This window comes from Nocardioides sp. HDW12B (assembly GCF_011299595.1).
Lineage (GTDB): Bacteria > Actinomycetota > Actinomycetes > Propionibacteriales > Nocardioidaceae > Marmoricola_A.
In genome coordinates, this window is record NZ_CP049867.1 from 2,171,125 (window position 1) to 2,283,633 (window position 112,509).

A 112,509-nucleotide genomic window follows, 5' to 3' on the forward strand; every position below is an offset into this window, starting at 1 on the left:
TCCGTTCACCCACGCCTGCATGGCTCCAACCTAGGACACCGGCACGGCCCGCGGGGGCACCCCCGAGTTGGTGCTGACGGGACTGTCCGCTACAGTTTCGTCTCGCACGACAGGCCCCGCGAGGGGCCCGGAGTTGCAGGCGGACGTAGCTCAGTTGGTAGAGCGCAACCTTGCCAAGGTTGAGGTCGCGAGTTCGAGCCTCGTCGTCCGCTCGGAGAAGGGTCGCAGATCCGGCGTGATCGGCCCCTCCACTGGTGGAGTGGCCGAGAGGCGAGGCAACGGACTGCAAATCCGTCTACACGGGTTCAAATCCCGTCTCCACCTCGCAGTTCCCGGGCGATTGGCGCAGTGGTAGCGCGCTTCCTTGACACGGAAGAGGTCACTGGTTCAAACCCAGTATCGCCCACCGAAGTCGCAGGTCAGAGGCCCCTCCTGGGGGCCTCTTCCTGGTTTACCGCCGACTCCTCCCCCGGGGCACCGACCGGGCTCGCGCCGCACCGCTGAGTCCGGTCATTAGGTGCATGCCTCCCTGAGGAGGATGGTGGAGGGGCACGCAGTGCTCGGGAGACCGGCGTCGCCGACCGACCAGAGCACGCAGAGCCCTTCTGGAGGGCACCGTCATCACCGGCACCGCGCCTCACCGTCATCCGTCGACCAGCATCCCCGCGCCGGCCCCGCACGCCCCGTGACTCCGGGCGTCGGCTGGGCTGACGAGCTGGACGTGACCGCGTCGACGACGTCGCCGGCTCAGGCACGCGCCTTCGTCGCGTGGTGGAGCCGCCAGCACGAGCTGCCCGACCTCCTCGACGACCTCCTGCTCGTCGTGAGCGAGCTGGTCACCAACGCCGTCGTCCATGCCCGGTCGCACGTACGGATCCGGATCGAGGAGCTGCCGTCGCACGTGAGGCTGACGGTGTCCGACGACTCGCTCGAGCGTCCGCGCCTGAGCCTGGCCGGGCACGTCGTGGACGGCGACGAGCACGGCCGCGGGTTGTGGCTCGTCGACGCGTGCAGCACCGACTGGGGCACCGACCTGCTCCGCGAGGGCGGGAAGTCGACGTGGGCCTCGTTCGCGGTACGGCCCCGGCGATGCCCCGGTCCAGGCACTCAGTCGAAGTAGAGCAGGTACCGGTCGGGCCCGTCGCGCTCGACGACCACCATCTCTCCGTTCACGCCCCTGAACTCACCGGTGCCACCGGTGACGGCGAGAGAGAAGCTGTCGCCACTGGTCTCCGAGAAGGTGATCGCGCCCTGGATGGTGATCTGCCCGCGACCCCTGAGCGTCAGGGTGCCGACGCACTGCATCGTGAACGACTGCCGCGTCACACGCTTGATCGTGCACTCGACAGCATCACGCCCCACACGCTCCCCACGCTGGAACAGCTTCTCCGTGAAACCGAACGTGTCTCCGGGGCTCTCCCCTCGGGGCCCGTTGTCGACGAAGTACTCCGTCCAGGGCTTGGCCGTGACCTGCAGGTCCGGCGCCACCTCGCCTGCATCTGCTGGTGCCGGCATAGCCCAGCACGTGGCTGCGGCCAGCGTTCCTGCCATGGCGCGTCGTGCGATCTTCATGGTGCCCCCTCTGTGAATGCGCTCAAGGCCCCCACAGGCCACCCCACCCCGGGCGAGCGCTCCTCCAGGGATACTCCTCGTGCCTCCCGTTGAACAGGATCCGCTAGACCGCTCGACCCGCAGTCCTGACGTTCGTCCTGTCCGTCTCGCGCCCTTGGCCCGTGGTGCCTGCCCCTCCGAGGAGGATGCTTAATGCCTCGGGCACAAGAAACCGAGGGCCCCGATGAAGACAGCGTTCGTTGCCGTTTCGGCAGTCGTGATCATGTTCCTGACGCCGACAGCCGGTGTCGCTTCGAGCAACGCTGACTGGGCGAAGCGATGTCAGGTCGAGCACGCGTCGCTGGGTTACAGGAACGTCGGCCAGTGCGTGTCGACCTACGCCCGAGGTGGCGGAACAGTCACGGGACCGGCATCGCTGACGCTCACCTACGAGATGACGGCGTGCGCCGCGTTCCCGCAGGTGCAGTGCATCTGGTCGGTCCAGGGCTCCGGCCTCGACCCTGGCAGCAAGGTCGTCGTCGGCGGCGTCGACGTCCTCCACGGCGCCGAGGCAACGGTCGGCACGGACGGCACTGTCAACGTCCGCGGGCTCTTCATGCTGGGCGACTGCGTCAACCCGGGCTTCGAGATCCACCACTTCGTGGCCCGAGGTGTCGCCCCCGGTGGTGCTGCAGTCACGTCGGAGGTCGTGACCGGCGACGTCACGCAGTTCGTCCCACTCTGCGCATAGCCGCCTCCCTGGATCAGTCGCGTGCCGCATTGCGGGCGACGAAGTCGGCGCGGGTGTTCTCGTGCGGGAACGGCAGGTCCGGCACCGGTACGTCGAGCGCGCGGCAGAGCGGCTCCCAGCCGTCACCGGGCTGCCACTCGACCAGCCGTCGAGGGTCGATCTCCGAGCGCACCTCCGCGAGCCGGCGCTCGTAGCCGGCCCTGACGTCGACCGGGTCGTGCGGGTCGGCGAAGACGTCGGCGAACATCACGCCGAAGAGCGGCGTCATCGGGTCGTCGGGGTCGTTCCGGGCCAGGATCCTCCGGGTCGCGGCCAGCACGGTGGCGTCCATGCTGGCGAACCAGGTGTCCGCGCTGCCCCGGTGCGACAGCAGGACCGGCACGTCCGGGTGGGCGGAGGCGAGGTCACGCCAGCAGCTGGAGAACGGGGTGTCGACGCCCGCGGCGTACCCGGCCAGGAAGTCCTCCCAGACCGGGGACCGTCCCTCGAGGGCAGCGACCCAGGTGGGGAGGTGCTCGGGGTGCGCGAACGCCTCGCTCATGTGGTAGACCGGCGCGTCCAGCAGGTGGCGCAGGGCCTCGCGCAGCGACGACGTACCGGTGCGCGGCAGACCGGCACCGATCAGTCGCAACGTCACGCCCCCACGATAGGCCCCGGCCGGCTCCGGGGGACGTCGGCGCTGACTCACGAGTCAGCGCGTCTTGTCAGGGACCTAGGTCACCTCTCCACGACTTGCGCCCCATTCATCCCGCTCGCCCCACTAACGTCGGACAAGTGGCGGCTGTGTCTGTCACACGAGGGTCCCGGCTCCACTGGGAGGAGGGCCGGGACCTCCGGGGGCACTGGCTCCCCCGGGCGCGCAGCGAGTACTTTCCCCTCGTGCCCGAAGACATCCCGCGACCGGTCTGCGTCGCCCTCGTCAACGACTTCGAGGTCGTCGTCAAGGGGCTGCGCGACATGCTCGCGAGCTTCACCGAGCGGGTGCTGGTCGTCGAGCTCGACCTCGGGGCCGAGGTGGAGCAGAGCGTCGACGTGGCGCTCTACGACTGCTTCGCCGCCCACCCCCTCCACACCGACGACCTGGCGCGCCTCGTCGCCCAGAGCACCGTCGGCGCCGTCGCGGTCTACACCTGGACCACGCGCGACGACCTCGTCGACCAGGCGCTCGCGACGGGAGCACGCGGCTGGCTGTCGAAGTCACTGGACGCCACGTCGGTCGTCTCCGCGCTCGAGCGGCTCGCCGCCGGGGAGCAGGTCGTCGACCACGGCGACGTCGCCGCAGGTCCGGGCGCCGACCCCGAGCAGACCGTCGGCGACTGGCCCGGGCGTGCGGCCGGGCTCTCGCCGCGGCAGGCCGAGATCGTCAGCCTCATCGCCCAGGGGCTGAGCAACAACGAGATCTGCGAGCGGACCTACCTCACCCTCAACACCGTCAAGAGCTACATCCGTGAGGCCTATCGCACCATCGGTGTGACAACCCGGGTCCAGGCGGTGCTCTGGGGTGTGGAGCACGGCCTGGTGCCGACGCCGGAGCGGCGTACGGAACTCGGGCCCGAACCGGACTGACCCGGGGAGGCGAGGCGCAAGGGACCTCCGACCGTGGTCCGCCCCGCGCCGACGGGGTCACCGTCGAAGGGACCGAACCACACCTCACAGGGGGAAACCATGTCCCGTCGCCGCTCCACCGCCGCCGTCCTCGCCGGTCTCACCGGTCTCCTCGCCGCCTCGCTCGCGGCCGCACCGGCCTCGGCCGCGCCCACCTCGTCTCCCCAGGTCGTGCCGATCGCGGCCACGTGCCCCGGCCTCGGTGAGGTCAGCATCGTGCCGCCTCCGGGCGGCGGCGAGTGGACGCCCGGCTTCATCGCCGGGACCGGCAAGGTGCTGGTCCCCTACGTCTTCACCTTCACCTTCTCCGACGGTGAGACCACGGAGACCGAGACGATCGCGAAGAGGGGCGCGCTCCCGGCCGGCTCGATCACGTGCTCCTTCGGCGAGACCTTCGTCGAGGACGGGGTGACCTACACCTTCACCGGCACCGCCACCGGTCCCCTGCGTGGCAAGCCCTGATCCCGGGCGGCGCACCCCCGCTCGGGTGTGACGCCCCCGTCCCGCTCCCCGTACCGTCAGCCTCACGGCCCCTCGCACCTCCCAGGCGTGGGGCCGTGACCTTTGTCGACGACGTCAGGCGGCTGCCCCACCGTGTTCTTCTTCTTCAGCAACCGTCTCGGTTGCGCCGGGTCGCTGATGGTCTCCGCCGTGGTCACCGCGCTGCTCGTGCTGCTGCTCTGGCGCTGACGCTTGCCCGACACCGGCCGGCGCCGACCTGGTTCAGACAGACTTGGACGAGTGTCCTACTCTAGGGTCGAACCCCGGTCAGCCTCCCCCGTCTGACCGGGGTTCCTCGCGTCGCGGGCCTGCCCTCCCCGGGACCGGACGGGTACGGTGATCGGACCACGTCCGGGACAGCACACAGCGAGGGGGCCACGGTGTCCGAGGACCCCTCCGGCCCGCCGAGCACCGGTCCCTCCGGCCGGGGCACCATCGATGTCCGCCGGCACCTGAGCGCACGCCTGCGCCACGGTCGTGCCCTGCAGTACGTCGTCGTCGCCCTCGTCGTGGCCTACACGATCTGGACGGTCCCCGGGGTGCGACCCGCTCCCGGGTTCGAGCCGTGGTTCGACGGCCTCCTGCAGGGGTCGTCGTACACGCTCATCGCGGCACTCGCCGTGCTCTGGGTCCTTCGCCCCCCGAGCAGCATCCCGGCCGCGAGCAGCATCGCCGTCGCGCTCGTGCTGCGTGCGCTCGGGTTCGCCCTCACGCTGTCCTTCGTGAGCCTCGGCGACCCTCTCCCCTTCCCGTCGGTCGCCGACCTGGCCTGGGTGGGCTCGAGCCTGCTGCTCATCCTCGCCGTGGTCCTCCGGGTGCGGGACCTCGCCCCACGACTCCCCATGCTCGTCGTCCTCGACGCGCTGGGGGCCTCGCTGCTCCTCCTCGGTGCGGTGATCCTGCTCCTCCGCGGGCCCGTCCGCACGCTCACCGAGCAGCCGGGGGTCGCCGCCGACTCGGTGGCGTTCAACCTCGTCTACCCCGTGGTCGACCTGGCGTTGCTGATGGCCGTCGCGAGCCTCGTCGCGGCCGGTCGTCACCGGCTCACCGGCTCCGACTGGCTCGCCATCGCGGGCATCGTCGGCTACGTCGTCGTCGACGTCGCCTACTTCGTCCTGCTCGCCGCGGGGCAGTGGCGACCGGGCAACCTCCTGGTGGCCGTCTCGGTCGTGTCCACCCTCGTGCTCGCCCTCGCCGTGGCCGCCGCCCCCGGACGCCGTCGCGACCCCGGTCGGCTCATCGGTGAGCTGCCCCCTCCCACGCCCGCCCCGGGGGTCGCCGTCCCCGCCACGATGGTGGGGCTGGCCGTCGTGGGCCTGAGCCTCGTCAGCGTGACCCACTCGGCCGGCGAGACCCACTCGACCGCCGCGACCCTCGCCTTCGTCGCGGCGGCGGCCGTGGCCGTCACCCGAGGCATCCGGACCGTCGGCAACGACCGCGTGGCCGCGAGATCGGTCCTGGGGATCGCCACCACCGACCTGCGTCGCTTCCAGGCGCTGGTCGAGGCCTCCACCGACCTGATCGGCATGTCCGACTCCGAGGGCAACATCGTCTACCTGAACCCCAACGGACGCCGGTTGCTGGGCATGGAGGACGACCGGGACGTCCAGACGCTCACGGTGGCGACGGTGGCACCGGGCGTCGGGGAGGCCGGGTTCGCCAAGCGCTGGCCCGTGCTGCTGCAGACCGGGTTCTGGGAGGGCCAGTCCGAGCTCGTCCCGGTGGACGGCTCACCACCGATCCCGGTGGCGATCTCCACCTTCGTGATGCGCGACCCCGACACCGGCGAGCCCTTCGGACTGGCCACCATCCAGCGCGACATCCGCGAGATGCGGCGCCAGGAGGCCGCCCTGCGGGACATCGCCGACCAGCGCGCCCGGCTCCTCAACCGCCTGGTGCAGGCGCAGGAGGCCGAGCGGGCCCAGATCGCCGCCGACGTCCACGACGACTCGGTGCAGGCGCTGGCCGTCGTCGACCTGCGGATGGGCGTGCTCCGTCGCCGGGCCGCCCGGTCGGCTCCCGAGCTCGTCGAGACCGTCGACGACGTGCAGAAGGCCGTGTCCGCCGCGACCGACCGGCTCCGGCACCTGCTCTTCGACCTGGAGTCACCCGCCGAGGAGCTCGGCCTGCGCGCCGCGCTCGCCTCCGCCGCCGAGGTCGTCTTCACCGACACCGACGTCGACTGGCAGGTGCTCGGTGTCGACGACCTGCAGCTCGGTGACGCGGAGCGCATCACCGCCTACCGGGTGGCCCGCGAAGCGATGGTCAACGCCCGCAAGCACGCCGACCCCGAGCACGTGACCGTCGCCCTCGAGCGCGAGGTCGGTGCCCTCGTGGTCACCGTGAGCGACGACGGCCGGGGCTTCGTCGCAGGAAGCACGGACGACCGCCGTGGGCACCTCGGCCTCGCCGCGATGCACGACCGGGCCTCGGTGGCCGGCGGAGAGCTCAGCATCACGACGCCGGAGACCGGCGGGACGGTCGTGCGGCTCTCCCTCCCCGTCCCGGGGTGAGTCAGCCCTGCTGGCGGCTGTCACCGCCGTCGGAGTCGCCGTCCATCTCCTCGGCCTCGACCCGGCCCGCGTCCGGGCTGTTGCCGGGGTAGTCGTCCATCCCGTCGGGGCCGTCCGGAGAGGCGGCGGGCGAGGGGGACGAGGAGTCGGGCGGGTTGCTGGTCATGGGCAAGACCTACCCGCGCGGCCGAGGCCGCACACGCCGGGGGGCCTCAGCGACCGACGAGGGCGGCGAGGTCCGTCCACCACGACAACCGGTCGACCCGGCCGTCGTAGTCGCGGCGCCGGTTGGCCCCCGACGTCCCGGGCAGCACGAAGACCTGCGCCCCGCCGACGTACCAGTCGGCCGGGCCGAGCCCCACGCGCCGGAAACGGCGGGCCTCCTCCCCCAGCACGCCGGCCGCCTCCTGCGCGGTCGTCTTGCTGGTGAAGGCCAGCCACTCGGGCTGCCAGCGCTCCACCTTCGCGACCAGGTCGTCGATGTCCACGTCGAAGCGCTCCCGACCACCGACGAGGTCGGTGAGGCAGAAGCCGTGCTCGGCCGCGAGCCGGTCGTCCTCGGGCCGCAGGCGCCCCGGCGTCAGACCGCTCAGGTCGAGCATCTCCCAGAAGTTGTTGCCCGGGGACTCGTAGTAGTGCTCGCGCGGACGCGTGCCTGCCCCGGCCCGGCCGCAGAACACCACGACCGGGTCCGGCGCGACGACGTCGGGGAGTACCTCCACGCGCCCCAGCCTGTCAGGCTGGTGCCATGAACGCGTCCCAGGCCCTGCTCATCGACCTGTTCGGCCGCGTGCAGGAGCACGTCCACGACGTCCTCGACGGCGCCGACGAGGAGCTGCTGCTCGCCCGCCCGGCGCCGGGCACCAACCACGTCGCCTGGCTGGTGTGGCACCTCACCCGCGTCGAGGACGACCACCTCGCCGGGCTCCAGGACGACGTCGACCAGGTGTGGACCGAGGGCTGGGCCGACGGCTTCGCCCTGCCCTTCGACCTCGCCGACATCGGCTACGGCCACGACGAGGCCGACGTCGCGGCCGTGCGTCCCAGCGCCGAGCTGCTGCGCGGCTACCACGACGCCGTGCACGACCGCGCCGTCTGGATCGTGCGCGGCCTCGAGGACGAGGACTTCGACCGGGTGGTCGACGAGGGCTGGGACCCGCCGGTGACGCTCGCCGTGCGCCTGGTCAGCGTCATCGACGACTGCATCCAGCACTGCGGCCAGGCCGCCTACGTGCGCGGCCTGCTCCGCCGGCAGTCCGAGGCGCGTCAGGCGTAGAGGCCGGGGCGCTCCTCCTGCGGCACCGCGACCCGGCCCGCGCCGTGCAGCGAGTCGACGGCCGCGAAGGCGCCGAGGTTGGCCAGGTGGGCGTCCCACGCCGACGGCGCCGGCAGCTCGCCGGACCGCACGCCCTGCACCCACGAGGCCAGCTCGACCCGGTAGGCGTCGACGAAGCGGGTCACGAAGTCCGCTTTCACCTCGCGTCCGTCGAGGTTGGACGTCCGCCTCCCGATGCCGTACGGCGGCGTCAGCGAGACCGTGCCCTCGGTGCCGGTGACCTCGGTGTGGATGTCGTAGCCGTAGCGGGCGTTGACCGACACCTCGACGGTCACCACCCGGCCGCCGGCCGTCTCGAGCACCGCCACCTGCACGTCCTGGAGCGTGCCCTCCGGCACCGTCGGCGCGAAGACCGTGACTGCGGTCAGCGGGTCGTCGAGCAGCCACGGCACCGAGTCGAACTCGTGGATCATGGAGTTGACCAGCACGCCCTCCGACGTCGCCGACGGGTGGGCGGAGGCGTTGCGGTGCAGGCAGTGCATGGCCCGCACCTCGCCGATGGAGCCGTCGTGGACGGCGGCGCGCAGCTCGAGGTAGGCGGGATCGAAGCGACGCATGAAGCCGACCTGGAGCAGGCGCCGACCCAGCGCCACCTCCGCCTCGACGACGCGGCGCGATCCCTCGGCCGAGGTCGCCAGCGGCTTCTCGCACAGCGTAGGCTTCCCCGCCGCCAGGCAGGCGAGCGCCAGGTCCTCGTGCAGCGGGTCGGGGGCCGCGACGAGGACCGCGTCCACGTCGTCACCGCTGATCACCGACTCCGCGGAGTCGGCGGCCCGCGCCCCCACCCCCGCGGCGACCTCGGCGCACCGGTCGGCATCGGCGTCGTACACCGCCGTCACCGCCGCCCCAGGGACCCAGCGCGCCAGGGTCTCGACGTGCGCGGCGCCCATGGCACCGGCGCCGACGACGCCGATCCGCACCAGGCCGGTCCCCCCGCTCGGGCCGGTCGCAGTCGTGCTCACAGGCTCACCCACCGCTTCTCCTCGTAGGACGTCACCATGGCGTCGACGAGGCCGGCGGTGACGACCGCGTCCTCGATCGTGGCACCGAGCGGGACCCCGGTGCTGATGCTCTCGGCCAGCCGCCGGGCCTCGACGACCTTGAGGTCGTCGTAGCCCATCGCCACGCCCGACCCCGGCTGGAACGCCGCCATCTCGCCGTCCCCGGGTCGCACGAGCAGCGTCTGCCACGCGGCGTCCTGGAAGTCCTGGTCCAGGCACACGCGCAGCTCGCCCATGCGCCGGAAGTCCCACGACAGCGCGCCGTGGGTCCCGCGGACCTCGATGCCGTAGGCGCACTGCTCCCCCACCGCCACCCGGGAAGCCGTCAGGTAGCCCGTGGCGCCCTCGGCGAAGCGCAGCAGCGCGGAGGCCTGGTCCTCGTTGCCGACCGGCCCGCGCGGTCCCTCGCCGCCGCGGGCGAAGTGCGAGACCGCACCGGTGACGACCGGCCGCTCGCGGATGAACGTGGCCTGGTCGGCGACCAGCTCGCTGATGGCACCCACGCGCTCTCCCCCGACGTACGTCGCGAGGTCGAAGCCGTGGGAGGCGAGGTCGCCGAGGACGCCCGTGCCGGCGTAGGCCGGGTCGAAGCGCCACGAGAGCCCGCCGTCCGGGTGGGCGGAGTAGTCGGCCAGCAGCCGCACCTCCACGCTCTCCACCCTCCCGAGCCGGCCGTCGGCGACGAGCTGCCGCGCGCGCTCGACCGCCGGGGCGTTGCGGTAGTTGAACCCCACCGCGGAGCGCACGCCCGCCTTGCTCAGCGCGGCGGCGATCGCGCTCGTGTCGTCGGCCGAGCGACCAGCGGGCTTCTCGATCCACAGGTGGCGCCCCGACTCCGCGACCGCCACCCCGATCTCGCGGTGCACGAAGTTCGGGCCGCAGACGCTGACGACGTCGACGTCCTCGCGGGCCAGCAGGTCGCGCCACTCCGCGTGCGCGTCCGCGAAGCCGTACGCCGACAGCGCCTCGGTCCGGCGGCGCTCGTCGGGGTCGGCGACCGCCACGAGGTGCGGGCGCACGGGGCTGTCGGGGTAGTGCTGGAGCAGCCGGGCCCAGGCGCGCGCGTGCACCTGACCCATCCAGCCGAACCCCACCACCGCGACGCCGAGGTCGCGGGTCGTCATCGCGTGGTGTCCTCGCTCCCGGTGCTCGTGGCGGTGCCACCGGCCGCGGCCGCCTGCGCCGCTGCGCTGGGGCGGCCCGGGTCGGTGTTGAGGGTCTCCGCCACCTCCGCCTGCATCGTCTTCGCGACCTCGGAGTCCGGCATCTCGCGCGCCAGCTCGTGGCTCAGCGCCTCGAGCTCGGCGCCGCCGGCCATCATCTGCACCAGGTCGTCGAGGGTCATCTCGGCCTTGGGGAAGTTGCCCATGCTGCGACCACGGCGCAGCAGCATGAAGCGGTCGCCGACCGGATAGGCGTGGTGCGGGTTGTGGGTGATGAAGATGACGCCGAGCCCGCGGTCGCGTGCCTTGGCGACGTACTTCAGCACCACGCCGGACTGGCGCACGCCGAGCGCCGCCGTGGGCTCGTCGAGGATGAGCACCCGGGCGCCGAAGTAGACCGCGCGGGCGATCGCGACGCACTGGCGCTCGCCGCCGGACAGCGTGCCGATCGGCTGGTCGACGTCGCGCAGGTCGATGCCCATGGCCGACAGCTCGGCCTTGGTCACCTTCTTCATCCCGGCGATGTCGAGGCGCTTGAGCGGGCCGATGCCCTTGGTCATCTCCGAGCCCAGGAAGAAGTTGCGCCACACCGGCATGAGCGGCACGACGGCGAGGTCCTGGTAGACGGTGGCGATGCCGAGGTTCAGGGCCTCGCGCGGCGACGAGAAGTGCCGCTCCTCGCCGTCGACGACGAGCGCGCCGTCGGTGTGGGTGTGCGCACCCGCCAGGATCTTGATGAAGGTCGACTTGCCGGCGCCGTTGTCGCCGAGCACGCAGGTGACCTCACCGGCGTTGACCGTGGTGGTGACGTCTCGCAGCGCGATGACCGAGCCGTAGGACTTCCCGATGTCGCGGACCTCGATGAGCGTCGTGCCCTTCTCGGCCGCCGCCTTCGCGTCGCGCGGGCTCTCGGACGTGGTGCCGGTGTTGGTTTCCGGGGTGCTCATCGCATGGACTCCGCTCGTGTCTTGACCCAGTTGTTGACCAGCACCGCCCCGAGGAGCATCACGCCGAGGAAGGCGTAGAGCCAGTCGTTGTCCCAGCCGGCCTGGGGGATGCCCTGCTGGACCATGCCGTAGATGAGCCCGCCGAAGGCGGCCCCGATGGCCGAGCCGTAGCCGCCGGTCAGCAGGCAGCCGCCGACCACGGCGCAGATGATGAAGATGAACTCGTCGCCCACACCGGTGGTGCTCTGCACCGTGGTGGTCTTGAACAGCCCGAGCATGCCGACCAGCCACCCGGCGAAGGCGGTGGTCATGAAGAGGCCGACCTTGGCCTTGAAGACCGGGACACCGACCTGGCGGGCGCTGACCTGCGCGCCGCCGACGGCGAAGATCCAGTTGCCCGCGCGCGAGCGGAGCAGCACCCAGGTCGCCACCGCGGTCACCGCGACGAACCAGAAGGTGGCGGCGTAGAGCGTCAGCGTCGTCTTGACGTCGTTCTCCTCCAGCCACGGCACCCAGCCCATGTCGATGTTCACGAAGGAGCCGAAGATCTGCTTGCCGTCGAAGTAGCCGGCCGCGTCCTGCAGGCCGGTGACCGACACCTTGCCGATGAGGATCTTGGTGACCGCCAGGTTCACGCCCTGGAGCACGAAGAAGGTGCCGAGCGTGACGATGAAGCTGGGCAGCTTGGTCCACATGACCAGCGACCCATTCAGCGCGCCGATCGCGAGCGCGAGCACGAGCGAGATCAGGATCGACAACCAGACGTTGAGGTCGTACTCCGTCATCAGGATGCCGGTGGTCAGCCCGGTGGTGCCGATCATGGCTCCCGCGGACAGGTCGAACTCGCCGCCGATCATCAGCAGCGACACCGCCACGGCCATGATGCCGATGGTGGAGGCGTTGAAGATCCACGTGCTGGCGCCGGCGGGCTCGAAGAACGAGTCGGTGCGGAGCGCGAAGAAGAGGAAGATCACGAGCGCGCCGGCCATGGCGCCGATCTCGGGTCGTCGCAGGACCTTGGTGAACCGGCCGGACGAGGAGATCCGTTCGTCGGTCTCGGTTGCGGGCGGGTCGGACCGCTCCGGTGCTGTGGTGGTGCTCATGTGCGTCTCCTTCGCCGGTTGTCCCGGGCGGGACCGGTCTGCGGGCGGTGCTGGTGCTGGTGCGGTGTGCTGGGGGCTGCGGTGTACTGCGAGGTGCTGGTGTGCTGGGGGTGCTGCCGGCCGGGGCCGGGGCCGGGGCGCTCACGAGGGTGTCGCGGGCGGCCCGGCCCCGGCGCGGGTCAGCGGGTGCCGCCCTCGGCGAACTCGAGGACCTCGGCGGCGTTCTCCTGCGTGATGACGGCGGGACCCGAGTTGATGGGCTGGCCACCACCCACGTCGTTGCCGTTGATCAGCTTGAGGTAGACGCCGGTGACGCCGAGGTAGCCCTGGACGTAGGGCTGCTGGTCGATGGCGAACAGCAGGCTGCCGTCCTCGACCAGCCCGGCCACGTCGGCGTTGAGGTCGAAGGTGCCGACCTGCACGTCGCGACCCGAGGTCTCGACCGCGGCGACCGCACGGCCGGCCATGTCGCCACCGAGGGCGAGGATGCCGTCGACGGAGTCGTCGGCGCTCAGGGCCGACTCGATCGTGGCCTGGGAACCGGCGAGGTCGGTGTTGTCGGTCTGCAGGTTCGTCATGTCGCCACCGAAGGTCGAGGCCGCGGCGCGGCACCGCTCCTCGAGGGCGATGTTGCCGGGCTCCTGGATGACGCAGATGGCGTTGGTGACGCCGGCCTCCGTCAGCTGCTCCCCGGCGGTCTCACCGGCGATGGTCTCGGACTGGCCGACGTGGGTGATGGCCCCGAAGTCCTGCCAGTCGTCGATGCCGGAGTTGATCGTGATGACCGGGACGCCCGCCTCGACGGCGTCGCGGATGGCGGTCTCCAGGCCGTCGGGGTTGGCCATGGAGACCACGAGCCCGCCGGTGCCGTCGGCCACCGCGTTGTCGATCAGCGTGCTCTGCTCGCCCGGGTCGGGCGAGGAGTTGTAGCGGACGTCGATGCCGAGGTCCTCGCCGGCGCGGTCGCTGCCGGCCTTGACGACGTCCCAGAACGAGTCGCCGGGGGCGGCGTGGGTGACGACGTCGATGCGCACGTCCTCGGCGGACGTGCTGCCGCCACCACCGCTGCTGCTCTCGCTGTCGCCGCCGCTGCTCTCGCCGCCGCTGCTGCCCTCCTCGCCGGTGCTGCAGCCCGCGAGCACGAGCGCGCTCGCCGCGATGCCCACGGAGAGAATCCGTCGGATCTTCATGGTGTTCCTCCTTGTCGACCGCGTGTCGCGGACTGTGACCGATGCTTGGTCATCGGTCGATCGTGGTGCCCTCACTGGGCGGTGGGGAAGCTGAACTGCGCTCGCTGGTGCTCGGCGTGCTCCACGTGGGGCCACCGGGCGGTGACGACCTTGGCGCGCGTGTAGAACGACACGCCCTCGGGACCGTGGATGTGGTGCTCACCGAACAGGGAGTCCTTCCAGCCGCCGAACGAGTAGTAGGCCATCGGCACCGGGATCGGCACGTTGATGCCGATCATGCCGACCCGGACGCCACGCTGGAAGCGGCGCGCCGCCTCGCCGCTCGACGTGAAGATCGCGGTGCCGTTGCCGAACGGGTTGGCGTTGATCAGGTCGATCGCCGCGTCCACGTCGTCGAGGCGCAGCACCGAGAGCACGGGACCGAAGATCTCCTCGCGGTAGACGTCCATGTCGGGGGTGACCCGGTCGACCACCGTGGGTCCGACGAAGAAGCCGCCCTCGTGCCCGGCGACCGTCACGCCGCGACCGTCGACCGCGACCTCGGCGCCCTGGCTCTGCCCCGTGCCGACGAGCCGCTCGATGCGGTCGCGGGCCTCGGCGGTGACCACGGGTCCCATCTCGCTGCCGGAGTCCCGGCCCGAGCCGACCTGGATCTTCCGTGCCTTGGCGTTGACCTGCTCGAGCAGCGCGTCGCCGACGCCGCCCACCGTCACGGCGGCCGAGATGGCCATGCAGCGCTCGCCGGCCGACCCGAAGGCGGCCGCGACGAGCTGGTCGGCGGCGTACTCCAGGTCGGCGTCGGGGAGGATGATCGCGTGGTTCTTCGCCCCGCCGAGGGCCTGGACGCGCTTGCCGTGGCGACCGGCGGTCTCGTGGATGTAGCGCGCGATCGGGGTGGAGCCGACGAAGGAGACGGCGTCGACGTCGGGGTGCGCGAGCAGCCCGTCGACGGCCTCCTTGTCGCCGTGCAGGACGTTGAAGACGCCGGCCGGCAGACCGGCCTCGGCCCACAGCTCGGCCAGGATCAGCGCGGCCGACGGGTCGCGCTCGCTCGGCTTGAGCACGAAGGTGTTGCCGCAGGCGATGGCGACCGGGAACATCCACATCGGGACCATGGCCGGGAAGTTGAACGGGGTGATGCCCACGCAGACCCCGAGCGGCTCGCGGAAGGAGTAGAGGTCGACGCCGCGGGAGACCTGGGCGGAGAAGTCGCCCTTGAGCAGCTGCGGGATGCCGCAGGCGAACTCCACGACCTCGAGCCCGCGCTGCACCTCGCCGGCCGCGTCCGAGAGCACCTTGCCGTGCTCGTCGGTGATGGCGGCCGCGAGGCGGTCGACGTTGGCGTTGACGAGCTCGCGGAAGGCGAAGAGCACCTTGGTGCGCGTGCTCAGCGACGCCTGACCCCACTCGACGAACGCCTCCCGGGCGGCGGCCACCGCGGCGTCGACGTCGGCGGCGTCGGCCAGCGCGACCTCGGCCTGCTGCTCGCCGGTGGCGGGGTTCCAGACCGGGGACCGGCGCTCCCCCGCGCCGCTGGTGCTGGTGCCGGCGATCCAGTGCTCGATCGTCCTCATGACGGGGTCTCCTCGGTGTGCGGGTCGGACGGACGCAGGTGGCTCCGTTGCCGCTGCTTGTTCTGCTCGTACGTCGTGCGTGCCTCGCGGGTGCTCTCGAGCACGGAGGTCTCGGCCACCGGGACGTCCCACCAGGCGGGGCTGTCGGGGGCCGGCACGGTCGGGTCGGTCTCGACGTGGATCACGGTCGTGACGTCCGCGGCCTGGGCCTCGGCGAACGCCTTCTCCAGCTCGTCGACGCCGGAGACCCGGATGACGTGGGCGCCCAGGCTGGCCGCGTTGGCGGCGAGGTCGACCGGCAGCACGTCGCCGTCGAGGCCGCGCTCGGTGCGGTAGCGGTAGCGGGTGCCGAAGCGCTGCGACCCCAACGACTCCGAGAGGGCGCCGATCGAGGCGAAGCCGTGGTTCTGGACCAGGACCACGATCAGCTTCACGCCCTCCTGCACGGAGGTGACGATCTCCTGCGACATCATCAGGTAGGACCCGTCGCCGACCATGACGACGACGTCGCGGTCCTCGCCGGTGTCGAGGGCGGCCATCTTGACGCCCAGGCCGCCCGCGATCTCGTAGCCCATGCAGGAAAAGCCGTACTCCACGTGGTAGCCCTTGCGGTCGCGGGTGCGCCACATCTTGTGCAGGTCGCCCGGCATGGAGCCGGCGGCGCAGACCACCACGTCCTGCGGGCGGCTGACCCGGTTGACGACACCGAGCACCTCGGACTGGGCCGGCAGCGGGGCGTGGCCCAGGTCGTGCGAGCGCTGGACGGTCGCGTCCCACTCCTGCGCCAGCTCCGTGGCCCGAGCGGTGTGGGCGTCCGGCGCGCTCCAGCCGGCCAGCGACTCCGTGAGCTGCACGAGCCCGCGGCGGGCGTCGCCCTGCGCGACGACGGCCGAGAGCTTGTGCGCGTCGACCGAGGCCACGTTGAGGTTCACGAAGCGCACGTCCGGGTGGGCGAAGACGGTCTTGGAGGCCGACGTGAAGTCGCTCCACCGGGTGCCGACCCCGACGACGACGTCGGCCTCGGCCGCCAGCGCGTTGGCCGCGGTGGTGCCGGTGGCGCCGACGGCGCCCACGGACCGCGGGTGGTCGTAGGGCAGGGACCCCTTGCCGGCCTGCGACTCCGCGACCGGCACGCCGGTGGCCTCGGCGAAGGCGCGCAGCGCGTCGGTGGCCCCGGAGTAGATGGTGCCGCCGCCGGCGACCAGCAACGGGCGCTGCGCCGAGCGGATCGTCGCCACCGCCCGGGCGAGGGCGGCGTCCTCGACCGGCGGACGGGCGACGTGCCAGACCCGGCGGGCGAAGAGGTCGTCGTCGAAGTCCCACGCCTCGGCCTGGACGTCCTGCGGCAGCGACAGGGTCACCGCGCCGGTCTCGACCGGGTCCGTGAGCACCCGCATCGCGGCCAGCAGCGACAGCGGGAGCTGCTCGGGCCGGTTGACGCGGTCCCAGAACCGCGAGACCGGCTTGAAGCAGTCGTTGACGCTGACGTCCATCGACGTCGGGTCCTCGAGCTCCTGGAGCACCGGGTTGGAGACCCGGGTGGCGAAGACGTCACCGGGCAGCAGCAGCACCGGGATGCGGTTGATGGTGGCCAGCGCGGCGCCGGTGACCATGTTGGTCGCGCCCGGGCCGACGGACGCCGTACAGGCGAAGGCGGCGAGCCGGTCGCGGTGCCGGGCGTAGCCGACGGCCGCGTGCACCATCGCCTGCTCGTTGCGGGCCTGGTGGTAGCGCAGCACGTGGCCCTGCTCCTGGCCCTCCCGCGCCGCGACCTCGCGCTCGAGCAGCGCCTGACCGACGCCAGCGACGTTGCCGTGGCCGAAGATGCCCCAGCAGCCGGCGAAGAAGGGCGTCTCGACCCCGTCGCGCTCCACGTGCTGGGCCTCGAGGAAGCGCACGACCGCCTGGGCGACGGTGAGGCGGGTGGTGCTCATCGGACGTCCTCCTGGTGCTGGTCGTCGGGGCGGCGCCGGAAGGGCAGCCGGGGGTCGACCTCCTGGTCGTCCCAGGTGCCGCGCACCCAGGTGTGGGCGGGGTCGTCGCAGATCTTCCACGCCCGCTCGTCGCCCGGTCCGGCCATCACGTTGAGGTAGTAGAGGTCGTAGCCGGGAACCGCCATCGACGGACCGTGCCACCCGTGCGGGATGAGCACGACGTCGCCGGTGCGGACCTCCTGGAGCACGTCGATCTCCTTGCCCGGGTGGCCGTAGACGCGCTGGTAGGCGATCCCGGGGCGGGCGGAGCCGTCGGCGCCGGTCGGCCCGTCGGCGACCTCGAAGTAGTAGATCTCCTCGAGCTCGGACTCGGTGTCGCTCTGCTCGTCGTGCTTGTGCGGCGGGTACGACGACCAGTTGCCTCCGGGAGTCAGCACCTCGCAGGCGATCAGGGCGTCGGCGTCGAATGCGTCCGGCGTACAGAAATTGTTGACCTGACGCGAAGCCTGTCCGGCTCCGCGCAGCTCGACCGGTACGGCGTCCGCGGGCTGGTGCCGGAAGGGCAGCACGCGCTCGCAGCGGGCCGACGGGAGGGCGAAGCGTCCGCCCGTCTCGGAGGTGACGGTGACCTCGGCGTCGCGGGGGACGTAGACGAAGTCGCTGGGACCGTCGAAGACGTCGCGGCGGCCGGCGACGGCCAACGTCTCGTCGCCGAGCGCGACCGTGCAGGCCCCCTCCAGCGACAGCACCAGCGTCTCCGCCTCGCCGGTGGACCACGTCGCGCTCTCCCCCGGGCCGAGGGCGAGCACGGCCAGGCCGCTGTAGCCCCAGCCGGCCGACTCGGGCGTCACGTGGACGGGGGTGCTCACATCATCTCCAGGACGGTGTCGACGGCGGCGGCGACGTCGCCGTCGGGCGGGTAGAGCAGGGAGCGGCCGACGACCATGCCGCGCACCTGCGGGTGGGTCAGCGTGCGCTTCCAGCGGGCGAACTGCGCCTCCTGGTCGGCCGACACCTCCCCGCCGAGCAGCAGCACGGGCAGCGTGGTGGAGTCGAGCACCGGGTCCATGTCGTCGACCACCGGGAGCTTCAGCCAGGTGTGCGCGCTCGCGCGGCCGAGCCCGGCGCCCACGGCGGCGGAGCGGACCACGGCGTCGGTGCTCAGGTCGTTGCGCACCCGGCCGTCGACGCGGTGCGAGAGGAAGGGCTCCACCATGGCCATGAGGCCGCGGTCGGCGAGGTCGCCGACCGCCCGGGCGCAGGCCTCGAGGGTGGCGACGCTGGCGTGGTCGTCGGGGTCGATGCGCACGAGCATCTTGCCGCCCTGGAAGCCGGACCGCTCGATCTGCTCGGCGTCGTAGGCGGTGAAGCGGTCATCGAGCTCGAAGACGGTGCCGGCGAGGCCACCGCGGTTCATCGACCCGATGACCACCTTGCCCTCGAGCGCGCCCATGAGCAGGAGGTCGTCGAGGATGTCGGGGGTGCCCAGCACGCCGTCGACACCGGGGCGCTCCAGCGCGGCCGCGAGCCGGCCGAGCAGCTCACCGCGGTGCGCCATCGCCATCGGGTCGGACCCGGCGCCGAGAGCGCCGCGGGCCGGGTGGTCGGCGGCGACGAGCATCAGCCGGCCGGTGCTGCCGACCAGACCGGTCGGGCGGGTGCGGGCCTCGGCCAGCCGGGCCACCTGCCCGGGCTCGCGCACGCGGGTGGTGACGAGCGCGCCGACGTCCACACGGTCGGCGTACGACGTGGGGGCGCTCATGCTGCCCCCTCCAGCAGGGCGTCGAGCTCTGCCGTCGTCGGCATCGCGTCGGCGCACGCCAGCTGGCCCGCGACGAAGGACCCGGCGGCGTTGGCGAAGCGGAGCATCCGCTCCACGTCCCAGCCGGCCAGCAGCCCGTGGCACAGGGCGCCGCCGAAGGCGTCGCCGGCTCCGAGGCCGTTGACGACGTCGACCGGCACCGGGGGCACCACCACCGAGGTGTCGCCGCGCACGCCCAGCACGCCCGCCGGTCCCTGCTTGACGACGGCGAGGTCCACTCCGGCGTCCAGCAGCGCGGCAGCGGCGCGCTCGGGGTCGGACTCCCCCACCGCGACCTGGCACTCCTCCTTGTTGCCGACGGCCACGTCGACCAGCGCGAGCGCCCGGCTGACGTGGGTGTGGGCCTCGTCGGGCGAGGACCAGAACATCGGGCGGTAGTCGAGGTCGAGCACCGTCGTGCCGTGCTCCCCGCGGGCGGCGAGCGCGGCCATGGTGGCCTCGCGGGACGGCTCCTCGCACAGGCCGGTGCCGGTCACCCAGAAGATGTCGGCGGCCGCGATCGCCTCGAGGTCGAGGTCCTCGGCGCGGATCTGGAGGTCCGGCGCGGTGGGTCGGCGGTAGAAGTAGAGCGGGAAGTCGTCGGGCGGGAAGATCTCGCAGAACGTCACCGGGGTCGGCAGGTCCGCCACGGCGGACACGTAGCGGTCGTCGACCCCGAAGCCGCGCAGCGCCTGGTGGACGAAGCGTCCGAAGGGGTCCTCGCCGGTGCGGGTGATGACCGCGGACCGGCGGCCGTGGCGGGCGGCGGCGACGGCGACGTTGGTGGGGCTGCCACCGAGGAACTTGCCGAAGGAGCTGACGTCCTCGAGCGGTACGCCGATCTGCTCGGGGTAGATGTCGACCCCGACCCGGCCCATCGTGAGGACCTCGAAGCCGGCCGTCACCGGACCGCGTCCTCGAGGTAGTCGAGGCAGCGGCGGACGTCGGCGACCGGGCCCTCGCCCTCGGGGCGCCCGGCGAGCTTCACGTCCTGCTCCAGGACGTACCAGCCGCCGTAGCCGGCGCCCTCGAGCGTGCGGACCAGCGTCGCGACGTCGACCGAGCCCTCGCCCAGCGGCACGAAGAGCCCGTCGCGGACCGCGTCGCCGAAGCTCGTCTCGCCGGCGATGACGCGCTCGGCCAGCTCACCGTCGACGTCCTTGAGGTGGACGTGGACGACGCGCTCGGGGTGGGCGGCGGTCAGCGCGACCGGGTCGGCCCCGCCGACCAGGAGGTGGCCGGTGTCGACGCAGAGCCCGACGCGGGAGCCGGCGAGCACCCGCTCGGTCTCCTCGCCGGTCTCGACCATCGTGCCCACGTGGGGGTGCAGGGCCGCCACCACGCCGCGGTTTGCGGCCAGGTCGGTGGCCCGGTCGAGGTTGTCCAGCAGCGCCTGCCAGCCGGTGTCGTCGAGGACCGGGCGGTCGTCGTACCCCTCGACGCCGGTGAAGGCGGCCAGCACGACGACGCCGGCCCCGGTGGCCAGGCAGTCGTCGATGAACCGGTCGACCTCCAGCAGCGGGTCGTGGCCCGGGTCGTGCAGCAGCACCGGCAGGAAGCCGCCGACCGCGGTCATGCCGTGGGCGGACAGGCGGGCGGCGAGATCCTCGGACGTCGAGCCCAGGAAGCCCACCGGTCCGAACTCCGTCGCGGCCAGCCCGAGGTCACGCATCTGCTCGAGGACCGTGGGGGCGTCGAGCTGGTAGCCCCAGCCCGGGACCTCGCACACGCCCCAGGAGATGGGGGCGCCCGCGATGCGGTCGCGGACCGGTGACGGGACGGACGGGTGGGCCGTGTGGGACGGGGAGACCGGCATGGGTGAGATTGTCGTCACACGGATTCGCTGGCGTCAAGACTTTGTCCAGACATATGGACGAAAGGCCCGTCGGCGTGGCTATGCTCCCGTCTGTGTTCCAGCCGCAGGTCGTGCTCGACCGCTCCAGCCCGGTGCCGCTCTACTTCCAGGTGGCCGAGCAGCTCGAGCGCGCCATCCGTGACGGCGACCTCGTCGCAGGCGACCGGATCGCCAACGAGGTCGCCTGGGCCGACCAGCTCGGGGTGTCCCGCCCGACCATGCGCCAGGCCATCCAGCTGCTGGTCGACAAGGGCATGCTCGTGCGCAAGCGCGGCGTCGGCACCCAGGTCGTACAGGCCCCCATCCGACGGACGGTCGAGCTGACCAGCCTCTACGACGACCTGCGGCGCACCGGGCACCACACCACCACCGACGTCCTCGACCTCGCCCTGGTGCCCGCCGACGAGGGCCCGGCCACCCGGCTCGGCTGCCCGGTCGGCACCCCGGTCTGGCGCCTGGAGCGCGTCCGCCGCGTCGACGGCCAGCCACTGGCGCTGATGCGCAACCACGTCCCGGCGTCGGTGACCGACCTCGGCGACGTCGACTTCACCGCCACCGGTCTCTACGAGCTCTTCCGCACCCGCGCCATCCACCTCCGGGTCGCCCACCAGACCATCTGCGCCCGGCTCGCCGACCGGCGCGAGAGCAGGCTGCTCGGCGTCAAGGTCGCCGATGCGCTGCTGACGATGGAGCGCACGTCGTACGACGACAGCGGGCGGGCGGTGGAGCACGCCGACCACCTGTACCGACCGGACCTGTACTCCTACGAGACCACGCTCGTCGACCGCTGAGCCCGGTCACCGAGGGGCGTCGGGGTCAGCGCATCGGGTCGCGCAGCGCCCGCAGGACGCCCTCGACGGGTCCCTCGCTGCGGACGGTGCGACGACGCACGGGACGGTCCCGGCGGCGCCCGCGGGAGCGGCGGGACCGGCGGGCGGCCGAGCGCGCCATGTCGGCCGCGCCGATGAACCCGGCCTGCGGGCCGAGCTCGGCGGCCACGATGACCGGCTCGTCGCGGAAGCCGCGACCTGTCAGCGCCCGGGTGAAAGCCTGCTTGGTCGGGTCCAGCAGCAGGTCACCCGCCGCGGACAGCCCCCCGCCGACGATGATGCAGCCGGGATCGAAGGCGGCGGTCATGCCGGCCAGCCCGACGCCGAGCCAGTTGCCGACGTCGGCGATGAGCTCGATGGAGAGCGGGTCGCCGTCCCGGGCGGCCTGGGTGATCTGCGGGCCCTGCAGCAGCATCGGGTCGCCCGCCACCACCTCGCGGAGGTGGTGGGCCATCGGCGAGTGGGCGCGGATGAGCTCGCGGGCGTCGCGCACCAGCGCGTTGCCCGAGGCGTACTGCTCCCAGCACCCCCGGTTGCCGCACTCGCAGCGGTGACCGTTCGGCACGACCTGCATGTGGCCGAACTCCCCCGCCATGCCGTGGGTGCCGCGGTAGACCCGGTGGTCGAGCACCAGCGCGCCGCCGATGCCGGTGCCGAGGGTGATGCACAGCACGAAGCGGTGCCCCTTGCCGGCCCCGAAGTTGCTCTCGGCCAGCGCCATCGTGTTGGCGTCGTTGTCGACCACCACCGGCACCTTGACCCGCTCAGCGACCCGCGCGCGCAGGGGCTCGCGGCGCCAGTTCAGGTGCGGCGAGAACATCACGACCGAGCGGGTGGCGTCGACGAAGCCGGCCGCGCCCACCCCGACCGCCGCGACGTCGTACTCGCGGGAGAACTCGCGCACCAGGTCGACGATCGTGTCCTCCACCGCGGCGACGTCGTGACCGGTCGTGGGGCGCTGCTGGACGGCGAGGACCTGGCCGGTCGAGTCCACCACCCCGGCGAGGACCTTGGTGCCGCCGATGTCGACACCGACGGTCAGCGGGTCCCAGCGCGAGGGCCGGACGCGCCGGGCGGGGACGGTGTCGGACATGGGAGCAGACTACTGAGACCCGGCCTCAGGCCGGCAGCAGACCGCGGATCCGCTGCTCCAGCGCGTCGGGGTCGGCGACCGTGAGGGTCGCGCCCGGGTGCTTGATGCGACCCGTGGGGTCGATGCCGGGCACGGGGGTGTGGAACGAGACGCACAGCGCGCGCTTGTCGTCCGGCCCCGCAGGCCCCTGCCCGTCGTTGGTGGCGAAGCTGATGCCGCGGTCGGAGAACGACAGGTGCGGGGGCCCGGCGGTCTTGAGGAAGGCGAAGCCGCCGGTGCGCACGACGTCGGCGAGGTTCGTGACCGGGGTGGTCAGGGACCACGGCCCGTAGCGGACGTGCAGCGTGCGCTCGTCGAGCTCGACCCAGGCCGTGCGCGGCGTGATGCCGAAGAGCAGGGCGGGCGCGCGGTAGGCGGCGGCGAAGTCGAACGCGTAGCGGGTCATGTCCTCACCGTGCCCCGTGCGTGACGACTCACTCGGCTCACTCGTCGTCGGCGGTGTCCTCGTTGTGCGTGCCCGGCCGCGGGGCCCACGGCAGCTCCTTGGCCGGCCGGACCACGATCAGCTTGTCACCCCGGGCCAGCTGGGTGACCACCGGGTCGTAGTAGCGGTGCAGCGTCTGGTCGCGCACCACCGCGATGACCTGGTCGGGCAGCTGCTGGGGCTGCTTGCCGACCTCGGGCACCAGCAGCTCGCGCTCGGCCACCTCGAGCCCGTCGCCGTAGCTGAGCAGGTCGTCGATCACCGACCCCAGCGCGGGGCTCACCGCCGACAGCCCGAGCAGCCGCCCGACCGCGTCGGAGGAGGTGACGACCGCGTCGGCGCCGCTCTGGCGCACCAGGGCGACGTTGTCTCCCTCCCGCACCGCCGCGACGATGTAAGCCGAGGAGTTGAGCTGGCGGGCGTTGAGCACCGACAGCACCGTCGAGTCGTCACGGTCGGTCGTGATGATGATCTGCTGCGCCTTGGCCACCCCCGCCCGGCGGAGCACGTCGCGACGGGTGGCGTCGCCGACCACGACGGTGAGCCCGTCGTTGTTGGCCTCCTGGATCGCCGACGACGTGGGGTCGACCACCACGATGTCCTCACGGCTCAGGCCGTTGCCGATGAGGGTCGCGATGGCGCTGCGCCCCTTGGTGCCGTAGCCGACGACGACGACGTGCTGGTCCATGCGTTTCCTCCAACGTGCGGCGCGGAACATCTCGCGGCCCTGGCTGGCCAGCACCTCGATCGTGGTGCCGATCAGCAGCACCAGGAAGGCGATGCGCAACGGCGTGATGACGAAGGCGTTGACCAGGCGGGCCCCCTGCGAGGCCGGGGCGATGTCGCCGTACCCGGTCGTGGAGAGGGTGACGGTCGTGTAGTACATCGCGTCGACGAGGCTGATCTCGTTCGTCGGGTCGCTGTTGTCGACGTAGCCCTTGCGGTCGACGTAGACCAGGAAGACCGTGAACGCCAGGATGCCGACCGCCACCAGGATGCGGCGGGTGAGCACCCACCACGGCGAGTGACGGACCGCGGGGAACTTGATCCCGAGGCCGGTCGCGGACTCGGTCTCGTCGGGCACGGCGACGAATCTACGCGGTCCGGGTGCGGGCGGGGGGTCGCCTCACCGCACCACGTCGCCGTAGATCAGCGTCGTGACGTCGCCCGCGTCCCCCGGATCGCTCGAGAGCGTGGCGAAGCGGAACTGGTCGCCCTCCTCCGGGTCCGGGCCCCCGTCGATGCGTCGCCACTGACCGCACAGCTCGCCGTCCTCGCTCTGCGGGGCCTCGGCCGCCGCGTCGCCGGACAGGCACAGCTCCTGGCCGTCCTCGTCGTAGCTCACCACCGTGGCGGTGTCGGTGTCCTCGGTGTCGGGCCCGGCCACGACCCCCACGAGGTAGCCGCCGAGGAGGCAGAGCGCGCCTCCTGCGAGCGCGACCGGGGTCGGCATCGTCACGTTCGCCATGGGTTCAGGGTGCCACGGGGCGTGCGACCACGCGATCGACGGTCACGTGACCGTCGGCCCAGCAGGTCAGCCGGACCCGGTCGCCGACCCGCGGCTCCCGCTCCGGGTCGCGTGCCATGTCGGCCAGCAGCCCTCCGCCGTACGACGCCCGTGAGAGGTGCCCGTCGTGGACCACCTCGGCCACCCCGGGGTGGACCGCGGTGACGCGCCCGTTCGCGGACCCGGCGAAGCGGGTGGCGGCGCGGCGGGGGTGGCTCACGCAGTCAACGGTACGGGTCCGGCCGTGACCCGGGCACCGAGATTTCCGCGACCGGACCGGTCCGGCGGGCTCAGATCCGCGGCTCGCGCCGCATCAGCACGGTCTCCTCGTCGTCGATGTCCGCGAGCACCTCGGGGTCGCTCAGGACCTCCTCGTCACGCTCGCCGAGACGGTGCAGCCGCAGCATCCGCGCCCGGCGCAGCCGGCGCACCATCTCGATGCGGGCGCGGGCGGGACCGGACTCGGGCCACAGCTGGTCGAAGGAGGCGTTGAGCGCCGCACCGATGAGGACCGCGATCGCGATGATGTAGAGCCAGATCAGGACCGCGATGGGGGCGGCCAGCGGGCCGTAGATCGAGGTCGAGTCGCCGGCCGTCGCGGTCAGCACCCAGCGCAGCACGGCCGAGCCCGCCACCCAGATGACCATCGTCAGGATCGCGCCCGGGAGGTTGTAGCGCCACGAGGTCCGCACCGGCACGGACACGTGGTAGAGCGTGGCGGTGAAGCAGATGCACAGCACCAGCACGGCCGGCCAGTAGAGCGCGTTGAGGCTGTCGAGCCGGCTGGGCAGGACCTGGTCGACCAGTCCCGGGCCGGCCACGACCAGGGGGATCGTCACGATGCCGGTCAGCAGGCCGAGCACGTAGAGCACGAAGGACAGCACCCGGGTGCGGACGATGCCGCGGTGACCGCCGAGGCCGTACATGATCGTCACGGTGTCGACGAAGACGTTGAGGGCACGCGAGCCCGACCAGAGCGCGAGCACGAAACCGATCGAGATGACGTCGTAGCGCGGCGCGCCGAGCGTGTCGTTGAGCGTCGGCACGATGATCTTGTCGACCGTGTCCTCGGTGAACGCCTGGAGGGCCAGGTCGACCACGTCGGCCTTGAACTCGCTGATGCGGCTGTCGGTGAACCGCTGCACGACGTAGCCGATGGAGCCGGTGAGGCCGAAGATCAGCGGCGGCAGCGACAGCAGCGCGAAGAACGCGGCCTCGGCGGCGAGACCGGTGACGCGGTTGCGCAGGCAGGCGCTGACGGTCGAGACGACCAGGCGCCACAGCGTGTCGCGGAAGCGGACCCACAGCGGCTCGCCGGTGCGGGTCTGCGTCGCCGGGCGCGCGGGCCGGGGGTCGTCCCGGGCGGGTCGGGAGCCGCCCGCCGGACGCCGACCCTCGGTTGTCATGCGACTACGGTAAAGCCATGCGAGCTGACAACCGGGTAGCGACGAACCAGGCTCCGCCGCTGGTCGGCCACGACGTGGTGACCTCGGACACGGCCCTGGTCGAGGCGGTCACCCGGCACGCCTCCGACGCGGTCGTCGCGGACCTCTCCCCCCTCGGCCTGCTGGCCGGCAGCGAGGAGGGCCGCGAGCACGGGATGCTGGCCAACCGGCACCACCCCGAGCTGGTCTCGTTCGACCGGTTCGGCAACCGGGTCGACGAGGTGCGCTTCCACCCGTCCTGGCACTGGCTCATGGAGCGCGGCGTCGGCTTCGGCCTCGGGGCGACGCCCTGGACCTCCGACGACCAGCACGCCCACGTCCGCCGGGCCGCCGGCTTCATGGCGTGGTCGCACACCGAGCCCGGTCACGGCTGCCCGATCTCCATGACGTACGCCGCCGTCCCCGCGCTGCGGACCGACGACGCGATCGCGAAGGAGTGGACGCCCAAGCTGGCGTCGACGACGTACGACTTCGGGGTGCGGCCGGTGGCCGACAAGGCCGGCGTGTTGGCCGGCATGGGGATGACCGAGAAGCAGGGCGGCTCGGACGTGCGGGCCAACGTGACCGAGGCCGTCCCGACGGCGGTCGACGGGGAGTACGAGCTGTTCGGACACAAGTGGTTCACCTCCGCGCCGATGAACGACGTGTTCCTCGTGCTGGCGCAGGCGCCCGGCGGGCTGTCGTGCTTCCTGGTGCCGCGGGTCCTGCCGAGCGGCGAACGCAACCGGCTGGACGTCGTACGCCTCAAGGACAAGCTGGGCAACCGCTCCAACGCGTCGTCGGAGCTCGAGTTCCACGGCACCTGGGCCCAGCGGCTCGGCGACGAGGGGCGCGGCGTGCGGACCATCATCGAGATGGTGGCCGCCACCCGGCTCGACTGCGTGCTCGGCTCGGCGTCGCTGATGCGGCGCGCGGTGGCCGAGGCGTCGTGGCACGTCGCGCACCGCTCGGCCTTCGGGTCGGTGCTGGCCGACAAGCCGCTGATGCAGAACGTCGTGGCCGACCTGGCCGTCGAGTCGGAGGCCGCGACCGTGCTGGCGATGAGGCTGGCCGCGGCCGTGGACCGGCGCTCGGACCCGCACGAGGCGGCGCTGCGGCGCGTCGCCCTGCCGCTGGCGAAGTTCTGGGTCTGCAAGCGGACGCCGATGATGACCGCCGAGGCGCTCGAGTGCCTGGGCGGCAACGGCTACGTCGAGGAGTCGGTGATGCCGCTGATCTACCGCGAGTCTCCGCTGAACTCCGTGTGGGAGGGCTCGGGCAACGTCAACGCCCTCGACGTGCTGCGGGCGCTGTCGCGCGAGCCCGAGACCGTGACGGCGTGGATCGAGGAGGTCGGTCTCGCGCAGGGCGCCGACGCCCGCCTCGACCGGGCGATCCAGTCGACGCTGGAGACGCTGGCCGACACCGGGGCGGCCGAGGGCCAGGCCCGTCGGCTCGCCGGCCAGATGGCGGCCTGCCTGCAGGGCTCGCTGCTCGTCCGCTTCTCCCCGCCCGAGGTCGCCGACGCCTTCTGCGGCTCACGGCTCGGCGGCGAGTACGGCGGCACGCTCGGGACCCTCACCTCCTCCCCCGCCGACCTCCGCGCCATCGTCACCCGCACCACCCCGACCCTCCCCTGACCCGCCCCGCACCACCCGGTCCCATTTCGTGCACAAGTTCGTTCATGTGCCTTCTGAGACGCTCACCAGCCACTTGATCGTTCTTGTGAACGATTGTGGGGGGCGTGGAGTGAGGTCGGGGTTCTCCACAAGCTCGAGTCGCGAGCGACGTACGACGTCGGGCGCATGTCACGGTCGGGGCATGTTCGAGCCCGACCGACCGTTCCGCCGTTCCGAGGCCACTGCCGACGGTGTGCGCCCAGCCGACCTGAGCCGTCACTTCACCCGTGTCCTGGGTGGGATCTACGTGTCGAGGCGCGTCCCTCGTTCGAAGGTGCTTCGCGTCCAGGCTGCACTGCTCGCCCACCCCGCCGTGGCGGTGGCCAGCCACGCCAGCGCCGCACGGCTCATGGGCGCTCCGAACGACCTGGGTCCGGACGAGCACGTGACCGTGCCTGAGGCGGGCCAACGACGCCAACGCCACGGCGTCCGTTGCCACGTGGCCACGTTGCGCGAGCAGGACGTCCACGCGCTCGAGGGACTGCGCGTGACCGTGCCCGAGCGGACGTTCCTCGACCTGGCCGGGATTCTGCCCCTGGTCGAGCTGGTGGTCCTGGGCGACTGGTTGGTCGCCACGGGCAGAGCCACCGCCGCGTCCCTGAGGGGTTACTGCGAGTCGACTCCCGCTCGCTACGCGAAGCGCGCAGCGGAGGCCGCGGCCTACGTCCGGGCCGGCGTCGACTCACCGAACGAGTCACGCCTTCGCATGCTGCTCGTCCTGGCCGGCCTTCCGGAACCGACGGTGAACCTCGAGATCCGTGGGAAGGACGGACGGCTGCTGGTCAAGATCGACCTCGCGTACGAGCAGGTGCGTCTGGCAGTCGAGTACGACGGGCGCCAGCATCTCGAGTCGGCACCCCAGTGGGAGCGCGACGTCGTACGAGGTGACTTCTTCGCTGACCAGGCCTGGCGCCACCTCCGCGTCACCTCACGAGGTCTCTTCCGCGACCCCGAGTCGACCGTTCGTCGGGTCTGGACCGCGCTCCACGAGCTCGGGCACCCCGACCTCGCGGCGCCCTCCGAGGCGTGGCGCCGTCACTTCGCTGCCTGAGCCACGCCCCTCGGGTTCACTCGTGCCACGTGTCCACCGACCAGCACCCGTCGAACCGCGTCACATCCGCGCACAAGTTCGTTCACGGGGCGGGTGGGATGTTCTCACGTCACATGAACGTTCTTGTGAACGAAACTAGGGGCCTCAGGGGTGGACGAGGATCTTGACGTTCTCCTCCTTGTTGTCGATCAGCTCCCGGAAGCCGCCGTCGACGATGTCGTCGAGACCGATCCGGCCGGTGATGAACTGGAAGGGGTCGACCTTGCCGTCGGCGATCAGGGCGATCGTCGCGGGGTGGTCGTTGGCGTAGGCCAGGCTGCCGAGCAGGTTGATCTCGCGGAAGACCAGGTCGTTCATCGCCACCGACGCCTCGTGGCCCCAGATCGCGACGTTGACGCAGGTCCCGCCGGCCCGGGTGGCCTTGATCGCGGTCGCCAGCACCTGGTCGATCCCGGCGCACTCGAAGGACACGTCGGCCCCACGCCCGCGGGTGATCTCGTTGACGGCCTCCACGACGTCGACCTCGCGCGGGTCGAGCACGTGGTCGGCCCCGGCGGTGACCGCCTTCTCCTTGCGGACCCCGGCCGGCTCGACGACCACCACCTCCTCGACGCCGACGGCCTTCAGCGACGCCGTCGTCACCAGGCCGATCGGCCCGGCGCCGAAGACGAGCGCGCTGTGCGACGGCTGCGCCCCCGACAGGCGTACGGCGTGGTAGGCCACGGCCAGCGGTTCGACCAGGGCCCCGACGTCGGTCCCGAGCTCGCCGAGCGGGTGGATCCAGCGGCGCTCGGCGACGACGTACTTCGAGAAGCCGCCGCCCCCGCCGGACAGCCCGACGAAGCCCAGCGTCGCGCAGACGTTGTACTTCCCCTGCTCGCAGGCGTCGCACCGCCCGCAGACGATGTAGGGCTCGACGACCACCCGGTCCCCCGGGCGTACGTCGTCCACGCCGTCGCCGGTCTCCACCACCACGCCGGCGAACTCGTGGCCCAGCGTGATGGGGATCGACTCCCCGGTCAGCGGGTGCGGCGCCTCGGTGGTCGGCGCGAAGATCGGCCCCTCGAGGAACTCGTGAAGGTCGGTGCCGCAGATGCCGCACCACTCCACCTCGACCTTCACCGTCCCCGGGCGCGTGGCCGGCTCGGGGACCTCGTCGACCCGCACGTCACCGCGGCCGTGGAACCGTGCCGCCCGCATCAGGTCGCTCATGACGTGTGGTGGACGTCGGCGAGCGCGTAGACCGGGGTGTCGAGGCCCTCGTAGCGCGCCTTCAGCTGCAGCGCGAGGAACTGCGAGTAGTGCCGCGACTGGTGGAGGTTGCCGCCGTGCATCCACAGGTTCGGCACCTGCGTCGGCTTCCACATGTTGCGCTGCTCGCCCTCCCACGGACCGGGGTCCTTGGTGGTGTCGGAGCCGAGTCCCCAGCACTTCCCGAGCTTGTCGGCGGTCTCGGGGTCGATGAGGTCGGCCACCCAGCCGTTCATCGAGTTGTAGCCGGTGGCGAGGACCACGACGTCGGCCGGCAGCTCGGTGCCGTCGTCGAGCACGACGGAGTTCTCGGTCAGCCGCACCACCTGGCCGTGCACCAGCTTCACGTCGCCGTTGGCCACCAGCTCGGCGGCACCCACGTCGATGTAGTAGCCCGAGCCGCGGCGCAGGTACTTCATGAACAGCCCGGACTCGTCGGCGCCGAAGTCGAGCCAGAAGCCCGCCTTCTCGAGCCGGTCGTAGAAGTCTGCGTCGCGCTGCTTGATCTCGTCGTAGATCGGGATCTGGAAGGTGTGCAGGATCCGGTAGGGCAGGGACGCGAAGATCATGTCGGCCTTCTCGGTCGTCACCCCCGCCGCCAGCGCCTCCTCGGAGTAGAGCGCCCCGAGGCCGACCTCCATGAGGCTGTCGCTCTTGACGATGTGCGTCGACGAGCGCTGCACCATCGTCACGTCGGCGTCGTGCTCCCACAGCGCACCGCAGATGTCGAAGGCCGAGTTGTTGGACCCGATGACGACGGCCTTCTTGCCGGCGTACGCGTCCGGTCCGGGGTGACGCGAAGAGTGGTGCACGTCGCCCTGGAAGACGTCCATGCCCTCGATCTCGGGCATCCGCGCCTTGCCCGACATGCCGGTGGCGAACACGACCTGCGTCGGCTTGAGCGTGAGCGGCTTGCCCTCGCGCTCCACCTCGACCGTCCACTCCCCGGCCTCCTCGGACCATGTCGCCGACTTGGCCTCGGTGTTGGACCAGTAGGGCACCTCCATCACCTTGACGTAGGACTCCAGCCAGTCGCCGATCTTGTCCTTGGGCGCGAAGACCGGCCAGTTCTCCGGGAACTTGATGTAGGGCAGGTGGTCGTACCAGACCGGGTCGTGCAGGCACAGCGACTTGTAGCGGTTGCGCCACTGGTCACCGGGCCGCGGGTGCTTGTCGACGATCAGAGCCGGTACGCCGAGCTGCCGCAGCCGGCTGCCCAACGCGATGCCGCCCTGTCCCCCGCCGATGACCAGCACGTAGGGCTGCGTCGTCGACCCCAGGCTCTCCGCCTCGGCCTGCCGCTGCTCCTTCCAGGTGGCGCGCTGCTTGTTGGCGCCGTGCTCGGCGCCCATCGGGCGCCGGCCGCGCTTCGGCTCCTCGTGGCCCTTGAGCTCGTCGAGGGTGGTGAGGAACGTGAACGCCCGGTCCTCGCCGTCCTCGGTCACGAGCCGCACCAGGCCGGTGCCGCGGCCCACCGCGGTCTCGAAGGCGAACCACGCCGTGACGACGCCGTCGTCCTCGGTGGCCGGCTCGGTGGCGCGGAAGCCCGAGGGGTCGGTCTGCTCGAGGGTGGCGCCGAGCAGGTCGCTCACGCCGGCGCGGTGCTCGACGGTGGTGATGTTCCAGGTGAAGGACACGAGGTCGCGCCAGAAGCTCTCGGTGGCGAACATCCCGGCGGCCCGCTCGACGTCGCGGGCCTTCAGCGCCTCCTCGAACGAGGCCAGCCAGGCGTCGGCGCGCGCCGGGGCCGAGCCGGCGTCGGTCTCGGCGGGGCGCTCCATCGTGTCGGTCATCGGGACACTCCTTCGGGCTCGGGTGCGTGTGGCGCCGGTCACGCCGGCGGGCCCCCAGCACACCGCGCCGTACGCCGGGCGCGGAAGGGTTGCACGACGTTGCATTCCCACCACGCGGCCTGTGGTGCCGGTCACACCGGCCGCCTAGGGTGGGCCCGTGAGGACCACGGCGTACGGCGCGGTGCAGCCCGGCACCGACCTGGGGGTCCACGCCCGCGCCCTGCGGCGGATGCACGACGCCGTCCTGGGCGGCGCGAGCCCGCCGGTGGCACCGCGTCCGCTGGTGGCCCGGTCGTGGACGCGGGTGATGCGGCTCGGCCTCGACCCCACCCGCACCAACGCCCGCGACCCGCTCGGCCGGGCCGAGGTCGAGCGTCGGCGCCGCGGCTCGGCGCTCTCGCTGGTCATCGACGACATCCGGGCCGTGCTCGGCAGCGTCGCCGACGCCTCGCGCTTCATCACGGTCGTCACCGACCCCGACGGCGTCATCCTGTGGCGCGAGGGGTCCGCGCGCGTGCTGCAGCAGGCCGACTCGCTCGGCTTCAGCGAGGGCGCCACCTGGACCGAGGACCACGTCGGCACCAACGCCATCGGGACCGCGCTGGCCGAGGCCGCGCCGGTGCAGCTGTTCTCGGCCGAGCACTTCGAGGAGGGCCAGATCCCGTGGTACTGCACGGCCGCGCCCCTGCACGACCCCCGCACCGGTGAGCTGCTCGGGGTCGTCGACGTCAGCGGCCCGGCGCTGACGCTGCACCCCGCGATCATCGCGCTGGTCGAGACCGCCGCGAAGCTGGCCGAGGCCCAGCTCTGGCGTCACCACCAGGAGCGGCTCGAGCGGTTGCGCCGCTCCGCCGAGCACGTGCTCGCCACCACGTCGGGGCCCCTGCTGCTGGTCGACGACCACGGCTGGGTCGCGCACCACACCGGCGTGGCGGCCCGGGACCGGATCGCCGTACCGGACGCGCAGCGGGCGCTCGCCGTGCCCGGCCTCGGGCTCTGCCTGCCCGAGCGGCTCTCCGAGGGCTGGCTGGTGCGACCGTCGGCCGGCGACGCCACCGTGACGGCGACGCTCGACCTGACCGCGGACGAGGCGGTGCTCGCGGTGAGCTCCGCCGACGGGAGCTGGCGCACACCCCTCTCGCCGCGCCACGCCGCCGTGCTGCAGCAGCTGGCGGCGGCCGGCCGCACGGGCCTGACCGCCGCCGACCTGAGCCGGGCGCTGTTCGGCGACGACGCCCACCAGGTGACGGTCCGCGCCGAGGTGAGCCGGCTGCGGCGCACCGTCGGCGCCCTGGTGGCGACGCGGCCCTACCGGGTCGCCGCCGACGTCTCCTTCTCCGTGGTGGGCTGAGCCGCCTCGCTGCGTCGGGCCACTTCGCCAATTCGGGCGTCCTCGCCGCGTCGGGCCTCGGTGCCCCGCCGGGCGGAGACCACCGCGGCCGCGATGCCGAGCAGCAGCAGGATGTAGGAGCCGGGGAACGGGGTGAAGGCGTAGAGCGCGCCCAGGCACATCAGCAGCGTCACGCCGGGCGAGACCAGCTCGTGGCGTCCGAGGCTGAGCGCGACACCGGTCCAGCCGACGGCGAAGATCCCGTAGGACACCACGATGACGAGCAGCGAGTAGCCGGTCGGGTCGTCGAGCGCCTCGGGCGCCAGCCGCATCTGGAAGGCCTCGGTCGTGATGTTGCCGAGCACGAGCAGGGTGCCGACGTAGGCCAGCCCGACGCACGTCCGGCCGGGCCTGCCGAGCACGTGCCCGGCGCGCAGCGCGAGCCCCAGGAGGGCGACCGAGGCCAGCACCATCGCGGTGACCAGCCCGAGGCCATGGGCGGCGAAGAGGAACTCGTCGGACGCGGCGGCTCGGGTCTCGATCGTGAAGTGGTAGAGGTCGGAGGGGACCCCGACGGCGGCGGCGACCAGGCCGGCGGGCAGCGCCAGCCGGACCAGTCGGGCACCTGGTGGAGCGGCCGAGGGGGTCGTGGTGGTGTCGGGAGCGGGGAGCGTTGTGTTCGTCATGGCTCCCACCCTCGGTCCGCACGGCGTCCCCGGTCGTCAGTCCTCCGGTGGGACCTGGGTCGTCCCGGGAAGGACCTGCGCGTCATCCCCAGGTGGACGACGTCGGGGCAGTCGGCTGACTAGCCTTCCCGGGTGCGCCTCCGCCCGTTCGACCTCGCCCTCGCCGCCGTGCTCACCGCGACGGTCCAGGCCGAGCTCTGGTGGTACGACGACGGGCCGGGCGGGGTGCCCGCCGTCACGGCGGTCGCGTCGTTGCTCCTCACCTCGTCGCTCGCCCTGAGGTCCACCCGGACCGAGGTGATGGCCGGCGTCGCGGCGGCGACGATCTTCGCCCAGGCGATGCTCGGCGGCCGGATGACCAGCACGCTGTCCCTGGCGCTGGCCTCCATCACGATCGTGTTCTCCGTGGGGCTGCTGCTGCCGCGGCGCCGGGCCCTGGCGTGGGCGGCGGTGCTGCTGGCCGCGTCGTGGTTCGACCTCGTCGCCATCGACCACGACGACTTCGGGGTGCTCTCCGACCTGGTGTTCACCTCGGTCCTCGTCGTGGGCGCTCCCCTGCTCGCCGGGGTGACCGTGCGCGAGCTGCGCCACCGCGCGGGTGAGCTCGAGCGGGTCAACGAGGAGTTGCGGGCCGAGCGGGAGGAGACCGCTCGCCTCGCCGCCCTCGACGAGCGGGCGCGCATCGCCCGCGAGGTGCACGACGTCGTGGCCCACAGCGTCAGCCTCATGGTGGTGCAGGCCGGTGCCGCCCGCCACCTGCTGGAGCGCGACCCCGCCCAGTCCCGGGAGGCCCTCGGTGCGGTGGAGTCGGTCGGGCGCGACGCGCTGCGCGAGCTGCGCCGCACCCTCGGCGTGCTGCGCGAGGACCACGAGGACGCCGCCGCCCTCGCGCCGCAGCCCGGGCTGGCCCAGCTCGAGCAGCTGGTGGCCGGCGCGCGCAGCGGTCTCGACGTCACGCTGCACGTCGACCTCAGCGACCGGCACCTGCTCGGCGCGGCCGACGTGACGGCGTACCGGATCGTCCAGGAGGCCCTCACCAACGCCCTCAAGCACGCTCCCGGCGCCCACGTCACGGTGAGCGTCACCGCCGACGCCGACGGGGTCCGGCTCCTGGTCGAGGACGACGGCGCCACCCGGCCGGTCGCCGCGGCCACGTCGCGCGGGCACGGGCTCGAGGGCATGCGGGAGCGCGTGGCGATGCACGGCGGGCGGCTCGACGCCCGTCCCCGACCCTCCGGGGGCTTCCGCGTCGACGCCCACCTGCCGGTGGACGGGGGCACGCCGTGACGCGCGTCGTGGTCGCCGACGACCAGGCGCTGATCCGGGCCGGCTTCCGCATGATCCTCGACGCCGAGCCCGACCTCGAGGTGGTGGGCGAGGCCGCCACCGGGCTGGAGGCCGTCGGGGTGGTGGCGCGCACGCAGCCCGACGTCGTCCTCATGGACGTGCGGATGCCCGAGCTCGACGGCATCGAGGCGACGCGGAGGGTGGTCGCGTCCGGTGCCCCGACGAAGGTGCTGATCCTCACCACGTTCGACCTCGACGACTACGTCCACGAGGCCCTGCGCGCGGGGGCGAGCGGCTTCCTGCTGAAGGAGTCGCCGCCCGAGCAGCTGGTCACGGCCGTCCACACCGTCGTCTCAGGTGACGCGGTGCTGGCCCCCGGCGTCACCCGGCGGATGATCGAGCGCTTCGTGTCCTCCGCGCCGCCGCGTCCGCCGGACGAGGTGCTCGGGTCGCTGACGCCGCGCGAGCTGGAGGTCCTCGGCCTGGTAGCCCGGGCGCGCTCCAACAGCGAGATCGCCGCCGAGCTCTACGTCAGCGAGGCGACGGTCAAGACGCACCTGGCGCGCCTGCTGGTCAAGCTCGGGTTGCGCGACCGCCTGCACGCGGTCGTCTTCGCCTACGAGAACGGCGTGGTGCGGCCGGGCTCCTGACCGTCGCCGGCAGGTGGCACGATCCAGGGCATGCACTCCGAGACCGGCGGGACGAGCGGGCAGCGGTTCCGCGACGAGGACTGGTACGCCGAGGACCTGGCCGACCGCGTCTTCACCGACTGCACCTTCACCGACGTCGACCTGACCGAGGCGACGTCGAGCGGCGCGACCTTCACCAACTGCCGCTTCGAGCACTGCAAGCTCAACGCCTCGCACCACACGGCGACGGCCTTCGTGGGGTGCGAGTTCGTCCGGACCAGCCTCTTCGACGCCGAGCTGGAGGGCTGCAAGCTGACCGGCAGCACGTTCGTCGACTGCACGCTGCGCCCGCTGACCGTCCGCGGCGGGCTCTGGCGGGCGGTGGGCCTGCGGGGAGCCCGGTTGACGAAGGTCAGCCTCGCCGGGGTGAACCTCGCGGAGAGCGACCTGACCGAGTCCGACCTCACCGACGCCGACCTGAGCGGCTGCGACCTCACCGGCGCCCAGCTGCGCGGCGCCCGACTGACCCGCACCGACCTGCGCCGCGCCACCCTCGACCGTTGCGACCTCGGCGCCGCCGACATGCGCGAGACCCGGCTCGACCTCGCCGGTGCCGTGCTGCTGGCCGAGCACCTCGGCGCCAAGGTCGAGGCGTGACGCGCGTCCTGGTGGTCGACGGCGCCAACGTCGTCGGGGCCACCCCCGACGGCTGGTGGAAGGACCGCGCCGGCGCCGCCCGTCGCCTCCACGAGAAGCTGCTGGTCGCCGACACGGCGTACGACGAGGTGGTGCTCGTCCTCGAGGGCAAGGCCAAGGGCGGCGTGAAGGCCGGCCGCGACCTCCACGTCACGACCGTCCACGCCCGCCGCGACGGTGACAGCGCGATCGTCGGTGTCGTCAACGAGGCCGTCGCGCGCGGGGAGCAGGTCACGGTGATCACCGCCGACCGGGTGCTCCGAGGCGCGGTCGAGAACCTCGGCGCCCGTGCCATGAGCCCGTCGTGGCTGCTGGACATGCTGTGAGCCCGACACGGGTCCTCCCCGACCTGCTCGACCTGAGCGGCCGGGTCGCCCTCGTGACCGGGGCCGGCTCGCCCGACGGCATCGGTACGGCCACCGCCCGCCTCCTCGGCCGTCTCGGAGCGGTGGTCGCCGTCACGGCGACCACCGACCGCGTCCACGAGCGGGTCGCCGAGCTTCGCGCCGACGGCACGACCGCGCTCGGCCTCGTCGCGGACCTGACCGACGAGGACCAGGTCGCCGCGACCGTCGCCACGGTGACGCGCACCCTCAGCGCGCCGACGGTGCTGGTCAACAACGCCGGCATGACGAGCGTGGCCGTTCCCGCCCTGGACACGGCCGCCTCCGGCGGTGCCGAGTCCGGCACCGTCACCGGTCTGTCCTACGCACAGTGGCGGGCCGCCGTCGCCCGCAACCTCGACACCGCGTTCCTCACCACCCGCGCCGCGCTCCCCGGCATGCGGGCCGCCGGCTGGGGCCGGATCGTCATGGTGTCGTCGGTCACCGGCCCGGTCATGGCGATGCGCGGCGAGGCGGCGTACGCCGCGGCCAAGGCCGGCATGGTGGGCCTGGCCCGCTCCCTGGCCGTCGACCACGCCGCCGAGGGTGTGACCGCCAATGCCGTGGCGCCGGGCTGGATCGCCACCAGCAGCCAGACCGCCGACGAGGCGCACCAGGCGGCCCGCACCCCGCTGGGCCGCAGCGCCCACCCGGACGAGGTGGCCGCAGCCGTGGCGTTCCTCTGCTCCCCCGGCGCCTCCTCCGTCACCGGTCAGTGCCTGGTCGTCGACGGCGGCAACTCCGTGGCCGAGGAGCGCGCCTGAGCCGTGACGGGCCCGGCCGGCGTCAGCGGCGCCACTCGTACGGCGTCGTCGTGGACACCTTCACCAGGCCGGACCGCTCCAGGATGGGGCGGGAGAGCTCGGTCGAGTCGCTGTGCATCCACCGCTTGCCCAGCCGCAGCGCGGAGCGCGCCCGCGCGGCGGTGAGCGCCCGGTAGATCCCGCGTCCGCGCCACGCCGGCAGCGTCGCACCGCCCCAGATGCCGGCGAACTCGGTGTCCGCGACGGGCTCGAGCCGGCCCGCGCTGACCATCGCGCCCTCTGCCTCCGCCACCCACAGCTCCATCCCGTCGTCACGCCGCAGCCGCGCCAGCACGGCGTCGGCGCGCTCGGTCGACACCGGGTCGCCGAAGCCCTCGTCGGCCATCGCGCTCATCGCACGCACGTCCGCTTCCGAGGTCACCCGGCGCAGCGTGACGCCGTCGGGCAGCGGGACGTCGACGGCGAGCGGGCCGACCTCGCCGACCATGATCGACTCGGGCTCGTCGGGCACGAACCCGTGCGCCAGCAGGGCCTCGTGCAGCCCGGGAGCGTGGTCGTGACCGCGGGACTTCCACTCGACCCGGGAGATCTCACCGTCGGCGACGTAGTGGGTCAGAGCGCCCGCGACCAGGCGCGCCACCTCCGCCGCGTCCGCGCCCCCGAGGTCGCGGTAGGTCACGAAGCCGCGCCCGCCGGAGAAGGTCACGAGCCGCAGCGGACCGAGCCGCGTCACGTCGACGGCGCTGGGCGTCTCCGCGTCGGTGCGCAGCTGCTCGTCGTACGCCGCCAGCAGCGCGGCCCGGTCGACCGCCGTCGGGTCCCCGTCGGTCACCGAGGACCGCTCCCGCCGGCCCAGCCGTAGACCGACACGTGCTGGTCGTGGCCGGTGTAGGGCTGCCGCTGCCAGCCGCCCCAGCGCTCGACGAGGCACAACCCGGCGATCCGCGCCATGAGGTCGAGCTCGGAGGGCCAGGCCAGCCGGCACGAGACCGGGCCGAAGTGCGTCCCGGCCGCGTCGATGCGGACGTGGTTCTCGTCGAGCACCTGGGTGACCGGGTCGTAGGTGCACACGTCGAGCGTCACGGCGTCAGCCTCCACCCGCTCGGGTCGTGCGTAGGAGTGCGACGGCAGCCAGGCGCTCGGCACCGCTGCCTCCACCACGAAGACGCCGTCCTCGTCGAGGTGGGCGGCGGCGTTGGCGAAGCAGGAGACCTGCTTGTCCTGGGTGAGCAGGTTGAAGACCGTGTTGTAGACGAGGTAGACGAGCCCGTAGCTCCGCCCGGTCGCGACGCCCGCCATGTCGCCGACCCAGACGTCGAGGTCGCAGCCCTTGGCCTCGAGCACCTCGACCATCGCCGCCGACAGCTCGATGCCGTCGACGACGACCCCACGCTCGGTCAGCGGCACCGCGATGCGCCCGGTCCCGATCGCCAGCTCGAGCGCCCGCCCGCTCGCCGTACGACCCGCCAGCTCGGCCAGCAGGTCGGCGGCCGCGTCCTCGTCCCCACGAGGCTGGTCGTCGTACGACGCCGCCACGTCCGGCCCGAAGCTCGTCCTCGGGTCGAATCCCCTCATGCGTGCCCCCTCGTCGTCGACGCCCGCAGCCTTGCACGGCGTCGACTCGGGGTGCGACGGGTTATCGGGACGTCGCTGCCGGTCTTACCGGGTCTCGACGACGCTCGCTGGCGCTCGCTGCTCGACCACCGGGCGGACGCTCGCTGGCGCTCGCTGCTCCTTGGATCGAGCCCGTCGAGATCGACCAACGGCCCCGCCCGCCCCCACACTCAGGCCAGGTCGAGTCCGGGGTAGAGCGGGTGCTTGTCGAGCATCTCGGCCGACGCGGCGTGGGTGCGCTCGACGACACCGTCGGCGAGCGTGTACTTCGCCTTCGAGCCCGCACCGGCCGACGTGGTGGTCGGCGTGGTCGACGACAACACGTCGACGACCAGCTCCGCGACCTTGTCGAACTCGTCGTGACCGAAGCCCCGCGTGGTCAGCGCCGGGGTGCCGAAGCGGATGCCGGAGGTGTACCAGGCGCCGTTCGGGTCGGCGGGCACGGAGTTGCGGTTGGTGACGACGCCGGCGTCGAGAAGCGCCGACTCGGCCTGCCGCCCGGTGAGCCCGAAGGAGGTCACGTCGAGCAGCACGATGTGGTTGTCGGTGCCTCCGGTGACGAGCGTGGCGCCGCGGGTGTTGAAGCCCTCGGCCAGCGACAGGGCGTTGTCGGCCACCTTCTGCGCGTAGTCGCGGAAGCCCTGCTGCTTGGCCTCGGCGAACGCGACGGCCTTGGCGGCCATGACGTGCGACAGCGGGCCTCCGAGCACCATCGGGCAGCCGCGGTCGACCGACGGGGCGAACTCCTCGGTGGCCAGCACGATGCCGCCGCGCGGTCCGCGCAGCGACTTGTGCGTGGTGGAGGTGACGACGTGGGCGTGCGGCACCGGGTCCTCGTCGCCGGTGAAGACCTTGCCGGCGACCAGCCCGGCGAAGTGGGCCATGTCGACCATGAGGGTGGCGCCGACCTCGTCGGCGATCTCGCGCATGGTCGCGAAGTTCACCCGGCGCGGGTAGGCGGAGTAGCCGGCCACGAGGATGAGCGGCTTGAACTCCTTGGCCGCCGCGCGGACGCGGTCGTAGTCGAGCAGACCGGTCTCCGGGTCGGTGCCGTAGGAGCGCTGGTGGAACATCTTGCCGCTGATGTTGGGGCGGAAGCCGTGGGTGAGGTGGCCGCCGGCGTCGAGGCTCATGCCGAGCATCCGCTGGTTGCCGAGCTCGTGGCGCAGCGCCTCCCAGTCGGCCTCGGAGAGGTCGTTGACGTTCTTGGCCTGGTGCTTCTCCAGCGCCGGCGACTCGACCCGGTGCGCCAGGATCGACCAGAAGGCGACGAGGTTGGCGTCGATGCCCGAGTGCGGCTGGACGTAGGCGTACTCCGCGCCGAACAGCTCCTTGGCGTGCTCGGCGGCGATCGACTCGACGGTGTCGACGTTCTGGCAGCCCGCGTAGAAGCGGTGGCCGACGGTGCCCTCGGCGTACTTGTCGGAGAACCAGGTGCCCATCGTGAGCAGCACGGCGGGCGAGGCGTAGTTCTCGCTCGCGATCAGCTTGAGCGAGGCCCGCTGGTCGGCGAGCTCGGCGCGGGTCGCCTCGGCGATGCGCGGCTCGATCGAGGCGATCACCTCGAGCGCCGACGCGTACGCCGTGCTGGTGGCTTTCGCGACCGGCTCCGAGCCGGCGGCGAGGACGGTGTCCGGCGTGCCGGAGGCGTCGAGGGACGGGGGCTCAGGGCTGCTGGCGACCATGGGAGGGAGCCTAGACCCTGGCTCCGACGGGGCCGACGGCACGCACCGCGGCCATATCATATCATGGACACGCGTCTCACTAAGCAAGACGGACATTTGTCCGGAGCCGGTTGCGGCGACGACAATCGATTCCGTGATCAGTTCGGCGACCGCCCTGCGTCTCGTGGTACGACGCCACGTGGACTTCGGGCGCACCCGTTCGATGATCTGTATGTCGGTCTGACCCGTCCCGTTGCTCACCCACCAGCACCCGGGCACCGCGGTCGCCGACGCACCCCCGACACCGTCGTCGGTCCGTCCGCGCTCGTGCCCGGCCCCCGAGAGCCCGCACAGAGGAAGACCATGACGACCGCTCCCGCACCGTCCTCCGCCGAGTCCGCCGAGTCCGGCGGCACGCCCTCCGGCGCCCCTGACGCGCGCGCGCCCCGCGCGACGCGCCCCCGTGCCCGCAAGGGTGAGGGCCAGTGGGCCCTGGGCTACCGCGAGCCGCTCAACAAGAACGAGCAGACGAAGAAGGACGACGCGCCCCTCAACGTGCGGGCCCGGATCGAGAACATCTACGCCCACCGCGGCTTCGCCTCGATCGACCCCGGCGACCTGCGTGGCCGCTTCCGCTGGCTCGGCCTCTACACCCAGCGCGCTCCCGGCTTCGACGGCGGCAAGACCGCGACGCTGGAGGAGCACGAGCTCGACGACGAGTTCTTCATGATGCGCGTCCGCAGCGACGGCGCGCTCCTCGGCGCCGAGCAGCTGCGCGCCCTGGGCGAGGTGTCGACGTCGTACGCCCGCGGCACCGCGGACGTCACCGACCGCCAGAACATCCAGTACCACTGGATCCGCGTGGAGGACGTCCCCACCATCTGGGAGCGCCTCGAGGGTGTCGGCCTCAGCACCACCGAGGCGTGCGGCGACTCCCCGCGCCCCTTCCTCGGCTCCCCCGTCGCCGGTGTGGCCAAGGACGAGATCATCGACGCCTCCCCTGCCCTGGCGGAGATCAAGCGCCGCTTCATCGGCGACCCGGCGTACGCCAACCTGCCGCGCAAGTTCAAGACCTCCGCGACCGGGCACCCCAGCCTCGACACGGCACCCGAGGTCAACGACGTCAGCTTCGTCGGCGTCGTCCACCCTGAGCATGGCCCCGGCTTCGACCTGTGGGTCGGCGGCGGGCTGTCGACCAACCCGATGCTGGCCAAGAAGCTCGGCGTGTGGATCCCGCTCGAGGACGTCGCGGACGTCTGGGAGGGCGTGGTCGGGATCTTCCGCGACTACGGCTACCGCCGGCTGCGCAGCCGCGCCCGCCTGAAGTTCCTCGTCGCCGACTGGGGCGTGGAGAAGTTCCGCGAGGTGCTCCAGAGCGAGCGCTACCTCGGCCGTGAGCTGCCCGACTGCGAGTCGCCGATCGCGACCGGTCCCAGCGGGGACCACATCGGCGTGCACGACCAGAAGGACGGCCTGAAGTACGTCGGCGTCGCTCCCGTCGTGGGTCGCGTCAACGGCGCGATCCTGTCCGGCCTCGGCGACCTCGTCGAGCAGTACGGCGCCGCCGGTGCCCGCCTGACCGCTCACCAGAAGATCGTCGTCCTCGGCGTCGACCCCGAGCGCGTCGAGGACCTGGTGGCGGACCTGTCCGCGATCGGGCTCGAGGCCCGGCCCAGCCAGTGGCGTCGCAATACCATGGCCTGCACCGGCATCGAGTTCTGCAAGCTGGCCATCGTCGACACCAAGCAGCGCGCCGCCGACCTCGTCAGCGAGCTCGAGCGCCGCTTCCCCGACCTGGACACCCCGATCAGCGTCAACGTCAACGGCTGCCCCAACGCCTGCGCGCGCACCCAGGTCGCCGACATCGGCCTCAAGGGTCAGCTCGTGATGGCCGACGGCGAGCAGGTCGAGGGCTTCCAGGTCCACCTCGGTGGCGGCCTCGGTCTCGTGGCCGAGCAGGGCACGCCCTTCGGCCGCAAGCTGCGCGCCCACAAGGTCACCAGCGCCGGACTCGACGACTACGTGACGTCCGTCGTCACCGGCTACCTGGAGGACCGCAAGGACGGCGAGGCGTTCGCCGACTGGGTCGCCCGCGCCGACGAGACCGTCCTGCGCGGCGAGCCGCGCGAGCCCGCGAGCGTCTCGTGAGCGCGCGCATGACCCCGTTCCACTGCCCCTACTGCGGCGAGGAGAACCTCTGGCCGCACGAGGGGGACAGCACGGCGTCCGGTGACCAGCCCGCGGGTGGTCACGGCGCGTGGGAATGCCGGTCGTGCATGCGAGCGTTCAAGGTGTCGTTCCTCGGGATCCTCCGTCCCACGGCGTCGTCGGGGGACCGCTCCCCCGACCCGACGTCCGAACGGAAGGTCGAGCCATGACCGCCGCCACCGCCTCCAAGGCGTTCCGTGCCCGCGGCACCGCCACCGAGGGTCGCTCCGAGTCCGAGCTGCGGGACCTGGTGCGCATCGCCGGCACCGAGCTCGAGCTCGCCCCGGCCGAGGACATCATCGAGTGGGCCGTGGCGACCTTCGGGTCCCGCTTCTGCATCACCTCCTCCATGGGCGACGCCGTGCTGGCCCACCTGGCCTCGAAGGTCGCCCCGGGGGTCGACGTGGTGTTCCTCGACACCGGCTACCACTTCGCCGAGACCATCGGCACCCGCGACGCCGTGGCCGCCACGCTCGACGTCAAGCTGCTGTCGATCACCCCGAAGCAGACGGTGGCCGAGCAGGACGCCGAGCACGGCAAGGACCTCTTCGCCCGCGACCCCGACCTGTGCTGCGCGCTGCGCAAGGTGCAGCCGCTCAACGAGTCGCTGAGCCACTACGACGCCTGGGCCACCGGCCTGCGTCGCGCCGAGACCCGCAACCGCGTGATCGCGCCTGTCATCGGCTGGGACGCCAAGAAGGGCAAGGTCAAGGTCTCCCCGCTCGCCCGCTGGGACGACGCCCAGGTGGAGACCTACATCGCCGAGAACGGCGTGCTGGTCAACCCGCTGCAGTACGACGGCTACCCCTCGATCGGCTGCGCCCCCTGCACCCGTCGCGTCGCCCCCGGCGAGGACCCGCGCGCGGGCCGCTGGTCGGGCACCGGCAAGACGGAGTGCGGCATTCACGTCTGACCCTTCCCCACGACCCGACCCACCCCCGCGGCAGCGCCGCCGACGGGACACCACCGAGCAGGACCCCAGCAGCACCCGGCCCCGCCGGGACAGAACGGACAGGAGGCTGAGCCCATGACCGCACCGGCCCTGGTGGCTCTCGCCCATGGCAGCCGCGACCCCCGATCCGCCGCCACCGTGCGCGACCTCGTCCGCGAGGTCCGCGCGATGCGCCCCGACCTGCGCATCGAGGCGGCGTTCCTGGAGCTGTCCAAGCCCGAGTTCGGCACCGTCGTCGACCGGCTGGTCAAGGCCGGCCACGACGAGATCGTGGTCGTGCCCCTCCTCCTCAGCGAGGCCTACCACGCCAAGATCGACGTCCCCAGCGTCGTGGCGGCCGCCGCGGCACGTCACGAAGGCCTGCAGATCCGCACCACGAACGTGCTCGGCCTGGAGACCTCCTTCCTCGGCGTGCTGGACCGTCGGCTGCGCGAGGCGCTGGCCGTCTCGCGGGTCCGCGAGCTCGACGCGCTCGTGCTCGCCGCGGCCGGCACCTCCGACGCGCTCGCCACCCAGTCGATCAACCGGCTGGCACGCGTGTGGGGCGCCCAGCACCGGCTGCCCGTGATCACCGCCTTCGCTTCCGCGACCCCGCCGGCCGCCGGCGAGGCCGTGCGCCTGTTCCGCGGCCAGGGCCGGCGCCACATCGCGGTGGGGTCGCTGTTCCTCGCCCCCGGCTTCCTGCACGACCGCGTCACCGAGCTGTCCTTCGAAGCCGGTGCCGTCGCGGTGTCGCAGCCGTTCGGCGCCGACGAGGAGGTCGCCCGCACCGTGCTGGCGCGCTACGCGGTCGGAGCCGTCGAGCTCGTTCCCGTCTGACGGTCTCCCACGGTATGTAGGCAAGCCGGCACTCCCCATGGCGTCCGTGCCATGGGGAGTGCCGGTTTGCCATGGGGTGCCTGCCGCGGGCGGGCTCCGCGGCGGAAGCCGCCCTCGGTGCTCTGCCCGTCCGGGGTTGCCATCCACTTCACGCCGCCCCCCGGTCTCGGACTAGGCTCGTCCCCATGAGCCAGCACTTCGATGTCCTCGTCCTCGGCGCCGGACCCGGCGGCTACGTCGCTGCCATCCGCGCCTCGCAGCTCGGCCTGAAGGCCGCCGTGATCGAGAAGAAGTACTGGGGTGGTGTCTGCCTCAACGTGGGCTGCATCCCCAGCAAGGCGCTGCTGCGCAACGCCGAGCTCGCCCACATCCTCCAGCACGAGAAGAAGCTGTTCGGCATCGAGGGCGACGCCACCATGTCGTACGGCGTCACGCACGCCCGGAGCCGCAAGGTCTCCGACGGCATCGTCAAGGGCGTGCACTACCTGATGAAGAAGAACAAGATCACCGAGATCGACGGCTGGGGCACCTTCGTCGACGCCACGACCATCTCGGTCGACGACGGCGAGGGCAACACCGAGGAGATCACCGGCGACACGATCATCATCGCCACCGGTGCCACCACCCGGCTGATCCCCGGCACCGAGCTCTCCGAGCGCGTCGTGACCTACGAGGAGCAGATCCTCGACGAGGACCTCCCCGGAAGCATCGTGATCGCCGGCTCCGGCGCCATCGGCGTCGAGTTCGCCTACGTCATGAAGAACTTCGGCGTCGACGTGACCATCGTGGAGTTCCTCGACCGCATGGTCCCGACCGAGGACGAGGAGGTCTCCAAGGAGCTCGCCAAGCACTACAAGAAGCTCGGCGTGAAGGTCCTCACCGGCACCAAGGTCGAGTCGATCGACGACTCCGGCGACAAGGTGAAGGTGACCGTCTCCAAGGACGGCAAGGAGGAGGTCATCGAGACCGACAAGGTCCTCCAGGCCATCGGCTTCGCGCCGCGGCTCGACGGCTACGGCCTCGACAAGACCGGCGTCGAGACGACCGAGCGCGGCGCCATCGCGGTCGATGAGCGAGGCCGCACCAACGTCGAGAACGTCTACGCCATCGGCGACGTCACCGGCAAGCTCATGCTGGCCCACACCGCCGAGGCCATGGGCGTGGTCGCCGCCGAGACGATCGCCGGCGCGGAGACCGTCGAGATCGACTTCGACATGATCCCGCGCGCGACGTACTGCCAGCCGCAGATCGCCTCCTTCGGCTACAGCGAGGCGCAGGCCAAGGAGAAGGGGTACGACGTCAAGGTCGCGAAGTTCCCGTTCTCGGCCAACGGCAAGGCGCAGGGGCTCGGCGACGGGGCCGGCTTCGTCAAGATCGTGGCCGACGCGACGTACAACGAGATCATCGGCGCCCACCTCATCGGGCCCGACGTCACCGAGCTGCTCCCCGCGCTGACGCTGGCGCAGAAGTGGGACCTCACCGCCGACGAGGTCGCCCGCAACGTCTTCGCCCACCCGACGCTGTCCGAGGCCGTCAAGGAGGCCGTCGAGGGCATCGCCGGGCACATGATCAACCTCTGACCCGGGCGCGCATTTCGTTCAAAAGAACGTTCAGAACCCCCTCCCAGTGTCTCGGGAGGGGGTTCTGAACGTTCTTTTGAACGAAATCTGTGCGCTCAGGTGGTGGGGATGACCTGCTCGGAGATCGCGGCGCCGTCGACGACGAGCAGGGCCTTCCACACCGGCCACTCGGCGGCGACGCCGACGATCTCGGCGGGGAAACGGGCGGTCACGTGGTCGTCCTCGACGGTGGCGTCGGTGCGGACGTCCTGCTGACGGCCGTCGGCGGCGACGAACTGTCGCGCGGTGCCGTCGGGTCCCCCGGTGCGCTCGTGACACAGCACGACCCGCTCGGAGCCCTCCTCGTCGTCGATCGTGACGACCCACGCCACCGTCGTCCCGGCGAGCGTGCCGTCCCACGTGATGTCGAAGACGACGATGCCGCCGCCGACGGTCCGCCCGCACTCGCGGATCCGGGCCTCGCCGGAGCCGTCCGTCGTGCCGCCGTCGCCCGTGCTCGTGTCGTCAGCCGCCATGTGCAGAACGCTATCCCGGCCGCCCTGCACCGTCCGCGCTCTCAGCGGGGTGTCGCGGTGACGACCACGTTGGACAGGTAGCGCTCGCCGTCCCAGTCCTCGCACGTCACGACCACGAGCCGTCCCGGCACCTCCTGGCTGAAGAGCCGCTCCGCCTGCTGCGTGACGGCGCCCTTGGCGAACACCTCGACGTCGCTGACGCGGTAGTCGACCTGCCCGCGGCGCGTGGAGACGACGATGTCGTCGCCGACCTCCAGCGTCTCCAGCTGGTCGAGCGCGCCCTCGCCGGAGTGCACGGTGTGCCCCGTGACCAGGGCGCTGCCGCGCCGGGCGCCCGGCTCGGCGCCCTCCGACCACCACCCCAGGGTCTGGGCGTCGCTGGGAGGCACGAGGACGTCGCCGTCGGTCCGCACCGCGGCCACCGGGGCGTCCACGCCGAGCGCGGGGATCGCCAGCCGGCGTGGTGAGGAGGGGGTGACGCGGCCGGCGGGCGGGTCGGGCAGCTCGACGGCCTCGGCCTGCGGCCCGGGGGCTGCGTCGGGGTCGACCACGGCGACGGCCTCGGTCAGGGCCGCCTCCTGCGCCTCGCCGGACTGGCCGAACCACAGGTAGCCGCCGCCACCGAGGAGCGCCAGCCCGGCGAGCGCGGGCAGGAGGCCGCGGCCCCGTCGCCGGGGTCCGCGGTCCCGCCCGTGAGCTGGGTCAGCCATGGGCCCGGGTACGGCGTGCGTACCAGAGCAGGGCGCCTCCGACGGCGGCGACCAGGAGGCCGATGAGGGAGCCGCGCGCGATGTCGCTCCCCGTCGCACCGGCGTCGACCGAGGTCGGGGTGTCGCTCTCCCCGCTGGTGGTCACGTCCTGCGAGACCCCGGACCGCGACGCCGTGCCGGCGCCGTCGGCGCTGTCGCTGCCGGCCCCGGAGACCGAGCCGCTCTCGCTGCCCGAGCCCTCCGACCCCTCGCCCGGGCCCTCGACAGAGCCGTTCTCCTCACCGTCCGGGGGCGCGAGCGAGCTGGTGCCGGAGTCCTCGCAGTCCTCCACCCAGAAGACCTTGTGCTTGACGTCGGAACCGTTGCTGCGCGGGGTGTTGACGGTCAGCTTGACGTGGTAGCCCTGCTGCGGGTGCGGCGCGCCGTCGAACGAGAGCGTGTAGGCCTGCACCCCGTCGGGGTCCTGCCCGGCGCCGCTCGCGGGGTCCTCGCCGACGAACACCTCGCCCGGCCCGTTCACCGTCAGCCCCACGTCGCCGGTCGGCGCCTGCATCGCGAAGGAGACCCGGGACACGACGTCCGCGCCCTCGTCGAAGCCGTACCACTCGACCTGGAAGTCGCAGCCGGGGTGCGGGGAGTTGTTGGGGATGCCGTCCATCTCGCCGAGCGGCGCGATCTTCACCGTGCCGTTGTTGCCGGGGGGCGAGCCCTGGGCCGAGCCGCCTCCGGAGGCGCCGGAGCCCTCGGTGTCGGCGGAGCCGCCGGCTTCCGACCCGTCTGACGCCGACCCACCCGACGCCGATCCGCCCGACGCACCGGGCGAGCCCTGGGAGCCCTGGCCGGCGGACGGCTTCGGGCCGTTGTCGTGGCCCTTCGCCTTCGCCTTGCCCTGGGGCTCGTCGGCCTGCGGCGCCGCGTTGCGGCTGCTGGGCCCGTCGCCCGAGCCGTTGCCCTGGTTGCCCGGGGCGGCGACGGCCGTGCCGGCCGCACCGCTGAGGGCCACGAGGGCCAGGGCGCTGGTGGCGGCCACGCGGCGCACCGTGGGCGTGATGGATGCGTGCATGAGAGTCCCCTCGACGTCCCGAGCGGGTGGGCCCCCCATGGGCCACCCGGTGACTCACATAGTTCTCATTTCGGACACACCTGAAACATGCCGTGTCACATGGGATCAGCGGACCAGCACGTGCACCAGCCGCTCGAGCTCGCCCGCGGCGTCGAGCGTCGTGCCGCCGTGGATCGGCCCCGGTCGGACGACGGTGCTGCGCGGGGCGCTGAGGAAGCCGAACCGCGCTCCCAGGACCGTGCCCCCGGACCGGTCGTCACGCACCAGGGCGGGCACGTGGGCCTCCCCGCGGCACACCGCCTCGGCCGCGGCCAGGGCGGACTGCACCGCCCCCACCTCGAGAGTCGGCGCCAGGGCCGCGAGGCGAGCGGCCTCGACGTGGCCCGCGCACCCGAGGAACCCCTGGTCCTCGCAGTAGAGGACCACGCCGACGTTGACGAACTCCTCACGGTCCGCACGCGGCACGCACCGCAGCACGACGTACTGGTAGCCGCGCCGCGCGCCGACCTCGGGGGTCGCGGTGCTCATCGCGCCTCCCCCAACCAGGCGCGGCCGCCGTCGAGCCGGGCGCGCAGGAAGGTGACGTACGCCGCCCGCACGGCGTCGGCGTCGGCGTCGGGAACCGGGCCGAGCCACTCCTCGGGGACCCGGGCGACCACGTCGCGCAGCAGCTCGTCGGTGACCAGGGGCGCGAGCTCCGCGTCGGCCTCCGGGAGCCCGGCGACGTGGCGCACCAGGACGTGGTCGTCGAGTCGGTAGGGCTGGACCGCGAACCGCTCGGGCGAGGTGAGACCGCCCGCCCACGAGTGGTGGAAGTACAGCGCCGCCCCGTGGTCGATGGCCCACAGCCGCCGGTGCCAGACCAGCAGGTTGGGGTTGCGCCACGAGCGGTCCACGTTGGCGGTCAGCGCGTCGAGCCACAGGATCCGGGCCGCCTCGACCGGGTCCGGCTCCGTGCCGGCGTCGTAGCCGAACGCGCCGGGCAGGAAGTCGATGCCGAGGTTGAGCCCGAGGCTGGCGGTGAGCAGGTCCTGGACCTCCTCGTCGGCCTCGTAGCGGGCGATCGGCGCCTCGAGCTCCAGCGCCACCAGCTCCGGGGTGCGGATGCCGAGGGCCCGGGCCAGCTCCCCCACGACGACCTCGGCCACGAGCACCTTCGGGCCCTGGCCGGCGCCGCGGAACTTGCAGACGTAGGTGCCGAGGTCGTCGGCCTCGACGATCCCCGGGAGGGAGCCGCCCTCCCGCAGCGGGACGACGTACCGGGTGGCGCGGACGCGCCGCAACGTGCTCACGGCCCCGACCCTCTCACGGGTGAACTCCGGGTGACGGCTCCGTCGGGGTCCTGGACCTGTCGGTGCGGCTGCCTAGACTCGAAGGCACCGTCAGGTGGACGTCGGCGAGCTCGGTCGTCGACGTCGCGAACCGAGGAGGCCCGGACCATGACGAGCACGATCTCCCGCCCACCCTCCGCCCCGGACGCGTCCTGGGACGCCGACGCGCTGCGGACCCGCTTCGACGAGGTCCGCGGGCACACCGAGGCCCTGGCGGCTCCCCTGAGCCCCGAGGACCAGACGGTGCAGTCGATGGCCGACGTCTCACCCACGAAGTGGCACCGCGCCCACGTGACGTGGTTCTTCGAGACGTTCCTGCTCGCCGAGCAGGAGCCGGACTTCGCGCCGTTCGAGGACCGCTACTGGTTCCTCTTCAACAGCTACTACGAGGCGCTCGGTCCGCGCTACGCCCGGGCCCAGCGCGGCGCGGTCAGCCGGCCCGGTGCCCACGACGTGGGTCTCTACCGCGGCAACGTCGACGACCGCGTGCGGGACCTGCTGGCGCGCGCCGACGGCGGCACCGTCGAGCGGATCGCCGCCACCGTCGAGCTCGGCTTCCACCACGAGCAGCAGCACCAGGAGCTGCTGCTCATGGACATCAAGCACGTGCTCTCGCTCAACCCCCTCCAACCGGTGTACGCCGGACGGCCCAGCGCGACCTGTGCGACCGACACCCTGGGGTGGGTCGACGTCGAGGGCGGCCTGGTCGAGATCGGTCACCGCGGCGACGGGTTCTCCTTCGACAACGAGCTGCCGCCGCACCGCACCTGGCTCGAGCCCTACCGGCTGGCCGACCGGCTGGTGACCAACGGGGAGTGGCTGGAGTTCATGACCGACGGCGGCTACCGCCGGGCCGACCTCTGGCTGTCCGACGGCTGGGGCAAGGTCAACGGCGAGGGCTGGTCCGCGCCGTTCTACTGGTCGGAGCAGAACGGCACCTGGTTCGAGCACACCCTCAACGGCACGTGGCCGGTGAACCCCGGCCTGCCGGTGGGCCACGTCAGCTACTACGAGGCCGACGCGTTCGCCACCTGGGCCGGCAAGCGGCTCCCGACCGAGGCCGAGTGGGAGCACGCCGTCCGCGAGGACGGGCAGGACCAGGCCGTCGTCGGCAACCTCGCCGACACCACCACGTTCCACCCCCGAGCGGCGGCGTCGGCACCCGACGCAGCCGCGGGCCCCGGCGCCGGACGGCTCCGGCAGGTCCACGGGGACTGCTGGGAGTGGACCTCGTCGGCCTACCTCCCCTACCCAGGCTTCCACCCCGCCGAGGGGGCCATCGGGGAGTACAACGGAAAGTTCATGAGCAACCAGATGGTGCTCCGTGGGGGCTGCGCCCTCACCCCGCCGGGCCACGCCCGTGCGACGTACCGCAACTTCTTCCCGCCGCCCGCCCGCTGGGCGCTGTCGGGCGTCCGCCTGGCCGACGGCGGCACGCCGAGCCGAGCGGCCCGATGAGCGCCGTGCTGCCACCGGTCGTGTCGGTGCACCTGCCCAGCGACTGGGCCGCCAGCGGCCTGGTCGACGACGTCCGTCGCGGCCTCGGGTCACGCCCGCTGCGGCTCCCGCCCAAGTGGTTGTACGACGACGAGGGCTCGCGCCTGTTCGACGAGATCACGCGCCTCGAGGAGTACTACCCCACCGAGGCGGAGCGCGCGATCCTCCGGCTCCACGCCGACGCGATCGTCGCCGCCAGCGACGCCACCACGCTCGTCGAGCTCGGCAGCGGCACGAGCGACAAGACCCGGCTCCTGCTCGACGCCTTCACCCGGGCCGGCCGGCTGCGCACCTTCGTGCCCGTCGACGTCTCGGAGCAGACGCTGCGCGACGCCGCCGACGAGGTCGCCGCGGAGTACCCCGGCGTCCGGGTCGAGGCGCTCGTCGGCGACTTCACGCTCCACCTCGGGCACCTCCCGACCGGCGGCCCGAAGATGGTCGCCTTCCTCGGCGGCACGATCGGCAACCTCTACGTCGAGGAGCGGGCGGCGTTCCTCGGGGCGCTCGCCGACTCGTTGGAGGCCGGTGACTGGCTGCTGCTCGGCACCGACCTGGTCAAGAGCACGGACCGCCTGGTCGCGGCGTACGACGACGCCTCCGGGGTCACCGAGGCGTTCGTGACCAACTGCCTGCACGTGCTCAACCGGGAGCTCGGCGCCGACTTCGACGTCGAGGCGTTCACCTACGTCGCGTTCTGGGACCCGGCGATGGAGCGGATGGACCTGCGGCTGCGCGCGGACATGCCCCAGACGGTCACGGTTCCCGGCGCCGACCTCACCGTGGACCTCGCCGGCGGCGAGGAGATCCGGGTCGAGATCTCGACGAAGTTCCGCCCCGGGACGCTGCGTTCCGAGCTCGGCGAGGCGGGCTTCGAGGTGGTCGAGATCTTCACCGACCCGCCCGGCGACTTCGCGCTCACCCTCGCCCGGCTGACCTGAAGGGCCCCCTCGGTGGTCGAGCTCGACCACCGCATGGGTCACCGGGTCTCGACAACGGTCGCTGCGCGACCTGCTCCTCGGATCGAGCTCGTCGAGATCGACCAGCGGTCAGTCGGCCCGGCGGCGGGCCTCGTCGGCGACGTCCTGGTGCGGGCGGCGGCCGAGGCGGCCGAAGGGGTCGATGGGGCCGAGGTCGGTCGGCTTGTGCTCCTCGACCCAGTGGTCGATGTCCTCCCACCAGCGGTAGAGCCAGTCGATCTGCGCGTCGCGGCCCGACGGGATCTCCTCGCGCGGCACCCGCCACCAGCGGGTGGTGATCTCCTTGTCCATCGGCAGCTCGCGCCACACGTCCCCGACCGTCAGCACGTGGTCGAGGCCGGTGTGGGCCACGAGCAGCACGTCCGTGTCGGGCGAGGCCTCGAGCGCCGCCAGGAAGCCACCCGGTCGCGGGGCCAGCACGTTGCGCATCCCCTCCGCCCGGTCGGCCATGTGGTGGAAGCCGCGCTCACGGAGCTTCGCGATGGCGCGCTCACGGCGCTTGGGGGTGAAGTTGCCGCCCTCCGGGAAGATCACGAAGGCGTCGTCGTCGTCGAGGTCGGTGGCGAGGTGAGCGATGTGCTCCTCGACGTCGTCGCCGGGACCACCGGAGATGAAGCGGTTGGGGATGCGGTTGAGCAGCGTGTCGACCATCGGGTCCCAGGCGAGGGTGTCCTTGAGGACGACGCGGGGCTCACGGTCGTACCAGTGCATCAGGGCGTACATCAGCACCAGCGAGTCACCGGGACCGGCGTGCCGCGAGCACACGAGCAGCGGCGAGCCGGGATGCGCGTCCGGGGCGGGGCCCTGGGTGGTGATCTTGAGCCGCAGCACCCGTCGCGCCTCGCGGAAGAGCGTGACGAGGTACCACCGCGCCAGCAGGTAGTGCCGTCGCTCGAACCACGGGGCGCGGATCCTCCAGCCGCACCCGGACATCAGCCAGAGCACGAGCAGCGCGAGCAGCACCGTGGTCTCGAGCACGAGCTGCACGGTCGCGATCCACAGCAGCCGGATCGGGCGCCACCGGCCCTGGCTGAACGGCGAGACGACGGCGGCCACCAGCAGCGAGACCGGCAGCAGGGCCAGGAACACGACGGTGAGCGCGACCACGAGCGCGGCGCCGACGGTGCGTCGCACCAGGCGGAACCACCACGAGGCCGTCACGGACCCCAGACCCGTCACAGCTCTGCCTCCAGGTAGGCGCGCGAGGCGTCGTACGCCCGGTCGATGCGGTCCCGCACCGCGGAGAAGCTGCGGTAGGCCAGCAGCGCGTCGTCACGGGCCGAGCCGCCACCGGTGGGCAGGACGTACGCCGTGACGCCGTCGGGGAGCTCGGCCATCTCGCGGTGGAACCGGTGGCGCCGGGCGATCTCGAAGGACACCCGCGCCACCTCCCACGGACGTCGTGGGTTCGTCAGCGGCCGCTCGATCCGGCCGACCTGGAGCACGAACACGCGGTCCGCGCCCTGCTGCACCGCTCGGGCCACCGGGATCGAGTTCACGATGCCGCCGTCGAGGTAGTGCTCGGAGCCGACGCGGGCGGGGGCCAGCAGGCCCGGGACGGCGGCGGAGGCGACCACCGCGTCGACCACCCGGCCGGAGGTGAACCAGTGCTCGGCCGCCCGCTCGATGCTGGCGGCGCAGCACTGGAACGGGATCGCGAGGTCGTCGAAGGTGCGGTCCCCGAGCTCGGCGTGGATGCGGCGGCGCAGGGGCTCGCTGGAGTGCAGGTGGGTCCCGGTGCGGACGGCCCGGCGCACCTGGCGGATGACGCCGTCGGAGTAGATCTCTCCCCCGGCCGCAGTCTGCCACAGCTCCACGAGCCGCTCGACGACCTCCGGGCCGGGGTAGGCGGCGACCATCGATCCGTTGAGGGCGCCCACGCTGGTGCCGAGGATGACGTCGGGCCAGACGTCGGCCTCGATGAGGGCGCGCAGCATGCCGACCTCGGCGGCGCCCAGCACCCCGCCGCCTCCGAGCACGAACGCCGTCGTCCCCGTCATGGGCCCCACGCTAGTGGGCGGGGCCTCAGCCGCCGAACGCGTGGGTGGCGGTGGCCCCGCCGTCGGCGACGAACTCGGCGCCGGTGGAGAACGAGCTCTCCTCGCTGGCGAGGAAGACGTACATCGGCGCGATGGTCTCGGGCGTGCCCACACGCCGCAGGGCGACCCGCTTGGCGGCCCAGGCCATGCCCTCGTCGCCGGCCATGCTGCGCGTCATGTTGGTGTCGACCATGCCGGGGTGGACCGAGTTGACCCGGATGTTGGAGGGCCCCAGCTCCATGGCCGCGGCCTTCGTCATGCCGCGCACGGCGAACTTCGTGCCGGTGTAGGCGACCAGCGACGGCATCCCGCCGAGGCCCTCCACGGAGGAGCAGTTGACGATGGAGCCGCCACCGGCGGTCTTCATCACCGGGGCCACGGTCTTCATGCCGAGGAAGCAGCCGACCATGTTGACGCTGATCAGCCGCTGGAACTCCGCCAGCTCCATGGTGGGCAGCTCGGCGAAGGTCAGCACCCCGGCGTTGTTGACGAGCACGGTGACCGGGCCGAAGGCGCGCACGGTCTCCTCGACGACCGCCTTCCAGCTGTCCTCGTCGGAGACGTCGTGGTGGACGTAGATCGCGTCGGGGCCGAGCTCGTCGGCCAGCGCCTTGCCCAGGTCGTCGGCGATGTCGGCCAGCGCCACCTTCGCACCCTCGGCGACGTAGGCGCGCGCGATGGCCGCCCCCTGCCCCTGCGCCGCCCCGGTGACGATCGCGACCTTGCCTGCCAGTCGACCCATGTGCTCAGACCTCCAGTTTCATGACGCTGTCCGCGGCGAAGCAGACCGCGGGGTCGCGGTCCTCGAAGTAGCTCCCGACCTGCGTGTCGAGGTCGGCCAGGTCCCAGGTCGCGCCGGCGGCGTCGAACCGCTGCTCCACGACCGGCGCCGCCAGCAGGGCCACCATCCCGCCGTACACGACGAAGACCTGGCCGTTGATGCGCGCCGCCGCCGGCGAGGCGAGGTAGGCCACCAGCGGCGCGACGTGCGCCGGCGACAGCGGGTCCACCTCCGCGCCCGACTCGTCGGCGCCGAAGACCCCGGCCGTCATGGCGGTGCGCGCCCGCGGGCAGATGGCGTTGGCGGTGACACCCATGCGGCCCAGGCCCCGGGCCTCCGAGAGCGTCAGCGCGGTGATGCCGGCCTTGGCGGCGGCGTAGTTCGGCTGGCCCGGGGAGCCGGACAGGAAGGCCTCCGACGAGGTGTTGACGATGCGGCCGTGGACCGGCTCGCCGGTCGACTTCGCCAGGCCCCGCCAGTACGCCGCTGCGTTGCGCGAGAGCAGGAAGTGGCCGCGCAGGTGGATGCGCAGCACCGTGTCCCACTCCTCGTCGGCCATGTTGAACAGCATCCGGTCGCGCGTGACCCCGGCGTTGTTGACCACGACGTCGAGGCGACCCAGGTCGTCGACCGTGGCCGCCATCAGGGCGTCCGCCGTCGACCGCTCCCCCACGTCGCCGGGCACCACCCGGGCCTCCGCCCCGGTCGCGCGGATGGCCTCGGCGGCCTCGTCGGCGGCACCGGGCAGGTCGTTGAGCACGACCGTCGCCCCCGCGGCGGCCAGGGCCTCGGCCTCGGCCCGCCCCAGGCCCGCGCCGGCACCGGTCACCACCGCGACCCGGCCGTCGAGCCTCGTCCCCCCGTCCTGCGCCATCGTCCCGGTCACTCCACGATCGACAGCGCGGCCCGCGGGCAGGCCGCCACGGCCTGGCGCACCTGCTGCTCGTTGTCCGGCCTCACCTCGTCGTCGAGGACCTGCAGGTAGTCGTCGTCGTCGAGCTCGAACGTGTCCGGGGCGAGCGCCGTGCAGAGCGCGTTGGCCTCGCACAGGTCGAAATCGGCCTTGACCTTCATCGGGTTCCTCCTCCGGGGAGCTGCTGCATCTTGCTGTGGTCCCAGCTGGCTGTTCTTGTCGGGGTGACAACGATGGCGACGCGTTTGCGCACCTGCGCCTCGACGATGTCGCGGCCCAGGTCACCGAGGTCCTCGCCGCCGGCCATGGCGGTGACGACGGCGCTGCCGATCTCACGGATGCGTTCCTGGTCGCGGACGATCTCGGCCGTGCCCTGGATCGAGACGCCGGCGAGCTCGCCGTACTCCTCGCCGGTCTCGACGAGGCAGGTGAGGCGGTCGTCGCGCTCGAGGTTCTTGACCTTCTGCGAGGTGGCGTAGGTCCAGAACGCGATGCGTCCCTCGTGGACGACGTAGAACAGCGTCGTCAGGTGGGGCCACCCGTGGGGGCCGTTGCTGGCGACCTGCACCTTGATCGAGCGGGTGAGGTAGGCCGCGACCTCGTCGTCGCTCATGGCGACGGCCGAGCGACCGGCGGCGCGGGGCGGTGTCGCGTCGGGCACCGCTCAGCCCTCCGAGGAGTGGCCGGGGAACAGGTGGGCGTCCGGGTCGAGCACGACGGCGGCGTTGTTGACCGCGGTCGCGGCCTCGCCGAAGCCGACGGCGATGAGCCGCACCTTGCCGGGGTAGTCGGTGATGTCGCCGGCGGCGAAGACCCGCGGCAGGTTCGTCCGGGTGGCGGAGTCGACGACGATGTGGCGCTTGTTGACCTCCAGGCCCCACTCCTGGATGGGTCCGAGGTCGGCGACGAAGCCGAGCGCGGCGACGACGGCCTGGCAGGGCAGGGTGCGGGTCTCGTGCGTCTTCACGTCCTCGACCTCGACGCTCTCCAGCGCGCCGTCGCCGACCAGGCGCGTGACGTTCGCGTTGGTCAGGATGCGGGTGTCGCTCGCCTCGACCTTGGTGACCGTGGCCTGGTGGGCCCGGAACTTCTCCCGCCGGTGCACCAGCGTGACGGACGCGGCCACCGACTGCAGCGCGAGGGCCCAGTCGAAGGCGCTGTCGCCGCCGCCGACGATGACGACGTCCTTGCCGGCGTACTCGGCGAACGACGGCACGAAGAAGGCGACCCCGCCGTGGGTCCAGCCCTCTGCTGCGGGCAGCGGCCGGGGCGTGAACTTGCCGATGCCGGCGGTGATGATGACTGCGCCGGCGACCACCGTGGTGCCGTCGTCGAGACCGATGCGCACCTGGCCCGCGGCCTCGTCCGGCTCGAGCGTCGCGGCCGTGCGGTCGAGGAGGTACGTCGGCTTGGCCGTCGCGGCCTGCTCGACGAGACCCTCGACGAGGGCCTTGCCCTTGACGACCGGGAAGCCGGCGACGTCGAGGATGTCCTTCTCCGGGTACATCGCCGTGATCTGGCCGCCGAGCTCCGGCAGCGAGTCGACCACGGCGACCGAGAGGCCGCGGAAGCCTGCGTAGTAGGCGGTGTAGAGGCCGACCGGGCCGGCGCCCACGATCAGCACGTCGACGACGTGGTGCCCGATGTCGTTGCCGACTGCCTCGGTCATCGCTGCCTCCTCACCGGTCCGCAGCGGCCGGTAACCTAGAACGTGTTCTACTTTAGCCGAGTGGGCCGCTTCTTCCTACCACGGGGTGCCGGTCGTCGGGCCGGACGCGACGCACCCGGGGCGGCGATCAGGCGAACCGGGCGACCAGCGCCTCGCCGAGCTCCCGCCCGGACAGGAAGGCGCTCTCCACCTTGGCGGTCGCCGACCACGCGTCGCCGCAGACACCGAGGCCGTCGTCGAGCAGGAAGGTGCGCTCCCTGCTGCCGGTCGGCTTGGCGAAGGTCCACCGGTTCACCTCGGTGTGCCGGGGCTCGTCGAGGTCCAGGACCGCGCGGAGCTCGGCCACCAGCGCCGGCCCGGCCGCGGCGGGGTCCTCGAGGTGGCCCCGGGCCAGGTCGGGGGTGGAGTGGGCGACGAGCACCGGGGCTCCGTCGCCGCGACGGCGTCCGTCGTCGGCGACCCAGCCGAGGACGTCGCTGCCGTTGACGAACGCGCCGTCGAGGTCCCACGTGCGCTCGTCCCAGACCGCCGTCAGCGCCAGGATCGGCTCGAAGGGGTCGTCGAGCTGCTCCGCGACGTCGGCGAGACCCGGTCCGAGGAGCCGTCGGGCCTGCGGGTCGGGCATGGCCAGCACCACCGCGGGGGCGGAGACGTCGTCCACCCGGAGCCCGCCGTCGACGCGGTCCACCCGCGTCACGGTGGCCGTCCGGACCTTGAGCCCCGCCGCCTCGTGCTCGACCAGCGAGCGCAGCCCCTGCGGGGCGCCCCACCGCAGCGGGCCCGGCTTCGGCTGCCAGGCGCCGTCCTCGTCGCGGGCGTCGAAGGTGTCCGTCCACGGCCGGGCCAGCCCCGCGTCACGCCACCGGTCGACGACGGCCGCGAAGCGGTCGTCGGCGACGGTGAGGTACGACGCGCCGAGGTCGACCCGCCGACCCTCGACGAGCCGGCTCGCCATCCGGCCCCCGGGCTTCCGGCTGCGCTCGAGCACCGTCACCGGCAGCCCGGCGGCCGCCACGGCGCGGGCACAGGTCACCCCGGACAGTCCGGCTCCCACCACGACGATCGGCTCCACGTCACTCCTCGCTCGTTCCCCGGGCTCCCGGGGCGGGAGCCGGGTCCAGCCTGTCAGGCGGTCGGGAAGGTGATGTCGTCGATGAGCCACTCACCGTCGCCGTCGCGCACGACGGTGACGTTGGCGCGGTCCTGCAGGATCCGTTGCCGCGGCGAGTCCGCCGTGTACGTCGTGCGGTTGAGGAAGACCAGCGTCTCCACCTCGTCCGGCGTCTCGGAGACGACCGAGACGGCCACCACGGTCGCCTCCTGGGTCCGCTCCTGCTCGAGCGCCCGGTCCCGGATGGTCTCCACGGTGGGGAGGTACTCCTCGGCGAAGGAGTCGGTCATCAGCGCCGACGCCGCGTCGAGGTCCTCCTCGAAGGTCGTGTAGTCGTAGCTCAGCAGCCGCTCCAGGTGGCCGGGCACCGTCGCCCGCGCGGCCCGGCCGGCCTCGCCCGAGGCCTCGCGCTCGAACGCGTCGCGCCACGCAAGCACGGCGAGCGCGCCGAGGACCAGCGTGACGACGAGGCTCAGCGCCACTACCGCGAGCAGCACGGCCCGGGGCCGACCCGTCAGACGTGCGCGTGACGTGGACGGCCGGCCCGCGGTCGCCGTACCGGCTTCCGCCTCGGGCGTCCCCGCTGCCTGCGCGGTGCCCGACCCGGTCGCCCGTGCCGCGGTCCGGGCCGGCCGGGGGCTCCGGCGCCGCACGCGGCTCTTCGCGGACGGGGCCGCCGCGGGGGCGGCTCCGGGCGCCGCCGCCGCGGTCAGGTCGCTCTGGCACCAGCGGCACTTGATCGCCGCGACCCGGATCGTCTCGGCGCAGTAGGGGCACGCCTTGGTGGCGCCGTCGCCGAGGTCGGCGTCCGCGCCTCCCCCGTCGCCGGGTCCGACGCCCTCGAAGCCGGTCACGCCCGGCGGGGTCTCAGGCCTGCTCATCGATGAACTCCAGCTGGCTGGTCAGCCACCGGCCGTCAACCTTCGACACGGTGACCTGGAGGCGGTACTGACGCGGCTGCGGCGTCTCGGCGCTGGTGTTGGTGACCTGGGCGTCCATGACGATCAGCACGCGGGCCTCGTCGTCGCGCCGTTCGAGCAGCCCGGCGCCGCCCTGCGGGATGGTGGGCACCTGGACCGACTCGTTGCTCTCGATGAGCTGGCGCAGCGCCTCCTCGCTCTCGTCGAACTGGCGCGCGAAGTCGCCCGTCGCACCGGCCTCGACCTTCGCCACGAAGGCGTCGACGTCGCGGTAGTCGACCGAGGCCCAGTTGAGCGTCTGCAGGGTGGCGGCGTTCAGCGCCGCACGGTCCTCGGCCGCCGCGGCGACCGCGGCGTCGCGCTCGCGGTCCTGCCACACGTAGAGACCGACGGCGACCAGCACGGGCAGGAGCGCGGCGAGGCCGACCCGCACCCACCAGCCGCGGGAGCGCTGTGCGGTCGTCGGACCCCCTGCCTCGGGGCCGGTCACTTCTCGAGGGTGGGACCGAGGAGCATCCACTTCCACGCATCGCCTCCGTAGACGTCGGCCGGGCCCTGGGAGCCGCCCAGGCCGCTGACCTCGACCTCCTGATCGCTGCCGAGCACGCTACCGGTGCGCGGGTCGTACGGCGCCACCCGGTAGGAGCGGGTGCGCGGCGCCGGGGCGTAGTTCGAGCCGCGGCTCGTGTACGGCGAGGGCGAGGCGCAGCGGGCCTTGAGGTAGATGGGTGCGTCCTTGGTGTTGTACGGCGAGCGCCACCGGCTCGGCGGGAGGTAGCCCTTCGTGCAGGGGGGCGGCTCGTTGGTGTACTCGAGGTGCACGTGCCCGAAGCCGTCGCGGGTCGTGCCGGTGAAGCCGCTGGCGATGACCACCGGGTAGGTGACCAGCAGCTGCTCGACCGAGGCGAGCCGGGCGACCGTGACCTGGTTGACGGTGACGAGGTTGCCGAGCAGGACGGGGAAGGTCGGCTCGAGGTCGGTCATCAGCCCCTCGAGCTGGGCGGCCGCCCCGGGACCGCCCTGGAGGACCGCGCGCACGTCGTCGTCGCTGCGCCGCAGCGCCCCGGTGACCTCGGCGAGGCCGGAGGCGAAGTCGCGGATGCTGCCCGCGTTGTCCTGCTGGGTCTGCAGCACGGTGCGGCCGTCGGTGAGCAGGTCGATGGTGGCGTCCTGGTTCTCCTGGGCCGCGGTCACGAGCTCCGAGCTGCTGTCGAGCAGGTCGCCCAGCGGCCGGCCGGTGCCGGAGAACGCCAGGCCGAGCTCCTCGACGGTGGTGCGCAGGCTGCCCTTGTCGACGGAGCGGACGAACTGGTCGAGGTCGACCAGCAGGTCGCCCTCGTCGGTGGGCAGGGAGTCGCGGTCGCCCTCGATCGTGTCGCCGTCGCCCAGGTAGGGCCCCTCGTCGTCGGGCGGCTCGAAGTCGAGGTACTGCTCCCCCACCGCCGAGCCGTTGTGGACGAAGACCGCCGCGTCGGTCGGCACCTTCGCCTCGTCCTCCAGCGCGAGCGAGACCGCCACCCGGTCGTCGTCGGGCGACATCGCCGCGACCTTGCCGATCTGCACGCCCCGATAGGTCACCTCGCTGCCCTCGTAGAGCCCGCCGCTGGCCGGGAGCAGTGCGGTCACGGTGTAGCCGCGGCCGAGGAGGCGGTCGACGAGCCCGAGGTAGTTGGCGCTGGCGTAGACGATGCCGACGGCGCTCAGCACGACGAAGGCGATGAGGCGTCGCTTGATCCCGGTGGTCATCGCACCCCCACCCCCGGGAGGCCGAGACGGCCGCCGCCGCCGCCGTTATCTCCGCCACCGCCACCGCCACCGCCGCCGTTGCCGCCGCCGAGCAGCCCACCGAGGGGGTTGCCCGGGTCGAGGGGCAGCCCGCCGAGCGGGTCGTCGGGGTCGACCGGCAGCTCCGGCAGGTCGGTGCCGGAGGGCTGCTGGTTCTGGAACAGGTTGTTGAGGTCGGCGCTGAAGACGATGGAAGTGTTGGCGTAGTCGCCGTAGACGATGTCGTTGGACTCGATGGGGAACGGGAAGCTGATGAGCAGCCCGAGCGCCTCGGGGATCTGGTCGTCGACGTCGGCGATCTCGCGGACGATGGGCTCGAGGTGCCGCAGCGACTTCAGCAGGTCCTCCTTGGTGGCCCCGACCACGCGGGTGCCGACCACGCCGAGCCGGTCCAGCGCCCGGAGCATCGCGATCAGCTGGTCGTGCTGGTCGGCCAGGACGGTGACGGCGGGACCGAGCTCGTCGAGCGCGGTGACGACCGTGCGCTTCTCCCGGTTGAGCGTGGAGGCCAGCCCGTTGAGCGACTCCAGCGCCGAGATGATGTCCTCCTTCTGCTCGTCCAGGCCTCCGACGAGGGTGTCGAGCTCGCGCAGCACGCTGCGGACCCGGTCCTGGCGGCCGTCGAAGACGGCGTTGAGCTCGCGGGTGATGATCTCCAGCTGACCGACGCCGCCCCCGTTGAGCAGCAGCGACAGGGCCCCGAGGACCTCCTCGAGCTCGGGGTTGCGGCCGGTCTGCTCGAGCGGCAGGACGTCGCCGTCACCGAGCCGCCCACCACCACCCCCGTCCCCACGCTCGGCCGGCACCAGCTCGACGTACTTCTCGCCCAGCAGGCTGGTCTGGCGGATGTCGGCGTACACGTCGGCGGGCAGCTCGACGTCGTCCTGGATGCGCAGCGTCGCGGTGGCGTGCCAGCCCTCGCGGCCGAGCTCGACGACCTCGCCCACCGTCACGTCGTTGACCTTCACCGGCGAGCGCGGCACGAGGTTGAGCACGTCGCGGAACTCGGCGGTGACCGTGAACGAGTTGTCGTCGTCGACCGGGGAGCCCGGCAGCGGCAGGTCGTAGGCCTCGCAGCCGCTCAGCGACAGCGCGCCGAGCAGCGACACCACGACCGCGGTCGCCGTACGTCGACGGGGGGCGTGCGCGCTCATGCGGCACCTCCCAGCAGCTCGTGGAGGTCGTCGGAGGAGGAGCGGGTCGAGCCGTAGGTGACCCCCGGCGCGGAGCGACCGAGCGAGCCGCCGCCCAGCCCGTCGCGCAGGTTGCCGCCGAGGCCACCGAGGTCGCCGAGGTCGCCGGGCAGCTCCGGCAGGCCCGGGCCCGAGGCGCCGTCCTGGACGGGTCCGAGGAGCGCCTCGAAGAGCTCGCACGCGAGGTCGGCCTGGTCCACCTCGCCCTGGCGGGCGAGGGCGCACAGGAAGCCGTCGAGGTCGCGGCGGTTGCCCTCGAAGGTCAGCCGCGACCCGATGCTGCCCGACTTGGGGTCGAACGCCACGGCGAGGTTGCCGATCGAGCTCGGGGCGATGTCGAGGACGGTGCGCAGGGTGTCGGACTCGTCGCCGAGGATGCGCACGATGCGGGTCAGGTCCTCGATGTCCTTGACCAGCAGCTCGCGGTTGTCGCGCACGAAGCGCTCCACCTTGCCCAGCACCCCGGCCAGGTTGGACAGCGCGGCGGTCAGCTCCTCCTTCTCACCGGCGAGCTGCTGCGACACCGCGCCGAGGTCCTCCATGAAGGCACCGACGGCCTGGTCGTTCTCGGCCAGCGCCGTGGAGAACTCCTGCAGGCCGCGCACGGTCGCGAAGAGGTCGCCGCTGCCGTCGCCGAAGACCTTCACGGCCTTCGACAGGTTCACCACCGTGGTGTTGATCCGCCTGCCGTTGCCGTCGAGGAACTTCGCGCCCGCGCCGAGCACGTTGTCGAGGGTGCCGTCGCGGTTGACGCCGTTGGGGCCCAGCGCCCGGGTGAGGTCGGAGAGGCTGCGGTAGATGCGGTCCAGCTCGATGGGGGTGCCGGTGTCCTCGACGGCGATCTCGTCGCCGTCCTCGAGCTCGGGGCCGTCGGTGTAGACGGGGGTCAGCTGGACGAACCGGTCGGCGGTCAGCGTCGGGGTGATGATCACGGCCTGGGCGTCGGCGGGGACCTGGTAGTCGTCGTCGTACTCCATCTCGACGCGCACGGTGCTGCCCTCGGGGATGACCGCGGTCACCTCCCCGACGGGGATGCCCAGGATCCGCACCTCGGAGCCGGGGAAGATCTGCACGGCCCGCGAGAAGCTGGCCGAGACCTCGCGGGTGCCGCCGCCGGGGCGCAGCAGCACCACGAGACCGATGACCAGCAGGCCGGCGAGGACCGCCGCGAGCGGGCGGGGGACGCGGCGGAAGCCGCTCGTGACGGCGTTCACCGGTCGACCTCCGGGGTGAACTGGCCGGTGACCAGGTTGCCGAGGTTCGAGGCGTAGGCGTCGAACCACGGTCCGGTGCCGATGACGTTGGAGAGGATCCGCACGTAGGGGCCGAGGTTGTGGATGCTGGCCTGCACGTCCTTCTCGCGGCGCACCAGCGTCTGGGTGACGGTCCGCAGGTCGGCGAGCATCGGGCCGATCTGCTCCTGGTTGTCGTCGACCAGCCCGCCCAGCTCGCGCGACAGGCTGGCGGTGTTGAGCAGCAGCCGGTGGATGGCCTCGCGGCGGTTGCGCAGCTCCGAGAGGATCAGCTCGCCCTTGCGGATCAGCTGGACCACGTCGCCCTTGCGGTCGGCCAGCAGGGTGCTGACCCGGTTGGCGCGCTGCAGCAGCGACGCGATCTCGGTGTCGCGGCTCGCGATGGTCGTCGACAGCCGGCTGAGGCCCTCGAACGTCGCGGTGGCCTCGTCGCTGCTGCGGTTGAGGGTGTCGCCCACGCTGGTGAGCGCGTCCTGCAGCTGCGGGATGTCGATGCTCTCGGTGGTGTCGGAGAGCTCGGTGAAGACCCGGACGATGTCGTAGCTGGAGTCGGTGCGCTCCAGCGGGATGGTGCTGCCCGGCTCGGCCTTCTCCTCGCCGAGCGGGGTGAGGTCGATGTACTTCTCGCCGAGCAGGTTGAGCACCTCGATGGCGGCGGTGCTGTCCGCGCCGAACTCGACGCCGGGGTCGAGGGTGAAGTGGGCGACGACGTACTCCCCGCGCAGCTCGACCTCGCTGATGCGGCCGACGTCGATGCCGGCGATCTGCACCATGTTGCCGCGGTGCAGTCCGCTGGCGTCGCCGAACTCGGCCTGGAACGAGGCCCCGCGGAAGCCGGGGAACTTCTGCAGGTTCATCGCCGCGGCGAGCAGCAGCACCGCGACCAGGACGGCGTACAGGCCGATCCGGGCGACCTGGGCGTCGCTGCGGCCCCTCATCGGTAGCACCTCTCGGCGTCCGACTTGAGCTTGATCGTCCGCAGCTGGTTCGCGAGGTCCCGCAGCCCGGGCAGCTCCTGCACCAGCGGGGCGGGCAGCTGGATGTCGGCGTTGGCGCCGCAGACGAAGTAGTTGTACCAGGAGCCGTAGGTGCCGGTGCGGGTCTGGTCGGCGAGCATCTCGGGCAGGTTGGTGAGGATCGTGTTCAGCACCGCACGGGTGTCGTCGCGCGAGAGCACGGCGGCCAGCCGCCGCAGCTGGGCGATGTCACGCTTGATGAGCGGGCGCCCGTCGCGCAGCAGGTCGGCCAGCACCTGCGTCAGGTTGCCGATGTTGACCACCGAGCGGCCGATCTGGACGCGGTCCTCGGCGAGGCCGCCCACCCAGCGGCGCAGCTCGCTGATGAGCTGGGTCAGCTCCCGGTGCCGGCTGTCGACGGTGCCGAGCAGCTCGTCGAGGTTGGAGATCGTCTGGCCCACGAGCTCGTCGCGGTTGGCGATGGCGGTCGTCAGCGAGGCGGTCTCCTGCATGAGGCTCTCGACCGTGCCGCCCTCCCCTTGGAGCACCTTGACCAGGTTGAGCGAGAGGTCGTTGACCTCGGCCGGGTCGAGCGCCGAGAACAGCGGGGCGAAGCCGTTGTAGAGGGCGGTCAGGTTCAGCGCCGGCGTGGTGCGGCTCATCGGGATCGTGGCGCCGGGCTCGAGCTCCGCCACCTCGCCCGCACCGTCCGGGTCCCCCTCCTCCACCGCGAGGTAGCGGTCGCCGACGAGGTTGAGGTAGCGGATCTCCACCTGCGTGGCCTCAGTGAGCGGCAGGTCCTCGGCGACGGAGAACTCGACCTGGGCGCGGTCGGTGTCGACGATCTCGACGCCCTGCACCTTGCCGAGCACGACGCCGGCGACGCGCACGTCGTCGCCCTTCTGGATGAGGCTGGCGTCGGAGAAGACCGCGGAGTAGGTCTCGGTGGGACCGGTGCCGAGCTTGCCCATGATCGCCACCAGGGTGCCGGTGACGATCAGGGAGATCACGGTGAAGAAGGCGAGCTTGCTGCCGTCGATCAGCGTGCGGCGGTTGACGCTCACGGCGTCGCCACCTCCCCGGTGCGCACCATGGGCCCGAGCATGTACGTCGACAGGGCCGGGATCGCGCTGGTGCTGCGGCCGGTGCTGAGGCTGAGCAGCGACGTCGTGGCGGCCCGGTTGCTCCGGGTGCTGGTCGGGTCCACGCTGCTGAACGGGGTGGACTGGCCCGACAGCGCCTCGATGAGGTCGGCCAGGAACGTCGGTCCGGGCTCGGCGCCGTCCGGGAAGTAGGAGTTGCCGGCGCCGGCCTTGCTGTCCAGGTCGGTGCCGTTGCGCAGGTCGAGCCCGGGCCAGGGCTCGGGGTAGTTGTTCGGCAGCCCGTAGCAGCGCGGGCCGCGGGTGTCGGCGTACTCGGGGCGGTCGCGCTGGTCGTAACCGCGGCGCTGCGTGGTCGGGAACTCGATGTACTGCTTGACCAGGCCGCCCTCGAAGGTCTTCGCCAGCACCGGCTTGTACGCCGCGATGCCGCGCAGCAGGCACTCGTACTCCGGGGAGTACTTGTCGAGCAGCGACAGGATCGGCTCCGAGGTGCGCACGGCCCGGATCGCGTCGCCCTCGTTGTCCTCGAGGATGCGCGCGGTGACGTCGGAGAGGTCGGTGACGTCGGTCAGCAGGCCCGCCAGCTGGTCCTTCTCGCTCGTGACGGTGCGCGCGGTGACGGTGAGGTTGCCGAGGACCTCCACCAGGTCGGGGGCGGCCAGGTCGTAGGTGCCGGCGACCGAGGCGAGCAGGCGCAGGTCGTCCTGGAGCGTGGGGAGGTACTCGTTCATCGTGCCGAGGTAGGTGTCGAACTGCTCGAGGGTGGCCCCGGCCTGCTCGCCGCGGCCGTTGAGCGCACCGGCGAGCGCGTTGAGGGTGGCGCTGAGGTCCGCCGGGCGGACGGTGCGCAGCAGCGGGAAGAGCCGGGTGAGCACGGTGCTCAGCTCGACGGTGGTGTAGACGCGGTCGGCCGGGATGACGGTGCCGTCCTCGACGCCCATCCGTCCGGGGTCCTTCGGCGGCACCAGCGAGACGAACTTCCGGCCGAACAGCGTGGTCGGCAGGATGCTGGCGTCGACGTTCGACGGGATGACCTCGGCTGACTCGGGCTCGAGCCCCAGCGTGATGACCGCCTGGTCGCCGGTCTGGTCGATGTCACGGATCTGCCCGACCAGGACGCCGTCGTAGCGCACGTCGCCGTACTTCGCGAGCTGGAGGCCGGCCCGGTCCGCCTCCAGCGTCACCGTGGTGACGGTCGAGAAGGTCTTGGTGTAGATCGCGATGGAGAGCCCGATGAGCAGGGCGGAGACGGCGATGAAGACGACGCCGGCCACCATGAGGCGGGCGTTCTCCTTCGGGTCGTTGTCGCGTCGCGTCATCACGAACACGTGACCACCCCGCTCACCCGGTGATCCGGACGGTCGTGGTGGAGCCCCAGATGGCGAAGCTGAGGAAGAAGTCGGCCACCACGATGGTGACGATCGAGGTCCGGATGGCGCGTCCCACGGCGAGCCCGACGCCGGCCGGTCCCCCGCTGGCGCTGTAGCCGTAGTAGCAGTGGATGAGGATGACCAGCACCGCGAGCACGATGAGCTTGAGGAAGCTGTAGAAGACGTCCTGGGGTGGCAGGAAGACCAGGAAGTAGTGGTCGTAGGTGCCCGCGGACTGGCCGAAGATGAACACCGTGATCAGGCGCGGCGAGAGGTAGGAGGCGAACAGCGCCACGATGTAGAGCGGGATCACGGCCAGGAACGCCGCGATCATCCGGGTGGTCACCAGGAACGGCAGCGACGGGATGCCCATGACCTCGAGGGCGTCGATCTCCTCGGAGATGCGCATGGAGCCCAGGCGGGCGGTGTAGCCGCACCCCACGGTGGCGGCCAGCGCGATCGCCGAGACCAGGGGCGCCACCTCGCGGGTGTTGAAGTAGGCCGAGATGAACGCGGTGAACTTCGAGACGCCGATCTGGCTGAGCGAGGCGTAGCCCTGCAGGCCGACCTCGGTGCCGGCGAAGAAGGCCAGGAAGGCGATGACCCCGACCGTGCCGGCGATCATCGACAGCCCGCCGGAGCCGAAGGCGACGTCGGCCAGGATGTTGAGGATCTCGCGCTTGTAGCGCCGGATCGCCCGCGGGGCCCAGGCGATGGCCCGGATGTAGAACAGCAGCTGGTCGCCGTACTCCATGAGGCGGTCGCGCCGTCCCTTGATGACGGCGGCTCCGAACGACGACAGGGCGGACATCAGCGCATCACAGCCCCTGCTGCGGGACGACCTGGAAGTACACCGCGGTCATCAGGGCGTTGATGAAGAACAGCAGCATGAAGGTGACGATGACCGCCTCGTTGACCGCACGCCCGACGCCGGAGGGGCCGCCCCCGGCCGAGAGCCCCTTGTAGGACCCGACGATGGCGGCGAGCCACCCGAAGATGGCGGCCTTGACCAGCGCGATGACCAGGTCCGCGAGCGTCGCGAGCGCGGTGAAGGAGGCGAGGAACGAGCCCGCCGAGCCGCCGCTGACGATGACGTTGAAGAAGTAGCCGCCCCCGATGCCGGCCGCGATGACGATGCCGATGATCAGGACCGAGACGAAGACCGTGGCGGCGACCCGCGGGACGACGAGACGGTAGAGCGGGTCGACGCCGAGGACCTCCATGGCGTCGATCTCCTCGCGGATCTTGCGGGCGCCGAGGTCGGAGCAGATCGCCGAGCCGGCGGCCCCCGAGATGATGAGCGCCGCCGCGATCGGCGCCGCCTCACGCACCGTGGCGAGCACCGCGGTGGCCCCGGCGAAGGACTCGGCACCGAGCTGACCGGTGAGGTTGCCGACCTGGAGCGAGATGACCGCGCCGAACGGCACGGAGACCAGGATCGTGGGCATCAGGGTCACGCTCAGGACGAACCACGCCTGCTCGACGAACTCGGCCCACTGGAAGGGTCGGCGCCCGAAGCGCTTGGTGACCTCGACGACCATCACCGCGACCTCGCCCGGCCCCTTGAGGGCAGACGTCAGCGTGAGGGCCATCGTCCACCTCCCCGTTGTCAGACCGCAGCGTCAGCACATTAGAACAGGTTCTCGTTTTGCCCGCCAGCGAGTCGCTCCACCGGCCGTCGGAGCGCACCGGACCGCGCGCGACCTGCTGCCCACACGTGCCCGTCACACCCCGATGGGTGGGATTCAACCCGCGGACGGCTGCAGACGTGGGCGAAACCGGGGATTGGAACCGGGACGATCCGGATCAACCTGTGCAGTCGAGCAGGCAACCTCTGGGTCCGTCCCCCCGTCTGGAGGGTGAACCGTCCTCGCACGATCCGGCTCAGGAGGCCACCATGTCCACTCGTCACCGCACGCCCTCGACCGTCGGTCCGTCGTCCCCGCCCCGGGGCACGCACCTCCGACGCACCGCCCCGACCCTGGCCGCCACGCTCCTCGCCCTCGCCGGCGGTGCGGTCGCGGCGAGTGCCGCCGAGCTCGTGGGCACCCGCGGTGACGACACCCTGCGGGGGACGTCGGGGCGCGACGAGATCCGCGGCATCCAGGGCGACGACCGGATCCGTGGCCTCGGCGGTCCGGACGAGGTGTTCGGCGGAGCCGGCAACGACGTCATCCACCTCGGTCCGGGCGTCGAACCCCAGGGATTGAAGGAGCTCGCCGTCGGCGGTGACGGTGGCGACCGCCTCTTCGGCGAGGACGGCGACGACTACCTGGTCGGCGGTCGCGGCAACGACTACATGTCCGGTGGACGTGGACGGGACGACGTCGACGGCCAGACGGGGAACGACCTGATCGTCACCGGTCGTGGGGCCGACTGGGTGCGTTCCGGCACGGGTGTCGACCGTGTCGAGACCGGCTTCGGCGCCGACGAGGTGTACGCCGCGCCCGACGGCGCGGCCGACCAGGTCCTGTGCGGCCCCGGCGTCGACCGGCTGGTCTACGAGCAGCGGGTGGACCCGCGCGACGTCGTCCGCGGGTGCGAGTCCGTCACCGTCAAGGACTGAGCCGAGGCCGAGCAGGTGTGCCAGCCGCCGGAAAAATCATGACACGTCGACAACCCTTCGGGCGCGAGCCTCGTCTGAGACGACGTACCCACCTTCGACCGAACCCTAGGAGGCCACCCATGCCCCTCGCAGAGCTCACCCACCACCGCCGCCGTACGGCGCGGCGCACCACCCTCGTCGCCGGCCTCGCCTCGTCCCTGGCGCTCGGCGTCGTCGGAGTGGCTGCGGCCGCCGACATCACCGGCACGCGCGGCGACGACGTGCTCCGCGGCACCGCGCGCGTCGACGAGATCAAGGCGCTCGCCGGCGACGACCGTGTGTTCGCGGGTGCCGACACCGACAAGGTCGAGGGCGGGTACGGCGACGACGTCCTCCGGCTCGGCCCGGGCACCGACCAGTTCGGGGTCGGCGACCTGGGTCTCGGGGGACCCGGCGCGGACCGCCTCTACGGAGAGGAGGGACCTGACCAGCTCGTCGGCGGTCCCGGACCGGACCTGCTCGACAGCGGGGGCGACGGGGACGGCGCCTTCGGCAAGGACGGCGACGACGTCATCATCACCGGTCTGGGGGCCGACACCCTGGGCCTCGGGTCCGGTCGCGACCGCGCCGAGGCCGGGCCCGGGCGCGACACCATCCTCGCCGACGACGACGGGGTCGTCGACGTCATCCGCTGCGGGCCCGACCGCGACCAGGTCACCTACTCCGAGCGGGTCGACGAGCGGGACCGCCTCAGCGGGTGCGAGGTCGTGTACGTCGAGGACATCGACTAGCCGCGCGGGGACTCGGGGTGCGGGCGCGCGCACCTCGGTCCACCCCGCCGGCTCGACCGCGTCCGGGTGCCCCTGGGGGGAGCCTCCGGACGCGGTCGTGCCGTCGGGGTGAGCCGGGTGACCCGGTGAACCCGGAGATCAGTGGCCGCGGGGGCCGGTGTGCCGGTCGCGCTCCTCGGCGGGCGAGTCCTTCGACGACATCAGGCTGGCGACGGTCGTGACGCCGAGGATGACCACGATGGCGCCGAGCGAGACCACGGTCGGGATGGTGGGAGCCCACTCGATGTGCTCGCCGCCGTTGATGAAGGGCAGCTCGTTCTCGTGCATCGCGGTCAGGATGAGCTTGACGCCGATGAAGCTCAGCAGCACGGCGAGGCCGTAGCTGAGGTAGACCAGGCGCTCGAGCAGGTTGCCGAGCAGGAAGTAGAGCTGGCGCAGCCCCATGAGGGCGAAGATGTTGGCCGTCAGCACGATGTAGGGCTCACGGGTCAGGCCGAAGATGGCCGGGATGCTGTCGAGGGCGAACAGCAGGTCGGTGGTGCCGAGCGCCACGATCACCGCGAACATCGGGGTGAAGAGGAACTTGCCGTTCTCGCGCAGCCAGACCTTGCCGCCGCGGTACTCGTCGGTGTGGGGCAGCACGGTGCGGACCCAGGTGACGAACCGGTTCTCCTGGTACTCGTCCTCGTCCTCCGGTCCTTCCTTGGCCAGCTTCGCGCCGGTGTAGATGAGGAAGGCGCCGAAGAGGTAGAAGACCCAGCTGAAGTTGGCGATGACCGCCGCACCGGCGGCGATGAAGAGGCCGCGGAAGACCAGCGCCAGGATGATGCCGATGAGCAGCGCTTCCTGCTGGTACTCCCGGGGCACGCCGAGCTTGGCCATGATGATGATGAAGATGAAGAGGTTGTCGACCGACAGCGAGTACTCGGTCAGCCAGCCGGCGTAGAACTCCGTGGCGTAGGTGCCGCCCGAGAAGTAGAGGATGCCGAGCCCGAAGACGAGCGCCATGCCGATGTAGGTGCTCAGCGCGATGATGAGCTCGCGCTTGGAGGGCTCGTGCGGGCGACGGCCGACGATGAGGACGTCGAAGGCCAGGATGGCGACGGTCAGACCGATGGTGGTCCACCAGAGCCAGGTGGGAACGTTCATGAGGGCCTTCCGGGACGGTGCGGGCGACGAGGCGAGTCGTGGGGAGCCGGGTCAGTCTCTCACTGTTCAGTCGAGGCAGAACTCGTTGCCCTCGGGGTCGGACATGACGATGAAGGCGGCCCCCATCGGGTCGACGTGGAAGGGCTCGACCACGCGCGCACCGAGGCCCACGAGCCGCTCGGCCTCGGCGTTCAGCGCGGCCTCGCGCTCGGCACCGGTGGTGCCCGGAGCGGCCCGGACGTCGAGGTGGAGCCGGTTCTTGACGGTCTTCGGCTCGGGCACCTTCTGGAAGAACAGCCGCGGCCCACGGCCCTCGGGGTCGCTGACGGCCGACTTGTCGTTCCACTGCTCCTCCGGCACGCCCCACGCCGCCAGTGCCGCGTCCCAGGAGTCGAAGCCGGGCGGCGGCGGGTCGAGGCGGTAGCCGAGCACGTCGGCCCAGAACAGCGACAGCGCTTCGGGGTCGGCGCAGTCGAAGGTCACCTGCACCTCACGGAACTCGCTCGCACGCCCGCTCATCGCGCACCGGCCTCGATCATCTGGCGCAGCTCGCGCTTGAGCTCGGAGATCTCGTCGCGCAGGCGGGCCGCCAGCTCGAACTGCAGCTCGGCGGCGGCCGAGTGCATCTGGTCGGTGAGCTGCTGGACGAGGTCGGCCAGGTCCCCGGACGGCATGCCGGCGATGTCGTCCTTGCGGGCCGTCGACGCCAGGTTCGGCACCGGCGCCTTCTTCGACTTGGTGTCGAGGTGCTGCCAGGTCTGGAGCAGCTGCTCGGTCGACTCGTCCTCGCGGGCGAGCATCTCGGTGATGTCGGCGATCTTCTTGCGCAGCGGCTGCGGGTCGACGCCGTGCAGGGTGTTGTAGGCGACCTGCTTCTCCCGGCGCCGGTTGGTCTCCTCGATGGCGTTCTCCATCGACGGGGTGACCTTGTCGGCGTACATGATGACCTGGCCGGACACGTTGCGTGCGGCACGGCCGATGGTCTGGATCAGGGACTTGTCCGAGCGGAGGAAGCCCTCCTTGTCGGCGTCGAGGATCGCGACCAGCGACACCTCGGGCAGGTCGAGTCCCTCGCGGAGCAGGTTGATGCCGACGAGGACGTCGTACTCCCCCAGCCGCAGCTCGCGCAGCAGCTCGATACGGCGCAGGGTGTCGACCTCGCTGTGGAGGTAGCGGGTGCGGATGCCGGCCTCGAGCAGGTAGTCGGTCAGGTCCTCCGACATCTTCTTGGTCAGCGTGGTGACCAGGACGCGCTCGTTCTTCTCGGTGCGGTCGCGGATCTGGCCGATGAGGTCGTCGATCTGGCCCTTGGTGCTCTTGACGATGACCTCGGGGTCGATCAGGCCGGTGGGGCGGATGATCTGCTCGACGACGTTGCCGACTCCCCCGACCTTGTCGAGCTCGTAGTTGCCCGGCGTCGCCGACAGGTAGATCGTCTGGCCGATGCGCTCGAGGAACTCCTCCCAGCGCAGCGGCCGGTTGTCCATCGCGCTGGGCAGCCGGAAGCCGTGGTCGACGAGGTTGCGCTTGCGGGACATGTCGCCCTCGTACATGCCGCCGATCTGCGGCACCGCGACGTGCGACTCGTCGACGACGAGCAGGAAGTCCTCGGGGAAGTAGTCGAGCAGGGTGTTGGGGGCCGAGCCGCGCGAGCGGCCGTCCATGTGCATCGAGTAGTTCTCGATGCCGGCGCAGGACCCGACCTGGCGCATCATCTCGACGTCGTACGTCGTGCGCATCCTCAGGCGCTGCGCCTCGAGCAGCTTGCCCTGCTTCTCGAACTCGGCGAGCCGGTCCTCCAGCTCGAGCTCGATGCCCTTGATGGCCCGCTCCATGCGCTCGGGACCGGCGACGTAGTGGGTGGCGGGGAAGACGTAGAGCTCGGTGTCCTCGGTCAGCACCTCGCCGGTGACCGGGTGCAGCGACATGAGCTTCTCGATCTCGTCGCCGAACATCTCGATGCGGACCGGGTGCTCCTCGTAGACCGGGAAGATCTCGAGGGTGTCGCCCCGGACCCGGAAGGTCCCGCGGGTGAAGGCGTGGTCGTTGCGGGTGTACTGGATCTCGACGAGCCGGCGCAGCAGGCCGTCACGGTCGACCTCGTCGCCCACGCGCAGACGCACCATGCGGTCGACGTACTCCTGCGGGGTGCCGAGGCCGTAGATGCACGACACCGTCGAGACCACGATGACGTCGCGGCGGGTCAGCAGCGAGTTGGTCGCCGAGTGCCGCAGCCGCTCGACCTCCTCGTTGATCGAGGAGTCCTTCTCGATGTAGGTGTCCGTCTGCGGGACGTAGGCCTCGGGCTGGTAGTAGTCGTAGTAGGAGACGAAGTACTCCACCGCGTTGTTGGGCAGCAGCTGGCGCAGCTCGTTGGCGAACTGCGCGGCGAGCGTCTTGTTGGGCTGCATGACCAGCGTCGGACGCTGCAGCCGCTCGACCGCCCAGGCCACCGAGGCGGTCTTGCCGGTGCCCGTGGCGCCGAGCAGGACGACGTCCTCCTCACCGCCGCGGATGCGCTTCTCGATGTCCTCGATCGCGGTCGGCTGGTCGCCGGAGGGGACGTAGTCGGAGATGACCTCGAACGGGGCCACGCGGCGCTTCAGGTCGGTCACAGGACGCATGGGTCGACCCTACGTCCGCCCTCCGACAGGACGGGAGGAGCGGACGCACGGCCGCCGCGCCCGGGCGGTCGGGTCCCTCTGGAAGGATGCAGGGGTGCAGCCCCGGACCCCGCTCGTCAACCTGCAGCACCCGCTCGTGCGCGCGGCGAGGCGGTTCGTGGGCGTCACCTTCGGGATCCCCGTCGTGGTGGCGCTGCTCATGAGCGTCGTGGACTCCTACCGGCGCCGCGGCAAGAAGCCCAAGCCGTTCCCCACCCGGGCCGCCGAGGAGGTCCCGGTCGGCGACGGCGCGGTGACGACGTACACCTTCGGCCAGGACCTGTACGACGACATGATCGCGGCGATCGAGGGCGCCCAGCGGCAGGTCCTGCTCGAGACCTACATCTGGAAGGCCGACGAGGTCGGCCAGCGGTTCAAGCAGGCGATCATCGACGCCGCCGAGCGGGGCGTCGAGGTGCGGGTCATCTACGACTCCTTCGCCAACCTCGTGGTGCGGCCCGGGTTCAAGCGCTTCCCGGCGCCCGTGCGGGTGCTGGCCTACCCCGTCTACCCGGCCGGCTGGCGCTTCTTCGACCTGCGCCGCTACGGCCGCGACCACCGCAAGATCCTCGTCGTCGACGACACGGTCGGCTTCGTGGGCGGCTACAACATCGGCACCCCCTACGCCACCGAGTGGCGCGACACGCACTGCCGCATCACCGGTCCCGCGGTGGCCGACCTGACGCGGGCGTTCGCCGACTTCTGGAACCTGCACCGCCACCGCCGCTTCCGGCACCGGGAGCCCCCGATGCTGCTGTCGGCGCCCCGGACGTGGGAGCCGCGGATCCGGGTGCACCGCAACATCCCCCGGCTGTGGATCTTCCCGATCCGGGCGATGTACCTCGAGGCCGTCAACCGCGCGCAGCGCAACGTGTGGATGACCCACGCCTACTTCATCCCCGACGAGGGGTTCGTCGACGCCCTCGTAGCCGCCTCCCACCGCGGGGTCGACGTACGCCTGCTGCTGCCGGCGAAGTCGAACCACATCGTGGCCGACTGGATCTCGCGCGGCTACTTCCGGCGGATGCTGCAGGCCGGGGTCTCGATCCACCGCTTCCGCGACGCCATGGTGCACGCCAAGACCGCCACCATCGACGGCAACTGGACCACCATCGGCACCGCCAACATCGACCGGCTGTCGATGACCGGGAACTACGAGGTCAACGTCGAGGTCATCGACCAGTCGCTCGCGCAGGAGATGGAGCGGATCTTCGAGACCGACCTCGGCAACTCGCTGCCGCTGACCATGGCCGAGTGGGAGTCACGCGACGTCTACGCCCGCTTCACCGAGACCATCCTGGTCCCCCTGCGCCCGCTGCTGTAGCGGTGGTCGATCTCGACCGGCTCGATCCAGGGAGCGGGGTGCGCAGCAACCGTCGTCGAGACCCGGCACCGGGCCCGAGCACGGCAGAACCGAGGGAAAAGCACCCCTATCGGGTCCGGAGCGGTGCTTTTCCCTCGGTTCTGTGACGGCGGTCAGGCGCGGTCGGCCGACTTCCGCGACGCGAGCCCCGAGACGAGCAGCGTGAGACCGGCGCCCACGAGCCAGATGTCCTTGGCGATGGCCGTCCCGTCCTGGCTGGGGCGCACGCGCGAGCCGTCCTGCGTCATGCCCGGGGTGTTGAGGTACATCTGCACCAGCCCGCCGCCGAAGGCCGCCAGGCCCGCGCCCGCGACGGTCGAGGGCACGAAGGGCGCGAGCAGCGCCGCGCCGAGAGCGATCTCGCCGGTGCTGATCGTCTGGCCGAAGGCCCTGGGGCTCAGCTTGCCGAGCGCGGGCACGCCGTTGGTCGCCATGCCCTGCAGGCCCGCGGCCGCGTCGTCGGGAAGACCCCGCTTGCCCAGACCGGCGTTCAGGATGAACGCCCCGGTGGCGAGGCGCAGGGGCGCGTGGCTCAGGTTCATGGACTCTCCTCGAGTGAGTGCGGCCCGTCACGGCCGAAGTTGAAGCATCAACGTACCTCGGCGCGATGAGCCCGACACGGATTCGCCACCCCTCGAACCGTTCGTCATACGCCTGGACGGTTTTTCGGCCCGAGAACCGTCCAGGCGTATGACGGAGGCCCTGGCAGGACACCGACGCAGGAGGCCGCACCGGCTCCGGTGTGGCTCGGACTCTCAGCCTTCGACGCCGAGGGTGAGCGGGAGGACCTCGGCGGCGCCGGCGGCGAGAAGGTCCTGGGCCGCCATGGTGAGGGTCCAGCCGGTGCCGACGAGGTCGTCGACGAGCAGCACCCGGCGGCCCTCGAGCGTCTGACCGTCGGCCACGGCGAGACGGAAGCGCCGGTGGACGGCCTTGACCCGCTGGGCGGAGTTGACGGCCCCGGCGCCGGAGGGCACCGACGGGTCGACCACGGCGTACTCCCCCAGCAGCGGCACCTGCAGATAGCGCGACAGCCCCTCGGCCAGGTCGCGCGTCAGGGTCGGGCGGCGCAGCGAGCCGACGTGGACGATGCCGTCGACGCTCGGCTTCCAGTCCCCCAGCACCTCGACGACCGCCCGCGCCAGCGGCACCGGGACGGGGCCGTCGGTGGCCGGCTCGCGGAACAGCTCGCGCAGCGCCTGGCCGTGGCCGAGGTCGGTCAGCCGGGCGACCGCGCGGCCCTCGGAGGCGGGCGCCTTGATCTTGCCCTTGAGGTCGAGCCCCATCGAGTCGAGCGCGGTCGGCCACATCTTGCGCGGGTCGATCGCGACGCCAGGGCGGCTCAGCTGCGCCCGGGCGCTGTCCACCGACGCGTCCGAGACGCCGCCCGGCAGCTCGAGCCCGCCGCAGTTGTCGCAGCGTCCGCACGGAGCGGCGTCGGGGTCGTCGAGCTGGCCGCGGAGGTACTCCATGCGGCAGCGGTCGGTGTCGAGGTAGGCCAGCATCGCGTCGCGCTCGCGCCCCCTGGCCTCGGCGACGCGGCGGTAGCGCTCCTCGTCGTAGCTCCACGGCTGACCGGTCGAGACCCAACCGCCGCGGACCCGCTGCACGGCACCGTCGACGTCGAGCACCTTGAGCATGGTCTCGAGCCGGTTGCGGCTCAGCTCGACCTGCGTCTCGAGCGCCGCCGTCGACATCGCGCCGCCGTGCGCCTCCAGCGCGCCGATGGTCTGACGGACCACGGACTCCGGCGGGAACGCGAGCGAGGCGAAGTAGGCCCAGATGTCGCGGTCCTCGCGCTGCGGCATGAGGACGACGGTGGCCTGGGTCGTGCCACGGCCGGCACGACCGACCTGCTGGTAGTAGGCCACCGGCGACGCCGGCGCCCCGAGGTTGATGACGAAGCCGAGGCTGGCGTCGAAGCCCATCCCCAACGCGCTGGTCGCCACCAGCGCCTTCACCCGTCCGTCGATCAGGTCCTGCTCCAGGGCCTGCCGCTCGGTGGTCTCGGTCTGCCCGGAGTACGCCGCGACGGTGTGGCCGTGCTTGCGCAGGTGCTCGGCGACCTCCTGGGTCGCGGCCACCGTGAGGCAGTAGATGATGCCGCTGCCCGGCAGGTCGCCGAGGTGCTCGGCCAACCACGCCAGGCGCATCTCGGGGACGGGCAGCGTGAGCACCCCGAGCCGGAGCGACTCCCGGTCCAGCGAGCCGCGCAGCACGACGACCTCGTCGGTCGAGCTCGTCGAGACCTCCGGCTGCGGGGCACCGCGCCGGTCGACCTTGCGGTGTCCTGAGCCCGTCGAAGGGCCGAGACCCCCGAGCTGCTCGGCGACGTCGTTCGTCACGCGGGCGTTGGCCGTGGCGGTGGTGGCGAGCACCGGGATGCCGTCGGGCAGCTCGTCGAGCAGCGTGCGGATGCGGCGGTAGTCGGGCCGGAAGTCGTGGCCCCAGTCGGAGATGCAGTGGGCCTCGTCGACCACCAGCAGGCCGGTGGCGCGGGTCAGCGCGGGCAGCACCTCGTCGCGGAAGCCGGGGTTGTTGAGCCGCTCCGGGCTGACCAGCAGCACGTCGATCTCGCCGGCGTTGACCGCGTCCTGGATCGGCTGCCACTGCTCGATGTTGGTCGAGTTGATGGTGGCAGCGCGGATGCCGGCGCGCTCGGCCGCGGCGATCTGGTTGCGCATCAGGGCCAGCAGCGGGCTGACGATGACGGTCGGCCCCCCGCCCTGGGCGCGCAGCAGCGCGGTGGCCACGAAGTAGACCGCCGACTTGCCCCAGCCGGTGCGCTGCACGACGAGGGCGCGCCGCCGCCCGACCGCGAGCGCCTCGATCGCGGTCCACTGGTCCTCCCGCAGCACCGCGTCGTCGCGCCCGACGAGGGCCCGCAGGTGGGCCTCGGCCTGCTCGCGCACCTCCGCGGAGGTCGGGCTGGTCGTCGTGGTCGAGGTCATCGGATGCTCCCGGGGAGGTGGGTTCGAGGTGACATGCGGGCGCCGTGGCGGGGTCGGCGCAGTCCGGCCAGCTCCACCAGGCGTTGGACGCGGTGGCGGTGGCCGGCGTACGGCTCGAGGAGGACGGCGAGCTCGGCGTCGTCGACCGGCTCCCCCGTCAGCACCCAGCCGATGTTGGCGGCGACGTGGTAGTCGCCGAAGCTGACCGAGTCGGCGTCGCCGAGCGCGCGCGAGCGGACCTCGGCGCTGGTCCACACGCCGATGCCGGGCAGGGTGCGCAGCCGTCGGTCGAACTCGACCGGCCCCAGCGTCCCGGCGCGCTCGAGGGCGGTCGCGACCCGGGCGGCGCCGACCAGGGGCCGGGACCGCCCGATGTCGATGTGGACGCGCAGCCAGTCCCAGGACGGGATCATCCGCAGCTGCTTCGGGGTCGGCTGCAGCCACAGGCGTACGGCGGGGTCCGGCTCGCTCGGGGGGCCCGGCGCGCGCTCGCCGTACCGGTGGACGAGCTGGCGGAACCCGGAGAACGCCTCCTGGCCAGTGACCTTCTGCTCGATGATCGCCGGCACCAGCGCCTCCATCACGAGGTCGGTCGCGCCGAGCCGCCAGCTCGAGTGCCGGCGCCAGGCGTCGACGAGCGGGGCGGGCGGCTCGAACCCGGTCGGGTCGTCCTCGGCGCCGAGCATCCGGGGCAGCTGGTCGAGCACCCACGCGGAGCCGGGGCCCCAGGCGGTGGCGTCGACGACCCCGGCCGCCGGGCGGGCCGCGATCCGCAGGCTGGTGGCGCCCTCGGGCGTGCGGATGCCGCGCCAGATCGAGCCGTCGGCGGCGCGGCGGAAGGTGGGGTCCGCGCCTCCGCGCCGGTGGGTGGACAGCACGGCCGCGACCGGGCAGGGCCAGTCCGGGCGCCACTCACGGGTGAGCGGCGCCTCGGAGCCCGTCCCTGAGGTCCCTGGCGTCATGGCCGCAGAGTATGTCGGTGGGCCCGGACACAATGGACCGCATGCTGCTCGCCCGACTCGTCTCCGTCTCCTCCGAGGTCAGCGCCACGTCGTCCCGGCTGGCCAAGCGCGACCTGATCGCCGCGCTGCTCACGGAGGCGGCGGCGCCCTTCGGGCCGTCGGCCTCCGCGGAGCTGCCCGGGAGCGACGACGCGTCCGGCAGCGGCGAGGACACGGTCGACCTGGTGGCGACGTACCTCTCGGGCACGCTGCGCCAGCGCCGCACCGGGGTCGGCTACCGCGGGCTGGCCTCGCTGCCCGAGCCGGCGTCCGACCCGAGCCTGACGGTCGCCGAGGTCGACGCGCGCCTGGAGGCGATCAGCCGGCTCGAGGGTCCGGGGTCGGCCGGCCGTCGCCGCGACGAGGTGGCCTCGCTGTTCGGAGCGCTGACCGCGCCCGAGCAGGACTACCTCCGCGCCCTCATGACCGGCAACGTGCGCCAGGGCGCGCTCGACTCGGTGATGCTCGACGCGATCGCCCAGGCCGCCGGCCTGCCCGCCAAGGCCGTACGACGCGCCGCGATGTTCAGCGCGCCGACCGGTCCGGTCGCGCGGGCCGCACTCTTCGGCGGCGCGGAGGCGTTGGAGGCCTTCACGATGGTCGTCGGGCGACCGGTGCGCCCGATGCTCGCCGGCTCGGCGCCCGACGTGACTGGTGCGGTGGAGAAGGTCGGCGGCGCCTTCGCGGTCGACACCAAGCTCGACGGCATCCGCATCCAGGTGCACAAGCAGGGCGACGACGTCAGCGTCTTCACCCGCAGCCTCGACGAGATCGGGTCCCGGCTGCCCGAGGTGGTGGCGGTCGCGCGCTCGCTGGAGGCCACCGACCTGATCCTCGACGGCGAGGCGCTGACCGTCGACGAGGACGGCCGACCCCGGCCCTTCCAGGAGACGGCCTCGACGACCTCCACCCAGACCCGTGAGTCCGTCGGGGCAGAGCCGGCGCGCGGCGTACGTCCCTTCTTCTTCGACCTGCTGCTGCACGGGTCCGACTCGATGCTGGAGGCGGCGACCGCGGACCGCCTCGACCGGCTGGACGCGACCGTGCCGGAGGAGTTCCGTGCGGCGCGGCTGGTGACGGAGTCGGTCGAGGAGGCGCAGGCGTTCTTCGACCGGGTCGTCGGCGAGGGCCAGGAGGGCGTGGTCGTGAAGCGGCTGGACGCGCCGTACGACGCCGGCCGGCGCGGGTCGGGGTGGGTGAAGGTGAAGCCGCGGCACACCCTCGACCTCGTGGTGCTCGGCGTGGAGTGGGGCAGCGGCCGGCGCCGCGGCACCCTGTCGAACATCCACCTCGGCGCCCGTGACGGAGACGGCTTCGTCATGCTCGGCAAGACCTTCAAGGGCATGACCGACGAGATGCTGGCCTGGCAGACCGAGCGGTTCCTGTCCCTCGAGACCCACCGCGAGGACCACGTGGTCTTCGTCCGGCCCGAGCAGGTCGTCGAGATCGCCTTCGACGGGGTGCAGCGCTCGACCCGCTACCCCGGTGGCGTGGCGCTGCGCTTCGCGCGCGTGCTGCGCTACCGCGACGACAAGCCCCTGACGGAGGTCGACACGATCGCAGGCGTGCAGGCGTTCCTCGCCGGATCGGCGTCCTCGGAGGGGTAGTCCCGCCCTTGTCAGCCGTCGGAGCCGGCCCGTGCGAGCAGCTCGCGCACGAGGTGGAGCGCGATCGTGGTCGAGCGCTGCCGCACCGCGGCCCGGTCCCCCGGCACCTGTACCCGCCGCGCCACCGAGTCGGTCGCCGTCGAGACACAGAAGTGCACGGTGCCGACCGGCTTCTCCGCCGTCCCTCCCCCAGGCCCGGCGACCCCGGTGATCCCGACGCCGACGTCGGTGCCGAGCCGCTCGCGCGCGCCGGCGGCCAGCGCCTCGGCGACCTCCTCGCTGACGGCACCGACACGCTCGATCAATGCGCTGTCGACGCCCGCCAGGTCGTGCTTGGCCTGGTTGGAGTAGACGACCAGCCCTCCCAAGACGTACGCCGACGAGCCCGCCCGCTCGGTCAGCCGACCCGCGAGCAGCCCGGCCGTGCACGACTCCGCGGTCGCGATCGTCCACCCACGCTCCAGCAGCGTGTCGGCCACCAGGTCGTCGACCGTCCGCCCGTCGGGCGAGTAGACGCGCTCACCGTGCTCGTCGACCAGGCCGGCGACGAAGGCGTCGTACGCCTCCTGCGACGACGGCCCGTAGCGCGTCACGATCTCCAGCTCGCCGTCGCGCAGGCAGGTGGTGACCTCGAGGTCGGCGAGGTCGAGCCCGCGCATGGTCGCGGAGAGCTGCGACTCCGGCACGCCCCACATCCGCACGGTGCTCTGCCGCAGCTCGACCGCGCCACGCAGCGCCTCCTGCACGACGGCCGTCCCGAACGCGTCGGGCCACATCGGCTGCAGCTCGCTCGGCGGACCGGGTAGCACGACCACCGGCGGGCCGCTGCGCCCCTCGGCCACGGGTACGACGAGCCCCGGCGCGGTGCCCACCGGCTCGAGCACCGTCGCCCCCTCGGGCACCATCGCCTGCTTGCGGACGCCGGCCGCGGTCGCCTCCGGGTCGGTGCGCCAGCCGCGACCGCGCGAGAGCGACTCGACGATGCCGCCGACCCGCGACTCGAGGTCGGTGTCCAGCCGCGCCGGGCGTCCCTGCGCCTGCGCCACGACCTCCGCGGTCAGGTCGTCGGCGGTCGGGCCCAGGCCCCCGGAGGTGATCACGAGGTCCATCCCGGAGGTTGCGAGGAACTCCAACGACCGGGTCAGGTCCTCGGGCCGGTCGCCGACCACGACCACGTGCGCGATGTCGACGCCGGCGAGCCGCAGCTGCTCGGCCAGCCAGGGGCCGTTGCGGTCGGTGACGCGCCCGGTCAGCACCTCGGTGCCGGTCACGACGATGCCGGCGCGCGCGCCCGCCCTCTCAGCCACAGATCCAGTCACCGTGCCAGTCTGCCCGCCGCCCGGGCAGGCATCCGACGACGGGCACCACGGGGACGACGGGGACGACCGGGACGACCGGGACGACGCACGGGCGGTCCGTAGCCTGACGACGTGACGACCCTGACGATCCGCGCCCGAGGCACCGCCACCGCCGACGAGGTCTGGGACCGGTACGCCGACGTGCGCCGCTGGACCGAGTGGGCGCCGCAGATCCGCCGGGTCGACGCCGGCGGCACCACCCTGCGGGCCGGCCTGTCCGGCACGGTCCGCCCGGTCGTCGGACCGGGGGTCCGCTTCGTCGTCGAGGACGTCGACGACGACGCCCGCACCTGGGCCTGGCGGGTCAGGCTCGGCCCGGTCGGGCTGGTCCGGATGCACCTCGTCCACGGCGTCGAGGCCGACGGCAGCACGTGGCTGCGGGTGACCGGCCTGCTCCCGGTGGTCGCCGGCTACCTCCCGCTCGCCCGCTTCGCCCTCGGCCGCCTCGTGAAGGCCTGACCCCTCACACGTGGCGGAAGACCCGCCGCTCGGCGCGGGCGAACCGCGGACGCAGCACGCGCAGGAGCACGGCGTACACCCGCCCGGACTCGCGCAGGAACGGGACGGCGACCTCGTCGGGCACGCCGTGGATGACCCACGGCACCAGGAAGGGCACGAGCCGCGGCGGGTACGCCGTGCTGATCGCCTTCTCCATCGACGTGTTCTGCTCGACGCTGAACGTGCGCTGCAGCAGCGGCAGCGCCTCGGTCTCCTCGTGGCGCAGGTGGTCGGCGAGCAGGGCCCGCACGGAGGTGACCCGGACGTCCAGCGCGTTGCGGTGGTCGGCGCACGGGTGCGCGGCCATCTCGGCGAACGCGTTCGTGCACGCCTCCAGGGCCGGGTCGATGGACCCGTGCTCGGCCTCCATGGCCTCGAGGACCCTGCGGTCCTCGCCGCTCACCTGGGCCAGCATCACCGGCCAGATGTGCGCGTCCTCCGCCTCGTGGTGGTGGTGCAGCACCTCGACGAACCGGTCCCACCGCCGCTGCAGCAGGCGCCAGGTCCCGTCGCCGTGCAGCGGCGTCTGGCGCACCGCCTCCTCGAAGGCGGCGAGGTCGCGGCGGAAGGCGTGGTGCATGAGGTACATGCCGGTCTGGTCGTGCGGGCCCTCGGCCACGTGCGCCTGACCAGGCAGGCAGATCTGGGGCCGGGCGGTGGTGGGGGTGCTCATCGGATTCTCTCCTTCGGATCGGTGCGGGTCGGCGGGGTCGGCGGGGTCGGCGGGGTCGTCGGCGCGACCACAGGAACCAGGCTGCCGCGACGGACTTGTGACCGACTTGAGCCGTAGATTGAGCCCGTGCACATCCAGGTCCTGGGGCAGGTCCGCGCGACGGTGGAGGGCGCGCCGCTGGACCTCGGGGCGCGCAAGCCTCGATCGATCGTGGCCGCGCTGGCGATGACGCCCGGCCGCCCGGTCGCCGCCGACACCCTGGCCGACCTGGTCTGGGGCGGCAGCCCTCCGCGGGCCGCGCACGGCGCCCTGCACGCCTACCTGTCGGGGCTGCGGAAGGCTCTCGAGCCCGACCGTGCCGCGTGGGGCGCCGGTGCGGTCATCGAGACCACCGACCACGGCTACGTCCTCCGCGTCGACGCCCACCACGTCGACGCCCATGCCTTCGCCGACGAGACCCGGGCCTGCGACCGGCTGCTCGCCCCCCTCGGCAGCCAGCTCACCGGCGGTACGACGGCGGGCTGGCCCAACCGCGGGGACGTGCTGGCCACCGTCGACCGCCTCGACGCGGCCCTCGCCGCCTGGCACGGGGAGCCGTACGCCGACCTGCCCGACCACCCGACCGTCACCGCCGAGCGAGCCGCCCTGGCCCAGGTCCGCGCGACGGCCGAGGAGGCCCGGCTGCTCGGGCTGCTGGCGCTGGGCGAGCCCGCCGGGGTGCTGGCCGTGACCGAGCCCGCGACCGCGCGCCAGGACCTCCGCGAGCGGCTCTGGGCGCTCCACGCGCTGGCGCTGGCACGATCGGGGCGGCAGGCGGACGCCCTCGACGCCGTACGACGGGTGCGGACCCTGCTGGCCGACGAGCTGGGCCTGGACCCCGGCGCCGAGGTCCGCGCGGTCGAGACGGCGGTGCTGCGGCAGGACGAGACGCTGCACCTGGTGCTGCCCCGGGCACGTCCGGCCGGTGCCGTCGCCCCCGACCGCCCGGCCGACGAGGGCCCGCCCGTCGAGCAGGCGCCTGGCGCGGACCCGACCGGCGCGGACCCGACCGGTGACGCGCGTGGCACCGCGCCCGTCGCGGTCGGCGCGGTCGGCGGCGCCACCGTCGTGTCGGTCGGCCGTCAGGTCGAGCTGGTCGAGGTGGGCCGGCTGCTGGCGCAGGCCGCCGCGGGCCGCCTGTCGGTGGCGCAGCTGGTCGGGGAGCCCGGCATCGGCAAGAGCTGGCTGGCGTCCGCGGCGATCGCCGCGGCACGCGGGCGCGGCATGACGGTCGCGGTGGGACGGTGCGCCGGCGACGACGGGGCGCCTCCGTTGTGGCCGTGGCGCAGCGTGCTGGCCGGCCTGGCCGCCGCGGGCCCCACCGTGTCCGGCGCCGCCACCGACACCGCGACCGACACCGAGGACCGGGCCGCCGCGTTTGGGGCCGGACACGAGGCCGCCGGCGCCGGGGCCGCGCAGCGGGCGTTCCTCGTCGCGGAATCCGTGCGCACCGCGCTCAGCCGTGGCACCGACCGGCCGACCCTGGTGGTGCTGGAGGACCTGCACTGGGCCGACGACGCCTCGCTGCGGGCCCTGGCCCACGTCGTCGGCTCCCTCGACGAGGACCTCCCGCTGGCGATCCTGCTGACCCGTCGGGCCCACCCCGAGCCCACCGGGGCGCTGGCGACGGTCTCGGAGGCGGTGGCGCGCCGGCACGGCGTGCGTCTCGACCTCGACGGGCTGGACCCGACGGCGTCCGCGGAGCTGGTGCGCGCCATCGCCGGTGACGACCTCCCGACGGCGTTGGCGACGTCGTGGCACGAGCGTGCGGCCGGCAACCCCTACTTCCTCGTCGAGCTGGCCCGGCTGGGTCGTCAGGGCGACGAGGACGGCGTGCCGGCGTCGGTGCGCGACGTGGTCGCCCGGCGCATGGCCGACCTGCCCGAGCGCGTCATCGAGACGCTGCGCACCGCCGCCGTGGTGGGGCGCACCTTCCGCCTGCCGACGGTCGCGGCCGCCGCCGACCTCGACGCCGACCTCGCGGCCGACGACCTGGAGGCCGCCCTGCTGGCCGGACTGGTCCGCGAGACCGGAGCGGAGGAGTACGCGTTCGCCCACGCGCTGACCCGGGAGACGGTCTACGGGTCGCTGAGCGCGACCCGGGCCGCCCGCCGCCACGCCCAGGTCGCCCGCGTGCTCGAGCAGCCCGGGGCCGTCGTGCTCGACGACCCCGACCGGCTGGTCGCCGAGCGCGCCCGGCACTGGCTGGCCGCCGGCGCCAGCCACGCCGACCGGGCCTGGCGCGCGGCCCGTGAGGCAGCAGACCAGGCCCGCCGGCTCACGTCGTACCGGGAGGCGATGGAGCTGCGCCGCGCGGCCGTGACGGCGCTCGCCCGGGCGACCGACGCCGACGACCACGCCCGCTTCGACCTCCTCCTCGAGCTGGCCACCGACGCCGCCCACGCCGCGCTCTGGCCGGAGGTCGAGGCCGCGGCGTTCGAGGCCATCAGCCTCGGCCGGTCGCTCGGCGACCCGGAACGGGTCGGGGTCGCGGCCGCCGCGATGACGACCTACTGCGTGTGGACGCCGCACGAGGTCGACCAGGTCTTCGAGGACGCCGTCGAGGACCTGCGGTGGGCGCTGGCGCACGTCGCTGATGCCGACCACGTGACCCGCAGCCGCCTCCAGCTGGCCCTGGCGATGGAGCTCTACTACGCACCGCACTCACGGGCCGAGCGGCACGCGCTCGTGGAGGCCGGCATGGCCTCGGCGCACGCGAGCGGTCGGCCCGACGTGGTGGCGTGGGCGGCGTCGACCGCGTGGCTCGCCTCCTGGACCCCGGCGCAGCTGGCCGAGCGCGAGCGGTGGACGGCGATCGGGCTCGAGGCGCTCGCGGGCACTTCCGACCGGGCGTCCGAGGCGGTCTTCTGGGTGCGGCGCGCGCTCGAGGCCCTCGAGCGCGGGGACCGGGACACCTTCGAGCCAGCGCTGGAGCAGGCCGAGACGCGCTCGCGGGCGCTGCGGCTGCACTACGTGACGCTGACGGCGCTCTGGATCCGGCTGAGCCTGGCCGCGTTGCGCGGGCAGACCGACCTGGTCGCCGGCCACCTCGCCGAGCTGACCGAGATCGCGCCACTGGTGGCGATCCCGATGCAGGAGGCGCAGGCCCCGGCCGCGGCCACCACCGCGGCACTCTTCGACCCCGAGCAGCTCGCCGGCGTGCTGCCGATGCTCCACGACGCGCAGCGGCAGACCGGCGGGATGGCCGTCCTGGTGCACCTCGCGACCGCCCGTGCCGGCACCCCGGAGGACGTGCGGTCGTGGCTGGCGGACTACCCGATCCCGTGGGAGGACGACGAGTACTGGTCGACGCTGTCGGACTGGTCCATGGAGGCCGAGGCAGCCGCCGTGGCCGGCGACGTGGCGGTGGCGCGTCACGCGCTGGAGGTGCTCGAGCCCTACGCGGGCGGGATGACGGTGGCCGGGGCCGTGCTGCCGCTGGGGCCGGTCGACGGGTTCGTGGCGCTGGCCCGCCACACCGTCGGCGACCGCGCCGGTGCGGCCCGGGCGGCCGACGCCGCCGAGCGGATGGCGCAGACGTGGGGACTGTCGGCGTACCTCACGGTCCTGCGGGGCTACCGCGAGCGCTGGGGGTTCTGAGCGGGCGTCCCGTGCAGCGGCCCGTCGGACTGCAACTCGGAGTTACACGTGAGTTACACTGGGGCCATGGCTGAGACGTCCGCCCGGCCCGCCCCCGCCCCGACCGCGGAGGCCCGGCCCAAGCGCTCCCCCGCCGACCGGCGGCGCCAGCGCGAGGCCGCGATCATCGCTGCCACCCGCGAGCTGTTCGACGCCAGCGGGGTGCGCGACGCCCAGATCGAGGACGTCGCGAAGGCGGTCGGCATCAACCGGGCGATCATCTACCGGCACTTCACCGGCAAGGAGGAGCTCTTCGCGCTCACCCTCGTCGACTACCTGCAGGACCTCGAGTCGCGGCTGCGTGAGACCGACGCCCGCGCCGCGAGCTCGGCACCCGATGCGCGGCTGAGCGCGATCACCGAGGCGTTCGTCGACTTCGGGCTGGAGTACCCCGCCTTCGTCGACTGCGGCGTCACGGTCCTGCGCATGGGGCCCGCGATCCTCGACGAGCTGAGCTCGTCGGCGCTCTACCGCCTCGGGCGCGGCATGACGGACTGCCTCAAGTGCGTCACCGAGGTCATCGAGGCCGGCAACGCCTCCGGCGACTTCGCCGTCGACGACGTCGACCAGGTCTCCAACGTGCTCTACGCCCTCGGGCTCGGCGGGTTGCAGCTGGCGCGGCTCGGCGTGATGGTGCGCGAGGAGACGCCGGGCGTGCCGGTCATCGCCTCGCTCGACGCCCAGCTGGTGAAGGCGCAGCTGGTGGCCTCGTCGCTCGCCCTGGTACGGCGTACCGACGGGTGACGGTCTTCATCGCCTGGACGGGCGCGCGGGTCGAGGACGACCTGCCCGGCCCGTGGCAGGAGGTCCGCGTCGTGGCCGACGACCTCTGCTTCGTGGTCAGTGACGACTCGCTCTCGCGGGTCTACCACGAGATCAAGTGGTCGCTGCCCGAGGACGCGGCGCTGCTGGTCGCGCCGCTGGCGGGCCGGCCGAAGCTGAAGTACCTGCCGGCCGGTACGACGACGTGGTTGCGCGAGCGGCTCGCGTCGTACGACGACTGAGCGTTGCGCGCCGGCCACGACCCCCTGCTCGGCGGGGTGCTCGGGGGCCAGTCGAGCCATCCGACCGAGGGTTGTGGACGCCTCGCACGGGTTGTGACCCTTGTGAGGCGTCCCTAACCCCGCGTTACATGCCCGCCCGCGGGCGGATGGGGGTCAGCGCTCGAGGATGGCGACGGCACCCTGGCCGCCGGCGGCGCAGACCGAGATCACGGCCCGGCCGGATCCCTTCTCGGCCAGCAGCTTGGCAGCGTTGGCGATGATCCGGCCGCCGGTGGCGGCGAAGGGGTGGCCGGCCGCGAGCGAGGAGCCGTTCACGTTGAGCTTCTCGCGCGGGATCGAGCCCAGCGGGCCGTCGAGACCCAGGCGCGCCTTGCAGAACACCGGGTCCTCCCAGGCCGCCAGCGTGGCGAGCACCTGCGAGGCGAAGGCCTCGTGGACCTCGTAGAAGTCGAAGTCGCCCAGCCCCAGGCCGGCGCGGTCGAGCATGCGCGGCATGGCGTAGGCCGGCGCCATGAGCAGGCCCTCGCCGCCGTGCACGAAGTCGACCGCTGCGGTCTCGTACTCGGTGATGAACGCCAGCGGCTCCCAGCCACGCGCCTCGGCGTACTCCTCCGAGCAGAGCAGCACGACCGAGGCGCCGTCGGTGAGCGGGGTGGAGTTCGCCGCGGTCATGGTGGCGGTCTCGCCCTTGCCGAAGACCGGCTTGAGGGTCGAGAGCTTCTCGACCGAGGAGTCGGCGCGCAGGTTCTGGTCGCGCTCGAGGCCGCGGAACGGCGTGACGAGGTCGTCCTGGAAGCCCCGGTCGTACGCCGCCGCGAGGTTGTGGTGGGAGGCGACCGCGAGGGCGTCCTGGTCCTCGCGCTTGACCTTCCACTCCAGCGCCGTCAGCGCGGCGTGCTCGCCCATCGACATCTTGGTGCGGGGCTCGCTGTTCTGCGGGATCGACGGCGCGAGGTGCTGGGGCCGGATCTTGGCCAGGGCGGCGATGCGGCCCTGGGTGGTGCGCGAGCGGTTGGCCTCGAGCAGGATCTTGCGCAGCTTCTCGTTGAGCGCGATCGGGGCGTCGGAGGTGGTGTCGGTGCCACCGGCGATGCCGACCTCGATCTGGCCCAGGGCGATCTTGCCCGCCACGGTCATGGCGGCCTGGACACCGGTCGCGCAGGCCTGCTGCACGTCGTACGCCGGCGACTCGGGCGACAGCTTGCTGCCGAGCACGGACTCCCGGGTCAGGTTGAAGTCGCGCGAGTGCTTGAGCACGGCTCCGGCGACGACCTCGCCGACGCGCTCGCCCTCGAGGCCGTAGCGCGTCACCAGGCCGTCGATGGCCGCAGTGAGCATCTCCTGGTTGGAGGCGTCGGCGTAGACGGTGTTCGACCGGGCGAACGGGATGCGGTTGCCGCCGATGACGGCGACGCGGCGGGTCTTGGCCTGCACGAGGACTCCTGTGGGTCGGGTTCGGGCGTCGGGGTGGACGGCCCGGTGGGGCTGTCGGTACGGATCGCGGGCTGGTCGCGGGCGCCGGAGGGGCACGTCACGGGCACGTTGGCCGAGAACGCGTTTGCCGCCGGGGACGCACGGCTAGGCTCGTCCAAGGTTACTCACGAGTCACCGACGGTGCCCATCGTGCCGCCCGGACGCCTCCGGCGGCACGGAATGAGGCTCAGATCACGAAAGTGGACTCGGAGTTACACACAAAGTTACCGTTGAGTACCACCCAGTCGATGCGCGGCCGACCCGCCGCGCGCCCCGGAGGAGACCCTCGCGATGAGCGACCGTTACCAGTCCCTGATCCAGTCCCCCGTCGGCCAGCTGCTGGCCAAGAACCTGGGCCTGCCGAACCCCGTCGAGCTCGAGCGCTACACCCCCGGCGACCCGCTCGTCACCGGCACCGTCGTGATCGGCGGCGAGGGCCGCCTGCGCGCCTCGCTGGCCCCGACCCTCGACTCCCTGGAGATCTCCTCGACCGAGACCACCCAGGACGGCGAGAAGTACAAGGGCCTGATCTTCGACGCCACCGGCCTGACCGACTCCGAGCAGCTCGTCGAGCTCCAGCACTTCTTCACCCCCAAGCTGCGCAGCCTCTCGGAGTGCGCACGCATCATCGTGGTCGGCACCCCGCCGGAGACCGTCGAGAACGGCAGCGAGCGCATCGCGCAGCGCGCCCTCGAGGGCTTCACCCGCTCCCTGGGCAAGGAGGCCGGCCGCGGCACCACCGTGCAGCTCGTGTACGTCGCCGAGGGGGCCGAAGAGGCGGTGTCCTCCACCCTCGCGTTCCTCCTCTCCCCCAAGTCGGCCTACGTCTCGGGCCAGGTCGTCCGCATCGGCGCCGTCGGCGAGAAGTCGACCGACGCCGAGGTCGACTGGGCCCGCCCGCTGGCCGGCAAGACCGCGCTCGTCACCGGCGCGAGCCGCGGCATCGGCGAGCAGATCGCGCGCGTGCTGCACCGCGACGGCGCGACCGTGGTCGGCGTCGACGTGCCGCAGGCCGCCGAGGAGCTCAGCGCCGTCATAAAGGACATCGACGGCGACCTGCTGACCCTCGACATCACCGCCAAGGACGCCCCGGCGCGCATCGCGCACTACCTGCAGACCAACCACGAGGGCGTCGACATCGTGGTGCACAACGCCGGCATCACGCGCGACAAGAAGCTGCAGAACATGAAGGACGACGTCTTCGGCTCCGCCATCGCCGTCAACCTCACCGCCCCCGAGCGGATCACCCGCACCCTGCTCGAGGAGGGCGTGGTCAACGCCAACGGCCGCATCATCGGTGTCGCCTCCATCGCCGGCATCGCCGGCAACGTGGGCCAGACCAACTACGCCGCCTCGAAGGCCGGCGTCATCGGTCTCGTCGACGCGCTCGCCCCGGTGGTCTCCAACGGCATCACCATCAACGCGGTGGCGCCCGGCTTCATCGAGACCAAGATGACCGCCGCCGTGCCGCTGATGACCCGCGAGGTGGGTCGTCGACTCAACGCCATGCAGCAGGGCGGTCTGCCGGTCGACGTCGCCGAGACCATCGCGTGGTACGCCAACCCCGCCTCCACCGCCGTCAACGGCAACGTCGTCCGCGTCTGCGGCCAGATGATGCTGGGGGCGTGAGCGCACCATGACCGAGACCCGCGTCCTCGACGGCGCCCCGGGCTCCCTGCCGCTGATGCTCAAGGCCGCGCTGCCCGCGCTGCCCGGCGTGGGCTCGCTCCCCGGGCTGAGGAAGGCCCGGGGCAGCGACCTCCCCGACCTCGAGCTGGTGCGCAAGGGCGTGGCGATCGACCCCGCCCACGTCGCGGCGTACGCCTCGGTGTGCGGCTTCCCGCGCAAGGACACGCTGCCGCTGCCCTACCTGCACATGCTGGCGTTCCCGCTGCACATGACGATGCTGACCGACGCGTCGTTCCCGTTCCCCGCGATGGGGATGGTGCACCTCGAGAACACGATCACGCAGCACCGCGCCACCACGGCGCAGGAGACGTACGACGTGAGCGTGCGGGCGGCGAACCTCCGGGGCCACGCCAAGGGACGGGTCTTCGACATGCTGACCGAGGTCCGCTCCGGCGGCGAGGTCGTGTGGGACGAGGTCTCGACGTACCTCCGCCGCGGACGCGGTGACGAGGCCGCCGGCGCCGGCATGGAGCTCACCGCGGTCGACGAGGGCGGCGCCGACTGGCGCCTGAACGGCGACCTGGGCCGGCGCTACGCGTCGGTCAGCGGCGACCGCAACCCCATCCACCTGTACGCCGCCACCGCGAAGGCGTTCGGCTTCCCGCGCCAGATCGCGCACGGCATGTGGAGCAAGGCCCGCTGCGTCGCGGCGCTGGAGAACCGGCTGCCCGAGGCCGTGCGCGTCGAGGTCGCCTTCAAGACCCCGGTGCTGCTGCCGACGACCGTCCGCTTCCACGCCGACGCCGAGGGTGACCAGCAGCGCTTCACGCTGGCCAACCCGAAGTCGGGTGCACCGCACGTCGTCGGTCGCGCCGTCCCCGTCTGACCACAGGTCCCCACAGCCAACTGCGTCGACCCGCGGCCGAGCTCAGCCCTCCTCGTCCACGATGTCCGTGGACCGGCCGGCGATCCGTCCGTCGGCGTCCGTCACGACCCAGGAGCCGCCGGGCTCGGGGTCGGGTCTGGCATCGTCGGCCGGCAGCTCCCGCGTGGCCGACTGCTCCCACTCGTAGGTCCCGTCGTAGACGAGGAAGGTCGCGTCGGGCGGCATCGCCAGGAGCCTCCGCCGGAGCACGGTGGCGCGCGGGTCGCCCGTGCCGAAGATGGTGGTGATGTAGTCGTCCCACTCGGACTCGGTCACCACCACCTCGACGGTGCGGGTCACGCCGGGTGGCTGCTCGAAGGTGACCTCGATCCCGTCGGCCACCTCGCGGACGCTCGCCCACTCGTCGAGGTACTCGAGGAGCCGCTCCCAGAGCCGGTCGTACTTCCCCGCGGCGGTCTGGTCGGAGAGGCGAGCCTGGCGGGCGCGGGCCAGGATCGCGGCGACCACGTCGGTCTTCGCGTCGGCGTAGGCGTTCGTGTCCGGCCAGTCCTGCTCGACGAGGGCACGCTTGGTGCGCTCGTACAGCGCGCGGTCGTCGGGGTCGGCACGGAGGCGGTCGCGGAACAGCAGGTAGGCCTCGACGAGCGGGTCACCGGCTCCCATGACGTGCACGTTGGCATCGCGCTCCGGCGTCCTCACCAGGCGGTGCCCGGGCTCGCGGACCCGGAGGACGTAGCCGGCCTCGAGCAGCGGGTCGAGGTAGTCCTCCTCGGCCGTGACGTCGCCGACGGTGACGAGGACGTCGATGATCGGCTTGGCCGCGAGCCCGGGCACCGACGTCGAGCCGATGTGCTCGACCTGGACGGCTGCAGCACCGAGGGCCGCACTGATGCGGCGCTCGTGCCCGGCGTACGTCGCGGCCCACCCCGGGTCGTGGTCCACCAGCACGAGCTCGCGCTTCTCGACCCCGCCGACGAGCTCGACCTCCGTCACTTCGGGCCGGCTCGGCCCAGGTTGCTCCGTCACGACGGCCAGTGTTCCAGAGGCGGCTCACAGGCTTCCGGCGCGGATCTCTGCCTCCAGCCGGCGGATGATGCGCTCGGCGTCGGCGCGGTCGGCGGTCGGCTCCTGGTGGACCTGGCGGCCGTCCGCGAGGACGGTGACCACCGGCTCGCGGGTCTCCCTCCCCCTCCCCCAGAGCAGGGCCCACCCGCGTACGCCGTACCCGACGTGGCAGACGATCGCGTACGTCGACCCGCGGGGTCCGGGCACCGCACGGTTCAGGTCCGAGAACTCGTTCGTGGGCGGCCTCATGCCCCATGGTCACCGTTGCCCCGCGTTGCCGCGGTCTTTCCTCAGGGGCGGGTCGATGACCGGAGGGAGACGCCGACCTCGTCGGCGACGGCCTCGACCATCCTGGTGAGTCTTGCCGCGCGAGCGGGCAGGGAGCGGCGGTAGTTCGCGAGCGTCAGCAGCCCGGGCCCGACGAAGGCCCACGCGCGGGCGCGCAGCCAGGTCGCCTCGTCGGCGCCGGCCTCCGAGCGGAGCACCTCGCGCGCCGGCGGGTCGAGCATGCTCCAGGCGTAGAGCAGGTCGATCGAGCGGTCGCCGACCCCCAGCCCCCCGAAGTCCAGGACGCCGACCAGGTCGCCGGCCGGGGTGGCGAGCAGGTTCTCGGCCGAGAGGTCGGTGTGGACCCAGCACGGCGGTGCCGACGGTGGCGGCACGTCGCGGAGCCGCCGCCAGGCCTCCCCCACCCGCACCGGGTCGAAGAGGTCCGCCAGGCTCGCTGCTGCGTCGCGCGCCCACCCGTCGATCGTGCCGGTCACGGGCTCGCCCGTGCGGTAGCCGTTCCGGTCGGGAGCGGGACCGTGACCGGCGGGGTCCAGCTGGTGCAGGCGTTGCACGAACCGGCCCAGGCCGAGGGCCAGGCGCTCCTGCGCTGCCGCGTCGAGGTCGCCGGGGACGTCACCCGGGACCCAGGTCACGACCGTCCAGGGTCGGGGGAACGTGGCGGAGGGCTCCCCCAGGAACGTCACCTCCGGGACGGGTACGCCGAGGTGCGGCGCGAGCCGCGGGAGGTGCGCGGCCTCGACCAGCAGGTCGGCGGCGTAGGCGTCCGAGCGTGGTAGCCGGACGGCCGTCTCGTCGCCGACCCGGAAGACCCAGTTGCTGCTGCCCGAGGACTCGCTGGGCCGCACGTGGCGACCCGCCAGGCCGGGGTTCTGCTCGCGCAGCAGTCGCTGCACCAGAGCCGGGTCAGGGACGGGATCGTCCGCAGCACGAGTCACCGGAGCATCGTCGGTGCCGACGCCCGTCGGCTCAACCCGATATCAACGTGGGCCGGAAGACCCTGGTGCCCGTCGCGCCCGTGGAGCAACGTGTGATGCACGTCACAGTCGTCGTCAGAGGGGCTTGGGGGCACCCCCCGGTAGGAGCCGGTCATGACACCCACAGCAGCATCTGCCAGCAGCCGCCGCACGACACGTCGCACCCGCCGCCTCGCGGCCGTCGGTGCCGTCCTCGTGCCCTCTCTCGTGGCCGGGCTCGCACTGCCCGCCGCGTCGGGCGACTCCCCGCCGGGCGCCGCGTCCGCCACGGCGGCCGACGCGGCTGTCCTCAACGAGTGGAACACCCTTGCCCAGGGCATCGCCCTGACGCTCCGCCCCACCGCGCACGGACAGTCCCGTGGCATCGCGATGGTGCAGGGAGCTGTGTACGACGCGGTCAACGCCATCGACCGCGGTCACCAGCCGTACCTCGTCGACGTCGAGGCGCTCGACGTCAGCCCCGCAGCGTCGTACGGCGCGGCGATCGCCACCGCGGCCCACGACGTCCTGCTGGCGATCGCACCGGGGTCGCAGGTCACCGTGGACACCGCCCTCAGCAACACGCTCGCGGCCATCCCCGACGGCCCGGGCGAGGACCTGGGCGTGGCCGCCGGCCAGGCCGCTGCCGCCGCGATGCTCGCCGATCGCGCTGACGACGGCTTCCTGGCACCGTTCGACTTCGCACCTCACGTCGGGACCGGGCCCGGCGACTGGCGTCCGACCGCGCTCGACCCCGACCCGTGGGTCGGGTACCTGGAGCCCTTCCTGATGCGGGCACCCTCGCAGTTCCGCTCGGAGGGCCCTGACGCGCTGACGAGCGCGTCGTACGCCGACGACTTCCGGGAGGTCAAGAGGCTCGGCTCGCTGACGAGCACCGCCCGGACCGCGGACCAGACCCAGGCGGCACTGTTCTGGCAGTCACCGCCGGCGATCTTCTGGAACCGCATGGTGCGTGACCTGTCCGCCGCCCACGGCCTGGGCGCCGTCGACGAGGCCAGGCTGCTCGCCCTGGTCAACCTCGCCGCTGCGGACGGGGCCATCGCCTGCTGGAACGACAAGTACCACTGGGACTTCTGGCGCCCGGTGACCGCGATCCGCGACGCAGGCATCGACGGCAACCCGGCCACTGTCGCCGACCCCGCGTGGACCCCGCTCTTCGACGGGGCGACCGCGACCTTCCCGCCGCTGGTGAACCCGCCGAACCCGCCGTTCCCCGACCACCCGTCCGGCCACGGCTGCGTCAGCGGCGCGGCCCTCAACACGGCGCGCGCGTTCTTCGGCACCGACAAGGTCGAGCTCGACCTGTACTCGACCCGGTTCCCCGGTCAGCCCCGACACTTCGACCGGTTCTCCCACGCCCTGAAGGAGATCATCGACGCCCGCGTCTGGGGCGGCATCCACTTCCGCAACGCCGACGTGCAGGGGGCGGTGATCGGCAAGAAGGTCGCCCGCCTCGCGACGCGCAGCTACTTCCTGCCCAGCTAGTTCCTGCCCAGCTGGCCGGTGATTCGCGTGCTCGTGACGTCCGGACGGCGCCTGAGCCGTGCCGCTGCCAGCCTGGCGGTGATCCCGAGACCCAAGCCGATGAGGCACGCAGCCCACAACGGAATCCCGAGCTCCTGGTAGGCGACGACCGGCACCACGACGACCAACGCCCAGAGGAGGGCCACGCGAACAGCCTTGCTGGCGCTGACGACACCATCGGCGTCCGTGACCGCCCAGAGACCCATGGCCCGACGATAGGCCAAGCACCGGCTGCAGCAGCTTCCGCAGCCGGTGCCGATGGGCGCCTGGTGGCGGGCTGAGGCGCCGGGGCAGTTCAGTCAGACGCTCCAGCCATCAGGGACAGCGAGTTGCGGCATAGTCAGTGGTGGAGAACAGGAGCCGCTGATGCACCGACGGGTCACCTTCCTCGTTGCCGCGCTCGTGTCGGCGTCACTGTCCGCTTGTGGATCCGTCAGCCCGACAGCACGTCGCCAGACCGCGACAGCGTCACGTCGGGCGGGAAGGCAAGTGCGCCTGGCGTCAGGCAGCCGGTGCGTCAGGCCAACGACAGCGTCGTGCTCCCGGTGAAGCCAGGCGAGCCGTGCTACGCGGCCGAACGCCATTCATTGAAGGGTCTTGCTGCCCTCGCGGACGTCCCTGTGTGGCTACCTCATGCGCAGGCGGCATCGAGCAGCACCTTCACCGGCGCGTGGACCTGTGGAGGTGACACACCTCTGCTCACCTACGGCCCTGTCACCATCTCCTACGAGTCGGGTTACGGCACTCCACTGGACTGGGAGCGCAAGGCCCGCGACTGGGGCGCCGAGGTCCACACCGTCCTCGGTGAACCCGGAGTCCTCGCCCCCTCCTCAGGGGCGGACATCAAGAGCCAGGTCATGGTCGTGATTGAGGGCGACATCCTGGTCAGGGTCCTTGGCGAACCGACGGTCGCGCCGGAGGACCTTCTCGCCGTCGCCAACTCCATCGACCTCGACGAACCCGTCCCGGGGTAGGCAGCCCTCACCGCAGCCCGAGCGGACGCTCCACCTCGACTCGACGACTGCGAGCACCGGTGCGCCCAGCACGCGTGAGCGGACGCTAGAAGCCGCGTAGCACCCCGTCGTGATCTGCCGAGCCGGCGAACTCCGAGAAGTCCACGTTCGCGATCGACAGATTCGCTTCGACCGATGCCACTTCACCCGCAACGCAGCGGAAGGAATTCCCGTAGAGCTCGCCGAGCTCCGCGTCCTCGTCCTCCGCGCACAAGTCGACGAAGACAACCGTGACCTCGCCGCCAGCCATCGCTTCCTGCAGCGACCGGCTGTCCGCAAGTACGACGTACCCGTGGCTGTCGCGCGGCCATGCTGTCGCCAGCGTCTCGGCGGTGGTGCCCTCGAAGTCCCGGTCTGACAGCGGCTGCAGATTCGGCGTGTACCACTCGCCGTCACCCCCGTCCGAATCCTTCGTGACCTCGCCCACCAGGCGTTGCCACCCCTCGTCGGAGGAGAAGTCCGTGCGGATGAGCGGCATTGCACCGTCGCTGAAGTGCCGTGCGATGCGGTCGAGATCCATGCGCTGATTCTTGACCAGGTTCACGCGACGCGTCCGTTCACCGGCGGACAACGGCCAAGCGGCTTCAGATCCGGGTGAGCGTAGTTCTCTCAACGCGGCGCGACTGACGTGCGCAGGGCGGCCGACCCGCTGGTCTAGTGACTCGGGCGAACGCACCTTGTATCCAGGCGGCGGGCGAGTTCACGCTGATCAGACGGCCCGACGAAAGGCCGGTCATTCGTGTGGCACCGAGGCGTCGGTCGTGGCAGTTCGGGGATGGCGGAGGGAGAGTGAGATGTCATCGCTCACGGATCGGGTGAAGTGCTTGCTCGGGAGACACGATTGGCATCAGCAGAGCCAGGAGGGAGCGGGGGGCGCGACAGCCGTGTTCGCCTTGTGCCGCCGATGCGGCAAGGAGCGCCCCGAGTACGGGAACCATCCCCACGGAGGGGTACAGATGTAGCGGCCGACTCCCATCGATCACACGGTCATCGGCATCACAGAGCTGAACCCATCGGCGGAGTGGGCGGACGTTGGACTAGGCCCCCGCGCCATGAGTCGACGGCATCTGCGACGCGGGCACGCCATGTCTCAGCCACCCCGGATGCGGTTTGGTCCGTCATCGCCGCACCCGAGATGCACGAGCGTCTCGACCCCCGTGTCACCTGCAGTCAACGAGGGGTGGCGTCGAGACCGGATCCGAGCACGTCCTCACTGTCCGTGCGCGTCGTCAGTACCACCCGACGCGCTGGGAGTGTCCCCACGCGCCCTCGGGGTCGCCGTAGCGCGCGGCGATGTAGGCCAGCCCCCACATGATCTGGGTTTCCGGGTTGGTGCGCCAGTCGGGAGCGACGGCGGCCATCTTCGAGCCCGGCAGCGACTGTGGGACGCCATAGGCGCCTGAGGAGGGGTTCTCGGCCAGGTGATTCCAGCCGGACTCGCGCCGCCAGAGCGCGTCGAGGTACTGCCACTGATCGGCTGCGAAGCCGAACTGGAGCATCAAGCGGTATCCGAGCCCGCGGTTGGAATCAGGGTCGACGTCGGTGGGCGGCAGGGCCTCGGGCGAGGCGCTGGCCATGGACGCAGCGATGCGCTCCGCGCGCTTGGCCAGGAGCTTCATGATGACGCGGCGCGGTACGCGGGCGGCAGCGCCGGTGCGCTTCACCGCAGCCTTTGTGCTCGTGGGGGTCGGCGCCTTGGTGGGCTGCGTCGTGACCGATCCTCGGGACGGAGCCCGTGTCGATTCGGTGGGTGCCTCCGACGCCGTCGGCTCGGCCGCTGCCTCCGACGTTGTCGACTCGGCCGCTCCGCAACCAGCGGTCAGTAGCACGACGAGCAGTAGCGCGACCACCCTCACGGCTGGCCACCCTGGGAACCGCTCGGCGACTGCCGTTGTGCTGGCGCCAAGCCATAGACGCGACTGCGTGCTTGCGTTCACCGGCACAAGGGTGGCACGGGGCCGTTGGTCTGCGCGCCGAACATCCGCATCTCTGCATGAGCGATGTGGTCATCAGCGGCACGAGCGGGCGCTTTCGGGTCAAGCCTCGACGATGACCTGAGCTGCGCTGGCCAGAGACTCGGCCATCGTCGCCCGATGGGATCGCACGTCAACCGACTTCGCAAGGGCCTCGAACACTTCGTCGTGGAAGACGAAGAAGTAGTGGTTCATCCGCTCGTGCCATCCGCCCTGGTGGTACTCGTGAACAGAGTTGATCGCCTCCTGCTCCGCGATCCACTCCGAGTTGTGGACGAGGTGAGGGCCACAGCCGTCCAGTCCCCTGGTGAAGAGCGGGTGCCCGCTGAGCGCCTCATCGTTCGGCCCGCCGATCTTCACCGAGTGGCAGCCCGAAAAGGTGAACTCCAGCATGCCTGTAGGCGTCTGATCGCTAGATGACACGCCAGCCGCATATGTGCCGTCCCAGTCCGGATCGGCCATCGCGGCGCGACATACGAGCACAGCTTTGAAGCCGTTCGACAGGACATGCGGAAGCGGCGCTCCGGCATCCCATGTCACTTCGAGGTCGAGGGGTTCAGCCCATGCCTGATGCCGGGCCGCAGCCAACTGTCGCTCCGCTTCATGGAGGTTCACCCATGACTCGCGATCACCGTAGTCCTGAGCCAGGCGCTTCTGCGCCTGTCGCACAGCAAGCTCCAAGTTGCGCCTCACGGATGCAGTCTCGCATCCTCGGTTGCCCGGTCGGTGGGCGTTCGGCGTGACCGCTCACCGGCGGAGCGGACATTCGCGATGGTCATGCCGAAGCGGATTGACCCTCGCGAGATTTCGCCCGGGGAGCTTCGATGTGCGGGGCGATCGCTATTGGCGTCGGGGGGTGTCACGTGGGGTGCGGACGATGCTGAGGCGCCAGCCGGAGCCTCGCCGCACGGTGTAGTCGGGGTGGTGGACCAGGGTGTGGTGCCGCCCGCACAGCAGCACCCCATCAGCCAGGTCGGTGTGCCCGCCAGTCGACCAGGGCTTCAAGTGGTGCGCATCGCACCAGCCACTCGGGCGATCACACCCCTGCGCGGCGCAGCGGAAGCCCTGCCGCACCGCCATCGCCAACCGCTGCGACCGGGAGTACAACCGCCGTACCCGACCCAGGTCGAGGACCTCACTGCGCCAACCCAGCACCATCGGGACCAGCCCGGCGTCACACGCCATCCTCCGCGCCTCACCCGGACTCAACCGGGTGCCGGTGTCCATCGTCGCCGCCCCCAGCCCACCGTGCAGCGTCGCCAACGGGATCGTCACCACCACCGTCGCGCTCATCCCCCCGCTCTGCGGGACCCGGTCCACGTCGAGGGTCTCCAGCAGCCGGCAGAACGCCTCACCCAGGATCCGAGGCCCCGGCTTCGGTGCCGCGAGCGGTGCCGGCGCGACGCGTCCGGTCGCGGACTCGGTGCGGCAGATCGCATCGGCCAGGCCGGGGTTCGCGATCGCGTGCAACGCCGCCCGCAGCATGTCCGCGTGCCGACTCGACAGCTTCACGTTCAGGTGCGTGGTGCCCTCACCGTCGTCCCACGTCGTCAACCACGTCCGCGCCGCCGCCGCATCCTCCTCCTTCGCCAACCGCGCCGCCTCGACCTCCTCCGCCACCTCGGGGGCGATCACCTCCAGCAACCGCCGACCCACCGCCCGCAGCTGCTCCGCATCCAGACGGCCTGCCTCGGCGAGCATCACCTTCTCCGCCCGCACCCGGTCCTCGACCTCCAGATCCCCCGGCAACCGGTTCAACGACGACACGATCACCTCGGCCTGCGCGACGTCGAGGTCACCGGCCAGCAACGCCGACCCCGTCGCGGCGTACTGTCCGGTCAGCTCACGGCACCGGCGCACCTCACCGCGCGCCACCCGACCCGCCACCAGCCCGCGGTGGGACAACCACGCCGCGGTGTTCACCGCCGCCGGCCCACCATCAGCACACGTGCTGACGTCCTGCTCATCGGCTCGGGCCATCAACGCCAGCTGCAGCCCCTTCAACCGGGCCATCACCTCGCCCAGCTCCAGCACCGACTCCCCCGCCTCGGCCGCACTCAGACACCCCACCGCGACGCCGTCGACCCCTCCCGCCGTCGCATCGGCCACCGCCGCCACCAGGCGCCCCGTGAACCGGTGCACCCGCTGAGTCCGCACCTCCACCGGCGAGAAGTCACGCCACCGACCCTCCCCCGCCGACACCCCCGCACCGGCGGCGCCGGCGCTGATCGACGCGGATCCGTCGTCCGCGGCCGCGTGGGTGAAGGGCTCCATGGACTGACTCTGCCAGCCACCTCCGACACAATGACCCCCGGAAACCGCTCAACCCACAGACTGCTAACAGCGAATTTGTGCTGTGGACAAAATCCGGCGCGCGGGTGCGTCGGCTGCGGACAGACAGACAGACACCCACCGCGCCCCGCGCAGACAGCCCCCGCCCCGCAGCCAGACACGGCCCCGAACCGCGTCGGCACGCAGACAGGCGCTCCGCCCCGCCCCGGGTTCAGCCCACCACGGCCCCGATCTGCCCTCACGCACCGATCAGCGTCAGCACCCGAGCGTCCGTGCGCGCGAGCAGCTGATGCTCCAGGTCGCGGTGCGCCAGGTGGGCGAGACGGTGCTGCTCGGTGAGCAGGATGACCGCCTCGGGGTGGCGTTCGTTGACCGCGTCGACCAGCACCCGTGACGCCGATCCCGAGACGACCTCACCCGTCGCGCGGTGCCCGGCACCGTGGAGCGCGTCCACCGCCTGAAGCAGCCCGCGGTCGGAGGCCGGACGACCTCGTTGGGCGGGGATACGCGCGATGCGGGCGGGCGACGGGATCTCGCTCTGGCCGAGCTCGTCCGTCACCGGCTGCGCGAGCGCGGAGCGGTGGTGCACGAGCATCGTGACGGTGTCGTCCCGCAGGGCCGCGAGCTGGCGCAGCAGCTCGTCGAGCTGCGTAGGGCTCGGGTCGTGCTCGGCGAAGACGAGGACGCGGTGCATCGACGGCGAGAGCGCCGTGATCGGCTCGCTCGCGTGCTGCCGTCGTCGCGGAGCCGGGACGAGCCGGTGACGGCGACGTTCAGCGGCCTCTCGGTGCAGGTCGTTGAAGTGTTGCTGGAGGGCTGGATACTCGATCGACGGGTGCATGGCGGATCCTCACGTCAGGCCCGGGGACCCGGGCGCTGACCACAACTAGGCGCCTTCCACGGTGCCCCACGACCCTTCGAGGGGCCAGTGGCCTTGGACCCGGGTCTGGTCCGACCTACGGCGGACCAGACCATCCCCGGCCACCCCGGGGGCCTGGGGCGCGAGCCTCAGGCCTGGTCGGGACGGGGCCGGATCAGGCCCTCCTGCGCGACCGAGGCGACGAGCCGCCCGTCCTGGCTGAAGAGCCGCCCCCAGGCCAGCCCCCGCGCGCCGCCCGCGGTCGGCGAGGCCTGCGCGTAGAGCAACCACTCGTCGGCGCGGAACGGCCGGTGGAACCACACCGTGTGGTCGAGCGACGCCGCCTGCACGTCACCGCTCGACGGCGTCTTGCCGTGCAGCAGCAGGGTCGCGCCGAGCAGCGTCATGTCGCTGATGTAGGTCAGCACGGCTCGGTGGATCACCGGGTCCTCGGGCAGCGCCGAGGCGACCTTGATCCAGTAGTGCACCCGCGACGGCATCTCCGAGCCGTCGAGCGCGCCGCCGGGCTTGGAGTCGCCGGCGTGGCGCAGCTCCATCACCGACCACTCCCGGGCCCACTCCTCGCGGCGGCGGTCGTCAGCGGTGCGCATCATCTCGTTGACGTCGAAGGCCTGCTCCGGGGGTACGGCGTCGGGCATCGCGTCCTGGTGCTCGAACCCCTCCTCGGCGACCTGGAAGCTCGCGGTGAGGGCGTAGATCGGCCGGCCGTGCTGGCGGGCCAGGACCCGCCGGGTCGAGAAGGACCGTCCGTCGCGGACGCGCTCGACGTCGTACACGATCGGGACGGAGGTGTCGCCGGGGCGCAGGAAGTAGCTGTGCAGCGAGTGCACCGCCTGCTCCTCAGGCACCGTCCGGTTGGCCGCCACCAGCGCCTGTGCCGCCACCTGGCCGCCGAAGACCCGCTGCATCTGGGTCGTCGGCTGGGTGCCGCGGAAGAGGTTCAGGTCGATGGTCTCCAGGTCGAGCAGGGTCAGCAGCTCGTCAACGGAAGCCGGCATCGCCGTCCCCTCCCTGCTCTCCGGGGTCACCGGGGTCGAGGTCGGCCAGGAAGCGCTCGAACTCCGCGCCGAGCTCGTCGGCGGTCGGCAGGTCGCGCGCCTCCGCGATCGGCAGGCCGCTGCCGTCGGCGGAGACCGGGCTGATGGCGTCGTACTGCTGCTCGAGGCCGGCGACCACCGCCCGCACCTCCTCGGACTCCGAGACCTGCTCGCTGATCTCGGCGTCACGGCGGCCGGCGGCCTCGTTGAGCTCGGAGATGGACCACTCCAGCCCGGCGACGCTCTCGACGCACTCGACGAGCTTCGCCGCGGCGGCCGGGAAGTCGACCTGCGCGACGTAGTGCGGCACGTGGGCGACGAAGCCGAGCGCGTCGAGGCCCCACTCCCCCATCCGCAGCTCGAGCAGCGCCTGCGCGCTGGAGGGGATCGCAATGACGCCCTGCCAGATGTTCTCGGCGACCAGCAGGTCGCTGCGGGTCGCGTGGTTGGTGACCATCACCGGCCGCGTGTGCGGCACCGCCATCGGCACCGAGCCCATCGACACCGTGAGCCGCACGCCGAAGTGCTCCACGACGCGGCGCACCGCGCGCGTGAAGGCCTCCCAGTGGGTGTCGGGCTCCGGCCCGTGCAGCAGGAGGTACGGCGTGCCGCGCTGGTCGGTCATCGCACGCACGACGAGCCGGGGCGCGGTGTAGCCCTCGTAGTGGTCCTCGACGAACGTCATCGGGGGCCGCCGGGCGCGGTAGTCGTAGAAGCCGTCGAGCTCGAAGCTCGCGACCACGCGGCCGTCGCTGCTGGCCAGCAGGTGGTCGACGGCCAGCCCGGCGGCGTTGCCGGCGTCGAGGAAGCCGGACAGCGACACCAGCAGCACGGGGCCGGGAGTGTTCTCGTCGTGGCGCGACAGCTCGGGCACGTCGTCAACGATGTGGACCAGGCTCGGGGGCTGGTACGGCGGGGGCGGGTCGTTGCGGGGCTCGCTCACTCGACCTCCACCAGGGCTTCCCCCCGGTCGAGGGCGGTCAGGTCCTCCACGACGCCGCGGGCCAGGGCCTGGGCCGTGAGGCCGACGTCCTCGAGGATCTTGGCGCGCTTGGCGTGGGCCAGGAACTCCTGGGGCACGCCGTGCAGCCGGACCGGCGTGTCCACGCGGGCCTCGTTGAGGGTGGCCAGCAGCACCGAGCCGACGCCGCCGACGATGCCGTTGTCCTCGACGCTGACGACGAGCCGGTGCTCGGCGGCGAGCTCGACCAGGGCCGGGTCGACGGGCTTGACCCAGCGCGGGTCGACCACGGTCACGCCGTACCCCTGCTCGCGCAGGCGCTCGGCCACGTCGACGCAGGTCGGCGCCATCGCGCCGACGGAGACGAGCAGGACGTCGGGCTCCCCCTGGCGCACCAGCACGTCGACGCCTCCGCGACGCTCGACGGCGTCGAGATCGGCGTTCGGCGGGCCCTTGGGGAAGCGGACCACGGTGGGGGCGTCGTCGACGAGCACCGCCTCGCGCAGGCTCTCGCGCAGGCGCGTGGCGTCGCGCGGCGCGGCCAGCCGGAGACCCGGCACGACCTGCAGCAGCGAGAGGTCCCACATGCCGTTGTGCGAGGCGCCGTCGTCGCCGGTCACGCCGGCGCGGTCGAGCACGAACGTGACGCCGCAGCGGTGCAGGGCGACGTCCATGAGGACCTGGTCGAAGGCCCGGTTCAGGAAGGTGGCGTAGATCGCGACGACCGGGTGGAGCCCGCCCGCGGCCAGGCCGGCGGCGGAGGTGGCGGCGTGCTGCTCGGCGATGCCGACGTCGAAGGTGCGCTCGGGGAAGCGCTCGGCGAAGGCGGTCAGGCCGGTGGGGTGCAGCATCGCCGCGGTGATGGCGACGACCTCGGGGTGGTCCTCCCCGATGGCGACGAGCTCGTCGGCGAACACGTCGGTCCAGACGAGGCCGCGCACGGCCTCCTTGCCGGTCTCGACGTCGAAGGGACCGAGCGAGTGGAACTGGTCGGCCTCGTGGCGCACGGCGGCCTCGTAGCCGTGACCCTTCTCGGTGATCGCGTGCACGATCACCGGGCCGTCGAACTTCTTGGCCTGCGTCAGGGCGTGCTCGAGGGCCTGACGGTCGTGGCCGTCGACGGGGCCGACGTACTTCAGCCCGAGGTCCTCGAAGAGCCCCTGCGGCGCGAGGGCGTCCTTCATGCCCTTCTTCATCGCGTGCAGCGCGTCGTAGACCGCCGGACCGACCCCAGGGACACCGTTGAGGCGTCGCTTCACGGCGTCGAGCGTGGGCTCGTAGTGCGGGTTGGTGCGCAGCGCGGTGAGGTGGTTGGCGACCCCGCCGACGGTGGGCGTGTAGGAGCGGCCGTTGTCGTTGACGACGATGACGAGGCGGCGCGACTGCGCGGTGCCGTCGGTCGAGGCGATGTTGTTGAGCGCCTCCCAGGCCATGCCACCGGTCAGCGCGCCGTCACCGATCACGGCGACGGCGTGGTGGTCCTGGCCCTGGAGGTGCGCGGCCTTCGCCAGGCCGTCGGCCCAGGAGATCGCGGTCGAGGCGTGGGAGTTCTCGACGAGGTCGTGCGGCGACTCGGCCTGGCTGGGGTAGCCCGACAGTCCGCCCTCGAGCCGCAGCCGGTCGAAGTCGCGCGCGCGGCCGGTCAGCATCTTGTGGACGTAGGACTGGTGGCCGGTGTCGAAGACGATGCGGTCGCGCGGCGAGTCGAAGACCCGGTGCAGCGCCAGCGTCAGCTCGACGACGCCGAGGTTCGGGCCGAGGTGGCCGCCGCGGGCCGAGCACGCCGAGATGAGCAGCTGGCGGATCTCCGCGGTCAGCGCGGTCAGCTGCTCCTCGTCGAGGTCGCGCAGCACGCGCGGCTCGGTGATCGACGTCAAGAGGCTCACCGGCTCAGTCTAGGGGCCTGGCCTCAGGCTCCTGCGCCGCGTGGTGTGCCGTGCGACACCTCGCGGTCCGCGAGGTCGTGGTAGGCCACCGCGGCCTCGACGAGGCTGGCCACCCAGACTCGCCCGTGGTGCTCGCGGACGCCGGTCACCATGTGGAAGTCGGTCGCGTCCAGGTCGAGGTCGTGGACCAGCCGCGGGGCCGCACCGGTCACGTCATACGCCTGGACGCGGACGGTGCGGGCCGGGTCCGGCTGCAGGGGCTCCGGCATGCGGGCGGCGACGCGGCGTACGACGGCGGGGAGCCGCAGCAGGAGCTCCAGCAGCGGCACCTTCGGCGACCCGATCGTGACCCAGATGAGGCCGTCGCTGCCGCGGGAGATGTTGTCGGGGTAGCCGGGCAGGTCGGGCAGCAGCACGTCCTGCTCCCCCGCGCGCGGCCCGGTCAGCCACAGGCGTACGACGTCGCGGCCGGTGGACTGCGCGACGCACACGAAGGACTCGTCGGGGGCGAGCGCGACGCCGTTGGCGAAGCGGAGGCCGCGGACCACGACCGTGGTGGTGCCGTCGGGGTCGCGGCGCACGAGGCGGCCGGAGCCGGGGTCGGTCACGAGGTCGCGGCGCCACTCCTCGAGGCGGAAGTCCTGGGTGGAGTCGGAGACGAAGATCGTGCCGTCCGTTGCGACGGCGGCGTTGTTGCAGACGTTGAAGGCCACGCCCTCGGCCTCGCGCGCCAGCTCCTCCCACGACCCGTCGCGCGGGTCGAGCGCGAAGATCCCGCGCCGCGGGTGGGCGTCGCAGACCAGGACCCGGCCGTCGGGCAGCAGCTCCAGGCCGAGCGGGCGGCCGTCGAGGCGTCCCACCTCGCGGGCCTCGTGGGTGCCGGGCGCGAGGGCCCAGACGATCCCGTCCTCGGTGCCGGTGTAGAGGGTCCCGTCCTCGGCGACCACGACGTCCTCGGCCCCCATCGAGGGCACGGGCACGACGGTCGGGGCGGGCAGGTCGGTCGGCTTCGGGCTCACCCGGTCGAACCTAGCCGCGACGGCTCACAGCCGCTCGACGAACCGGCGACCGCGCAGGGCCTCCTCGACCAGGCCGATGCCGCGCCGCTCGGCCATCAACCGGGACTCCTCGGCCTGCCAGGTCAGCACCGCCTCGTCGACCACGTCACCGTCGGCCACGTCACGGAAGGAGGCCCGCGCCTCGCTCAGGCCACGGCGTACGGCGGCCTGGCCGGCCTCCACGTGCAGGGCCGCGAACCGGACCAGCACCACCGGGTGGCGGCGCAGCACGCCGTAGGAGCGGTACTCCGGCGGGCAGAGGTCGAGCAGCCAGGAGGTCGCGGTGTCCTCCCAGCGCGGTGCGTCGGGCGGTCGGACCCGGGCGGGCCAGCCGGCGGGCGCGACGGGGCGCTGCCCTGGAGCCGGACGGACCGGCGGGCGACCGGACGGGCGAGGGGTGGGAGGCGGTCCGAACACGGACGCCATCCTACTCGAACACCTGTTCGATGCACCCCGTCTGGGTCAGCCCGGCAGGAAGCTGAGCCGCACCTCGCGGGTCCGGTTGTCGACGTTGAGGTCGACCAGGCAGATGCTCTGCCAGGTGCCGAGCTCGAGACGCCCGTCCAGCACCGGGACGGTGGCATGCGGCGGCACGATCGCCGGCATCACGTGGGAGCGCCCGTGGCCGGTCGAGCCGTGCCGGTGGCGCCAGCGGTCGTCGGCGGGCAGCAGGTCGCCGAGCGCGCTGAGCAGGTCGGTGTCGGAGCCGGCCCCGGTCTCGATGATCGCGATGCCGGCGGTCGCGTGCGGCACGAAGACCTGCAGCAGCCCGTCGCCCTGGCCGCGCACGAAGTCGGCGACGTCACGGGTCAGGTCGAGGACGACCTCGTCCTCCCCGGTGTCGTACCTCCTGGTCTCGCTCCTCATGCGGTGCCTCCGTCGTGTCCGTCGCCGGCCTCCCGGTCGGCCAGCGCTGCCTCCACCATCGCCAGCGTCTCGCCCCGCAAACCGACCGCGTCGAAGCGCCAGAACACGTCGGGGTAGACGATGCGGCCCGTCAGCGTGGCGTCGTACGCCGTCAGCAGCCGGACCTGGCAGGCCGGCCGCGGGATCCGGTCCGACGGCCGTTCGAGGCCGACCGAGTCGGCGGCGACGTACCCGTGGCGGGCGTAGAGGTCGGGAGCGCCCTCCAGCACGACCAGCGGCGCTCCGGTGCGGTCGGCGTACGCCGCAGCCGCCTCGAGCAGCGCCGCCCCGATGCCCTGACCCTGACGCTCGGGCAGCACCGACAGCGGGCTGAGCACCGGTACGGCGACCAGACGCTCGGGCGCGTCGACCCAGCCGCGGGTGAGCCCGACGTGACCGACGACGGTGCCGTCGGCGACCGCGACGAGCGAGACGGCGCCGAGGGTCTCCGCCTCGGCGTGCATCGTCGCCACGAGGGCGGCGATCGCTTCGCCCTCCGCGGGGTCCTCGGCTCCGAAGGCCCGGCGGACGACGTCGAGGACGGCGGCCTGCTCCCCCGGCGCCTCGGGGCGGGTCTCGAGCTCGGTCACCCGGTGATGCTACGCACCAGCAGGACCAGCGCGGAGCCGCCGCAGACGGCGAGCACGGCCGGGCGGACGCGCTCGGCGGCCATCCGCGGCCGCAGGGTCTGACCCGCCCAGGCCCCGACCAGCAGGACCGGCACCATCGCGAGCGCCAGCAGCGCGTCGTGGGCGTTGACCTCACCCACCACCGCGAGCCCGACGAGGGAGAGCGTCGCGCCGCCGAGGAAGTAGACCGCCATCGTGGTGCGGATCTCGCGCGGCGGACGGTGCTGGTAGAGGATCGCCAGGGGCGGGCCGCCGATGGAGGTGGCCGTGCCGGTGACCCCGGAGACGAGACCGGCGGTCACGAGGGTCGGTCGGTTCACGGGGATGCGCACGGTGCGCCAGGTCAGGACCACGGCGACCAGCACCATGACGCCGACGGCCACCCCGATGAGCCGGTCCGGGGCGGCGACGACGACCGCCACGCCGCCGACGGTCCCGACCAGGCGTGGCGGGAAGGCCCAGCCCAGCCCACGCCAGTCGATGTCCTCGCGCTCGCCGGCCAGCGTCACCAGCGGCATCGCGACGGCGAGCCACAGCAGGAGCTCGGGCATGACGGCGGGCTCGACGAGGGTGACGACCGGGGCCGCCACCAGGCCGAGCCCGAGGCCGACGATGCTCTGGACGACCGCGCCGACGAGCACGGCCGTCACGACCACCCCGAGGTCGAGCGGCGTCAGCCCGAGCATCCCGCCCCTTTCGGCGTACGACGTGTGGCGCGGGTCGGCGCGGACCCTTCCGACCCAGGCGTGTGGACGCCTCGCAAGGGTTGTGACCCTTGCGAGGCGTCCATAACCCCGCGTTACATGCGGGTGGGGCTCACGTCGCTGTCACTACTTCGGGAGGAGGGAGCGCAGGACGTACTGCATGATCCCGCCGTGGCGGTAGTAGTCCGCCTCGCCGGGGGTGTCGATGCGGACCACGGCGTCGAACTCCGTGTCGCCGGCCTTCACCTTCACCGTGCGCGGGGTCTCGCCGTCGTTGAGGGCGGTGACGCCGGTGATCGAGAAGGTCTCCTCGCCGGTGAGGCCGAGCGACTCGGCGTTCTCACCCTCGGGGTACTGCAGGGGCAGCACGCCCATGCCGATGAGGTTCGAGCGGTGGATGCGCTCGTAGGACTCGGCGATGACGGCCTTGACGCCCAGCAGCGCGGTGCCCTTGGCGGCCCAGTCGCGCGACGAGCCGGAGCCGTACTCCTTGCCCGACAGCACGACCAGCGGCGTGCCGGCCTCCTGGTAGCTCTCGGAGGCCTCGTAGACGCTCGTGGTCGGGGCGTCGTCGCCCTCACCCTGGGTGAAGTCGCGGGTGAAGCCACCCTCGGTGCCCGGGGCCAGTTGGTTGCGCAGCCGGATGTTGGCGAAGGTGCCACGGATCATGATCTCGTGGTTGCCGCGGCGCGAGCCGTAGGAGTTGAAGTCCCGCTGCTCGACACCGTGCTCGCGCAGGTAGGACCCGGCGGGCGAGTCCTTCTTGATCGCGCCGGCGGGCGAGATGTGGTCGGTGGTGACCGAGTCGCCGAGCTTCAGCAGCACCCGGGCGCCCTCGATGTCCTCGACCGGCTCCGGCTCCTGCGGCATGCCGTCGAAGTACGGAGGACGCCGCACGTAGGTGGAGTCCTCGTCCCAGGCGAACGTGTCGCCGTCGGGGGTCTCCAGCGACTTCCACCGCTCGTCGCCGGCGAACACGTCGGAGTAGTCGTCGGTGAACATCTCCGAGGTGATCGCCGAGGCGACGACCTCCTCGACCTCGGCCGCCGACGGCCAGATGTCGCGCAGGTAGACGTCGTTGCCGTCGGTGTCCTTGCCCAGGCTGTCGTTGAACAGGTCGCAGTCCATGGAGCCGGCCAGCGCGTAGGCGACGACCAGCGGCGGGGACGCGAGATAGTTCATCTTCACGTCGGGGTTGATCCGACCCTCGAAGTTGCGGTTGCCCGAGAGCACCGAGACGACGGCGAGGTCGTTGTCGTTGACCGCCTGCGAGACCTCGGGGATGAGCGGGCCCGAGTTGCCGATGCAGGTGGTGCAGCCGTAGCCGACGAGGTTGAAGCCCAGCTTGTCGAGGTACGGCGTCAGCTGCGCCCGCTCGTAGTAGTCCGAGACCACCTTGGAGCCCGGCGCCAGCGTCGTCTTGACCCACGGCTTGCGCTGCAGGCCCTTCTCGACGGCCTTCTTGGCCAGCAGCGCCGCACCGATCATGACCGACGGGTTGGACGTGTTGGTGCACGAGGTGATCGCGGCGATGGCGACCGCACCGTGGTCGAGGTCGAACTCGGTGCCGTCCTCGAGGGTGACCTTGGCCGGGTTCGACGGGCGGCCGTCGGGGCTGCCGGCCGGGTGGTTGTGCCAGTCGTCGGGAGCGTCGGCGCCGTTGCCACCCTCCTCGCCCGGGCTGGTGCCGGGGGCGTCGCTGGAGGGGAAGGACTCGTCGGACTCCTCGTCGACCTTCGACGGAGCGCGCTCGCCGGAGTCACCGTCCTCGACGTAGTCGGCCAGCGACGTGCGGAAGGCCTCCTTGGCGTCGGAGAGGGACACGCGGTCCTGCGGACGCTTCGGCCCGGCCAGCGACGGGACGACCGTGGCGAGGTCGAGCTCGAGGCGCTCGGAGTAGCGCGGCTCGGCCTCGGGGTCGTGCCAGAGGCCCTGCTCCTTGGCGTAGGCCTCCACCAGCGCGAGCTGGTCGGCCTCGCGGCCGGTGAGCTCGAGGTACTTGATGGTCTCCTCGTCGATCGGGAAGACCGCGATGGTCGAGCCGAACTCCGGGGACATGTTGCCGATGGTGGCGCGGTTGGCCAGCGGCAGCGCGGAGACGCCGGGGCCGTAGAACTCGACGAACTTGCCGACGACGCCGTGCTTGCGCAGCATCTCGGTGATCGTGAGGACGAGGTCGGTCGCGGTCGCGCCCTCGGGCAGGTCGCCGTTGAGCTTGAAGCCGACCACGCGCGGGATGAGCATGGAGACCGGCTGGCCGAGCATGGCCGCCTCGGCCTCGATGCCGCCGACGCCCCAGCCGACGACGCCGA

General features: G+C 72.3%; 111 protein-coding genes and 3 tRNA genes (2 of these 114 cut by a window edge). 36 read left to right on the forward strand and 78 right to left on the reverse strand.

Translation table 11 applies throughout. The annotated features are described in order from the left end of the window. Window positions 1–21, reverse strand: the start of a protein-coding gene (locus G7072_RS10150) for an aminotransferase class IV (protein ID WP_166086003.1). It extends 801 nt beyond the left edge of the window; only the first 21 of its 822 coding nucleotides appear in the window; it begins with the start codon at window positions 19–21; its stop codon lies beyond the left edge, outside the window. A gap of 118 nt (window positions 22–139) precedes the next feature. Here G7072_RS10150 and G7072_RS10155 point away from each other — a divergent pair. From G7072_RS10155 to G7072_RS10170, 4 genes are all read left to right on the forward strand, one after another. Next, window positions 140–212 (forward strand) — tRNA-Gly (locus G7072_RS10155). 41 nt (window positions 213–253) lie between these two features. Continuing rightward, a tRNA-Cys gene (locus G7072_RS10160) sits at window positions 254–324 on the forward strand. A 10-nt stretch (window positions 325–334) separates the two neighbouring features. After that, window positions 335–406, forward strand: a tRNA-Val gene (locus G7072_RS10165). Window positions 407–721: 315 nt separating this feature from the next. Next, the gene (locus tag G7072_RS10170) at window positions 722–1,120 is read left to right on the forward strand and encodes an ATP-binding protein (RefSeq protein ID WP_166086006.1); all 399 of its coding nucleotides are present in this window, start codon (window positions 722–724) and stop codon (window positions 1,118–1,120) included. Here the strand turns inward: G7072_RS10170 and G7072_RS10175 are convergent. Further along, window positions 1,108–1,572 (reverse strand): hypothetical protein, encoded by a 465-nt coding sequence (locus tag G7072_RS10175; RefSeq protein WP_166086008.1) that lies wholly within the window; start codon window positions 1,570–1,572, stop codon window positions 1,108–1,110. The genes G7072_RS10170 and G7072_RS10175 overlap by 13 nt on opposite strands. A 223-nt stretch (window positions 1,573–1,795) precedes the next feature. Between G7072_RS10175 and G7072_RS10180 the strand changes: the two genes are divergently transcribed. Beyond that, window positions 1,796–2,302: a hypothetical protein gene (locus G7072_RS10180; RefSeq protein WP_166086010.1), complete on the forward strand. Its 507-nt coding sequence runs from the start codon at window positions 1,796–1,798 to the stop codon at window positions 2,300–2,302. Window positions 2,303–2,315: 13 nt separating this feature from the next. On the opposite strand, the gene G7072_RS10185 is transcribed toward G7072_RS10180, so the two are convergent. Then, window positions 2,316–2,939: a sulfotransferase family protein gene (locus G7072_RS10185; protein WP_166086012.1), complete on the reverse strand. Its 624-nt coding sequence runs from the start codon at window positions 2,937–2,939 to the stop codon at window positions 2,316–2,318. A gap of 242 nt (window positions 2,940–3,181) precedes the next feature. On the opposite strand from G7072_RS10185, the gene G7072_RS10190 reads away from it, so the two are divergent. The 3 genes from G7072_RS10190 to G7072_RS10200 all read left to right on the forward strand — a co-directional run bounded on the left by G7072_RS10190 (window position 3,182) and on the right by G7072_RS10200 (window position 6,921). Further along, window positions 3,182–3,868, forward strand: coding sequence for a response regulator transcription factor (locus tag G7072_RS10190; RefSeq protein WP_240916859.1), 687 nt, complete (start codon window positions 3,182–3,184; stop codon window positions 3,866–3,868). A gap of 99 nt (window positions 3,869–3,967) precedes the next feature. Then, entirely contained in the window at window positions 3,968–4,369 is a 402-nt protein-coding gene (locus G7072_RS10195) for a hypothetical protein (RefSeq protein WP_166086014.1), read from the forward strand. A 419-nt stretch (window positions 4,370–4,788) separates the two neighbouring features. After that, on the forward strand, window positions 4,789–6,921 hold the full coding sequence (locus G7072_RS10200) for an ATP-binding protein (RefSeq protein WP_166086016.1): 2,133 nt from the start codon (window positions 4,789–4,791) through the stop codon (window positions 6,919–6,921). 1 nt (window position 6,922) lies between these two features. Here G7072_RS10200 and G7072_RS10205 read toward each other — a convergent pair whose 3' ends face one another. Together G7072_RS10205 and G7072_RS10210 are read right to left on the reverse strand one after the other, a co-directional pair. Then, a complete protein-coding gene (locus G7072_RS10205; protein WP_166086018.1) occupies window positions 6,923–7,087 on the reverse strand; it encodes a hypothetical protein in 165 nt (54 codons plus the stop codon). A gap of 46 nt (window positions 7,088–7,133) precedes the next feature. Next, the gene (locus G7072_RS10210) at window positions 7,134–7,643 is read right to left on the reverse strand and encodes a mismatch-specific DNA-glycosylase (protein ID WP_166086020.1); all 510 of its coding nucleotides are present in this window, start codon (window positions 7,641–7,643) and stop codon (window positions 7,134–7,136) included. A 26-nt stretch (window positions 7,644–7,669) separates the two neighbouring features. Here G7072_RS10210 and G7072_RS10215 point away from each other — a divergent pair, with 26 nt between their 5' ends. Continuing rightward, window positions 7,670–8,197 (forward strand): DUF664 domain-containing protein, encoded by a 528-nt coding sequence (locus tag G7072_RS10215; RefSeq protein ID WP_166086022.1) that lies wholly within the window; start codon window positions 7,670–7,672, stop codon window positions 8,195–8,197. Here the strand turns inward: G7072_RS10215 and G7072_RS10220 are convergent. The 11 genes from G7072_RS10220 to G7072_RS10270 form a co-directional block, all read right to left on the reverse strand. Next, window positions 8,188–9,219 (reverse strand): Gfo/Idh/MocA family oxidoreductase, encoded by a 1,032-nt coding sequence (locus G7072_RS10220; RefSeq protein ID WP_206063070.1) that lies wholly within the window; start codon window positions 9,217–9,219, stop codon window positions 8,188–8,190. The two genes, G7072_RS10215 and G7072_RS10220, sit on opposite strands and share 10 nt — an antisense overlap. Beyond that, window positions 9,216–10,382: a Gfo/Idh/MocA family oxidoreductase gene (locus G7072_RS10225; protein WP_166086024.1), complete on the reverse strand. Its 1,167-nt coding sequence runs from the start codon at window positions 10,380–10,382 to the stop codon at window positions 9,216–9,218. Before G7072_RS10225 ends, G7072_RS10220 begins: the two co-directional genes overlap by 4 nt. Further along, window positions 10,379–11,368, reverse strand: coding sequence for an ATP-binding cassette domain-containing protein (locus G7072_RS10230; protein WP_166086027.1), 990 nt, complete (start codon window positions 11,366–11,368; stop codon window positions 10,379–10,381). Before G7072_RS10230 ends, G7072_RS10225 begins: the two co-directional genes overlap by 4 nt. After that, entirely contained in the window at window positions 11,365–12,471 is a 1,107-nt protein-coding gene (locus G7072_RS10235; RefSeq protein WP_166086030.1) for an ABC transporter permease, read from the reverse strand. The genes G7072_RS10230 and G7072_RS10235 overlap by 4 nt, the downstream gene beginning before the upstream one ends. Window positions 12,472–12,650: 179 nt before the next feature. Further along, window positions 12,651–13,661, reverse strand: coding sequence for a substrate-binding domain-containing protein (locus G7072_RS10240; RefSeq protein WP_166086032.1), 1,011 nt, complete (start codon window positions 13,659–13,661; stop codon window positions 12,651–12,653). A gap of 71 nt (window positions 13,662–13,732) precedes the next feature. Beyond that, window positions 13,733–15,235 carry a CoA-acylating methylmalonate-semialdehyde dehydrogenase gene (locus G7072_RS10245; protein ID WP_166086034.1) on the reverse strand — a complete coding sequence of 501 codons (1,503 nt, stop codon included), beginning with the start codon at window positions 15,233–15,235 and terminating at the stop codon, window positions 13,733–13,735. After that, window positions 15,232–17,169, reverse strand: a complete 1,938-nt coding sequence (iolD, locus tag G7072_RS10250) for a 3D-(3,5/4)-trihydroxycyclohexane-1,2-dione acylhydrolase (decyclizing) (protein ID WP_166086036.1) — start codon at window positions 17,167–17,169, stop codon at window positions 15,232–15,234. The genes G7072_RS10245 and iolD overlap by 4 nt, the downstream gene beginning before the upstream one ends. Further along, window positions 17,166–18,038: a 5-deoxy-glucuronate isomerase gene (gene iolB, locus G7072_RS10255; RefSeq protein ID WP_206063071.1), complete on the reverse strand. Its 873-nt coding sequence runs from the start codon at window positions 18,036–18,038 to the stop codon at window positions 17,166–17,168. The genes iolD and iolB overlap by 4 nt, the downstream gene beginning before the upstream one ends. Further along, complete coding sequence (locus G7072_RS10260) at window positions 18,035–18,931, reverse strand: aldolase (protein WP_166086038.1); 897 nt, start codon at window positions 18,929–18,931, stop codon at window positions 18,035–18,037. Before G7072_RS10260 ends, iolB begins: the two co-directional genes overlap by 4 nt. Next, on the reverse strand, window positions 18,928–19,875 hold the full coding sequence (gene iolC, locus G7072_RS10265) for a 5-dehydro-2-deoxygluconokinase (protein WP_277343366.1): 948 nt from the start codon (window positions 19,873–19,875) through the stop codon (window positions 18,928–18,930). Before iolC ends, G7072_RS10260 begins: the two co-directional genes overlap by 4 nt. Next, window positions 19,872–20,786 carry a TIM barrel protein gene (locus G7072_RS10270; RefSeq protein WP_166086040.1) on the reverse strand — a complete coding sequence of 305 codons (915 nt, stop codon included), beginning with the start codon at window positions 20,784–20,786 and terminating at the stop codon, window positions 19,872–19,874. The genes iolC and G7072_RS10270 overlap by 4 nt, the downstream gene beginning before the upstream one ends. Before the next feature lie 92 nt (window positions 20,787–20,878). Here G7072_RS10270 and G7072_RS10275 point away from each other — a divergent pair, with 92 nt between their 5' ends. Then, window positions 20,879–21,616 (forward strand): GntR family transcriptional regulator, encoded by a 738-nt coding sequence (locus G7072_RS10275; protein WP_240916860.1) that lies wholly within the window; start codon window positions 20,879–20,881, stop codon window positions 21,614–21,616. 25 nt (window positions 21,617–21,641) lie between these two features. Here the strand turns inward: G7072_RS10275 and G7072_RS10280 are convergent, their stop codons facing one another. From G7072_RS10280 to G7072_RS10305, 6 genes are all read right to left on the reverse strand, one after another. Next, window positions 21,642–22,748, reverse strand: a complete 1,107-nt coding sequence (locus G7072_RS10280; protein WP_166086042.1) for an ROK family glucokinase — start codon at window positions 22,746–22,748, stop codon at window positions 21,642–21,644. A gap of 25 nt (window positions 22,749–22,773) precedes the next feature. Further along, entirely contained in the window at window positions 22,774–23,193 is a 420-nt protein-coding gene (locus G7072_RS10285; RefSeq protein WP_166086044.1) for a hypothetical protein, read from the reverse strand. A 37-nt stretch (window positions 23,194–23,230) separates the two neighbouring features. Continuing rightward, window positions 23,231–24,316, reverse strand: coding sequence for a potassium channel family protein (locus G7072_RS10290; RefSeq protein WP_166086046.1), 1,086 nt, complete (start codon window positions 24,314–24,316; stop codon window positions 23,231–23,233). 42 nt (window positions 24,317–24,358) lie between these two features. Next, a complete protein-coding gene (locus tag G7072_RS10295) occupies window positions 24,359–24,700 on the reverse strand; it encodes a hypothetical protein (RefSeq protein WP_166086048.1) in 342 nt (113 codons plus the stop codon). Window positions 24,701–24,704: 4 nt separating this feature from the next. After that, entirely contained in the window at window positions 24,705–24,959 is a 255-nt protein-coding gene (locus G7072_RS10300; protein WP_166086050.1) for a hypothetical protein, read from the reverse strand. A gap of 70 nt (window positions 24,960–25,029) precedes the next feature. Beyond that, window positions 25,030–26,145, reverse strand: coding sequence for a YihY/virulence factor BrkB family protein (locus G7072_RS10305; protein ID WP_166086052.1), 1,116 nt, complete (start codon window positions 26,143–26,145; stop codon window positions 25,030–25,032). 17 nt (window positions 26,146–26,162) lie between these two features. Between G7072_RS10305 and G7072_RS10310 the strand changes: the two genes are divergently transcribed. Then, window positions 26,163–27,803, forward strand: a complete 1,641-nt coding sequence (locus tag G7072_RS10310) for an acyl-CoA dehydrogenase family protein (RefSeq protein ID WP_166086055.1) — start codon at window positions 26,163–26,165, stop codon at window positions 27,801–27,803. Window positions 27,804–28,116: 313 nt separating this feature from the next. Beyond that, the gene (locus G7072_RS10315; protein ID WP_166086058.1) at window positions 28,117–28,893 is read left to right on the forward strand and encodes a DUF559 domain-containing protein; all 777 of its coding nucleotides are present in this window, start codon (window positions 28,117–28,119) and stop codon (window positions 28,891–28,893) included. 144 nt (window positions 28,894–29,037) lie between these two features. Here G7072_RS10315 and G7072_RS10320 read toward each other — a convergent pair whose 3' ends face one another. Both G7072_RS10320 and G7072_RS10325 read right to left on the reverse strand, forming a co-directional pair. After that, window positions 29,038–30,093: a 2,3-butanediol dehydrogenase gene (locus G7072_RS10320; protein WP_166089979.1), complete on the reverse strand. Its 1,056-nt coding sequence runs from the start codon at window positions 30,091–30,093 to the stop codon at window positions 29,038–29,040. Window positions 30,094–30,101: 8 nt separating this feature from the next. Beyond that, window positions 30,102–31,937, reverse strand: a complete 1,836-nt coding sequence (locus G7072_RS10325) for an NAD(P)/FAD-dependent oxidoreductase (protein ID WP_166086060.1) — start codon at window positions 31,935–31,937, stop codon at window positions 30,102–30,104. Window positions 31,938–32,094: 157 nt separating this feature from the next. Here G7072_RS10325 and G7072_RS10330 point away from each other — a divergent pair, with 157 nt between their 5' ends. Continuing rightward, window positions 32,095–33,288: a GAF domain-containing protein gene (locus G7072_RS10330; RefSeq protein ID WP_240916863.1), complete on the forward strand. Its 1,194-nt coding sequence runs from the start codon at window positions 32,095–32,097 to the stop codon at window positions 33,286–33,288. Here G7072_RS10330 and G7072_RS10335 read toward each other — a convergent pair. Beyond that, complete coding sequence (locus G7072_RS10335; RefSeq protein WP_166086062.1) at window positions 33,246–33,953, reverse strand: hypothetical protein; 708 nt, start codon at window positions 33,951–33,953, stop codon at window positions 33,246–33,248. The two genes, G7072_RS10330 and G7072_RS10335, sit on opposite strands and share 43 nt — an antisense overlap. Window positions 33,954–34,085: 132 nt before the next feature. Here G7072_RS10335 and G7072_RS10340 point away from each other — a divergent pair, with 132 nt between their 5' ends. The 5 genes from G7072_RS10340 to G7072_RS10360 are packed head-to-tail and all read left to right on the forward strand — an operon-like array spanning window position 34,086 to window position 37,712. Next, entirely contained in the window at window positions 34,086–35,240 is a 1,155-nt protein-coding gene (locus G7072_RS10340; protein ID WP_166086064.1) for a sensor histidine kinase, read from the forward strand. Beyond that, window positions 35,237–35,890 carry a response regulator transcription factor gene (locus G7072_RS10345; protein ID WP_166086067.1) on the forward strand — a complete coding sequence of 218 codons (654 nt, stop codon included), beginning with the start codon at window positions 35,237–35,239 and terminating at the stop codon, window positions 35,888–35,890. Before G7072_RS10340 ends, G7072_RS10345 begins: the two co-directional genes overlap by 4 nt. A 30-nt stretch (window positions 35,891–35,920) precedes the next feature. Continuing rightward, on the forward strand, window positions 35,921–36,526 hold the full coding sequence (locus tag G7072_RS10350) for a pentapeptide repeat-containing protein (RefSeq protein WP_166086069.1): 606 nt from the start codon (window positions 35,921–35,923) through the stop codon (window positions 36,524–36,526). Then, window positions 36,523–36,891 (forward strand): NYN domain-containing protein, encoded by a 369-nt coding sequence (locus G7072_RS10355; RefSeq protein ID WP_166086072.1) that lies wholly within the window; start codon window positions 36,523–36,525, stop codon window positions 36,889–36,891. The genes G7072_RS10350 and G7072_RS10355 overlap by 4 nt, the downstream gene beginning before the upstream one ends. Next, window positions 36,888–37,712 carry an SDR family NAD(P)-dependent oxidoreductase gene (locus tag G7072_RS10360; RefSeq protein WP_240916866.1) on the forward strand — a complete coding sequence of 275 codons (825 nt, stop codon included), beginning with the start codon at window positions 36,888–36,890 and terminating at the stop codon, window positions 37,710–37,712. The genes G7072_RS10355 and G7072_RS10360 overlap by 4 nt, the downstream gene beginning before the upstream one ends. A gap of 22 nt (window positions 37,713–37,734) precedes the next feature. Here the strand turns inward: G7072_RS10360 and G7072_RS10365 are convergent, their stop codons facing one another. The 3 genes from G7072_RS10365 to G7072_RS10375 all read right to left on the reverse strand — a co-directional run bounded on the left by G7072_RS10365 (window position 37,735) and on the right by G7072_RS10375 (window position 41,011). Further along, window positions 37,735–38,544 (reverse strand): GNAT family N-acetyltransferase, encoded by an 810-nt coding sequence (locus G7072_RS10365; protein WP_206063073.1) that lies wholly within the window; start codon window positions 38,542–38,544, stop codon window positions 37,735–37,737. After that, entirely contained in the window at window positions 38,541–39,287 is a 747-nt protein-coding gene (locus tag G7072_RS10370; protein WP_166086076.1) for a class I SAM-dependent methyltransferase, read from the reverse strand. The genes G7072_RS10365 and G7072_RS10370 overlap by 4 nt, the downstream gene beginning before the upstream one ends. 209 nt (window positions 39,288–39,496) lie before the next feature. Then, window positions 39,497–41,011: a glycine hydroxymethyltransferase gene (locus tag G7072_RS10375; RefSeq protein WP_166086078.1), complete on the reverse strand. Its 1,515-nt coding sequence runs from the start codon at window positions 41,009–41,011 to the stop codon at window positions 39,497–39,499. Between the two features lie 342 nt (window positions 41,012–41,353). Between G7072_RS10375 and G7072_RS10380 the strand changes: the two genes are divergently transcribed. The 4 genes from G7072_RS10380 to lpdA all read left to right on the forward strand — a co-directional run bounded on the left by G7072_RS10380 (window position 41,354) and on the right by lpdA (window position 46,549). Then, window positions 41,354–43,138, forward strand: coding sequence for a nitrite/sulfite reductase (locus G7072_RS10380; RefSeq protein ID WP_166086080.1), 1,785 nt, complete (start codon window positions 41,354–41,356; stop codon window positions 43,136–43,138). A 226-nt stretch (window positions 43,139–43,364) separates the two neighbouring features. After that, complete coding sequence (locus tag G7072_RS10390; RefSeq protein ID WP_166086084.1) at window positions 43,365–44,111, forward strand: phosphoadenylyl-sulfate reductase; 747 nt, start codon at window positions 43,365–43,367, stop codon at window positions 44,109–44,111. A gap of 114 nt (window positions 44,112–44,225) precedes the next feature. Then, window positions 44,226–44,969: a CbiX/SirB N-terminal domain-containing protein gene (locus G7072_RS10395; protein ID WP_166086086.1), complete on the forward strand. Its 744-nt coding sequence runs from the start codon at window positions 44,226–44,228 to the stop codon at window positions 44,967–44,969. A 185-nt stretch (window positions 44,970–45,154) separates the two neighbouring features. Further along, the gene (gene lpdA / locus G7072_RS10400) at window positions 45,155–46,549 is read left to right on the forward strand and encodes a dihydrolipoyl dehydrogenase (protein WP_166086088.1); all 1,395 of its coding nucleotides are present in this window, start codon (window positions 45,155–45,157) and stop codon (window positions 46,547–46,549) included. Between the two features lie 95 nt (window positions 46,550–46,644). Here the strand turns inward: lpdA and G7072_RS10405 are convergent, their stop codons facing one another. From G7072_RS10405 to G7072_RS19770, 5 genes are all read right to left on the reverse strand, one after another. Beyond that, the gene (locus G7072_RS10405) at window positions 46,645–47,064 is read right to left on the reverse strand and encodes a hypothetical protein (protein ID WP_166086090.1); all 420 of its coding nucleotides are present in this window, start codon (window positions 47,062–47,064) and stop codon (window positions 46,645–46,647) included. 41 nt (window positions 47,065–47,105) lie between these two features. Further along, complete coding sequence (locus G7072_RS10410; protein WP_166086092.1) at window positions 47,106–47,774, reverse strand: class F sortase; 669 nt, start codon at window positions 47,772–47,774, stop codon at window positions 47,106–47,108. Further along, complete coding sequence (locus tag G7072_RS10415) at window positions 47,767–48,837, reverse strand: hypothetical protein (protein WP_166086094.1); 1,071 nt, start codon at window positions 48,835–48,837, stop codon at window positions 47,767–47,769. The genes G7072_RS10410 and G7072_RS10415 overlap by 8 nt, the downstream gene beginning before the upstream one ends. Before the next feature lie 105 nt (window positions 48,838–48,942). Next, on the reverse strand, window positions 48,943–49,365 hold the full coding sequence (locus G7072_RS19765) for a DUF3037 domain-containing protein (protein WP_206063074.1): 423 nt from the start codon (window positions 49,363–49,365) through the stop codon (window positions 48,943–48,945). After that, a complete protein-coding gene (locus tag G7072_RS19770) occupies window positions 49,362–50,129 on the reverse strand; it encodes a HipA family kinase (RefSeq protein ID WP_206063075.1) in 768 nt (255 codons plus the stop codon). The genes G7072_RS19765 and G7072_RS19770 overlap by 4 nt, the downstream gene beginning before the upstream one ends. 147 nt (window positions 50,130–50,276) lie before the next feature. Here G7072_RS19770 and egtB point away from each other — a divergent pair, with 147 nt between their 5' ends. Next, window positions 50,277–51,626, forward strand: a complete 1,350-nt coding sequence (egtB, locus tag G7072_RS10425) for an ergothioneine biosynthesis protein EgtB (RefSeq protein ID WP_166086096.1) — start codon at window positions 50,277–50,279, stop codon at window positions 51,624–51,626. Then, on the forward strand, window positions 51,623–52,603 hold the full coding sequence (gene egtD, locus G7072_RS10430; RefSeq protein WP_166086098.1) for an L-histidine N(alpha)-methyltransferase: 981 nt from the start codon (window positions 51,623–51,625) through the stop codon (window positions 52,601–52,603). Before egtB ends, egtD begins: the two co-directional genes overlap by 4 nt. Before the next feature lie 108 nt (window positions 52,604–52,711). Here egtD and G7072_RS10435 read toward each other — a convergent pair whose 3' ends face one another. The 18 genes from G7072_RS10435 to G7072_RS10520 all read right to left on the reverse strand — a co-directional run bounded on the left by G7072_RS10435 (window position 52,712) and on the right by G7072_RS10520 (window position 69,327). Next, window positions 52,712–53,803, reverse strand: coding sequence for a 1-acyl-sn-glycerol-3-phosphate acyltransferase (locus tag G7072_RS10435; protein WP_166086100.1), 1,092 nt, complete (start codon window positions 53,801–53,803; stop codon window positions 52,712–52,714). A 14-nt stretch (window positions 53,804–53,817) separates the two neighbouring features. After that, entirely contained in the window at window positions 53,818–54,642 is an 825-nt protein-coding gene (locus G7072_RS10440) for a patatin-like phospholipase family protein (protein ID WP_166086102.1), read from the reverse strand. Window positions 54,643–54,667: 25 nt separating this feature from the next. Next, the gene (locus G7072_RS10445; RefSeq protein ID WP_166086105.1) at window positions 54,668–55,423 is read right to left on the reverse strand and encodes a glucose 1-dehydrogenase; all 756 of its coding nucleotides are present in this window, start codon (window positions 55,421–55,423) and stop codon (window positions 54,668–54,670) included. Window positions 55,424–55,427: 4 nt separating this feature from the next. Next, a complete protein-coding gene (locus tag G7072_RS10450) occupies window positions 55,428–56,348 on the reverse strand; it encodes a 3-oxoacyl-ACP reductase (protein ID WP_240916867.1) in 921 nt (306 codons plus the stop codon). Beyond that, entirely contained in the window at window positions 56,345–56,536 is a 192-nt protein-coding gene (locus G7072_RS10455; protein ID WP_166086107.1) for a ferredoxin, read from the reverse strand. The genes G7072_RS10450 and G7072_RS10455 overlap by 4 nt, the downstream gene beginning before the upstream one ends. Then, window positions 56,533–57,036 (reverse strand): pyridoxamine 5'-phosphate oxidase family protein, encoded by a 504-nt coding sequence (locus tag G7072_RS10460; RefSeq protein WP_240916869.1) that lies wholly within the window; start codon window positions 57,034–57,036, stop codon window positions 56,533–56,535. The genes G7072_RS10455 and G7072_RS10460 overlap by 4 nt, the downstream gene beginning before the upstream one ends. Window positions 57,037–57,039: 3 nt before the next feature. After that, window positions 57,040–58,044, reverse strand: a complete 1,005-nt coding sequence (locus tag G7072_RS10465) for an NAD(P)/FAD-dependent oxidoreductase (protein WP_166086109.1) — start codon at window positions 58,042–58,044, stop codon at window positions 57,040–57,042. Window positions 58,045–58,171: 127 nt separating this feature from the next. Continuing rightward, a complete protein-coding gene (locus tag G7072_RS10470; protein ID WP_166086111.1) occupies window positions 58,172–59,116 on the reverse strand; it encodes an FAD-dependent oxidoreductase in 945 nt (314 codons plus the stop codon). Between the two features lie 53 nt (window positions 59,117–59,169). Continuing rightward, window positions 59,170–60,036, reverse strand: a complete 867-nt coding sequence (locus tag G7072_RS19775) for a hypothetical protein (RefSeq protein WP_206063076.1) — start codon at window positions 60,034–60,036, stop codon at window positions 59,170–59,172. Further along, a complete protein-coding gene (locus G7072_RS10480) occupies window positions 60,023–60,565 on the reverse strand; it encodes a hypothetical protein (RefSeq protein WP_166086113.1) in 543 nt (180 codons plus the stop codon). The genes G7072_RS19775 and G7072_RS10480 overlap by 14 nt, the downstream gene beginning before the upstream one ends. Further along, window positions 60,562–61,821, reverse strand: a complete 1,260-nt coding sequence (locus tag G7072_RS10485) for an MlaD family protein (protein WP_166086115.1) — start codon at window positions 61,819–61,821, stop codon at window positions 60,562–60,564. The genes G7072_RS10480 and G7072_RS10485 overlap by 4 nt, the downstream gene beginning before the upstream one ends. Continuing rightward, window positions 61,818–63,014 (reverse strand): MCE family protein, encoded by a 1,197-nt coding sequence (locus tag G7072_RS10490; protein WP_206063077.1) that lies wholly within the window; start codon window positions 63,012–63,014, stop codon window positions 61,818–61,820. The genes G7072_RS10485 and G7072_RS10490 overlap by 4 nt, the downstream gene beginning before the upstream one ends. Continuing rightward, window positions 63,011–64,267, reverse strand: a complete 1,257-nt coding sequence (locus G7072_RS10495; protein ID WP_166086118.1) for an MCE family protein — start codon at window positions 64,265–64,267, stop codon at window positions 63,011–63,013. Before G7072_RS10495 ends, G7072_RS10490 begins: the two co-directional genes overlap by 4 nt. Then, window positions 64,264–65,244, reverse strand: a complete 981-nt coding sequence (locus tag G7072_RS10500; RefSeq protein ID WP_166086120.1) for an MCE family protein — start codon at window positions 65,242–65,244, stop codon at window positions 64,264–64,266. The genes G7072_RS10495 and G7072_RS10500 overlap by 4 nt, the downstream gene beginning before the upstream one ends. After that, the gene (locus G7072_RS10505) at window positions 65,241–66,326 is read right to left on the reverse strand and encodes an MCE family protein (protein ID WP_166086122.1); all 1,086 of its coding nucleotides are present in this window, start codon (window positions 66,324–66,326) and stop codon (window positions 65,241–65,243) included. The genes G7072_RS10500 and G7072_RS10505 overlap by 4 nt, the downstream gene beginning before the upstream one ends. Beyond that, window positions 66,323–67,684: an MCE family protein gene (locus G7072_RS10510; RefSeq protein WP_166086124.1), complete on the reverse strand. Its 1,362-nt coding sequence runs from the start codon at window positions 67,682–67,684 to the stop codon at window positions 66,323–66,325. The genes G7072_RS10505 and G7072_RS10510 overlap by 4 nt, the downstream gene beginning before the upstream one ends. Window positions 67,685–67,706: 22 nt before the next feature. Next, window positions 67,707–68,489 carry an ABC transporter permease gene (locus tag G7072_RS10515; protein WP_346766230.1) on the reverse strand — a complete coding sequence of 261 codons (783 nt, stop codon included), beginning with the start codon at window positions 68,487–68,489 and terminating at the stop codon, window positions 67,707–67,709. A 64-nt stretch (window positions 68,490–68,553) separates the two neighbouring features. After that, on the reverse strand, window positions 68,554–69,327 hold the full coding sequence (locus tag G7072_RS10520) for an ABC transporter permease (RefSeq protein ID WP_166086128.1): 774 nt from the start codon (window positions 69,325–69,327) through the stop codon (window positions 68,554–68,556). Between the two features lie 305 nt (window positions 69,328–69,632). Here G7072_RS10520 and G7072_RS10525 point away from each other — a divergent pair, with 305 nt between their 5' ends. Together G7072_RS10525 and G7072_RS10530 are read left to right on the forward strand one after the other, a co-directional pair. Next, a complete protein-coding gene (locus G7072_RS10525; protein ID WP_166086130.1) occupies window positions 69,633–70,301 on the forward strand; it encodes a calcium-binding protein in 669 nt (222 codons plus the stop codon). Between the two features lie 119 nt (window positions 70,302–70,420). After that, window positions 70,421–71,071, forward strand: a complete 651-nt coding sequence (locus G7072_RS10530; protein ID WP_166086132.1) for a calcium-binding protein — start codon at window positions 70,421–70,423, stop codon at window positions 71,069–71,071. Between the two features lie 138 nt (window positions 71,072–71,209). Here the strand turns inward: G7072_RS10530 and G7072_RS10535 are convergent, their stop codons facing one another. The 3 genes from G7072_RS10535 to uvrB form a co-directional block, all read right to left on the reverse strand. Continuing rightward, complete coding sequence (locus G7072_RS10535; RefSeq protein WP_166086133.1) at window positions 71,210–72,220, reverse strand: TerC family protein; 1,011 nt, start codon at window positions 72,218–72,220, stop codon at window positions 71,210–71,212. Window positions 72,221–72,286: 66 nt separating this feature from the next. Beyond that, the gene (locus tag G7072_RS10540; RefSeq protein ID WP_166086135.1) at window positions 72,287–72,739 is read right to left on the reverse strand and encodes a VOC family protein; all 453 of its coding nucleotides are present in this window, start codon (window positions 72,737–72,739) and stop codon (window positions 72,287–72,289) included. Continuing rightward, complete coding sequence (gene uvrB, locus G7072_RS10545) at window positions 72,736–74,844, reverse strand: excinuclease ABC subunit UvrB (RefSeq protein WP_166086137.1); 2,109 nt, start codon at window positions 74,842–74,844, stop codon at window positions 72,736–72,738. The genes G7072_RS10540 and uvrB overlap by 4 nt, the downstream gene beginning before the upstream one ends. 94 nt (window positions 74,845–74,938) lie before the next feature. Here uvrB and G7072_RS10550 point away from each other — a divergent pair, with 94 nt between their 5' ends. Next, a complete protein-coding gene (locus G7072_RS10550; RefSeq protein WP_240916872.1) occupies window positions 74,939–76,207 on the forward strand; it encodes a phospholipase D-like domain-containing protein in 1,269 nt (422 codons plus the stop codon). Between the two features lie 152 nt (window positions 76,208–76,359). On the opposite strand, the gene G7072_RS10555 is transcribed toward G7072_RS10550, so the two are convergent. The 3 genes from G7072_RS10555 to G7072_RS10565 form a co-directional block, all read right to left on the reverse strand. After that, complete coding sequence (locus tag G7072_RS10555) at window positions 76,360–76,788, reverse strand: hypothetical protein (RefSeq protein ID WP_166086141.1); 429 nt, start codon at window positions 76,786–76,788, stop codon at window positions 76,360–76,362. Between the two features lie 213 nt (window positions 76,789–77,001). Beyond that, window positions 77,002–79,197: a DEAD/DEAH box helicase gene (locus G7072_RS10560; protein WP_166086143.1), complete on the reverse strand. Its 2,196-nt coding sequence runs from the start codon at window positions 79,195–79,197 to the stop codon at window positions 77,002–77,004. After that, window positions 79,194–80,159 carry a DNA-3-methyladenine glycosylase 2 family protein gene (locus tag G7072_RS10565; protein ID WP_166086145.1) on the reverse strand — a complete coding sequence of 322 codons (966 nt, stop codon included), beginning with the start codon at window positions 80,157–80,159 and terminating at the stop codon, window positions 79,194–79,196. Before G7072_RS10565 ends, G7072_RS10560 begins: the two co-directional genes overlap by 4 nt. A 41-nt stretch (window positions 80,160–80,200) precedes the next feature. Here G7072_RS10565 and G7072_RS10570 point away from each other — a divergent pair, with 41 nt between their 5' ends. Next, entirely contained in the window at window positions 80,201–81,805 is a 1,605-nt protein-coding gene (locus G7072_RS10570) for an ATP-dependent DNA ligase (RefSeq protein WP_166086147.1), read from the forward strand. A gap of 11 nt (window positions 81,806–81,816) precedes the next feature. Here G7072_RS10570 and G7072_RS10575 read toward each other — a convergent pair whose 3' ends face one another. Then, window positions 81,817–83,124, reverse strand: coding sequence for a competence/damage-inducible protein A (locus tag G7072_RS10575; protein ID WP_240916873.1), 1,308 nt, complete (start codon window positions 83,122–83,124; stop codon window positions 81,817–81,819). A 111-nt stretch (window positions 83,125–83,235) separates the two neighbouring features. On the opposite strand from G7072_RS10575, the gene G7072_RS10580 reads away from it, so the two are divergent. After that, window positions 83,236–83,622: an SRPBCC family protein gene (locus G7072_RS10580; protein ID WP_166086149.1), complete on the forward strand. Its 387-nt coding sequence runs from the start codon at window positions 83,236–83,238 to the stop codon at window positions 83,620–83,622. 4 nt (window positions 83,623–83,626) lie between these two features. On the opposite strand, the gene G7072_RS10585 is transcribed toward G7072_RS10580, so the two are convergent. Next, window positions 83,627–84,334, reverse strand: a complete 708-nt coding sequence (locus tag G7072_RS10585) for a hemerythrin domain-containing protein (protein WP_166086151.1) — start codon at window positions 84,332–84,334, stop codon at window positions 83,627–83,629. 126 nt (window positions 84,335–84,460) lie between these two features. Between G7072_RS10585 and G7072_RS10590 the strand changes: the two genes are divergently transcribed. The 3 genes from G7072_RS10590 (at window position 84,461) to G7072_RS10600 (ending at window position 89,016) form a co-directional block, all read left to right on the forward strand. Then, window positions 84,461–87,973: a BTAD domain-containing putative transcriptional regulator gene (locus G7072_RS10590; protein WP_166086153.1), complete on the forward strand. Its 3,513-nt coding sequence runs from the start codon at window positions 84,461–84,463 to the stop codon at window positions 87,971–87,973. A 66-nt stretch (window positions 87,974–88,039) separates the two neighbouring features. Beyond that, a complete protein-coding gene (locus tag G7072_RS10595; RefSeq protein ID WP_166086156.1) occupies window positions 88,040–88,756 on the forward strand; it encodes a TetR/AcrR family transcriptional regulator in 717 nt (238 codons plus the stop codon). After that, entirely contained in the window at window positions 88,753–89,016 is a 264-nt protein-coding gene (locus tag G7072_RS10600; protein WP_166086158.1) for a hypothetical protein, read from the forward strand. Before G7072_RS10595 ends, G7072_RS10600 begins: the two co-directional genes overlap by 4 nt. 153 nt (window positions 89,017–89,169) lie before the next feature. On the opposite strand, the gene G7072_RS10605 is transcribed toward G7072_RS10600, so the two are convergent. Then, window positions 89,170–90,450, reverse strand: coding sequence for an acetyl-CoA C-acetyltransferase (locus tag G7072_RS10605; protein WP_166086160.1), 1,281 nt, complete (start codon window positions 90,448–90,450; stop codon window positions 89,170–89,172). A 330-nt stretch (window positions 90,451–90,780) separates the two neighbouring features. Between G7072_RS10605 and G7072_RS10610 the strand changes: the two genes are divergently transcribed. After that, complete coding sequence (locus G7072_RS10610; protein WP_166086163.1) at window positions 90,781–92,118, forward strand: 3-oxoacyl-ACP reductase; 1,338 nt, start codon at window positions 90,781–90,783, stop codon at window positions 92,116–92,118. A 7-nt stretch (window positions 92,119–92,125) separates the two neighbouring features. Further along, on the forward strand, window positions 92,126–93,004 hold the full coding sequence (locus G7072_RS10615; RefSeq protein ID WP_206063078.1) for a MaoC/PaaZ C-terminal domain-containing protein: 879 nt from the start codon (window positions 92,126–92,128) through the stop codon (window positions 93,002–93,004). 42 nt (window positions 93,005–93,046) lie between these two features. Here the strand turns inward: G7072_RS10615 and G7072_RS20035 are convergent, their stop codons facing one another. From G7072_RS20035 to G7072_RS10630, 3 genes are read right to left on the reverse strand one after another with little or no spacing between them, the layout of a single operon-like run. Continuing rightward, window positions 93,047–94,030 carry a GrpB family protein gene (locus tag G7072_RS20035; RefSeq protein ID WP_166086165.1) on the reverse strand — a complete coding sequence of 328 codons (984 nt, stop codon included), beginning with the start codon at window positions 94,028–94,030 and terminating at the stop codon, window positions 93,047–93,049. 24 nt (window positions 94,031–94,054) lie between these two features. Further along, window positions 94,055–94,318, reverse strand: a complete 264-nt coding sequence (locus G7072_RS10625; RefSeq protein WP_166086167.1) for a hypothetical protein — start codon at window positions 94,316–94,318, stop codon at window positions 94,055–94,057. A gap of 41 nt (window positions 94,319–94,359) precedes the next feature. Further along, on the reverse strand, window positions 94,360–95,295 hold the full coding sequence (locus G7072_RS10630) for an aminoglycoside phosphotransferase family protein (protein WP_206063079.1): 936 nt from the start codon (window positions 95,293–95,295) through the stop codon (window positions 94,360–94,362). 153 nt (window positions 95,296–95,448) lie between these two features. Here G7072_RS10630 and G7072_RS10635 point away from each other — a divergent pair, with 153 nt between their 5' ends. Continuing rightward, entirely contained in the window at window positions 95,449–96,819 is a 1,371-nt protein-coding gene (locus G7072_RS10635; protein ID WP_166086169.1) for a vanadium-dependent haloperoxidase, read from the forward strand. Here the strand turns inward: G7072_RS10635 and G7072_RS10640 are convergent. Beyond that, on the reverse strand, window positions 96,816–97,064 hold the full coding sequence (locus tag G7072_RS10640) for a hypothetical protein (RefSeq protein WP_166086171.1): 249 nt from the start codon (window positions 97,062–97,064) through the stop codon (window positions 96,816–96,818). The two genes, G7072_RS10635 and G7072_RS10640, sit on opposite strands and share 4 nt — an antisense overlap. A gap of 306 nt (window positions 97,065–97,370) precedes the next feature. Here G7072_RS10640 and G7072_RS10645 point away from each other — a divergent pair, with 306 nt between their 5' ends. Next, window positions 97,371–97,832, forward strand: coding sequence for a hypothetical protein (locus G7072_RS10645; protein WP_166086173.1), 462 nt, complete (start codon window positions 97,371–97,373; stop codon window positions 97,830–97,832). A gap of 85 nt (window positions 97,833–97,917) precedes the next feature. Here G7072_RS10645 and G7072_RS10650 read toward each other — a convergent pair whose 3' ends face one another. The 14 genes from G7072_RS10650 to G7072_RS10715 all read right to left on the reverse strand — a co-directional run. Next, window positions 97,918–98,391, reverse strand: coding sequence for a hypothetical protein (locus tag G7072_RS10650; protein WP_166086175.1), 474 nt, complete (start codon window positions 98,389–98,391; stop codon window positions 97,918–97,920). 709 nt (window positions 98,392–99,100) lie between these two features. Next, window positions 99,101–99,535: a transglycosylase SLT domain-containing protein gene (locus G7072_RS19785; protein ID WP_206063080.1), complete on the reverse strand. Its 435-nt coding sequence runs from the start codon at window positions 99,533–99,535 to the stop codon at window positions 99,101–99,103. 372 nt (window positions 99,536–99,907) lie between these two features. Further along, window positions 99,908–100,537: a hypothetical protein gene (locus G7072_RS10660; RefSeq protein WP_166086178.1), complete on the reverse strand. Its 630-nt coding sequence runs from the start codon at window positions 100,535–100,537 to the stop codon at window positions 99,908–99,910. 147 nt (window positions 100,538–100,684) lie between these two features. Continuing rightward, the gene (locus G7072_RS10665) at window positions 100,685–102,118 is read right to left on the reverse strand and encodes an HNH endonuclease signature motif containing protein (protein WP_166086180.1); all 1,434 of its coding nucleotides are present in this window, start codon (window positions 102,116–102,118) and stop codon (window positions 100,685–100,687) included. A 256-nt stretch (window positions 102,119–102,374) separates the two neighbouring features. Continuing rightward, on the reverse strand, window positions 102,375–102,977 hold the full coding sequence (locus G7072_RS10670) for a hypothetical protein (RefSeq protein WP_166086182.1): 603 nt from the start codon (window positions 102,975–102,977) through the stop codon (window positions 102,375–102,377). 167 nt (window positions 102,978–103,144) lie between these two features. Beyond that, complete coding sequence (locus tag G7072_RS10675) at window positions 103,145–104,014, reverse strand: acyl-CoA thioesterase II (protein WP_166086184.1); 870 nt, start codon at window positions 104,012–104,014, stop codon at window positions 103,145–103,147. Continuing rightward, the gene (locus G7072_RS10680) at window positions 103,998–104,996 is read right to left on the reverse strand and encodes a PAC2 family protein (RefSeq protein ID WP_240916875.1); all 999 of its coding nucleotides are present in this window, start codon (window positions 104,994–104,996) and stop codon (window positions 103,998–104,000) included. The genes G7072_RS10675 and G7072_RS10680 overlap by 17 nt, the downstream gene beginning before the upstream one ends. Then, the gene (gene dxs / locus G7072_RS10685) at window positions 104,993–106,900 is read right to left on the reverse strand and encodes a 1-deoxy-D-xylulose-5-phosphate synthase (RefSeq protein ID WP_166086186.1); all 1,908 of its coding nucleotides are present in this window, start codon (window positions 106,898–106,900) and stop codon (window positions 104,993–104,995) included. The genes G7072_RS10680 and dxs overlap by 4 nt, the downstream gene beginning before the upstream one ends. A 23-nt stretch (window positions 106,901–106,923) precedes the next feature. Beyond that, a complete protein-coding gene (locus tag G7072_RS10690; protein ID WP_240916876.1) occupies window positions 106,924–107,919 on the reverse strand; it encodes an SMP-30/gluconolactonase/LRE family protein in 996 nt (331 codons plus the stop codon). Window positions 107,920–107,943: 24 nt separating this feature from the next. Then, complete coding sequence (locus G7072_RS10695; RefSeq protein ID WP_206063081.1) at window positions 107,944–108,375, reverse strand: hypothetical protein; 432 nt, start codon at window positions 108,373–108,375, stop codon at window positions 107,944–107,946. A gap of 45 nt (window positions 108,376–108,420) precedes the next feature. Further along, complete coding sequence (locus tag G7072_RS10700; protein ID WP_166086188.1) at window positions 108,421–108,825, reverse strand: secondary thiamine-phosphate synthase enzyme YjbQ; 405 nt, start codon at window positions 108,823–108,825, stop codon at window positions 108,421–108,423. Then, complete coding sequence (locus tag G7072_RS10705) at window positions 108,822–109,454, reverse strand: N-acetyltransferase (protein WP_166086190.1); 633 nt, start codon at window positions 109,452–109,454, stop codon at window positions 108,822–108,824. Before G7072_RS10705 ends, G7072_RS10700 begins: the two co-directional genes overlap by 4 nt. After that, window positions 109,451–110,179 (reverse strand): sulfite exporter TauE/SafE family protein, encoded by a 729-nt coding sequence (locus G7072_RS10710; protein ID WP_166086192.1) that lies wholly within the window; start codon window positions 110,177–110,179, stop codon window positions 109,451–109,453. The genes G7072_RS10705 and G7072_RS10710 overlap by 4 nt, the downstream gene beginning before the upstream one ends. Before the next feature lie 144 nt (window positions 110,180–110,323). After that, window positions 110,324–112,509: the 3' portion of an aconitate hydratase gene (locus G7072_RS10715; protein WP_166086194.1), read on the reverse strand. 679 nt of this gene lie beyond the right edge of the window; the window shows 2,186 of its 2,865 coding nt (coding positions 680–2,865); its start codon lies off the right edge, out of view — the gene reads right to left on this strand; its stop codon occupies window positions 110,324–110,326.

Excerpts from the sequence above, each read along its gene's own strand:
- G7072_RS10175 (WP_166086008.1), bottom strand. The coding sequence starts at position 1,572 with ATGAAGATCGCACGACGCGCCATGGCAGGAACGCTGGCCGCAGCCACG.
- G7072_RS10180 (WP_166086010.1), top strand. The coding sequence starts at position 1,796 with ATGAAGACAGCGTTCGTTGCCGTTTCGGCAGTCGTGATCATGTTCCTG.
- G7072_RS10195 (WP_166086014.1), top strand. The coding sequence starts at position 3,968 with ATGTCCCGTCGCCGCTCCACCGCCGCCGTCCTCGCCGGTCTCACCGGT.
- G7072_RS10205 (WP_166086018.1), bottom strand. The coding sequence starts at position 7,087 with ATGACCAGCAACCCGCCCGACTCCTCGTCCCCCTCGCCCGCCGCCTCT.
- G7072_RS10215 (WP_166086022.1), top strand. The coding sequence starts at position 7,670 with ATGAACGCGTCCCAGGCCCTGCTCATCGACCTGTTCGGCCGCGTGCAG.
- G7072_RS10225 (WP_166086024.1), bottom strand. The coding sequence starts at position 10,382 with ATGACGACCCGCGACCTCGGCGTCGCGGTGGTGGGGTTCGGCTGGATG.
- G7072_RS10230 (WP_166086027.1), bottom strand. The coding sequence starts at position 11,368 with ATGAGCACCCCGGAAACCAACACCGGCACCACGTCCGAGAGCCCGCGC.
- G7072_RS10235 (WP_166086030.1), bottom strand. The coding sequence starts at position 12,471 with ATGAGCACCACCACAGCACCGGAGCGGTCCGACCCGCCCGCAACCGAG.
- G7072_RS10240 (WP_166086032.1), bottom strand. The coding sequence starts at position 13,661 with ATGAAGATCCGACGGATTCTCTCCGTGGGCATCGCGGCGAGCGCGCTC.
- G7072_RS10245 (WP_166086034.1), bottom strand. The coding sequence starts at position 15,235 with ATGAGGACGATCGAGCACTGGATCGCCGGCACCAGCACCAGCGGCGCG.
- iolD (WP_166086036.1), bottom strand. The coding sequence starts at position 17,169 with ATGAGCACCACCCGCCTCACCGTCGCCCAGGCGGTCGTGCGCTTCCTC.
- G7072_RS10260 (WP_166086038.1), bottom strand. The coding sequence starts at position 18,931 with ATGAGCGCCCCCACGTCGTACGCCGACCGTGTGGACGTCGGCGCGCTC.
- G7072_RS10270 (WP_166086040.1), bottom strand. The coding sequence starts at position 20,786 with ATGCCGGTCTCCCCGTCCCACACGGCCCACCCGTCCGTCCCGTCACCG.
- G7072_RS10280 (WP_166086042.1), bottom strand. The coding sequence starts at position 22,748 with ATGTCCGACACCGTCCCCGCCCGGCGCGTCCGGCCCTCGCGCTGGGAC.
- G7072_RS10285 (WP_166086044.1), bottom strand. The coding sequence starts at position 23,193 with ATGACCCGCTACGCGTTCGACTTCGCCGCCGCCTACCGCGCGCCCGCC.
- G7072_RS10295 (WP_166086048.1), bottom strand. The coding sequence starts at position 24,700 with ATGGCGAACGTGACGATGCCGACCCCGGTCGCGCTCGCAGGAGGCGCG.
- G7072_RS10305 (WP_166086052.1), bottom strand. The coding sequence starts at position 26,145 with ATGACAACCGAGGGTCGGCGTCCGGCGGGCGGCTCCCGACCCGCCCGG.
- G7072_RS10310 (WP_166086055.1), top strand. The coding sequence starts at position 26,163 with ATGCGAGCTGACAACCGGGTAGCGACGAACCAGGCTCCGCCGCTGGTC.
- G7072_RS10320 (WP_166089979.1), bottom strand. The coding sequence starts at position 30,093 with ATGCGGGCGGCACGGTTCCACGGCCGCGGTGACGTGCGGGTCGACGAG.
- G7072_RS10325 (WP_166086060.1), bottom strand. The coding sequence starts at position 31,937 with ATGACCGACACGATGGAGCGCCCCGCCGAGACCGACGCCGGCTCGGCC.
- G7072_RS10335 (WP_166086062.1), bottom strand. The coding sequence starts at position 33,953 with ATGACGAACACAACGCTCCCCGCTCCCGACACCACCACGACCCCCTCG.
- G7072_RS10350 (WP_166086069.1), top strand. The coding sequence starts at position 35,921 with ATGCACTCCGAGACCGGCGGGACGAGCGGGCAGCGGTTCCGCGACGAG.
- G7072_RS10370 (WP_166086076.1), bottom strand. The coding sequence starts at position 39,287 with ATGAGGGGATTCGACCCGAGGACGAGCTTCGGGCCGGACGTGGCGGCG.
- G7072_RS10375 (WP_166086078.1), bottom strand. The coding sequence starts at position 41,011 with ATGGTCGCCAGCAGCCCTGAGCCCCCGTCCCTCGACGCCTCCGGCACG.
- G7072_RS10380 (WP_166086080.1), top strand. The coding sequence starts at position 41,354 with ATGACGACCGCTCCCGCACCGTCCTCCGCCGAGTCCGCCGAGTCCGGC.
- G7072_RS10390 (WP_166086084.1), top strand. The coding sequence starts at position 43,365 with ATGACCGCCGCCACCGCCTCCAAGGCGTTCCGTGCCCGCGGCACCGCC.
- G7072_RS10395 (WP_166086086.1), top strand. The coding sequence starts at position 44,226 with ATGACCGCACCGGCCCTGGTGGCTCTCGCCCATGGCAGCCGCGACCCC.
- lpdA (WP_166086088.1), top strand. The coding sequence starts at position 45,155 with ATGAGCCAGCACTTCGATGTCCTCGTCCTCGGCGCCGGACCCGGCGGC.
- G7072_RS10405 (WP_166086090.1), bottom strand. The coding sequence starts at position 47,064 with ATGGCGGCTGACGACACGAGCACGGGCGACGGCGGCACGACGGACGGC.
- G7072_RS10410 (WP_166086092.1), bottom strand. The coding sequence starts at position 47,774 with ATGGCTGACCCAGCTCACGGGCGGGACCGCGGACCCCGGCGACGGGGC.
- G7072_RS10415 (WP_166086094.1), bottom strand. The coding sequence starts at position 48,837 with ATGCACGCATCCATCACGCCCACGGTGCGCCGCGTGGCCGCCACCAGC.
- G7072_RS19765 (WP_206063074.1), bottom strand. The coding sequence starts at position 49,365 with ATGAGCACCGCGACCCCCGAGGTCGGCGCGCGGCGCGGCTACCAGTAC.
- egtB (WP_166086096.1), top strand. The coding sequence starts at position 50,277 with ATGACGAGCACGATCTCCCGCCCACCCTCCGCCCCGGACGCGTCCTGG.
- egtD (WP_166086098.1), top strand. The coding sequence starts at position 51,623 with ATGAGCGCCGTGCTGCCACCGGTCGTGTCGGTGCACCTGCCCAGCGAC.
- G7072_RS10440 (WP_166086102.1), bottom strand. The coding sequence starts at position 54,642 with ATGACGGGGACGACGGCGTTCGTGCTCGGAGGCGGCGGGGTGCTGGGC.
- G7072_RS10445 (WP_166086105.1), bottom strand. The coding sequence starts at position 55,423 with ATGGGTCGACTGGCAGGCAAGGTCGCGATCGTCACCGGGGCGGCGCAG.
- G7072_RS10455 (WP_166086107.1), bottom strand. The coding sequence starts at position 56,536 with ATGAAGGTCAAGGCCGATTTCGACCTGTGCGAGGCCAACGCGCTCTGC.
- G7072_RS10465 (WP_166086109.1), bottom strand. The coding sequence starts at position 58,044 with ATGACCGAGGCAGTCGGCAACGACATCGGGCACCACGTCGTCGACGTG.
- G7072_RS19775 (WP_206063076.1), bottom strand. The coding sequence starts at position 60,036 with ATGAGCAGGCCTGAGACCCCGCCGGGCGTGACCGGCTTCGAGGGCGTC.
- G7072_RS10485 (WP_166086115.1), bottom strand. The coding sequence starts at position 61,821 with ATGACCACCGGGATCAAGCGACGCCTCATCGCCTTCGTCGTGCTGAGC.
- G7072_RS10490 (WP_206063077.1), bottom strand. The coding sequence starts at position 63,014 with ATGAGCGCGCACGCCCCCCGTCGACGTACGGCGACCGCGGTCGTGGTG.
- G7072_RS10500 (WP_166086120.1), bottom strand. The coding sequence starts at position 65,244 with ATGAGGGGCCGCAGCGACGCCCAGGTCGCCCGGATCGGCCTGTACGCC.
- G7072_RS10510 (WP_166086124.1), bottom strand. The coding sequence starts at position 67,684 with ATGACGCGACGCGACAACGACCCGAAGGAGAACGCCCGCCTCATGGTG.
- G7072_RS10515 (WP_346766230.1), bottom strand. The coding sequence starts at position 68,489 with ATGGAGTACGGCGACCAGCTGCTGTTCTACATCCGGGCCATCGCCTGG.
- G7072_RS10520 (WP_166086128.1), bottom strand. The coding sequence starts at position 69,327 with ATGGCCCTCACGCTGACGTCTGCCCTCAAGGGGCCGGGCGAGGTCGCG.
- G7072_RS10525 (WP_166086130.1), top strand. The coding sequence starts at position 69,633 with ATGTCCACTCGTCACCGCACGCCCTCGACCGTCGGTCCGTCGTCCCCG.
- G7072_RS10530 (WP_166086132.1), top strand. The coding sequence starts at position 70,421 with ATGCCCCTCGCAGAGCTCACCCACCACCGCCGCCGTACGGCGCGGCGC.
- G7072_RS10535 (WP_166086133.1), bottom strand. The coding sequence starts at position 72,220 with ATGAACGTTCCCACCTGGCTCTGGTGGACCACCATCGGTCTGACCGTC.
- G7072_RS10540 (WP_166086135.1), bottom strand. The coding sequence starts at position 72,739 with ATGAGCGGGCGTGCGAGCGAGTTCCGTGAGGTGCAGGTGACCTTCGAC.
- uvrB (WP_166086137.1), bottom strand. The coding sequence starts at position 74,844 with ATGCGTCCTGTGACCGACCTGAAGCGCCGCGTGGCCCCGTTCGAGGTC.
- G7072_RS10555 (WP_166086141.1), bottom strand. The coding sequence starts at position 76,788 with ATGAACCTGAGCCACGCGCCCCTGCGCCTCGCCACCGGGGCGTTCATC.
- G7072_RS10560 (WP_166086143.1), bottom strand. The coding sequence starts at position 79,197 with ATGACCTCGACCACGACGACCAGCCCGACCTCCGCGGAGGTGCGCGAG.
- G7072_RS10565 (WP_166086145.1), bottom strand. The coding sequence starts at position 80,159 with ATGACGCCAGGGACCTCAGGGACGGGCTCCGAGGCGCCGCTCACCCGT.
- G7072_RS10570 (WP_166086147.1), top strand. The coding sequence starts at position 80,201 with ATGCTGCTCGCCCGACTCGTCTCCGTCTCCTCCGAGGTCAGCGCCACG.
- G7072_RS10585 (WP_166086151.1), bottom strand. The coding sequence starts at position 84,334 with ATGAGCACCCCCACCACCGCCCGGCCCCAGATCTGCCTGCCTGGTCAG.
- G7072_RS10595 (WP_166086156.1), top strand. The coding sequence starts at position 88,040 with ATGGCTGAGACGTCCGCCCGGCCCGCCCCCGCCCCGACCGCGGAGGCC.
- G7072_RS10610 (WP_166086163.1), top strand. The coding sequence starts at position 90,781 with ATGAGCGACCGTTACCAGTCCCTGATCCAGTCCCCCGTCGGCCAGCTG.
- G7072_RS10615 (WP_206063078.1), top strand. The coding sequence starts at position 92,126 with ATGACCGAGACCCGCGTCCTCGACGGCGCCCCGGGCTCCCTGCCGCTG.
- G7072_RS10625 (WP_166086167.1), bottom strand. The coding sequence starts at position 94,318 with ATGAGGCCGCCCACGAACGAGTTCTCGGACCTGAACCGTGCGGTGCCC.
- G7072_RS10635 (WP_166086169.1), top strand. The coding sequence starts at position 95,449 with ATGACACCCACAGCAGCATCTGCCAGCAGCCGCCGCACGACACGTCGC.
- G7072_RS10640 (WP_166086171.1), bottom strand. The coding sequence starts at position 97,064 with ATGGGTCTCTGGGCGGTCACGGACGCCGATGGTGTCGTCAGCGCCAGC.
- G7072_RS10650 (WP_166086175.1), bottom strand. The coding sequence starts at position 98,391 with ATGGATCTCGACCGCATCGCACGGCACTTCAGCGACGGTGCAATGCCG.
- G7072_RS10665 (WP_166086180.1), bottom strand. The coding sequence starts at position 102,118 with ATGGAGCCCTTCACCCACGCGGCCGCGGACGACGGATCCGCGTCGATC.
- G7072_RS10670 (WP_166086182.1), bottom strand. The coding sequence starts at position 102,977 with ATGCACCCGTCGATCGAGTATCCAGCCCTCCAGCAACACTTCAACGAC.
- G7072_RS10675 (WP_166086184.1), bottom strand. The coding sequence starts at position 104,014 with ATGCCGGCTTCCGTTGACGAGCTGCTGACCCTGCTCGACCTGGAGACC.
- G7072_RS10700 (WP_166086188.1), bottom strand. The coding sequence starts at position 108,825 with ATGAGGAGCGAGACCAGGAGGTACGACACCGGGGAGGACGAGGTCGTC.
- G7072_RS10710 (WP_166086192.1), bottom strand. The coding sequence starts at position 110,179 with ATGCTCGGGCTGACGCCGCTCGACCTCGGGGTGGTCGTGACGGCCGTG.